Origin of the sequence: Pedobacter sp. Leaf250 (assembly GCF_920984735.1) — a bacterium.
Lineage (GTDB): Bacteria > Bacteroidota > Bacteroidia > Sphingobacteriales > Sphingobacteriaceae > Pedobacter.
The window spans coordinates 86,545-201,887 of the sequence record NZ_CAKLBU010000007.1; the positions used below are offsets into that span (position 1 = coordinate 86,545).

Annotated in this window: 88 protein-coding genes, 2 tRNA genes and 1 pseudogene (1 of these 91 running past the window's edge); 45 read left to right on the forward strand and 46 right to left on the reverse strand. The window is 37.0% G+C overall.

Annotated features, from left to right (window positions below):
• Positions 1-21 precede the first annotated feature (21 nt).
• The 3 genes from LUA91_RS07890 to prfA form a co-directional block, all read right to left on the reverse strand.
• Positions 22-95: transfer RNA gene (locus LUA91_RS07890), tRNA-Asp, on the reverse strand.
• A 196-nt stretch (positions 96-291) separates the two neighbouring features.
• Positions 292-365: transfer RNA gene (locus LUA91_RS07895), tRNA-Asp, on the reverse strand.
• Positions 366-468: 103 nt separating this feature from the next.
• A complete protein-coding gene (prfA, locus tag LUA91_RS07900) occupies positions 469-1,542 on the reverse strand; it encodes a peptide chain release factor 1 (protein WP_231425493.1) in 1,074 nt (357 codons plus the stop codon).
• Positions 1,543-2,468: 926 nt separating this feature from the next.
• On the opposite strand from prfA, the gene LUA91_RS07905 reads away from it, so the two are divergent.
• Entirely contained in the window at positions 2,469-2,933 is a 465-nt protein-coding gene (locus tag LUA91_RS07905; RefSeq protein ID WP_231425495.1) for a hypothetical protein, read from the forward strand.
• 342 nt (positions 2,934-3,275) lie between these two features.
• Here the strand turns inward: LUA91_RS07905 and LUA91_RS07910 are convergent, their stop codons facing one another.
• On the reverse strand, positions 3,276-4,016 hold the full coding sequence (locus LUA91_RS07910) for a UDP-2,3-diacylglucosamine diphosphatase (RefSeq protein ID WP_231425496.1): 741 nt from the start codon (positions 4,014-4,016) through the stop codon (positions 3,276-3,278).
• Positions 4,017-4,188: 172 nt separating this feature from the next.
• Here LUA91_RS07910 and LUA91_RS07915 point away from each other — a divergent pair, with 172 nt between their 5' ends.
• Positions 4,189-6,315, forward strand: coding sequence for a prolyl oligopeptidase family protein (locus tag LUA91_RS07915; protein WP_231425497.1), 2,127 nt, complete (start codon positions 4,189-4,191; stop codon positions 6,313-6,315).
• A 48-nt stretch (positions 6,316-6,363) separates the two neighbouring features.
• On the opposite strand, the gene LUA91_RS07920 is transcribed toward LUA91_RS07915, so the two are convergent.
• Entirely contained in the window at positions 6,364-7,053 is a 690-nt protein-coding gene (locus tag LUA91_RS07920) for a hypothetical protein (RefSeq protein WP_231425499.1), read from the reverse strand.
• Between the two features lie 247 nt (positions 7,054-7,300).
• Here LUA91_RS07920 and LUA91_RS07925 point away from each other — a divergent pair, with 247 nt between their 5' ends.
• A complete protein-coding gene (locus LUA91_RS07925; protein WP_231425500.1) occupies positions 7,301-8,311 on the forward strand; it encodes an NAD(P)/FAD-dependent oxidoreductase in 1,011 nt (336 codons plus the stop codon).
• 67 nt (positions 8,312-8,378) lie between these two features.
• The gene (locus tag LUA91_RS07930; RefSeq protein ID WP_056850742.1) at positions 8,379-8,705 is read left to right on the forward strand and encodes a 2Fe-2S iron-sulfur cluster-binding protein; all 327 of its coding nucleotides are present in this window, start codon (positions 8,379-8,381) and stop codon (positions 8,703-8,705) included.
• A 221-nt stretch (positions 8,706-8,926) separates the two neighbouring features.
• Here the strand turns inward: LUA91_RS07930 and LUA91_RS07935 are convergent, their stop codons facing one another.
• From LUA91_RS07935 to LUA91_RS07950, 4 genes are all read right to left on the reverse strand, one after another.
• Complete coding sequence (locus LUA91_RS07935) at positions 8,927-11,527, reverse strand: glycoside hydrolase family 2 TIM barrel-domain containing protein (protein WP_231425501.1); 2,601 nt, start codon at positions 11,525-11,527, stop codon at positions 8,927-8,929.
• 220 nt (positions 11,528-11,747) lie between these two features.
• Positions 11,748-14,006 carry a GH92 family glycosyl hydrolase gene (locus LUA91_RS07940; RefSeq protein WP_231425502.1) on the reverse strand — a complete coding sequence of 753 codons (2,259 nt, stop codon included), beginning with the start codon at positions 14,004-14,006 and terminating at the stop codon, positions 11,748-11,750.
• Between the two features lie 91 nt (positions 14,007-14,097).
• Positions 14,098-15,789, reverse strand: a complete 1,692-nt coding sequence (locus tag LUA91_RS07945; RefSeq protein ID WP_231425504.1) for a S41 family peptidase — start codon at positions 15,787-15,789, stop codon at positions 14,098-14,100.
• A gap of 137 nt (positions 15,790-15,926) precedes the next feature.
• On the reverse strand, positions 15,927-16,142 hold the full coding sequence (locus tag LUA91_RS07950; protein ID WP_025141830.1) for a hypothetical protein: 216 nt from the start codon (positions 16,140-16,142) through the stop codon (positions 15,927-15,929).
• 170 nt (positions 16,143-16,312) lie between these two features.
• Between LUA91_RS07950 and LUA91_RS07955 the strand changes: the two genes are divergently transcribed.
• Complete coding sequence (locus LUA91_RS07955; RefSeq protein ID WP_231425506.1) at positions 16,313-16,915, forward strand: porin family protein; 603 nt, start codon at positions 16,313-16,315, stop codon at positions 16,913-16,915.
• A 38-nt stretch (positions 16,916-16,953) separates the two neighbouring features.
• Here the strand turns inward: LUA91_RS07955 and LUA91_RS07960 are convergent, their stop codons facing one another.
• From LUA91_RS07960 to LUA91_RS07975, 4 genes are all read right to left on the reverse strand, one after another.
• Positions 16,954-19,578, reverse strand: coding sequence for a gliding motility-associated C-terminal domain-containing protein (locus tag LUA91_RS07960; RefSeq protein WP_231425507.1), 2,625 nt, complete (start codon positions 19,576-19,578; stop codon positions 16,954-16,956).
• Positions 19,579-19,643: 65 nt separating this feature from the next.
• Positions 19,644-20,432 carry a DUF4397 domain-containing protein gene (locus LUA91_RS07965; protein ID WP_231425509.1) on the reverse strand — a complete coding sequence of 263 codons (789 nt, stop codon included), beginning with the start codon at positions 20,430-20,432 and terminating at the stop codon, positions 19,644-19,646.
• 11 nt (positions 20,433-20,443) lie between these two features.
• Positions 20,444-21,994 (reverse strand): SusD/RagB family nutrient-binding outer membrane lipoprotein, encoded by a 1,551-nt coding sequence (locus LUA91_RS07970; RefSeq protein WP_231425511.1) that lies wholly within the window; start codon positions 21,992-21,994, stop codon positions 20,444-20,446.
• An 11-nt stretch (positions 21,995-22,005) separates the two neighbouring features.
• On the reverse strand, positions 22,006-25,086 hold the full coding sequence (locus tag LUA91_RS07975; RefSeq protein ID WP_231425512.1) for a SusC/RagA family TonB-linked outer membrane protein: 3,081 nt from the start codon (positions 25,084-25,086) through the stop codon (positions 22,006-22,008).
• A 239-nt stretch (positions 25,087-25,325) separates the two neighbouring features.
• Between LUA91_RS07975 and LUA91_RS07980 the strand changes: the two genes are divergently transcribed.
• A complete protein-coding gene (locus tag LUA91_RS07980; protein WP_231425514.1) occupies positions 25,326-26,072 on the forward strand; it encodes a DeoR/GlpR family DNA-binding transcription regulator in 747 nt (248 codons plus the stop codon).
• Positions 26,073-26,107: 35 nt separating this feature from the next.
• On the opposite strand, the gene LUA91_RS07985 is transcribed toward LUA91_RS07980, so the two are convergent.
• The 3 genes from LUA91_RS07985 to LUA91_RS07995 all read right to left on the reverse strand — a co-directional run bounded on the left by LUA91_RS07985 (position 26,108) and on the right by LUA91_RS07995 (position 31,854).
• A complete protein-coding gene (locus tag LUA91_RS07985; RefSeq protein WP_231425516.1) occupies positions 26,108-27,403 on the reverse strand; it encodes a RagB/SusD family nutrient uptake outer membrane protein in 1,296 nt (431 codons plus the stop codon).
• Positions 27,404-27,417: 14 nt separating this feature from the next.
• A complete protein-coding gene (locus LUA91_RS07990) occupies positions 27,418-30,549 on the reverse strand; it encodes a SusC/RagA family TonB-linked outer membrane protein (protein WP_231425517.1) in 3,132 nt (1,043 codons plus the stop codon).
• A gap of 108 nt (positions 30,550-30,657) precedes the next feature.
• Entirely contained in the window at positions 30,658-31,854 is a 1,197-nt protein-coding gene (locus LUA91_RS07995) for an anhydro-N-acetylmuramic acid kinase (RefSeq protein WP_231425519.1), read from the reverse strand.
• 149 nt (positions 31,855-32,003) lie between these two features.
• Here LUA91_RS07995 and nagB point away from each other — a divergent pair, with 149 nt between their 5' ends.
• The gene (gene nagB, locus LUA91_RS08000) at positions 32,004-33,929 is read left to right on the forward strand and encodes a glucosamine-6-phosphate deaminase (protein WP_231425521.1); all 1,926 of its coding nucleotides are present in this window, start codon (positions 32,004-32,006) and stop codon (positions 33,927-33,929) included.
• A gap of 187 nt (positions 33,930-34,116) precedes the next feature.
• Here the strand turns inward: nagB and LUA91_RS08005 are convergent, their stop codons facing one another.
• Positions 34,117-35,757 carry a glycoside hydrolase family 43 protein gene (locus LUA91_RS08005; protein ID WP_231425523.1) on the reverse strand — a complete coding sequence of 547 codons (1,641 nt, stop codon included), beginning with the start codon at positions 35,755-35,757 and terminating at the stop codon, positions 34,117-34,119.
• Positions 35,758-35,893: 136 nt separating this feature from the next.
• Between LUA91_RS08005 and LUA91_RS08010 the strand changes: the two genes are divergently transcribed.
• The 3 genes and pseudogenes from LUA91_RS08010 (at position 35,894) to LUA91_RS20745 (ending at position 39,208) form a co-directional block, all read left to right on the forward strand.
• The gene (locus LUA91_RS08010; protein WP_231425524.1) at positions 35,894-37,510 is read left to right on the forward strand and encodes a DUF5597 domain-containing protein; all 1,617 of its coding nucleotides are present in this window, start codon (positions 35,894-35,896) and stop codon (positions 37,508-37,510) included.
• A 251-nt stretch (positions 37,511-37,761) separates the two neighbouring features.
• Positions 37,762-39,033, forward strand: a pseudogene (locus tag LUA91_RS08015) (sialate O-acetylesterase); the annotation flags it as partial.
• A gap of 70 nt (positions 39,034-39,103) precedes the next feature.
• Positions 39,104-39,208 (forward strand): DUF1601 domain-containing protein, encoded by a 105-nt coding sequence (locus tag LUA91_RS20745; RefSeq protein ID WP_370633617.1) that lies wholly within the window; start codon positions 39,104-39,106, stop codon positions 39,206-39,208.
• A gap of 283 nt (positions 39,209-39,491) precedes the next feature.
• Here the strand turns inward: LUA91_RS20745 and LUA91_RS08020 are convergent, their stop codons facing one another.
• The 3 genes from LUA91_RS08020 to LUA91_RS08030 are packed head-to-tail and all read right to left on the reverse strand — an operon-like array spanning position 39,492 to position 46,090.
• The gene (locus LUA91_RS08020) at positions 39,492-41,147 is read right to left on the reverse strand and encodes an endo-1,4-beta-xylanase (RefSeq protein WP_231425527.1); all 1,656 of its coding nucleotides are present in this window, start codon (positions 41,145-41,147) and stop codon (positions 39,492-39,494) included.
• Positions 41,148-41,170: 23 nt separating this feature from the next.
• Entirely contained in the window at positions 41,171-42,979 is a 1,809-nt protein-coding gene (locus LUA91_RS08025; RefSeq protein WP_231425529.1) for a RagB/SusD family nutrient uptake outer membrane protein, read from the reverse strand.
• Positions 42,980-43,006: 27 nt separating this feature from the next.
• On the reverse strand, positions 43,007-46,090 hold the full coding sequence (locus LUA91_RS08030; RefSeq protein ID WP_231425531.1) for a TonB-dependent receptor: 3,084 nt from the start codon (positions 46,088-46,090) through the stop codon (positions 43,007-43,009).
• A 251-nt stretch (positions 46,091-46,341) separates the two neighbouring features.
• Here LUA91_RS08030 and uxuA point away from each other — a divergent pair, with 251 nt between their 5' ends.
• The gene (gene uxuA, locus LUA91_RS08035) at positions 46,342-47,511 is read left to right on the forward strand and encodes a mannonate dehydratase (RefSeq protein ID WP_231425532.1); all 1,170 of its coding nucleotides are present in this window, start codon (positions 46,342-46,344) and stop codon (positions 47,509-47,511) included.
• Between the two features lies 1 nt (position 47,512).
• Here uxuA and LUA91_RS08040 read toward each other — a convergent pair whose 3' ends face one another.
• The 6 genes from LUA91_RS08040 to LUA91_RS08065 all read right to left on the reverse strand — a co-directional run bounded on the left by LUA91_RS08040 (position 47,513) and on the right by LUA91_RS08065 (position 56,825).
• Complete coding sequence (locus LUA91_RS08040) at positions 47,513-48,535, reverse strand: LacI family DNA-binding transcriptional regulator (protein ID WP_231425533.1); 1,023 nt, start codon at positions 48,533-48,535, stop codon at positions 47,513-47,515.
• 71 nt (positions 48,536-48,606) lie between these two features.
• On the reverse strand, positions 48,607-49,767 hold the full coding sequence (locus tag LUA91_RS08045) for an acyltransferase family protein (RefSeq protein ID WP_231425534.1): 1,161 nt from the start codon (positions 49,765-49,767) through the stop codon (positions 48,607-48,609).
• 195 nt (positions 49,768-49,962) lie between these two features.
• Positions 49,963-51,063: a glycoside hydrolase family 43 protein gene (locus tag LUA91_RS08050; protein ID WP_231425535.1), complete on the reverse strand. Its 1,101-nt coding sequence runs from the start codon at positions 51,061-51,063 to the stop codon at positions 49,963-49,965.
• Positions 51,064-51,089: 26 nt separating this feature from the next.
• Positions 51,090-53,957, reverse strand: coding sequence for a glycosyl hydrolase 115 family protein (locus LUA91_RS08055; RefSeq protein WP_231425536.1), 2,868 nt, complete (start codon positions 53,955-53,957; stop codon positions 51,090-51,092).
• A gap of 1 nt (position 53,958) precedes the next feature.
• Entirely contained in the window at positions 53,959-55,080 is a 1,122-nt protein-coding gene (locus LUA91_RS08060; protein WP_231425537.1) for an endo-1,4-beta-xylanase, read from the reverse strand.
• Between the two features lie 200 nt (positions 55,081-55,280).
• Positions 55,281-56,825, reverse strand: coding sequence for a glycoside hydrolase family 10 protein (locus tag LUA91_RS08065; RefSeq protein WP_231425538.1), 1,545 nt, complete (start codon positions 56,823-56,825; stop codon positions 55,281-55,283).
• 207 nt (positions 56,826-57,032) lie between these two features.
• On the opposite strand from LUA91_RS08065, the gene LUA91_RS08070 reads away from it, so the two are divergent.
• Entirely contained in the window at positions 57,033-57,935 is a 903-nt protein-coding gene (locus tag LUA91_RS08070; protein WP_231425539.1) for a hypothetical protein, read from the forward strand.
• Between the two features lie 11 nt (positions 57,936-57,946).
• On the opposite strand, the gene LUA91_RS08075 is transcribed toward LUA91_RS08070, so the two are convergent.
• From LUA91_RS08075 to LUA91_RS08090, 4 genes are all read right to left on the reverse strand, one after another.
• Positions 57,947-61,675, reverse strand: a complete 3,729-nt coding sequence (locus tag LUA91_RS08075; protein ID WP_231425540.1) for an ATP-binding protein — start codon at positions 61,673-61,675, stop codon at positions 57,947-57,949.
• Positions 61,676-61,764: 89 nt separating this feature from the next.
• Positions 61,765-62,646 (reverse strand): ACP S-malonyltransferase, encoded by an 882-nt coding sequence (gene fabD, locus LUA91_RS08080; protein WP_231425541.1) that lies wholly within the window; start codon positions 62,644-62,646, stop codon positions 61,765-61,767.
• 117 nt (positions 62,647-62,763) lie between these two features.
• Positions 62,764-63,399, reverse strand: a complete 636-nt coding sequence (folE, locus tag LUA91_RS08085) for a GTP cyclohydrolase I FolE (protein ID WP_231425542.1) — start codon at positions 63,397-63,399, stop codon at positions 62,764-62,766.
• Between the two features lie 14 nt (positions 63,400-63,413).
• On the reverse strand, positions 63,414-63,824 hold the full coding sequence (locus LUA91_RS08090; protein WP_231425543.1) for a 6-carboxytetrahydropterin synthase: 411 nt from the start codon (positions 63,822-63,824) through the stop codon (positions 63,414-63,416).
• Between the two features lie 107 nt (positions 63,825-63,931).
• On the opposite strand from LUA91_RS08090, the gene mqnB reads away from it, so the two are divergent.
• Together mqnB and LUA91_RS08100 are read left to right on the forward strand one after the other, a co-directional pair.
• Positions 63,932-64,558 (forward strand): futalosine hydrolase, encoded by a 627-nt coding sequence (mqnB, locus tag LUA91_RS08095; RefSeq protein WP_231425544.1) that lies wholly within the window; start codon positions 63,932-63,934, stop codon positions 64,556-64,558.
• A gap of 40 nt (positions 64,559-64,598) precedes the next feature.
• Entirely contained in the window at positions 64,599-65,444 is an 846-nt protein-coding gene (locus tag LUA91_RS08100) for a menaquinone biosynthesis family protein (protein ID WP_231425545.1), read from the forward strand.
• Positions 65,445-65,534: 90 nt separating this feature from the next.
• On the opposite strand, the gene LUA91_RS08105 is transcribed toward LUA91_RS08100, so the two are convergent.
• From LUA91_RS08105 to LUA91_RS08115, 3 genes are all read right to left on the reverse strand, one after another.
• Positions 65,535-66,230 (reverse strand): response regulator transcription factor, encoded by a 696-nt coding sequence (locus LUA91_RS08105; protein WP_231425546.1) that lies wholly within the window; start codon positions 66,228-66,230, stop codon positions 65,535-65,537.
• 168 nt (positions 66,231-66,398) lie between these two features.
• A complete protein-coding gene (locus tag LUA91_RS08110; protein ID WP_231425547.1) occupies positions 66,399-68,228 on the reverse strand; it encodes a sensor histidine kinase KdpD in 1,830 nt (609 codons plus the stop codon).
• 207 nt (positions 68,229-68,435) lie between these two features.
• Positions 68,436-68,804: a DUF3127 domain-containing protein gene (locus tag LUA91_RS08115; protein WP_231425548.1), complete on the reverse strand. Its 369-nt coding sequence runs from the start codon at positions 68,802-68,804 to the stop codon at positions 68,436-68,438.
• A 71-nt stretch (positions 68,805-68,875) separates the two neighbouring features.
• On the opposite strand from LUA91_RS08115, the gene LUA91_RS08120 reads away from it, so the two are divergent.
• Positions 68,876-70,066 (forward strand): class I SAM-dependent RNA methyltransferase, encoded by a 1,191-nt coding sequence (locus LUA91_RS08120; protein ID WP_231425627.1) that lies wholly within the window; start codon positions 68,876-68,878, stop codon positions 70,064-70,066.
• Positions 70,067-70,098: 32 nt separating this feature from the next.
• On the opposite strand, the gene LUA91_RS08125 is transcribed toward LUA91_RS08120, so the two are convergent.
• The 4 genes from LUA91_RS08125 to LUA91_RS08140 form a co-directional block, all read right to left on the reverse strand.
• Positions 70,099-72,366 carry a peptidase domain-containing ABC transporter gene (locus LUA91_RS08125; protein WP_231425549.1) on the reverse strand — a complete coding sequence of 756 codons (2,268 nt, stop codon included), beginning with the start codon at positions 72,364-72,366 and terminating at the stop codon, positions 70,099-70,101.
• Positions 72,363-73,568, reverse strand: a complete 1,206-nt coding sequence (locus LUA91_RS08130; protein WP_231425550.1) for an HlyD family secretion protein — start codon at positions 73,566-73,568, stop codon at positions 72,363-72,365. Before LUA91_RS08130 ends, LUA91_RS08125 begins: the two co-directional genes overlap by 4 nt.
• 94 nt (positions 73,569-73,662) lie before the next feature.
• Positions 73,663-73,878, reverse strand: coding sequence for a hypothetical protein (locus tag LUA91_RS08135; protein WP_231425551.1), 216 nt, complete (start codon positions 73,876-73,878; stop codon positions 73,663-73,665).
• A 73-nt stretch (positions 73,879-73,951) separates the two neighbouring features.
• Positions 73,952-74,185 (reverse strand): hypothetical protein, encoded by a 234-nt coding sequence (locus tag LUA91_RS08140; protein WP_231425552.1) that lies wholly within the window; start codon positions 74,183-74,185, stop codon positions 73,952-73,954.
• Positions 74,186-74,481: 296 nt separating this feature from the next.
• Here LUA91_RS08140 and LUA91_RS08145 point away from each other — a divergent pair, with 296 nt between their 5' ends.
• Both LUA91_RS08145 and LUA91_RS08150 read left to right on the forward strand, forming a co-directional pair.
• Positions 74,482-74,763 carry a helix-turn-helix domain-containing protein gene (locus tag LUA91_RS08145; RefSeq protein WP_231425553.1) on the forward strand — a complete coding sequence of 94 codons (282 nt, stop codon included), beginning with the start codon at positions 74,482-74,484 and terminating at the stop codon, positions 74,761-74,763.
• Positions 74,764-74,833: 70 nt separating this feature from the next.
• Positions 74,834-75,478 (forward strand): HD domain-containing protein, encoded by a 645-nt coding sequence (locus LUA91_RS08150; RefSeq protein WP_231425554.1) that lies wholly within the window; start codon positions 74,834-74,836, stop codon positions 75,476-75,478.
• A 123-nt stretch (positions 75,479-75,601) separates the two neighbouring features.
• On the opposite strand, the gene LUA91_RS08155 is transcribed toward LUA91_RS08150, so the two are convergent.
• A complete protein-coding gene (locus tag LUA91_RS08155; protein WP_231425555.1) occupies positions 75,602-75,745 on the reverse strand; it encodes a hypothetical protein in 144 nt (47 codons plus the stop codon).
• Positions 75,746-76,191: 446 nt separating this feature from the next.
• Between LUA91_RS08155 and LUA91_RS08160 the strand changes: the two genes are divergently transcribed.
• The 21 genes from LUA91_RS08160 to LUA91_RS08260 all read left to right on the forward strand — a co-directional run bounded on the left by LUA91_RS08160 (position 76,192) and on the right by LUA91_RS08260 (position 99,386).
• Positions 76,192-77,451 (forward strand): putative DNA modification/repair radical SAM protein, encoded by a 1,260-nt coding sequence (locus LUA91_RS08160; protein ID WP_231425556.1) that lies wholly within the window; start codon positions 76,192-76,194, stop codon positions 77,449-77,451.
• Positions 77,451-78,215, forward strand: a complete 765-nt coding sequence (locus LUA91_RS08165; RefSeq protein ID WP_231425557.1) for a TIGR03915 family putative DNA repair protein — start codon at positions 77,451-77,453, stop codon at positions 78,213-78,215. Before LUA91_RS08160 ends, LUA91_RS08165 begins: the two co-directional genes overlap by 1 nt.
• A gap of 168 nt (positions 78,216-78,383) precedes the next feature.
• Complete coding sequence (locus tag LUA91_RS08170; protein WP_231425558.1) at positions 78,384-79,409, forward strand: cell wall metabolism sensor histidine kinase WalK; 1,026 nt, start codon at positions 78,384-78,386, stop codon at positions 79,407-79,409.
• A 132-nt stretch (positions 79,410-79,541) separates the two neighbouring features.
• On the forward strand, positions 79,542-80,957 hold the full coding sequence (gene miaB, locus LUA91_RS08175; RefSeq protein ID WP_231425559.1) for a tRNA (N6-isopentenyl adenosine(37)-C2)-methylthiotransferase MiaB: 1,416 nt from the start codon (positions 79,542-79,544) through the stop codon (positions 80,955-80,957).
• A gap of 165 nt (positions 80,958-81,122) precedes the next feature.
• Positions 81,123-82,370, forward strand: a complete 1,248-nt coding sequence (locus LUA91_RS08180; RefSeq protein ID WP_231425560.1) for a sigma 54-interacting transcriptional regulator — start codon at positions 81,123-81,125, stop codon at positions 82,368-82,370.
• Between the two features lie 29 nt (positions 82,371-82,399).
• Positions 82,400-82,906, forward strand: a complete 507-nt coding sequence (locus LUA91_RS08185) for an LptE family protein (RefSeq protein ID WP_231425561.1) — start codon at positions 82,400-82,402, stop codon at positions 82,904-82,906.
• A 72-nt stretch (positions 82,907-82,978) separates the two neighbouring features.
• Positions 82,979-84,010 carry a hypothetical protein gene (locus LUA91_RS08190; protein ID WP_231425562.1) on the forward strand — a complete coding sequence of 344 codons (1,032 nt, stop codon included), beginning with the start codon at positions 82,979-82,981 and terminating at the stop codon, positions 84,008-84,010.
• 14 nt (positions 84,011-84,024) lie between these two features.
• Positions 84,025-84,384: a preprotein translocase subunit SecG gene (gene secG / locus LUA91_RS08195; RefSeq protein WP_231425563.1), complete on the forward strand. Its 360-nt coding sequence runs from the start codon at positions 84,025-84,027 to the stop codon at positions 84,382-84,384.
• 146 nt (positions 84,385-84,530) lie between these two features.
• Entirely contained in the window at positions 84,531-85,082 is a 552-nt protein-coding gene (locus LUA91_RS08200) for an RNA polymerase sigma factor (protein ID WP_231425564.1), read from the forward strand.
• An 11-nt stretch (positions 85,083-85,093) separates the two neighbouring features.
• A complete protein-coding gene (locus tag LUA91_RS08205; RefSeq protein ID WP_231425565.1) occupies positions 85,094-85,438 on the forward strand; it encodes a hypothetical protein in 345 nt (114 codons plus the stop codon).
• A 271-nt stretch (positions 85,439-85,709) separates the two neighbouring features.
• Positions 85,710-85,976, forward strand: a complete 267-nt coding sequence (locus tag LUA91_RS08210) for a hypothetical protein (protein WP_231425566.1) — start codon at positions 85,710-85,712, stop codon at positions 85,974-85,976.
• Positions 85,977-85,980: 4 nt separating this feature from the next.
• Entirely contained in the window at positions 85,981-86,205 is a 225-nt protein-coding gene (locus tag LUA91_RS08215) for a hypothetical protein (protein ID WP_231425567.1), read from the forward strand.
• Between the two features lie 4 nt (positions 86,206-86,209).
• Positions 86,210-86,599, forward strand: a complete 390-nt coding sequence (locus LUA91_RS08220; protein ID WP_231425568.1) for a hypothetical protein — start codon at positions 86,210-86,212, stop codon at positions 86,597-86,599.
• A gap of 20 nt (positions 86,600-86,619) precedes the next feature.
• Positions 86,620-87,072, forward strand: coding sequence for an Hsp20/alpha crystallin family protein (locus LUA91_RS08225; RefSeq protein ID WP_231425569.1), 453 nt, complete (start codon positions 86,620-86,622; stop codon positions 87,070-87,072).
• Between the two features lie 174 nt (positions 87,073-87,246).
• Positions 87,247-88,008, forward strand: coding sequence for a DUF4197 domain-containing protein (locus tag LUA91_RS08230; RefSeq protein WP_231425570.1), 762 nt, complete (start codon positions 87,247-87,249; stop codon positions 88,006-88,008).
• Between the two features lie 86 nt (positions 88,009-88,094).
• Positions 88,095-89,030, forward strand: a complete 936-nt coding sequence (locus LUA91_RS08235; protein WP_231425571.1) for a hypothetical protein — start codon at positions 88,095-88,097, stop codon at positions 89,028-89,030.
• A 416-nt stretch (positions 89,031-89,446) separates the two neighbouring features.
• A complete protein-coding gene (gene groES / locus LUA91_RS08240; protein ID WP_231425572.1) occupies positions 89,447-89,737 on the forward strand; it encodes a co-chaperone GroES in 291 nt (96 codons plus the stop codon).
• A gap of 85 nt (positions 89,738-89,822) precedes the next feature.
• Positions 89,823-91,457 carry a chaperonin GroEL gene (groL, locus tag LUA91_RS08245; RefSeq protein WP_231425573.1) on the forward strand — a complete coding sequence of 545 codons (1,635 nt, stop codon included), beginning with the start codon at positions 89,823-89,825 and terminating at the stop codon, positions 91,455-91,457.
• Between the two features lie 356 nt (positions 91,458-91,813).
• On the forward strand, positions 91,814-97,684 hold the full coding sequence (locus tag LUA91_RS08250) for a PKD domain-containing protein (protein WP_231425574.1): 5,871 nt from the start codon (positions 91,814-91,816) through the stop codon (positions 97,682-97,684).
• A complete protein-coding gene (locus LUA91_RS08255) occupies positions 97,681-98,703 on the forward strand; it encodes a PorP/SprF family type IX secretion system membrane protein (protein WP_231425575.1) in 1,023 nt (340 codons plus the stop codon). The genes LUA91_RS08250 and LUA91_RS08255 overlap by 4 nt, the downstream gene beginning before the upstream one ends.
• Positions 98,704-98,726: 23 nt before the next feature.
• Positions 98,727-99,386, forward strand: coding sequence for an MgtC/SapB family protein (locus LUA91_RS08260; RefSeq protein WP_231425576.1), 660 nt, complete (start codon positions 98,727-98,729; stop codon positions 99,384-99,386).
• Positions 99,387-99,390: 4 nt separating this feature from the next.
• Here LUA91_RS08260 and LUA91_RS08265 read toward each other — a convergent pair whose 3' ends face one another.
• Positions 99,391-99,888, reverse strand: coding sequence for an RDD family protein (locus LUA91_RS08265; RefSeq protein WP_231425577.1), 498 nt, complete (start codon positions 99,886-99,888; stop codon positions 99,391-99,393).
• 110 nt (positions 99,889-99,998) lie between these two features.
• Here LUA91_RS08265 and LUA91_RS08270 point away from each other — a divergent pair, with 110 nt between their 5' ends.
• Positions 99,999-101,426 carry an L-serine ammonia-lyase gene (locus LUA91_RS08270; protein WP_231425578.1) on the forward strand — a complete coding sequence of 476 codons (1,428 nt, stop codon included), beginning with the start codon at positions 99,999-100,001 and terminating at the stop codon, positions 101,424-101,426.
• Positions 101,427-101,906: 480 nt separating this feature from the next.
• On the opposite strand, the gene LUA91_RS08275 is transcribed toward LUA91_RS08270, so the two are convergent.
• The gene (locus LUA91_RS08275; RefSeq protein ID WP_231425579.1) at positions 101,907-102,818 is read right to left on the reverse strand and encodes an AEC family transporter; all 912 of its coding nucleotides are present in this window, start codon (positions 102,816-102,818) and stop codon (positions 101,907-101,909) included.
• A gap of 59 nt (positions 102,819-102,877) precedes the next feature.
• A complete protein-coding gene (locus LUA91_RS08280; protein ID WP_231425580.1) occupies positions 102,878-104,113 on the reverse strand; it encodes a DEAD/DEAH box helicase in 1,236 nt (411 codons plus the stop codon).
• Between the two features lie 503 nt (positions 104,114-104,616).
• On the opposite strand from LUA91_RS08280, the gene LUA91_RS08285 reads away from it, so the two are divergent.
• The gene (locus tag LUA91_RS08285; RefSeq protein ID WP_010599220.1) at positions 104,617-105,195 is read left to right on the forward strand and encodes an RNA polymerase sigma factor; all 579 of its coding nucleotides are present in this window, start codon (positions 104,617-104,619) and stop codon (positions 105,193-105,195) included.
• Positions 105,188-106,477, forward strand: coding sequence for a carboxypeptidase-like regulatory domain-containing protein (locus LUA91_RS08290; RefSeq protein WP_231425581.1), 1,290 nt, complete (start codon positions 105,188-105,190; stop codon positions 106,475-106,477). The genes LUA91_RS08285 and LUA91_RS08290 overlap by 8 nt, the downstream gene beginning before the upstream one ends.
• A gap of 306 nt (positions 106,478-106,783) precedes the next feature.
• Here LUA91_RS08290 and LUA91_RS08295 read toward each other — a convergent pair whose 3' ends face one another.
• Both LUA91_RS08295 and LUA91_RS08300 read right to left on the reverse strand, forming a co-directional pair.
• The gene (locus LUA91_RS08295; RefSeq protein ID WP_231425582.1) at positions 106,784-107,794 is read right to left on the reverse strand and encodes an inorganic phosphate transporter; all 1,011 of its coding nucleotides are present in this window, start codon (positions 107,792-107,794) and stop codon (positions 106,784-106,786) included.
• A 12-nt stretch (positions 107,795-107,806) separates the two neighbouring features.
• On the reverse strand, positions 107,807-108,448 hold the full coding sequence (locus LUA91_RS08300; protein WP_231425583.1) for a DUF47 domain-containing protein: 642 nt from the start codon (positions 108,446-108,448) through the stop codon (positions 107,807-107,809).
• Between the two features lie 320 nt (positions 108,449-108,768).
• Between LUA91_RS08300 and LUA91_RS08305 the strand changes: the two genes are divergently transcribed.
• From LUA91_RS08305 to LUA91_RS08320, 4 genes are all read left to right on the forward strand, one after another.
• Positions 108,769-110,556 (forward strand): hypothetical protein, encoded by a 1,788-nt coding sequence (locus tag LUA91_RS08305; protein ID WP_231425584.1) that lies wholly within the window; start codon positions 108,769-108,771, stop codon positions 110,554-110,556.
• 63 nt (positions 110,557-110,619) lie between these two features.
• The gene (locus LUA91_RS08310; RefSeq protein WP_231425585.1) at positions 110,620-112,452 is read left to right on the forward strand and encodes a hypothetical protein; all 1,833 of its coding nucleotides are present in this window, start codon (positions 110,620-110,622) and stop codon (positions 112,450-112,452) included.
• 54 nt (positions 112,453-112,506) lie between these two features.
• Positions 112,507-113,061: a LemA family protein gene (locus LUA91_RS08315; protein WP_231425586.1), complete on the forward strand. Its 555-nt coding sequence runs from the start codon at positions 112,507-112,509 to the stop codon at positions 113,059-113,061.
• Positions 113,061-114,020 carry a DUF3137 domain-containing protein gene (locus LUA91_RS08320; protein WP_231425587.1) on the forward strand — a complete coding sequence of 320 codons (960 nt, stop codon included), beginning with the start codon at positions 113,061-113,063 and terminating at the stop codon, positions 114,018-114,020. The genes LUA91_RS08315 and LUA91_RS08320 overlap by 1 nt, the downstream gene beginning before the upstream one ends.
• Before the next feature lie 43 nt (positions 114,021-114,063).
• Here the strand turns inward: LUA91_RS08320 and LUA91_RS08325 are convergent, their stop codons facing one another.
• The 3 genes in view from LUA91_RS08325 to LUA91_RS08335 are tightly spaced (at most 21 nt apart) and all read right to left on the reverse strand, a layout consistent with a single transcriptional unit that may run on beyond the window.
• Positions 114,064-114,429 (reverse strand): response regulator, encoded by a 366-nt coding sequence (locus LUA91_RS08325; RefSeq protein ID WP_231425588.1) that lies wholly within the window; start codon positions 114,427-114,429, stop codon positions 114,064-114,066.
• Between the two features lie 21 nt (positions 114,430-114,450).
• The gene (locus LUA91_RS08330) at positions 114,451-115,041 is read right to left on the reverse strand and encodes a chemotaxis protein CheB (RefSeq protein ID WP_231425589.1); all 591 of its coding nucleotides are present in this window, start codon (positions 115,039-115,041) and stop codon (positions 114,451-114,453) included.
• Positions 115,026-115,343, reverse strand: the end of a protein-coding gene (locus LUA91_RS08335) for a protein-glutamate O-methyltransferase CheR (protein ID WP_231425590.1). The gene runs 501 nt beyond the window's last position; only the last 318 of its 819 coding nucleotides appear in the window; its start codon lies off the right edge, out of view; the stop codon is at positions 115,026-115,028. The genes LUA91_RS08330 and LUA91_RS08335 overlap by 16 nt, the downstream gene beginning before the upstream one ends.

Sequence of the window (115,343 nt, forward strand, 5' to 3'; positions counted from 1 at the left end):
TTCAAGTTAAGGCTTCGTTTGCGGAATGGACGGGACTCGAACCCGCGACCTCCTGCGTGACAGGCAGGCATTCTAACCAGCTGAACTACCACTCCTTTTGTTCTTCTTTAAAGTTAGAACCTCTTTCCCTTTCAGGACTGCAAATATAGGCACTATATTTACTTAATTACTATTTTCAGAAAGATTATGAAGGTTATATCTGTAACCCGCTGAATTTCATTTGATATATTTTTATTTTATTTATTATGAAAACAAAAAAGCCTCAACTTTTTCAAGTTAAGGCTTCGTTTGCGGAATGGACGGGACTCGAACCCGCGACCTCCTGCGTGACAGGCAGGCATTCTAACCAGCTGAACTACCACTCCTTTTGTTCTTCTTTAAAGTTAGAACCTCTTTCCTCTTTCGAGGTTGCAAATATAGAGACTATATCCTTATTTGCAAATTTTATTTTAAAATATTTGTAATCGGTTAATTTCCAGCGCCTTCCTGCATTTTCTCTGCATTTTCAGCAAACTGAAGTGCGTCAATAATCTCCTGGATGTCTCCATCCATAATAGTTGGAAGATTATACATGGTTAAGCCGATGCGGTGTTCCGTTACACGACCTTGCGGATAATTGTATGTTCTAATCTTGGCCGAACGATCTCCTGTTGAAACCATTGTTTTACGTTTAGCAGCAATATCACCATTCTTCTTCTGCAATTCAATATCGTATAGCTTACTACGCAACATCTCCATAGCGATTACGCGGTTACCCAACTGTGAACGTTCTTGCTGGCACACCACTACTATTCCCGAAGGCTTGTGTGTTAACTGCACCTTGGTTTCTACCTTATTTACATTCTGTCCACCAGCACCACCTGAACGTGAGGTTTGTAACTCAATATCTGCTGGATTGATGTATAGATCGATTTCTTCAGCTTCTGGCAGAACTGCTACAGATGCTGCAGAAGTATGCACACGACCTTGCGTTTCGGTATCCGGCACACGTTGAACGCGATGCACACCACTTTCATATTTTAACTGACCATAAACATCATCGCCATTAACTTTAAGAATAACCTCTTTATAACCACCAGCCGTACCTTCGGTTACATCAACGGTTTCTACCCGCCAGCCTTTAGTTTCAAAATAACGTGTGTACATGCGGTACAAATCACCGGCAAATAAAGCGGCTTCATCTCCTCCAGTACCACCGCGGATTTCGAAAACGGCATTCTTGGCGTCTTCCGGATCTTTTGGAATCAACATTAAACGGATATTACTTTCCATTTCTTCTTGTTGCTTCAACAATAAATCCAATTCCTCTTTTGCCATTTCACGCATTTCAGCATCCTTTTCAGTGGCTAAAATTTCTTTATTGGCATCAATATTACTCATTACGTTTTTGTAGATTTTGTATTCATCTACAATTTTGCCCAAGTCTTTATATTCTTTATTTAAAGCTGCAAAACGTTTCATATCCTGGATCACATCCGGGTTACTTAACGATTCCTCTACATCTTCCCAACGTAGTTTTATAGCTTCTAATTTATCTAACATACTATTCTTTGTATTGAAATTCCTTATATCTCGGCCTTCGCTAAAATTTAAGGAAATGCAAAAATAAGGAAAAAAGCTGAATTAGTTTGAAACGGGCTTGTACAGATTTAAGTTTTTGGAAATGAAAGGCTTTGTAAATATGGCGGCCGATAGTCCCGTATCACTTCAATCTTTTTATATTTAGGTTACTAACTCTATCGGCGTTTCTAAAATTAGGGTTAGTAACCTTAAAAAGTATTTTCGTTTTTGAAATTGCATGAACGGTAGCAACCCAAATAGCAGCAAAAAACTTAAGTAATTAAATGGGATTGCAATGGCAGCTCCCGATTTTTCATCGAGACTGCAATGTAAAGCCCGACTAATAAATAGCGTTTTCGTAAACTTTGTCCGTTCAAGTTGTTCATTCCCTAAAAACCACAAATTCTCTACATAGCTTTAATAATACCAAGTATTTAGTTATGAGAAAGTTAATTTTATTATATTCATTATAGTAGGAATAGTTACTGCTAATTTAAAAGCACAACCAGGAATTGGTTGCTTGCGAAATTTAGATGGATTGCTTTATACCCAACAGAATGTTTTAGGATATTATGAACTTTTAGGTATTAAATATCCAACAACTTCCACTGCATGTCCTAGGGTTGTGTTAGGCGCTAAGACAGGTAATAAATGCCAGTTCACAGCCTTAGGCCCACTGAATGATGAATACAATTACGTATTATATACTCCAACAGGCCCCGTACAATGCGACCTTGATCATTATGCGTATGGAGCTGTCTTTATTGCAGGATTTTTTGTGTTCCGTAGGATGAGGAAGGTTTAAAAAAAGCTGCACATTTTTGCATGGCTAGATAGGGCTAGCTGCTTGTAATGAAAATCATTTCCTTATTTGAGCCAAATTTATATTTTTGTTCATGAAAAAAATCTTGACGCTCCTCATTATCATCGTTGTGATATCTTGCAAAAAGAAATCTGAAGAAGTAACTAGGAACATCTATACCGAATCGCAACTTACGGGTAGGTGGATGTATAAGAGTTTAAAAATAAATGGAGTTCCTGCTCCATACGTGAACAAATGCAGGGTAAGAGAGGATTCGTTCTTCTTAATCATTAGACCTGACCAAGACCATCTATATCATGAGATAAAATATGGTCTTGATTGTTTACCCAACCAGATGGGTACAACATGGCAATTGCAAGGAAATAATTTGATATTGCACAATATACTGATTAATAAGGATGCTGTTTACAATATTCTTCGCTTAACTGATACTAACCTAGATTTATCTATTACCTTAGATTATGATTTGGATGGAAAGTCTGATAATCTAGAGATATATTTAGTGAAGGGATTTTGTGATGCTAATGATACTTTGTGCAATCAATTGTAAAAAATGATGTTTATGGTTTCTTTGAGCGAAACGATAACTTTGGAAGTTAGACTAATAGCTATTAAACTACTCCAAGGGCACAAACCGTTATAGTTAAAGACTTAAATATAATGTATTTAAGTTGCACGATGTTGTGGAAAAGCTTTGGTTGAAGGCTTCGAAACAATCTTTTGTGCATTATCCCTTAATTGGTGAAATGTCTTGCAAGATCATAATCCAAATATTAAAAGATATTATAAGCTTATTCATTTGAGAACAGAAATAGTTTTACAGATTTTTCTTTCCAAAAAGTTAATCAGCAAAATCTCTCTGTTACGGCGAAAGCACGACCTTTCAAAAATTTTATTTGAAGTATTCCAGTTTCAAATCTACCCCGTCGAAAACTCCATAAGAATTGTAGTTGAGCCATTCGCCAATGTTTACATATCGGCTTCCGTTACCCAGATCAATATCCAAAGGCAAATGCCTGTGACCAAAAATGAAATAATCAAAATGTTGCTTTTGCAATTGCTCTTTTGCATAAATGGCTAGCCACTCCTTATCTTCAGTTAAAAAAACTTCCTCTTCGGTTTGCGCAGCCCGGCTTCCCTGGCTCCACATATTTGCGATGCCGATGCCAAAATTAGGGTGTAAGCGAGCAAATAACCATTGACAAAGTTTGCTTCTAAAAATCTTTCGTAGAAACTTATATTTATTGTCTCCAGGGCCAAGGCCATCTCCATGATGTAAATAAAATTTCTTGTCGCCACGTTCGATAATCAATTCATCGCTGATAATTTCCATCCCAATTTCTTTGGTGAAATAATCATGAACCCACATGTCATGGTTGCCTTTGAAGAAATAAATCTTGATTCCCGAATCGGCCATGTTAGCCAATTTACCCTGCAAACGGACATATCCTTTCGGGATGACTTTAGCATATTCGAACCAGAAATCGAAAATATCGCCCATTAAAAACAACTCGCTGCAAGTTGGCTCTATGAAATTTAACCAGTTTACAATACGCACTTCACGGCTACGACTTTCGTCGTAATTCGGCGTACCCAAATGAAAATCAGAAGCGAAATAAATATTTTTGGACATATTCGGCTTCAAAGGTAGGGGAAAAAGTTGGGAGTTCTTAGTCCGAAGTCCATGTGCAAAACCAATAAGAAAAAATCAAAGTAATCATTTAACTATGCAGTCATCTGGAAGAGAAAATCTGCGTGATTACACAGAAGGAAAAAACATATATTAGTAAATAAAAAAATACGAGATGAAAAAACAAATTGTATTAGGCTTATTTGCATTAAGTCTATTTGCCTGTAACGATGGCAAAAAGCCTGCAAAAAAAATTACATTGATGAAATATCCACAAACGAAAAAAGATAGTACAACCGATAATTATTTTGGCACTACAATAGCAGATCCCTACCGTTGGTTGGAAAACGATACTTCGGCAGAAACCGCTGCCTGGGTAAATGCAGAAAATAAAGTAACGCAAAATTATTTATCGCAAATCCCTTATCGCGATGATATTAAAAGAAGGCTAACAGAAATATGGAATTATCCTAAAGAAGGTGCTCCTTTTAAAGTTGGTGAATATTACTTTTTCACTAAAAACGATGGATTGCAAAATCAAAGCATCTGGTTTGTTAAGAAAGGTTTAAATGGAAAAGAAGAGGTTTTTCTTGATCCCAATAAATTAACCGCAGATGGCACCGCTGCTGTTTCTTTGATCGGATTTTCGCACAATAAAAAATATGTTGCTTACTCTGTAGCGCAAGCTGGTTCTGATTGGAGCAACATTTATGTAATGGAAATTGCTACGAAGGCCAAATTACCTGATGAGCTGAAATGGACCAAGTTTTCTGGTGCTGCATGGAAGGGCGATGGTTTCTATTATAGCAAGTTTGATGAGCCAGCCAAGGGAATGGATTTATCCGCCGCTAACAAATTTCAAAAAATTTATTTCCACAAACTGGGTGATCAGCAGAAAAATGATCAATTGATTTTTGAAGATAAAACGAATCCAAATCTTTATTTTGGAGCTGGGGTTACTGAAGATGAGCGGTTTCTTATAATTTATGCAAGTGCCGGAACATCGGGAAATGCGCTGCATTATCAGGATTTAGCGGATCCAAAAAGTAAAATTTCGCTTCTGGTTAAGGGATACGAAAATAACCACAGCGTTATTGAAAATGCTGGAGATAAGCTATTGTTGAACACTGATTTGGCTGCAGAAAACAAGAAGGTGGTGCTTATTGATCCGAAGAACAATGCTCCGGCAAACTGGCAAACCATTATTCCAGAATCGAAATTAGCGCTGGAAGGTGTAGGAACTGGAGGTGGATTTTTGTGGGCTTCTTACTTAAAAGATGCAAGCACAAACATTGCTCAATATGATTTATCAGGAAAGAAGATTAGAGAAGTAACTTTGCCCGCCATTGGTACTGCAGATGGTTTTGGAGGTTATAAAGATGATAAAGAATTTTTCTTTACATTTTCTAATTTCACAACCCCAGGTACCGTTTACCGTTATGATATTGCGAAAGCGACATCGGCAACATATAAAAAGCCTGATCTAAAATTCAATACGGACAACTATGAAACCAAACAGGTGTTTTATCCTTCAAAAGATGGAACAAAAGTACCCATGTTTATTGTTCATAAAAAAGGAATTAAATTGGATGGCAATAATCCTGTTTATTTATACGCTTATGGTGGTTTTCAGGTAAGTTTAACACCGGGATTTAGTTTATCGCGAATGTTGTTTTTAGAGAAAGGTGGCATTTACGTTCAGCCAAGTTTACGTGGTGGTAGCGAATATGGCGAAGCTTGGCACAAAGGTGGAATGTTGGATAAAAAGCAAAATGTATTTGACGATTTTATTGCGGCAGCCGAATATTTGATAAAAGAAAAATACACCAATCCATCTAAAATCGCCATTTCGGGCGGATCGAACGGTGGGCTTTTAGTAGGTGCCTGCATGACCCAAAGACCAGAACTTTTTAAAGTGGCACTGCCAGCAGTTGGCGTACTGGATATGTTACGCTACCATAAATTCACCGTGGGTTGGGGCTGGGCCGTTGAATATGGCAGTAGCGACAAAAAAGAAGATTTCGATTATTTGATTAAATATTCGCCACTTCATAACATTAAAAGTGATGTAAATTATCCTGCTACATTAATCACCACTGCTGATCATGATGACCGTGTTGTTCCAGCGCATTCTTTTAAATTCGCGGCAACTTTGCAGGAAAAGTATAAAGGTGAAAATCCTATTTTAATCCGAATTGAAACAAAAGCTGGACACGGCGCAGGAAAACCAACTACTAAAATGATTGAGGAAGCAGCAGATGTTTGGAGTTTTGTATTTCAGAATCTGGGAATGACTTGGTAAAGAAATATCAATCTGATGAGCGCATTACACCAAGCTTATCAGATTGATTTATAAGTATTTTTCGTGAGAAGGGCTTCTTGAGATAATTTTAGGGAAACCAGCTATATATTCTGTTCCCAAACAACCGGTTTTTAATTTTATCATAACCTTATCATTTGGATTGATTTTTTTTAAACCAATATACCAATAGAAAAAACCCGAAGTTTCAATTGCGCCTAATGCTGTGATGGTAACATGAAATGTTCTTGTTTTGCCAATACCTTTAATAAATCGGTGCGTAATCTGTGTTTCTAAATTATCGCATTTATTAGTGTAAAACTTATTTATCAATAATAATATCACATCCGAAAGCCAAAATTTCGATACATATATCAACATTAAAAGGAAAAGCAAACCACAGAAAATGGTTCTTAACAGGCTATCATCTGCAAATATTTTGCGAAAATTTAAAATGTATATTACAATTACTGGTAATATAAGAATGTAATTGAGGTAGCTAACCCAGCCTCTAAATTTCGGCTGACTTAATACGGCGCTAACATTAAATACAGAAATCGACAATACAGGAAGAAGCAATAGCCAATTCCATGGCTGAGCATCAAAATAAATATATGCACCAACTCCAACCGGCATAAATGCAATTGGAAGTTGCCATGTTTCGCCATAAATAATAAATACTGCAGCCCAAACCACAAATGCTAATCCTAAAATTGGCAAAAGAATACTCATATCAATCATCCATTAAAATATTTTGTTATTAAACATAAAAATTATTCTCAAGCTAGACAACGATCAGAGAAATCTATTAAATCCCTAGACAAATTATAGTTTGTTTAGTATTCTTGAAATTCTTTATCTTTTGTTTTCAGGGAATTTTAAACACACAAAATATTGATTAGAACAACATTACAAAATTATCTAGAATATTTCTAAATAGAGAAATTGATAAAAGTTTATTTTGTAACTTTGCATCAAATTTTTTTGAATGATCTCTACTGATATAGCCATAATTGGCGCTGGTCCGGTTGGTTTATTTGCCATTTTTGAAGCCGGTTTATTGAAAATGCGTTGCCATTTAATTGACTACCTTCCACAGGTTGGCGGTCAGCTTTCTGAAATTTATCCTAAAAAGCCGATTTACGATATTCCAGGTTATCCTTCGGTATTGGCGCAAGAGCTTATTGATAATTTAATGGAGCAGGCAAAACCTTTTCACCCAACGTTTACATTGGGCGAACGGATTGAAGGTTTAGAGAAACGTGGAGAAGCCGATTTCGTTTTAACCACGAATATGGGTACTGTAATCGAGGCTAAAGTGGTGGTTATTGCTGGTGGTTTAGGTTGCTTTGAGCCCCGTAAACCCGCTGTGGAGAATTTGGAAAATTTTGAGAATGGTAAAGGTGTTAACTATATGATTCTTGATCCGGAGAAGTACCGCGATCAGAAAATGGTTATTGCCGGAGGTGGCGATTCTGCTTTAGACTGGACGATTTACCTTGCCGAAGTTTGTTCTGAATTAACATTGGTTCATAGAAGTGAAAGTTTCCGTGGTGCACCAGATTCAGTTGCCAAAGTAATGGCATTGGCTGAAAGTGGTAAAATTAATTTGGTTTTAAACAGTAACCTACAAGCTGTACAAGGATCAGATAAATTGGAACAGGTTGAAATTGTACAGAACCGTACGATGGAAAAAACTGTTGTTGAAGCCGATCATTTAATTCCTTTGTTTGGTTTAAGTCCTAAACTAGGTCCAATTGAAGGCTGGAACTTAAACATCAGTAAAAGTGCAATTGAAGTGAATGTTGATGATTACTCGACAAACATTCCTGGTATTTACGCCATTGGCGATATCAACACTTATACAAACAAATTAAAATTAATATTAAGTGGTTTTCATGAAGCTGCATTGATGAGCCATAGTGCATATTCTTACATGAATCCTGGTGTGAAATATACCATGAAATACACAACAGTAAACGGCGTTTCAGAATTTTAAGCTTTACGCTAATATTGTTTCAATAAAAAACGTTTTTTAATTAAGTTTGCGCTTATAAGCGAGCAACATGGAAAACAACATTACAATATATATGCAAGAACCGGATGGTTCTGTCACCCCTCACGAAGCCCCAACGGATATGGGCTTGAGCTTGATGGAGTTTTTAAAAGCATCTGAATATGATATTTTAGCAACATGCGGTGGAATGGCTTTATGCGCTACCTGTTGTGTAGATGTTTTGGAAGGTGAAGAAAAATTAAACGAAATGAGTGATGATGAATATGCGATGTTGGATACATTGCCAGATTTATTACCTAACTCCCGTTTGGCTTGCCAATTACAATTAAACAACAATATGGATGGCTTAAAAGTGAAACTTCACGGTGTGAGCTAAGCTTAGAAAATTCTTTTTCGAGTTTCAGCAGGTAAGGACACCAGCCAATAGAAAAATATACACAAGAAAGGCGATACGTAAGTGTCGCCTTTTTTTTTGATAATCTGCAAATGCAAAGAGCTGAAGGGCAGATATGTAGCGTTTGTTTTTACATCACATCATTGCGGGGCATTAAAATCTCACTTATTAAATGAGATTGCTTCGTTGCCTCGCAATGACGATTAATTAATCTCCACCTTTTTTCGATCTACGTTCCAGCCATAAACCTCAATTGCTGTCTTTTGATCACCATTATATTCAATAATTACTGTTTTGCTTTCGCCAGGCAACACACTCACATAATTATCGTCATAAAAAGCAGGAAGAATCCGTTTACCTGTTTGATTATCTATTAAGGCAATGCGATTGAAAAAAGCAACAGGATTTCCAATTGGATTATTTAATGAGACTTCTACTTTACCGTTAGATTTTTTAACTGCATTTACTTTTAAAGCCGATGATTTTAAGTTTTGCAAGCCTTTGTAATTTCCATCCTTATCAGCCAGCCAATAAATATTTTCGATCAATATTTCTTGCTTTTCGTTTAATAATTTTAACGAAACAAAAACACCATCTTTCTGATCCATTTTCTTCAAGAAATCGTTTAATGGAAAAAACCGACGAACGGAAGAGGCTCCAATAGAATTGAAAACTTGCGAATAGAAATAATCTTTTCCATTCATATCGTAAACTTTTGCCTGTACCATTAAATTATTACGATCAGTTAGACCATTGTTCACCACGGTAACCATGCTATCCAATGGGTTCATCATGATGTGTAATGGCTCGCTTCCTTTACGCAAACCATATAGGCAGGCATTTGGATCCAGGTAATAATCATACATCTGTCCGCGTAAGGCCGTCCATGGGTTTTGTGTTTTCCAGATTATAGATCCTGTATACCAATCCCACATTTTGTTTGAGAAACCTTCCATCAAGGCACGATATTGATCATAATTAACCAATTGTGCTTTCATTGCAAAATCTTTGGCATCCTTTGCTTTTCCATAAGGATTGATGTATTGATCGTAACCGATGTATTTATGATAATCCCAAACAGAATCGGGCTTACTTTTAAATTGCGGTGCGATCATATTTTCTTTGGGAATAAAGCGCTCCAGCGATTCATAATCGCCTACGCCAACCGAACCCACTTCAGAATTGTACGGAAAGGTTTTTACGGCCCAGAAGCTTTTTGGATCTTGAATGCCATAAGGTCCGTCGCCATTACCACCAATTGCATTGTACGACATTTCATCACTATTTGAAAAATCAAAGAATTTTCTTGTTCCATCCAAACGTGGCAGAATATCATTTTTAATCGGGTTTAAAATATCTTCTGGAGGCGTAATTTCATTCCCTCCACACCAAAAAGCAAGAGATGCGTGATTACGGATCATCTTTACCTGATCTTCTACCGCTGTTAACACCAAAGGATGATTATCAGGATAATTTCTCCTTGTCCATTGATCTTCTTTTTTCAACGGGTCTACCCAACGACCATTACAATCGCCACTGAACCAGAAATCCTGAAAAACCAACAAACCATACTTATCGCAGGCGTTGTAAAACTCCGGGCGTTCTAAAATTGCACCACCCCAAATTCTGATCAGGTTAAGATTCATGTCTTTATGGTAACGAACCTCAGCATCGTAACGGGCATCACTAAAACGTAACATCGCATCGGAGATAATCCAATTTCCACCTTTAATAAATATTTTTTGCCCATTTACGTAAGCACCCATACTTTGGGTATGCTCATTCCAAATGTTATCAATCTGCCTGATTCCTACATTTAGTTTCTCCTGATCTAAAATTTGATTGGCACTGATAAACTTGATATTCAGCGGATATAAATCCTGTTTCCCGTATCCGTTCGGCCACCAGAGTTTTGGATTCTCTAGCGTTAAATCTGGAAACTGAATTTCTGATTGTGAAGCTGAAACAGTAACATTTTTCTTCACGGTTTTACCTGCAATTTCATATTGTAAAACGCCCGAAATTGTTTTTCCGGTTGGATTTTCTATTTCTACAGATACTTTGATAATTGCAGGCTGTTGTTTTGCATCAGGCAATCTCTTCCCCGGAACCAATGTAACAACATGTGGATTTAAAATATTAATCCCCTTGGTTTTTTCGATTATTACTTTATCCCAAATTCCTGTATTTCGATCGCGAGTGGGTTGAATCCAATCCCATCCGGCAGTGTACTGTGTGGTTAAACCCTTGGCAATTGTTCCATCTCCGCCCTGACCGCCATTCGGATTGCCTGGAAAATCTGGCGGATAAACAATTACTGCCAACCTATTCTTGCCTGTTGGAGAAAGAAATTTGGTGATATTGTAATTGGCACGGATATGCATGCCTTCGTGTGTTTTTGGGTTTACTTTTTTACCATTCAAGAAAATTTCGGCCTTGTAATTGATGCCGCGAAACTGCAACCAAACCTGTTCGTTTCCAATAGCTTTCTCGTTAAAATCTTTTACAAACCAATAGGTATAATGGTCGTTTCCTGTTTTATAAATGTCTGCAATCTTCTCATTGTTCATTCCATAAAATGGATCAGGAACTTTATTGTTATTAAGCAATGTGGTTAAAACTGTTCCCGGAACTGTGGCTTGCATCCAATTGTCCACAGCGAAGTTTGTGCTCGATATTTGATTTCCTGCGGCACTAATGTCTTTGATATTGGCACATAACCAGCCTGAATTTAGCTCGTAACGCTGTTGAGCTTTTACATTTAAAGCAGAAAGAAACAGGAAGAAGAAAAGCAATTTTCTCATGTAGTGTATTTTATATTTTAATGTTATTGAACTGTTTCTTTCCGAAGAATACCGAACGTAAATTATAAAGGGATAGAACGGAAATACTTTTAAAATGGCATTTAAATTTACTAACCCTAACTAGTAAAAATGCAAATCAGGGTTAGTAAATTGCCATTAAAAGATTGAAGTGATAGCGGGGCTAAGCAGCTAAGATCTACTTAAATCCATTTCCAAAAATTTATTTTCCTGAAACTGGTCGGTCGGCACCATTAATACCCCATAATTTAGATGGTGTATTGCCCATGTAAATTTCCATTACGCCACCATTCATAATCATTTTATGTTCTATAAATGATTTTGTATATGCCTTACCATTAATTGTCATTCGTTGAATGTATTTGTTTGCCACACTGTTACCAATCACGTTAATTTGAAACTTCTTATTTGCAGATAAGTTTATTGTGGCTGAATTGATTAGCGGCGTTCCAAAAACATAGGCGCCATTTGCCGGATTAACCGGATAGAAACCCATTGCTGTAAAAACATACCATGCACTCATTTGACCAACATCTTCATTTCCACACAATCCATCTGGTTTTGCAGTAAAGAAATCGTTATCAATTTTTCTGATCAAATCGGCTGTTTTCCAAGGCTGACCAGCGTAGGCATACAGATAAGGAATGTGATGTCCGGGTTCGTTCCCTTGAGCATAATTGCCAATCAAGCCGGAAATATCAGGAGAGCTATTTTCACCTAAATCTGCAGGTACAATAAATAATGAATCCAATTTATTTACGAATGGTTTATCGCCACCGAACAAACCAATTAAACCTTCCACATCCTGTGGAACCAACCAGGTATATTGCCAGGCGTTTCCTTCGGTATAATCATCTTCGCGGTGTTTGGCCTTAACTGGGCTAAATGGTGTGCGCCATTTACCATTAGCCATTTTGCCACGCATAAATTGCACATCCTGATCGAAATATTGCCTGTATAATTCAGATCTTTTTAAGAAGTACTGATAATCTGCTGTTTTATTTAATGCTTTTGCAAACATGGCGATACAATAATCATCAATGGCATATTCCAAAGCCTTTGCAACCGATTCGTTCACCTTATCTGCTGGAATGTATTTTAATTGCTGTACATATTCAATGCCTTCTGTTTTCTGCATAGCCGATTGTTTTACAGCTTCGAAAGCAAGGTCGACATCAAAACCGCGATAACCCTTCAAATAGGCATCTACCACAACAGGCACCGCATGATAACCCACCATGGTATTGGTTTCGTTACCCATTAAATGCCAAACAGGAAGTTTACCCTGCTCTTTATAAATGGCCAACATCGTATTTACGATATCATTTACCTTATCCTGGTGTAAAATCGTGTATAAAGGATTTGCTGCCCTGTAGGTATCCCAAAGCGAAAAGGTAGTGTAATTGGTAAAGTTTGCATTTTTGTAAACTTTCTTATCTGTACCCAAATAATCCTTATTTACATCGTTAAAAATGGATGGCGCCACCATGGTGTGGAACAACGCTGTATAAAATATTTTTTTGGTATTGATAGAAGCATCGATTTTTACTTTCGACAATTCTTTCTCCCATTTTGCATTGGCAGATTTTACTGTGGAAGCGAAATCCCATCCTGGCAATTCCGTTTTGAGATTGAGCATGGCATTTTCGATACTAACTGGCGACAATGCAACTTTAATTTGAAGTTTATTATTGTTTATTGCATTAAAATCTATACTGGCTTTTAGCTTTTTACCCCCTACGCCAATATCATTTTTAACAACGGTACTATCATAAACTACCCAATTTTTAATTGGTTGAGAAAGTTTGATCACAAAATACAATCGCTGGTCATTTGCCCAACCCTTAGAATTTCTGTGGCCTACAATGGTAGTGGCATCAATCTGTTCTAGCGATGATGCAACCGGCGCATCCCAGCCTATTCCCTCAATTAAATCTACAATGATGTGAGGTGTTTTTGCATTTTTAGGAAAAGTGTATTGATGAAAACCTACCCTTTCAGTTGCTGTTAATTCAGCCTTGACATTATATTTGTCGAGCTTTACGCTATAATATCCAGCTTTTGCGGTTTCATTGGCATGAGAAAATGTAGAAAGATATCCTTTTTCCTCCTCCCCTTTTTTACCTTTTTCTAAAATGGGTATGCCAGTTGCCGGCATAATGGAAATATCGCCCAAATCTCCAATTCCCGTTCCGCTTAAATGTGTATGTGAAAAGCCTGTGATGGTATTGCTTACATAATTGTATCCGCTACACCAATCCCAACCTTCCATAATATTATTGGGCCCAAGTTGTACAGCACCAAAAGGAACATTGGCACCAACAAAAACGTGTCCATGTTTAGCAGAACCGATAATTGGATCAACGTATTGAGTTAGATTTGACTTTTGCTGCGCATAAGTTTGAAAGAATAAAAATAGCGACGTGGAAATTACTAATGTTTTGAAGTTTAAAAATCTCATATATAACTTATTCAGAATATTATTATTAAATCGTTTTACCTATAGAGTTGATTTTTTGCATTAATACAAACGTCAAAATAAAAAGTTGGCACTAATCAATACTTGCAGTTTCTTTAACTGGCTTGCCAATTACTTTGTAATTTCCATCTCCCTTTAAAATAGCAAGCATTTGAGTTTGATTTGTAAAAAGGTTTTTAGCCGCAGCCAATTCCTTATCGTATTGAAAACTTTGTTCTATCCTACCTTTTTCATAAAAATACCTGCTTACAATTTGGGTTTCCAAAACTCTTTTGATTTCTATTTTATGCGTAGCCAAATCATTCTTTTTAGATGAAGTTAGTTTGTATTTTAAATTTTCTAAATCAGCTTTCACTTCAGCAGATTTATTTTCCTTTTCGGCCTCTACACGTAAATCAGATAATAATCGTTCGGTTCTGCTTTGATAGGTTAAATCCTTATCGGCCAATGTATTTACAAAAGTGGCGTAATCTGCATCAGAAACCTGAAAAGCTTTTGCCGATTCTAACTTAGGGTTCTTTTTCCAATATGCATTTGCATAGTTAAAAAATAAACTTTTGTTAATCATGGTAATGGTAACCGGACTAAGTTTATCGGCATTTACCACCACATCGGGATATACACCATTGCCACTGTATACATTTCTACCTGCTTTGGTTGGGAACATGGCAATTGTTGAATCGGCAAAACGTTCAGCAATTCCATTAATATCTTTATGCGCATAATCGAGCTTTTGGATACACCTGCCCGACGGCGTATAGTATTTGGCAACGGTAACTTTAACTAAGCTATTATACGGAAGATTAAACGTTTGCTGCACCAGGCCTTTGCCATAACTGCGTTGTCCAACCACAATGGCACGATCCAAATCTTGCAGTGAACCGGCAACAATTTCAGAGGCCGATGCAGAATTTCCGTTTACCAAAACAACCAATGGAACTGATTGAGATATGGGAAGCGCTTGTGTTTTATAGGTAATGGTTTTTTCGGCATTCTTACCTTTTTGAATCACCACCAACTGATCTTTATCCACAAAAAGATTTACAATTTTAACGGCTTCCTGTAAAATACCGCCGCCATTATTTCTCAAATCCAGAACAATGCCTTTAGGGTTTTCCTTATTAATGTTCAGTAAGGCATCTTTTACCTCCTGACCAGAATTTTCTAAAAATTTATCAAGTTTAATATAACCAATACCATCGCCAACCATGCCCGAATAGGAAACGTTTGGTTGTTTAATTTCTTCGCGGTTCAGTTTTTTAGCGATTTCTTTACCATCTCTTATTAAAGTCAAATCAACGGGGGTTCCTTTTGGTCCGCGTAGTAACTGACTTATTTGAGTCCGATCCTTTCCCTTAATTTCAATTCCGTTAATCTTTAAAATTTGATCTCCGGGTTTAACATCACTTTTATTGGCTGGGTAACCCTCACTTACATCATTTACAAAAAGTTTTCCATCAATAAGTACGGTTGCAGCTCCAATGCCTCCATATTGTGTACTTACATATTTTAGCTTGTAATCTTCAATTTCCGATTCAGGAACATATTCAGTATAAGGATCAAGGCTATCCAACATAGCATCAATCCCTATTTTCATGAGTTGAGGCGCATTGGTATCATCCACATAATTGATGTTGATTTCCTTGTATAGTGAAGCGAAAATATCGAGATTTTTTGATACAAGGAATAGGTCTTCCTTAAAAGAGAATAAGCATACAGCCAAAGCCAAACCCGCCGCTAAAAAATAATATTTTAGTTTCTTCATACCTTATATTGTCAAATCCAAAACAGTAAAGCTAATGGATGATTAGTTGTTTATAGAAAGGTAAATGTACAAAAAGGCACAAATATTAAAAAGAAGATATTTGCTTGGCGTAGTATGGAGAAAATGTTTCGTAAATATTAAAGTCTGTTGCCTTTAGTATCTGCCAAAGCTTTTTGAATGGTAAATTCTATGTAAGTGCGATCGCGTTTTACTAAACGCATTAAATCTTCTATCAATTGATCTTCTTTGCCGGGCGTAAATTCTAGAGGTTCATTCGCTAAATCGCGATATTTCCTTAAAAACTTTGTTTTTACTTTAAATGCAGTTTCTGAAGTAAGTTGAAAATTAGCCATAGCAGATTTTATTTGATGCAAAAGTAAAAAATATTTGTTCAGGTTATTACTTTTTTGTGCCGTGTGTTAAAAAAATAGAGTTTTAGGGAATATCTTTACGCCATAATTGTGTTAAAACACCGTTATAAAAATTAATTAAAAGAAACACGCAAATTCTAATCTTAAAAAAAATGAAAAAAATCATCCTTTCTATTGTTTTCCTAACCTTTGGTTGGGCTACATCTCAAGCACAAACTTTTAACCTTGGTGTTAAGGCTGGTGTAAACTTAGCAAAACTTAATTCGGATTTTGCCAGCGAAGAAAACCGTTTAGGCTATCAAATTGGCGCCTGGGCCCGTATTGGCGGAGCAAGTTTTTATGTTCAACCAGAAGCTTACATTGGCAGCAAGGGCAATAAGTTTATCAGCTTTACCAATAATAACAATACCGAGGTTGCTGCAGAAGGTAAAGTGAAATTTACCACTTTAGATGTGCCTGTATTATTGGGAACCAGGTTTGGCGCAAAAAACCTAAATTTTAGGGTAATGGCTGGTCCGGTGGTATCATTTGTATTAAATGAGAACTCAACATTTAGCAGTGCTTATGATCAGGCTACTGATTTTAAAAATTATAAAGATCAAGCGTTTGGAATCCAGGCTGGTGCTGGAGTTGATGTTGGCGCAATTTCTGTTGATTTACGTTATGAGGCAGGAATTTCTAACATCAGTAAAAGTGAGAAATATACTCAAAAACCCAACTTGTTTCAATTGAGTTTAGGATTTAAGATATTGTAATTCATTACAAGGCCAGAAAAAATTTTTCTGGCCTTGTTTCATTTTAAAATAGTCAAACTTCCGGTGAGTTTACCACAATCTGTTTTCAAATCGATTACATAATAATACACGCCAACATTTAATGGTTTACCGTTGTAAGTACCGTCGAATTCTTTGTCATAACCTATGGAATGAAAAATTCTGCCGCCAGTTCTATTGAAAATAAAAAATTCGGCATTAGGATAATTTTCAGCTCCCGGTACTCGCCAGGTATCATTCACCCCATCGCCATTTGGCGTAATAGAATTTGGCACCTGGAGTTTTTTCTTTTCTAATAAATCCAAATCGATTACTTCACTAGTGATTTCACAACCGTACTTATCAACCACCTTTAAGTAGTATTTTCCAGGTTTGGCGGTTAAATTTAATTCATTGTATACTACATTTCCATTGGGATCAATCCATTGAAAATTATAGGGCGATGTTGATCCCAATATTTGAATATCTGTTATGTTTATCGTTTTGCCATCGCAGCTGATAAATGATTGCATTGTAGTCAAATCAATTATTGGATTTTCTGTTGATTCAATTGTGAAACTGCCAGCAATGTTTTCACAGTTTAAACCGTCAGATGCAGCTAATGTATATGTCCCTGCAGATACATCCGTTAGGTTTTCATTATTTCCAACTGCATTTCCATCAGCATCCTTCCAAATAAACAAAACCGGTTTATCAGTTTGATAGCTTTGGATGGTAATACTTCCATTACTATTGCCGCAGCTGGCAGGCTTTATGATCACATTTTTAATAACATAATTTTTTACCACATTTTTAATAACATACACTGGCGATGTAATTTCACAACTATTCTCACCAGCCTTAAAAAAATAACTTCCCGCAGGTATATTTCCCAAATCTGAACCATTTCCTACAATATCGCCTTGTTGATTATACCAAGTTTTTGCAAGGTTATTGGCAACTCCAATATTTTTAATGCTCCCATTAGATGCCCCACAAATCTCATCAGCTATTCTTTTATTGCTATCGTCGATACCGTTTCCTAATGAGCCAATGGTGTACGTTGTTGAAGTAACATCGCAAGCACCCATTTGCCCGGCTTTTAAATAATATGTGCCTGCTGGAACATTTTCAAGATCTTTGGTATTGCCAACAAGCAGGCCAGCACTGTTAAACCATTGAAAAACACTTGCATTGTAGACTTTTAAATTTTTGATACTTCCGGTAGTTTGCCCACAAAATGGATCGATAATTTGTTTATCAGTGTCGTCTATTAATGGTTTAGAAAAATTAGATGTTGCACCATTTGCATCAGTACCTAAACTTGTTATTTTACCTGCAATAGAACCTGTATACTTCCAAAAACCAGCGGCATCCGTAGGTACCGTAGCAAACCAAGTTTTTCCCTGGCAATCGTTGCATTCATCGGTATAAAATAGTTCGACGATTGAATTAGGACTATATACTCCACTAACCTCACTGGCAGATATCAAACTAATTTTTGCCGGATTAAGCGACTGATTTTTAAATGTGATTGCAGCAGTTGAATTGCAATATATGCTGTTTTTAAAAATGGCGATTGGATAAGAATTCTCGACAAGGATAGCCGTTTTGTTATATGCAATAAAATTCTGATCGTTAACATTAGAACCACCAATAAGCCCCTTTGTATTTGAAAAATTAATGTGAATGCCTAAGGTGTTTGAAAAGTTTTCAGTCCCTAATTTACCGGTGCCGATCTTATTTCGGGCGATCACAAAACCATCATTTACATAATCTACATGGATGGCAATGGATTGAACACCCACAATGTTATCCGTGATAATAGGTGCACTTGTTCCCCCGTTAACATAAATTCCTTTAGCAGCAAGCGTAGGCTTCGGATTGAAATTTTTATCTAACCCGATGATGTTATTTGCAATCTTATAAATGCCTTCTGCTCCACCAAGAGCAATACCTGTTCGAGTATTACCAGTTACCAAATTTCCTTCTTCCGGTGTATCTCCGCCAATAATGCCCCCTTTAATAAAACTGATATCAATCCCCGTTTCATTTGGTGCAACGGTTAATCCATTTTCAGCTAAACCAAAAATATTTGATGATATTTTAACATTTTCTATAAAAAACTTAGGAATTACAAATGGTGAGAGAATTCCAGCATAGCACCCTACAAAACAATTTGGCTTATTTGGTGCACCAACTACAATATCTTTAGAGTTATAGAGGTAAATGCCTCCTTTTTTATCTTCAATTGCGCCTAAAGGATCAGACTGAAAATTACCAAAAAGCAAACCATAAACTTCAATTTTATTGGCATTGTCCATTCTTAAGCCATTAAAATAAGTGGCAACAACTCTAGTTAAACTAATTTTAATATTTGGATTACCCAAGGCAGAAAATGGTTGAGTAGTTCCATCGATAATAATATTTGCTGTGAGTATGGGCAGCTCTGTTTCCAGGGCAATAGTTACATCTGCCAAAGATGAGCCTGGTAAATTGAAATAAATATAATCCACATCAGCCGTTCCATTAGTGTTCGCTCTTTCTATGGCGTCGCGTAGAGATCCTGTACCAGAGTTTAAATTATTTATTACAGTGAATGTATCCGCATGTAAAAATGCAATATTAAAAAACAAAAAACCAAGAAACAGAATGAGGTATCGCATGGCTTTGATAGTCAAAAAAAAAGACAAGGCTAAATAACCTTGTCTTTTCTAATATAATAAATTTTTTAATAAAAGGATGCGTAATAACTTAACCCAAATGGAGTTGTTGTAGACCCAGCTATCCCCCTAACAATGAAGGTATAGGCTTGTCCTTTAGTTAATGTTATCCCTGAAAAGCTGCCCGTTGTTACTGAGGTTGTTGTACCTGTGTAATTAAACTGGTATACATTTGATTGCCCAGGAAGCGGTATCTCTACAAAGCCTGATGCAGAATTATAAGCCACATTCGGAACGATAACCTGACCAGTAGTTCTTTGTACCATATCGATGTTAGCTGTTCCACCATTGTATAAGTTTACCATTCTAACGAAAATTTTAGTGGTATCTAACGCTGGCCTTACTTCTTCCAACAATAATGAAGCTGGAATTTTTTTATCGGCGGTATTATAAGCTCCTGTGGTAAATAAGGTATAATATTTACCACCAGCTAAATTGATGTTCGTGTTAAATACGTTCAAACTTTTATCTGTTGCAGCAGATGATACAATTTTTGCATCGATTTTACTGGTTCCTGGGGTTATAGGCAAAAACTGACCAGGATTTACTGGAAAAATACCGATGTAACTAAAACCTGTTTCTCCCGTCAATGCATTGTACGCACCCGAAATCCGAGTATCATTCATGTAAAAGTTAACACTTGGGCTGCCCGGCGTCATGTTAATAAAACGCAGGAAAGAGTATGCCGGATCGCCAACATTGATTTTGGTATAAGGTGTACTTTCTACCAATTCGCCTTTTTTACAAGCGGTAAATATAGTTACGGCAGCAATTAAAATATATAATGTCTTTTTCATAATTGTATCGATTAAGGTTGAGAGAACCACATTTTGTAAGTATGATAATCAGGCAAATCAGCTCCAATAACTTTTAATGCCGCTACGTTCCATAAATACTCAGAGTTGTAACGTGGGCGATAACGTTGTGCTGGTTTACCACCATTATCTGGATAAAGCACGGTTGGCAAAAAGAAAACACCTAAATAAGGGTTATTGCCCTTTGCATCGCCAACGTTGTAATTATATTTACGAAGATCGCACCATGTTTCTACAAAGCCATAACCATATAATGCCAAATACTTTTGTAGCATAATATCTCTTAGGGTTAATGCTGATGCACTTTGTTTTACCGCAGCACTGGTCATATAAGCAGTTTTTTGTGCTGTTGTGATTGCGGTACCAAGTGCACTTACAAAATCGATACTTGCAGAAATACCATTTAAATATGCCGTATAAGCTAATGTTGGGTTTTCACTTCTAAAAGCAGCTTCAGCTTTAATAAACTGCATTTCAGCGTAAGTCATAATAGGAAAACTTGCATTATCCTTAAATAAATATTTTCCAAAAGTTGCACCAGGATTGGCAGAAGCTAAAACACCCCATGGATTTGGAATTTGATTTCGCAATGCAGCAGTACCAGGATCACCAGCACCAGGGTTTGTTCCTCTGTATTCATTATCAGCAGACGGCGTAATCATATTCACAATTCTTGGATCGATTACTGTTCCTTTTATACCTGTGAAATAAGTGCCATCCAATAAACCAACAATCATTCTGGTTTGGCGATAGGCAGCTAAGTTTGCTCTTAAAGGTCCATAAAAATTTCCATTTGCAGCTGTTGACCCTGTATTTGGAACGAGGAAATTATCGGCATTGCTTGATAATGCTTTATCTACATACTCGATAACTTTAGCAGGATTGTAGTTTGCCTTATTAATTAAATTGTTTGCATTTCTTGCTAGAACTCCATAATTGAATTTAATCCATTTGGCATTATCACCATTATAAATTAAATCAGCTCCAGCCATTTTAGCCACACTACCAGTTCCATCGGTACGAGAGAAATTGGCAATTGATTCATTTGCCAATCTTACTACCTCTGCATAAACATCTTCTTGTTTATCATAATCGAAAACATAACGATTTGGTTCATATGCTTGCTTTAGGATAATCTCCCCATGATAATCTGTAGTTGTTTGCCAGCTCCACGCCTTCAAAGCTTGAGCTAATCCTATGTAGTTATATTCCTGTTTTGCCTGAGAATCTTCGATAATAAGATTAAGATTGGCACCTAAACCATAATAATTGGTCCTCCAAATTTCTCCCATTACATCACTACCGGGAGACCAACCATGTGTTTCACCAACATTCACACTTCCTCCAAAATACTGAATTAGGCCCCCAAGATACCTGGAGTCAAACTGGATACCTCTCTCCATTTGCGCAAATAGTGGAGGCGTAAGTGTTTTACTTTCTGGTGTTTGCGGCGTCGCCGGATCAGTGTTTACATCCAGGTATTTCTTGCAACCAGCAGATAAAAACACCATTAATGCTGTGATCACTATATATATTTTTTTCATCTCTCTAATAATTAAAACCCAACTCTTAAACCAAAGTTATAACCTCTTGGCAAGCCAACAGAACCGAAATCGATCCCTGTTCCGCCTAAACCGCCAGATGCCGCACTCAATCCATTTACTGCAGGATCAACACCTTTGTAATTTGTAATCAACAACAAATCTGTTCCTGTAAAGAATACGTTAGCACTTTTAAATACGGTGCTTTTCGCGAATAAACTTTTCGGCAAGTTATAAGACAAGGTGATATCCTTTAATCGAATCCAGTTCACATCTTCTTGTAAGAAATCTCTTGTATTATAAAATGTAGAATAATATGATGTGGTAATGTATGGTGTTACCAATATATTATTAGCTGTAGGATTACCCGAATTTTCTAAACCATCTTTTAAAACACCTGTAATTACACGCGGAATTTCACGGTCTAAAGTAAGTTGTGACATTCCACGGGAATATAAATAAAACTCTGTAGCATTATAAATATCACCACCTTTTCTCATATCGAGCAAAAATGACAAGTTAAAGTTTTTATAGGTAAAGCTGTTGGTTAAACCTACCGAAATATCTGGAGCTCTATCTCCAATTGGGGTAAAGTTTGTTCCTTTAATCGGCATACCGTTTGTAGGATTGATCAAAATATCGCCCGCATTATTTCTTAAGTAATCAATACCAGCAAAAGCCGAAATGGAAGATCCAACTGTATATTGCGCTCTAACATTATCAAATAACCAAGAATCTGAAACGTAGAATACATCCTGATCAGCTGGCAATGCTAAAATATTACCTCTATCTCTGGCAAAGTTGGCTGAAATATCCCAAGTGAAGTTGGTTGTTTTAATTGGATTACCTTTAACCAATAATTCAAACCCACGTTTACGAATTTTTCCACTGTTAATATAACCTAAAATTGCGCCTGTTGCATAGCTAAGTCTTGGTGCAGTAATTTGTTTATTTGATACCGTATTGTAAACAGAAAAATCAAATGATAAACGGTTATTGAATAAACCAAGCTCGAAACCTGCTTCAGCCATTGTACTAAATTCTGCTTCAAGATCTGGATTACCAGCAGTAACATCTGTAGCAAAGCCGCCTCCTGTTGTTGTTTGAGCAACTAACTTTGTTTTGGTTACGTAAGCATTTCTAGCATCTTTTCCTGACTGGCCATAAGAAGCTCTTAATTTACCGAATGATAACCAATTCAATTTTTTTAATGGTGCCAAATCAGAAAACACAAAACTTAATGAACTTGCCGGATAAAAGAAGCTATAGTTTTTGATAGGAAGTGTAGAAGAAAAATCTTGTCTTCCTGTTAATGTTAAATATAATAAATCGTCATATCCAAGTTCAGCAACTGCTAGCGCACCAACTTTTCTTTTCAACTCATCGGCGAAAGCTACACGTTGAGTAGTTGGATCGGTATTGTTCATACTATAAAAATTTTGCTGATAAAACCTTGTTCCAAACTGGGCATTCGTTTGGTAAGAAGCATCAGTTAAATCTCCACCGATACGAATAACAGGTTTAAATTTTCCAAAATCTTTTTTGATGGTTGCGATTAAAGTTGCGTTATACAAACGTTCATTGGTATTGTATGTATTTATACCACCACCTGCATATACTGTACCTGCAACATTTGATCCATAAGATTGTGGATGATAGGCAGATAAACCCTGCCCTGCATTAATATCAGCTCCACCTCTGGCCGTAATACTTAACCATTTTGTAGGGATATAATCCATACCAAAGTTTGCCAGCATCCTGTTGCTTTTTTCCCAGTTAGGATTTTTTTCTACTGCCCAATATGGATTATCAAGTTCTGCACTTAAGCTTCCTGTAATGGTTCTTCTATCTCCCGTACTGGTTAAGTAGTTCCGCATATCATCAACCAATGGCCAGGTTAAAGAACTTAACATCGGGCTACTTGCACCCTTGTAAGTTTTATTAGTTTTAGAGTTGATAAAATTGATTGAACCATTCATCTTCAACTTATCACTTATTGTTGAGGTTACACTTACTTTACCATTTAAGGTATTAAAATCAGTACCAGGTACGATACCAGTTTGGTTGGTATAACCCAAAGAAGTTCTAACAGAAAGTTTCTCACTTCCACCTTCAATCGAGGCATTGTGTTTTTGTGTGAAGCCTGTTTTATAGAAATTACCTACGTTATCGTAAATTGTTCTGTTACCCGGAATTTTTGCGCCAAAGTAAGTTCTGGTACGAACCTCTTCATCAAAAAAACCACCTGCACCACCACCATAAACAGATTGAACATCAGGAAAACGATAAGCATTTTCTACCCGGAATGAATTATTATAGGTTACTCTAGCGGTACCTGCCTTAGCTTTCTTTGTGGTGATTACTACGGCACCAGAAGCGCCTTGAGTACCATAAAGCGCCGAAGCTTCCGGACCTTTCAAAATTGTAATGGTTTCTATTTCCTCAGGATTAATGTCCATTGCTCTATTACCATAATCATTCTGGCGATTAAAAGTACCTTGACCCACAAGATTGTATTCACTAAAAGTACGGTTTGAAATCGGCAAACCATCAATAACGAATAAAGGTTGATTATCTCCATCAAGAGAAACCCCACCACGGATAATCATGGTTGATGATGCTCCAGGTGTACCATTTGTAGGTGTAATAGTTGCACCAGCAACCCTACCCTGTAATGCATTTAAGAAGTTATCACGCTGTGTTTGCGCAACTTCTCCACCCTTAATAGTTTGCGTAGAATAACCCAAAGAACGCGAACTTCTTTCAATACCTTGAGCCGTAACGATTACATCATCAAGATTACTTGCATCTGTAGCCATTACTACATTCATTGTAGTATTGTTCCCAACAGGTTTTTCCTGAGTTCTAAACCCAATGTAAGTAAACTGTAGTACATCAGTTTTTAATGCTTTTACTGAATAATTTCCATCGCCGTTAGTTTGAGCAACTGTGGTAGTTCCTTTAACTCGGATGGAAACTCCTGGTATTGGTCCATCGGATGATGATACCTTACCGGTAACGGTTATTTGTTGCGCAAAGGCATGAGCCAGCAACAAAAACGTACCAAGAAAAATTAATAGTAGCTTTTTTTTCATAAACTGCCAATAAGGGATTAGTAAGAATTTGTTTAGTTAGTTAGTTTGTTTGTTGTTTGCCAAAACACGCATAATAACGCATTTTATTTAATATGAGGTAAATATGATAAATGTTTTTTAATAAAAGAACAAAACAACAAAGATTTTTATACAACCAACGCCATATATAATTGCACAAAAACGCACAAACACGCAAATTATTGAAAAGTATTTTTACTTTCGTGTAAACCAAACACAATATGCTTAAAAAAGAACGCCATGATTTTATTATGCGCCAAATCAATTTGCACAACCGTGTACTAACCTCCGATTTGGTTCAACTCCTGAATGTATCTGAAGATACCATTAGAAGAGATTTGCAAGAATTGGTAGATGAAGACTTGCTTTTTAAAGTTCATGGGGGTGCACTGTCGAAATCATACCACAGTTCTTTTGATGATAGTACCGTTTATGCAAGAGATATAAAAATCGTGATTGCTAAAAAAGCCACAACCCTTTTTAAAGACGGAATGGTGGTTTTAACGGGTGGAGGAACTACTATTTTAGAATTGGTTAAGCAACTTCCACAAAATATTGCAGGCACTTTTTTTACCATCAGTCCTTTGGTTGCTGTTGAGTTGGCAAAGTACGATAATCTGGAAGTGATTCTTATTGGTGGTTTGTTTTCAAAAAATTCGCAAATTACCTACGGCGGACAAGTAATCACGCAGCTTTCAGAAATTAAAGCCGATTTATGCGTAATGGGAACTAGTGCCATCCATCCAGAAGATGGCTTAACAGATACTTATTGGGAAATTAACCAATTAAAAAAAGCAATGATTGCCTGCTCAAAGAAAACCGCAGTGTTGTGTATATCAGAGAAGCTCGATATCTCCTTGAGATTAAGGGTTTGCCCAATCGAAAGCATCAGTTATTTAGTAACCGAACTCGATGAAGCCGATGAAGCCTATGCAGGCTATAGGGCCAAAGATTTAAACATCTTATAAAAAAAGAGGGTTCAAATTTGGAACCCTCTTTTAATTTAGAATGTAGGATCTGCTGGTGTATTAGGATTATTATCCCGTTCCTGGAAAGGATATGGGAAAAAATTCCGCTTGCGATCTGTTAAAGGCTGATTGAACCTTCTCATATCTTCGAGCTTTAAACCCGACATAAACAATTCAATACTTCTGTGTTTGTAAATTAAATCCAATAATTGCTGTTGGGTATAGGTACCCGTTAAAGCAGGTAAATTTGCCCCAACGCCAAAAGGATCTGTTGCTGCAGTTTTGGTTACAATTTTGTTCAGCTCTGTTAAGGCACTCGTTAAATTTGGTGTAGCCTGACGGGCATAAGCTTCTGCTTTTATCAAAGTAACTTCCCCTGGTAGATAAACCGGAATCTGTGTGAAAGTACCCGCTCCGAAACCATTAATTCTTACAGTAGTATTTACAACCGTATAAAATGGAATTCTAGCATCGCCTGCATCAGGAATATTTGCACCGGTTTGACCAAGATTAATGTTTTTCGGCTGAATAACATTATTTGTTGATGTTGCAATTTCGAAAATAGGATTAAGGTTTAGTGCATCATAAGTAAATGTAGATCTCTTGGTTAAATCAACCGCGTTTGCCGCAGTTAATGCAAGAGCATAATTTCCAGCAAACAAGGCATACCTCGCTTTTAAAGCATTTAAGGTATTCGGTATATCAATTCCTGCTGGAATATTACCTGCAAAAGAAGTGCTTATGGCATTTGCTGAAATCACGGATAATGCATTATCAATGGTTGAAATTGCTTTATTGAAACCATCAACACGGCTAATAAAAGTTACATTTTGTCCTATCCCAGCTGGTACTCTTTCCCAATATTCGGATAAATTGCCAATTGCCAAAGCCTTAAAGATACTCGCATGCGCAATTAAGCCTGCCGCATAATTTTTATCTGGTAAGTTTGCCGCATTATTGATTACATTATCCGCATCGAATATAATTTTATTCGAGCCTGCCCAAACACTCAATAAAACCGTATTGGTTCCATCTACCTGAACACCACCAGCAACTAAACGTTCTTCGTTTGTGTTACCTGTGTTTATCGAAATTAATTCATTTGTTGTTAATCCATTTAATGTAATGGAAGCATATAAAACTCCGGCTCTTGTAGTCGAAAAGTTTTTTTGCAATCCTACCGTTACGCCTGTTAAGCCTTTTGCAGATGTTAGAACATCATCGGCCGTTGCCGCATTTGGATTTAAGTATTCCTTTTTACAAGCACTTGAGAAAGCAACTGTTGTAAGCAGAAAAGCATAACCTATATATTTTGATTTTAAATTTTTCATAATAAGTCTTTTATTTAGAACCTTGCTTGTAAACCGAAAGAAAATGTACGTGGAATTGGCACCGATCCGAAATCGATATTTCTTAAAATAGTCGACTGACCACCAGAGTTTAATTCTGGATCGTAGCCTTTGTAATTATCCCATGAGAACAAGTTTCTACCGCTAATATTTACTGTCAGGTTTTTAATAAACTTTACTTGTCCAATGTTATAGCTCAAAGAAATCTCTCTTAATTTTACAAAAGAGCCATCATCAATACGCCATTCTTCTACGTTATATGCACCGGCAACATAACCTCTAGGCAATTGCCCTAATTGCTCAGCTTCGGCAACTTTGCCATTACCTACACCTTGGCGGGTTCTCCAATCTGCATTCCAAACATCTCCACCCTGAACAGCATCCAATTGAATATGTAAGCTTAATTTTTTGTAGGTAAAATCATTAACAAATGATCCGGTGTAATCTGGATTAGGATCTCCAATTACTTTACGTAAAACGGTTCCTGTTGGTTGGCCATTAGCATCTCTTTGCACTTCGTAATCTGTAGACGATTTTTGAACACCTCTTTCTGTTAGCGGAATGCCCTGCGCATTCAGTAATAAATTTCCATTGGCATCACGAGCGAAGAAAGTTCCATAAAATACGCCTATCGGATAACCATCGGTAATGGAAACTGGCGCCCCAGGATTTGTAGAAATCAATCTTTGCGCACCTGATCCTGTTATTTTATTTCTATTTCTGTTGAAGATCACAGTTGATGTCCAAGAAAAATCATCAGTTTTTAACGGCACTCCTGTTAACATTAACTCGATACCTTTATTTTTAAGTGTTCCGCCAATATTATCCAATAAACTTGAATAACCTGTAGTTGGTGCAATTACAACACCCAATAATAAATCACTTACACTTTTATTATAGTAGCTAAAAGTTAATCCTAAGCGATTATTGAAAAATGACATATCGGTACCTATCTCCAATTCCTTTTGGCGTTCGGGCTTAACATTTGTATTTGCCAAAGTATTTAATGAAGTAAGAGAAGTTTTACTATTCAGCGCACTTGGCGAATAAACATTAAAACGATCGTATGCGCCAATTCCAGTTAAGTTACCCGATTCGCCATAAGCAGCTCTTAACTTAAATGCGTTCCACCATGAAGAAACGCCAAAATCTTTCCAATAATCAGCAGATGATAATACATAACTGATATTCGCTTTTGGATAATATTGCGTTCTGTTATTTTCGCCAAATACAGTAGATTGATCTATCCTTATGGCTCCTGTTACGAACAAATGATCTTTGTATTTAAAGTTTTGTTGCAGATAGGCTCCACTGATTGAAAATTCCGAACGACTATCGGCATTGGGCAAAATTGTACTTGCGCCATTTACCACTTGAACAAATGGGGCTAAACCACGACCATTTAATAAGCTATAAAGATCCTTTTGATATTGATAAGAGCCGCCCAACTGCGTTGTTGAACTTAAAAGATCGGTAATTTTAGTATCGTAAGTAAAATTTAATTCGTTGTTAAATAACGTAGTGGTAGCATTTGCAGCACTTGCATAACCATTTAAAGAAGGATCTAAAGTTGGTCCGCCACCATAAAAACCTGTACTTACATTATAAGCAAATGGCGGAATGTAAGTTGTTCCATTTTGAATGGAGTTATCAAGCCCCATCGTATAATCGATGGTTAAGTTTTTAACTGGCGTTAACTTTAAACCTGTATTTGCAATAATTCGATTAGTGAATTGGCGTTGTTTAATATCTTCGATAACAGATACTGGGTTAACACGACCACGTTCACCAATCGCTTTTAAATTTCCTAAAGCATCTCTGGCAAAAATATCATGGAAGTTACCAATGATTGTAACGGAGTTCATCGGCGAAAAGAAGGAATTACCATCTGGTTTTTCATTAGCATCGCTATGGATGTAGTTGAACCCAGCTGTCATTTTTGCCCATTTGTTAATCGTTTGATCTAAATTAGCCCTGAAATTCATCCGGGTAAAATCGGTATTTTTAATAATCCCCTGGTTAGAAAAATAACCGGCAGATGTGTAAAACTTGGTATTATCATTACCCCCAGAAACCGAAACCGAGTTATCAGTTCCAACACCTGTTCTAAAAATATAGTCTTGATAATTATACCTTGTTACCGCAGTGGTATTTGTTAGTGCAGGCGTTAAAACATCTTGAGTTTGTGCGGTTGTGCCGTCCGTTGGGCCACCAAATTTTACGGGCGATTGGTTTACATCAATCTGCTTGCGCAATTCACTTATGGTTAAGCTCGTATTGAAACTCACTTGAGGCGCACCTGTTTTACCTCGTTTGGTAAAAATTTGGATTACTCCAGCATTTGCTCTTGATCCATAAATAGCTGCAGCTGCTGCTCCATTTAAAACTTCAATGCGATCTATATCCGCTGGATTGATATCAACCATTCTGTTTTGGCCAATACTTCCAACAAAATTGCCTCCATCATAATTGGCAGAGGTATTGGTAACTCTTGTTGTAGAATTATTTACAATTACACCATCAATAATGTACAAAGGCTCAGATGATGAGTTTACAGAACTCACGCCTCTTAATCGCACTGAAATGCCACCAGCCGGATCTCCGGAGTTTTGACTGATTTGCGCACCCGGTGTTTTACCCTGAAGCGATGCCAACGCGTTTCCGCTTGGTGCCTTATTTAAATCATCGCCTTTAACTGTACTCACATAACTTCCCAATTGCTTTCTGGTAGTTCCTTGTGAAGTTCCGGTAACGATTACCTCATCTAGCCCAACGGCATCTGCACCCAGGGTGGCATTTACCTGAACCTGATCGGCTGTTGCCAATGTAACTGATTGGGTTTTGCTTTTATAACCCACGAATGAGAATTGAATCTGGGCATTTCCAGCAGCTAAATCAACAGAAAAAGAATAAGTTCCGTTGCCATTGGTACTAGTGGCTAAATTTGTATTTAAAATTTTTACAACAACGCCGGGAATCGGATCGTTATTAGAGGCATCGGTAACTTTACCGCTAATGGTATAGCGTTTAGTTTGCCCCTGTGCCATTCCTGTAAATAAAAGCAGCAGAAATGGGATCATCAAAATTGCAAAAAATCTTGTTGACCATTTTAGGTAACTTTTTTCCATAAAATTTGGTTTTGTAGTTAAGATTAGGATTTCAACAAATTTAGCAAAATACCCAACAAAGCAAATTTTAATTCGATACAAAGAAGTTTACAAAATGATAGAAAGGTATTATGATGGCAAACTTATTTTTCCCATACATATTGATGGTACGCCTTGTCTATCTCCAAAATCGATGGCTTGCCCGCATAAGGTTTCATTGGCTAAGACAGCAAACAAAACAGCTTCCTTCGCATCAGGGTTAATATTTAAATCATCTGTGGTGAAGAAATTCGAGTTTGGAAGCTTCTTTTTAAGCAAATCTACCAAAAGCGGATTGTGCATACCGCCGCCGCTCATAAAAATTTGTACTTTTGCATCTTCTCCAAAGCATCGTTTTACAGCATCAGAAATGGTTTGTGCTGAAAAATGGCATAAAGTTGCCATCACATCCTCTAATTTAATATCTAAAGTAGCGGTTTGGCTTTGCGCATTTTGTAAATAATCCAGATTAAATAATTCTGGTCCCGTGGTTTTTGGGAAAGCCATATCAAAAAAATCACAGTTCAATAACCCCTTCAATAATGTTTCATTTAAGCTTCCAGATTTTGCAACTGCTCCATTTTTATCATAAAACTGGTTGTAGTGGTATTGCATAAACTGATCCATCAATGTATTACCTGGCCCAACATCGGTAGAAAATATTTCAGATGCCTTTAGGTTTCCTGGTAAGTAAGTGAAATTGGCTATCCCACCAATATTAAGCATTACCCTATCTTCGTCTCTTTTAGAAAAGATCAAATAATCGCCATAAACAGCCAAAGGAGCACCTTCGCCACCTGCAGCCAAATGCTTTTGTCGAAAATCGGACAAGGTTATGATTCCGGTTTTCACAGCAACATGATCGCCATCGCCTATTTGCAGTGTTCCGTTCGGATAATCAGGTAATTTATGAAGTGATTTCGGGGCATGAAAAATAGTTTGGCCGTGACTGGCAATAAAATCAACCTGATCATTCTTATAACCCCATTCATTTAAAGCCTCATTAATTAGTTGGGCATGAGTATTCGCTATGTGTTCATTCATTAAGCAAACCAGTTCCAAATCAACAAGTTTTTTAGAAAAAATGGCTTTAATTTTCGATCTAAAGTCATCTGTATATGCTCCTGTTTTAAATTCTAAAATTTTAATATCAGTTTCTGCACCACTTCCGCTAACCGCACAAAGAGCAATATCCAAACCATCCATTGATGTACCGCTCATTAAACCAATAATTAAACGTTGCTGTTTTTGTGCTTTATTGTAAAGGTTTCTTATCTGGAGATTCATAACAGTCTTTAAAAAAATTGATCAAACGTTTGATTTTACTCTTAATTGAGTTTTAAAAAATTAGTTGCAATAAAAGTAAATAACGTTTGTTAAAAATTGGCTATAACTCTCTATCTTTACTGCTCCGTACATTAAAATCCATAAATAAAATGGCTAGATTAAATCTACTGGAGGAGACACGTTTCGAGAAACTACCTGTAAGCGTGTTCGATAATCCAAAAATTGCTTCTGTTAATGTGGCGCACCGAATTGCCAACCTCATTAAGTCAAAACAAGCAAACAACGCACCTGCAGTACTGGGCTTAGCAACAGGTGTTACCCCAATTGCAGTTTACGCTGAATTAGTTAGACTGCACAAGGAAGAGGGTTTAAGTTTTAAAAACGTAATAACTTTTAATTTGGATGAATACTATCCAATGCAGCCAAATGCAGCGCAGAGTTACGTTACATTTATGAACGAAAATCTTTTCGATCATATCGACATTGATAAAAACAATGTGCACATCCCAGATGGAACACTTCCGTTAGAGGATATTCCAGCTTTCTGTTTGGATTATGAGAAAAAAATTGGTGAACTTGGTGGACTTGACATCCAAATTTTAGGTATTGGTAGAACAGGGCACATTGGCTTTAACGAACCGGGTTCTGCTCCAAACTCTGGAACACGATTAGTAACCCTCGATGATTTGACCCGCCGTGATGCTGCACGTGATTTCGGTGGTAAATCCTTTGTGCCAACCAAGGCTATTACCATGGGTATTGGTACAATTTTCAAAGCAAGAGAGATCATTTTAATGGCCTGGAGCCGTAAAAAAGCTTCCATTATTAAAAAGGCTGTTGAAGGCGAAATTTCTGGCGATGTTCCTGCGACCTATTTACAACTTTCAGAGCATGTAGAATTTATTTTAGATACACCAGCGGCTGCAGAACTTACACGTTTTGATACTCCATGGTTGGTTAAGGATTGTATTTGGACAGAAGCATTGATTCGCAAAGCGGTAATTTGGTTAGCCAATACGCTTAAAAAACCAGTATTAAAATTAACTGAAGACGATTACAATAATAATGGCATGGCGCAATTGGCTACTGAAAAAGGGCCAGTTTACAACATTAACATTCACATCTTCAATAAATTACAACACACCATTACTGGTTGGCCAGGTGGAAAACCAAATGCTGATGATTCACAACGCCCGGAAAGAGCCGAGCCTGCTAAAAAGCGTGTAATTATTTTTTCTCCACACCCTGATGATGACGTTATTTCGATGGGTGGAACCTTTATTCGTTTAGTAGATCAGAAACATGATGTTCATGTCGCTTATCAAACATCAGGCAATACTGCTGTATGGGATGATGATGCGCTTCGTTTTGTAGAATTCAATGTTGATTTTACTGAAAAAATGGGAATGGATAACTCTCATTTGAAAGAACTGTACAATAACATGAGAACTTTTATTGAGCAGAAAAGACCTAACCAGGTGGATACGCCAGAAATACAAACTGTTAAAGGTTTGATTAGAAAAGGTGAAGCCATTGCTGGTGCCCGTTACTGCGGTTTGGAAGATGATCATATTCATTTTCAGGCGCTTCCATTTTATGAAAGCGGAAAAAATCAGAAAAATCCGGTAACTGATGCTGATATTGAACTGACCATGGCACTCTTACAACAAGTAAAACCGCAACAGGTTTTTGCTGCTGGCGACTTTGAAGATCCACATGGAACACACATTGTTTGTTTCAATATTATTTTGGCAGCTTTAACGCGTTTGCGCAAAACTGAAGCCTGGGCTCAGGATTGCTGGTTATGGATGTACCGTGGAGCTTGGCATGAATTTGAAACGCATGAAATCGAAATGGCAGTTCCCATCTCTCCACAAGAGTTGGAACGCAAAAGAAATGCAATCTTCAAACATCAAAGTCAGAAAGATAGAGCTGTTTTTCCAGGTGATGATGCCCGCGAATTTTGGCAACGGGCGGAAGACAGAAACCGTGAAACTGCAAAAGCTTACGACGATTTGGGTTTGGCAGAGTACGAAGCTATGGAAGCTTTTGTTCGCTGGAAGTTTAACGATTAATATTATTAGACTACGAATCCCCGCTTGTTTAAGCGGGGATTTTTTTTGTCGTAATTGGTGAAGTCTCAATGGCCAGAAGCGCAGCAATACTTCGCAATTTTTTTTAAAAAAAGTTTTTAAGGATTGCATTGTCGAGACTGACGAAGTTCTCCCACAACACAAAAGCCTACTAAACTTCGTAAGTCATTTACTGATCATCGCCACTATAATCCAACCATTTAAAATTTGCCTTATTAACTGATTTTTCTCCAGAAGAAGTTGCATACAACCCAAACAAAGAACCCACAAAACCACCAGCAACTTTAGTACTTAAAAATTTCCCATCAACATTTTCCTTCAACACTTTCCATTCTTTCGGTTTACTGGCATAATAAAAATGATACTTATCCTTATTGGCTTCTATTTTAAGGTAAATTTTGGCACCCAAAAATTTCGTTTCGGCCAATAAATCCATCGATTTTGAGTCTTTGTTTCCTTTAAATAATTGTATAACTGGCTGGTCTTTCGCAATAGATTTGCATAAAAAATAAAAATTGTATTCGCTTTGAAAAATCGTTATTCCCGCTTTTTCATTTTCGCTCCTAGCATCGAAAACCAATTGTGTACTTGCATCGCATTTTAAATGTTGCTGACGCTTACCAATAAAAGCAGGGTTTCCATTGCCCATAACTGTTTCTGATCGTAAATCCATAGTCAGCCCTGACTGATTGAGCTTATACCAGGAAGTATCCAGAGTTCTTAAAAAAAGCAAAGCAGGATCAAGCCTATTTTCAAATTTAATCCGATAAGAGAAATTACCATTTTGAGGTTTTGCGTTCTTAATTTTAACCTCCTTAAAATTAGCGAAATAGTTAAACTTAATTTCTTTGCTATCCGGATTAATAACTGGCCAATCATTAACCCACTTTACTGGGGCAATAAATGTTTCACGCCCGGTATTATAAAAATCGCCTTCGTAAGGACGAACAGCTAAGAACACAGCATAGGTTTTCCCGTCTGGACCATCTATAAGCTCGGCATGACCAGCAGATGTTATTGGATTTTTTCGGTTTGGGTCAAGGTCTCTTTGGGTCAAGATTGGATTATTCTCATAGGCTACATATGGTCCTACTGCCGACTTACTCCTTAAAACAACCTGCGAATGATTGACAGAGGTTCCTCCTTCGGCAGCACACAAATAATACCAATTGCCACGCTTGAAAATATGTGGCCCTTCGATCCAAACTGGTTTTTTGCTAATATCTACTCCACCGTTCACCAATTGCTTTTCTTCACCAATAACCTTCAAATTGATTGGATCAAATTCATAAACACGAATGGTTCTATGTCCGCTATACAATGGTTTATTGTCTGGAGCATCGCTATTGTAAACAATGTAAGCTTTATCCTTATCGAAGAATAAAGATGGATCTATACCTTTAACTTCGGGCAACCAAACCGGATCGCTCCAAGGCCCAGCGGGATTTTTAGCCGTAACTACAAAATTTCCTTTTCGATCGATAAGTGTACAGGTAACATAATACAACCCATTATGAAAATTAATTGATGGAGCAAATAAACCTCGTGATACACCATCACCCATAAAATTCATTTGACCTGGCCGGTCGATCACATTGCCAATCTGTTTCCAGTTTTTTAAATCTTTACTGTGGAAAACTGGTATTCCCGGAAAGTACGAAAAAGTAGAATTCACCAAATAGTAATCCGTACCCACTTTGGTAACACTTGGGTCAGGGTAGAAACCAGAAAGAATAGGATTAGTTAACTTTATTTGTGCTGAACCAGCAATTGCAATTGAACAGAAAAAAATCAGTAGGAACTTTTTCATTTAGTGTGGACTATTTGGTTAAATATCCGAAAGGTATAAAATAATAATTATGAATGCAACCGATTGCAGAAACTAATTTTTTTCTTATTTTAGTGCTTCAATTTTGATCAAAAATCAATTCTAACCAATAAATATTATGATGAAGACTCGCATATTATTGCCAGTGTTTTTAATCTTATCAACATTAAGTTTATTTGCACAGCCATATTTAAAGCAGCAGGGAACAACTAAACAACTCTACGTTCAAGATAAACCTTACCTGATTTTAGGCGGCGAGCTCGGAAATTCTAGCTCATCAAATACTGATTATATGAAACCCATTTGGGGAAAGGTAAAAAACTTAAATGCCAACACCATTTTGGCCCCCGTATACTGGGAGTTAATTGAGCCAGAAGAGGGTAAGTTTAATTTTGAATTGGTTAACGATTTAATTATTAACGCCAGAAAAAACGATTTGAAGTTAATTTTCCTCTGGTTTGGCGCCTGGAAAAATAGTATGTCTTGTTATGCCCCACTCTGGGTTAAAACCAATCAAGAACGTTTTCCACGGGCAACAGATAAAAATGGCATTGGGCAGGAAATATTAAGCCCGTTTTCGGCAAACAGCCTAAATGCCGATATTAAAGCTTTTGAAGCTTTAATGTCTTTCATAAAAAAAATTGATAGTAAGGACCAAACTGTGTTAATGATCCAGGTAGAAAATGAAATTGGAATGCTGCCCGAAGCGAGAGATCATAGCAACTTGGCCAATGCGGCTTTTAAGAAACCTATTCCAACTTTATTATTTGATTATTTGAAGAAAAACAAAACGGCTTTAATGCCAGAATTTAGTGCATTGTGGACAAAAAATGGTTCCAAAACATCTGGTAATTGGGAAGAAGTTTTCGGCAAAGGCCTGGCTACCGATGAAATTTTCATGGCCTGGCATTATGCTGATTTCATACAAAAACTTACCGTAGCTGGAAAAGCAAAATACAATTTACCCATGTATTTAAATGCAGCATTAAACTACAAAAAAGAGGCTAAACCTGGAGAATATCCAAGCGCTGGGCCCTTACCTCATATTATGGATATTTGGAAGGCAGGTGCACCAAGTATCGACATGCTTTCTCCAGATTTCTACAATCCGGATTTTAAATATTGGAACGATTTATATGTCCGTGGCGGAAATACTTTATTTATTCCCGAAATACGTTTTGAACAAGGCGTTGGCGCAAAAGCATTTTATGCCATTGGTCACTACGATTCGATGGGCTTCTCGCCATTTTCTATCGAGAACGGCGATGAAAAAATGAATGCCGATATTGGTTCGGCTTATAAATTGCTGAATCAATTAAGTCCGCTGATTTTGCAACATCAAGGCAAGAAAACCATCAATGGTATTTTATTTGATAAAACGAATTCTAAGCAAGAAGTTCGTTTGGGGGATTACATTTTTTCATTCTCACATGATTTAAACTTGGGTTGGTCGGGCAAAGCGAAAGATGAGACCTGGCCAATTACCGGCGGATTGATTATTCAATTGGCTCCTGATGAATTCATTATTGCCGGAACAGGCATTGTCGCCACATTTAAACCACTAAAGGATAAATTCAGAGCCGGAATTGCACAAATAGATGAAGGCGTTTTTGAAAACGGAAAATGGATACCAGGTTTGAGGGTCAATGGCGATCAAAACCATCAGGGAAGACATTTAAGAATTCCTGAAGGAGATTACAGCATCCAAAAAATTAAACTTTATTCTTATCAATAATGAAAAAGTGGTTCATATTTCTCGTTTTATTTCTGGGTAACTCTCTTTGTTTCGCACAGATTAAATTACCTAAACTAATTAGCAATGGAATGGTTCTTCAGCGGAACGACACCACAAAAATTTGGGGTTGGGCATCACCAAATGAGGCCGTATCACTTCAGTTTAAAGGCAAAACCTACGTAAGCAAAGCCGATGGAAATGGCGATTGGATCATCAAACTTCCTCCACAAAAAGCTGGCGGTCCTTACCAAATGGTTTTATCGGCAAGTAATAAAATTACACTTAGCGATATTTTATTTGGAGATGTATTTTTATGCAGCGGCCAGTCTAATATGGAATTGCCAATGGGTAGATTGGTAGATCAATACCCAAAAGAAATAGCAAATAGCAATAATTCGAGCATCAGGCAGTTTTTGGTGCCTGATGAATATGATTTTAAGGTACAAAGAAAAGACTTTTCAATTGGATCGTGGCAATCAGCAAACCCTAAAAATGTGCTTGATTTCTCCGGAGTTGCTTATTTCTTTGCTTTAGAAATTCATAAAAAAAACAAAGTTCCGGTTGGAATTATTAATGCTGCTTTAGGTGGTTCTCCTGCCCAATCATGGATCAGCGAAGGTGCAGTTAAAAATTTTCCGCAGCTAGAAAAAGAGCTGCTTAAATTTAAAGATGACCAACTCATTAAGCAAATTGAATCATCAGATCAGGCCGCATCAAATGCCTGGTATGCCCAATTGAATGCTTCCGATGAGGGATTAAAAAACAATTGGAAAAATAATATCAATGATGATAACTGGGCAGAAATGAATATTCCAGGTTATTGGAGTAATGAGCCAATAGGAAAAGTTAATGGTGTGGTTTGGTTTAAAAAAGAGATTGATGTGCCTCAAAATATGTTAGGCAAACCTGCAAAATTATTGCTTGGGCGAATTGTTGATGCAGATTCTGTTTTCATCAACGGAAACTTTGTTGGAACAACAAGCTATCAATATCCGCCAAGGAGATATCTTTTTAATGCAGGTGTTTTAAAGGCAGGAAAAAATACCGTAATAGTCCGCATTGTAAATAACTCGGGAAATGGCGGTTTTGTGCTGGATAAAGATTATTTGTTAACAGCAGGAAACGACACCATTAATTTAAGCGGAAAATGGAAATATAAATTAGGTGCAGCATCAAAACCATCGCCTTCGCAAACTTTTGTTCGATGGAAACCTGTGGGCTTATATAATGCCATGATTGCACCGTTAGCAAATTTTAATATTAAAGCGGCTTTATGGTACCAGGGAGAAGCCAATACATACAATCCAAAAGAGTATTTTTCATTAATGAAAACATTGATCTCTGATTGGAGAAAAACATTTCATAACCAAAATCTGCCGTTATTATATGTCCAATTGCCAAATTTTATGGAAGCAAAAGAATTTCCTTCAGAAAGCAGCTGGGCTGAACTGAGAGAACAACAGCGCAATTTATTAGCCGAAAAAAATACGGCAATGGCAGTAGCGATAGATTTAGGAGAATGGAACGATATCCACCCATTAAATAAAAAAGATGTCGGAATACGGTTGGCATTACAGGCTGAAAATTTAATTTATGGAGATAAGAAAACAGTATTTGCAGGCCCAACCTTTAAATCAATTGCTGCTGCAGGCAATCATCTTGTTTTATCATTTAATAACACAGGCAAAGGTCTTATAGCGAAGGGTGACACAAAACTAAAATACTTTGCGGTTGCAGGTGCAGATCGAAAATTTGCTTGGGCCAATGCTGAAATTAAAGGAAATCAGGTGATGGTTTCAAATGCGGCTATTTCTAAACCGATGTTTGTTCGCTACGCCTGGGCAGATAACCCCGAAGGTGCCAACCTTTACAATAAAGATAGATTACCAGCATCTCCATTTGAGGCCAGCATAAAATAACCCTAAAAGGAAAAGCCATTCCAGATCCCTGGAATGGCTTTATCACTAACTAACTATTATTCTTATTGACCTTTCAATCCTTGTGCAAACCCAGAGAATGCCGGTTTCTTTCCATAAGTGGCATTGAATAAAAGTGGCGCATCATTCTTTGCTAAACTGGTGGTGATCCAACTATCAGTATCTGCAACACCCCAAACTGTTATTCCTCCGCGTTGCGCTTCAGGAACATATTTAAAATAAGCTTTTACTACGTAATTGTACATTGCTGCCTGAAGGTTTTGAAGTGCAACTGAAGCGCCAACATTACCAACCTTTTCTGATGGATTTAACCTGATGTCGAGTTCTGAAATTCTAACTTTTAATCCTGTTGCAGCCAATTTCTGAAACATATCATTGATCATGTTATATGATGTATTGATATTGCAATGCATTTGTGTACCCACACCTGTAATACCAGTGTTGGCGGCTTTTAATTCATTAGCCATCGCCACAAATGCATTTAATTTAGCAGCGCTGGCTTCCAAATTATAATCATTCATGTATAAATCTGCCGTAGGATCAGATGCTCTTGCATAGGTAAATGCTTTTGCTGCATAATCTCTACCCAAATAGTTTTGCCAAACAAATACATCTGTTCTTCCGGTAGATGGCGTGTTCGAATTGTTTCTTAATTCGGCAGCATCACTAAAAGGCTCATTGATTACATCCCATGCGGTAATTTTACCAACATAGCGGGAAACCACTGTTTGTATGTGTTTTTTCATTGCGTTATCTACGATTATAGTTAAAGCACCGCCAGTTGGAGGGGCAACTATTGAAGCATCAGTAATGCTTACATCATCCAAATAAAGGGTATTTTGAGTACCACCTAAATCAAAGGCCAATTGAATTGCAGTTACACCAACTGGAATGGCATAATCGTATGTTACTTTTGAGTAAGCAGTAGTAACCGCTTTTCCGCCTTGATAATTAACTGAACCTGCAGTTGCACCTAAATATGGGCGAATTTCAAACTGAATATTTTGTGCTGTTGCTCCTTTAATGTAATATGAAATGGTATAGGTTTTACCAGCAGTTACCGGAATTTGCGCTTTTGTAACGATTTGAGTATTGAAGTTTTGACCCCCAGCCGGCACATTAACCTGAAGTGCTTTCGAACCAGCATTTACATTGCTCCCCGTACTTACAAATTGTCCGGCACCGTTCAATACCTGCCAGCCATCAGCTGGTTCGGCAGTAGTTCCAACCGTTGTGGTTTCAAAACCTGGGTTTACCACTAAATTTGTAGGTCCGGAACCACTTCCACCACCACCTATTAAACTATTGTAGTAGGATGCCCGCTGTTGCGAATGCCAAACCAATGTATGACCAAAAACCTTTATGCCGGCATTAGTAGCCAGATTATAAAAATTATCTGCTCTTGTAAAATCGTATGTTCCATCGGCCTTAACTACCGCATCATTCTTCAATTCATTGCCGAATGTAATCCATCCAGCTTCTCTTTTTACAACTGACCAGTAGCTGTTATTTGTTGATGATAATGGATATTCAGCCGCCATCCCCAATGGAAAAGACACTAAGGATTTTAAGGTTGAGGTGCTATCTGTAAACTGCACTTCAGCCAAGCTATCGGCGCCATTATATATATCTTTTTTGCAAGAATACATCCCAACCGCTGTTAACAACAGTAAGCCAGGAATAATTAATTTCTTTTTCATGTTCATCTCTTTTAATTATTTCACTAATAGTAACCTGGATTCTGATATTTGTTTCTGTTCGAATCTCCTCCCGGATCAACTACACTGTTGATTTGACTTTGAGGAATTGGACGCAGATTGTGGAAATCCTTTACATTTGGTGCGCCATCAGGATTATAGGCTTTAACGCGTTCCACTAACTTTTTACGAACTGCCAAATCTGCCCATCTTAATCCTTCGCCACACAATTCTCTGGTACGTTCATCCAATATAAAATCAAGATTAATTTGAGCAACTGTAATGGTCATTGCCGCTCTTCTGGTTGCCAATTCACCTGCGGTAAACCATGAACGATACGCAGCTCTTTCTCTCAAAGTGTTGATCAATGGAACGGCGTCTGTCGCACGTCCATCCTGAAATGCAGCCTCTGCAGCAATTAAATAAACTTCAGAAAGTTTGGCTACAATGTATGGTCTACCAGAAACATCCTGAAAGTTATTGCGCACACTATCATCATATTTTTTCAAGTTTGGATATAATTGGTTGGTTTTATTTTGGTTCGACCAGAATTCTGATGGGCCTAAAACTTTATATCTTTTACCTAAAGCTTTTAATTGTGCCGCTCTAGCATCGGTTGGAGCAAGATAAATTGCCGTATCGCCAAGGGCAAAACCCACACCAGCCAACCTGGTTTTAAAGGTTTCCAATTCTGCTCCGGTACGCAATGTTGCCACTCTCCACATCGTTCTAAAAGTTGCATCGTAACGGCTATCATTTCCTTTATCAGCGAAAACACGATTAAATACGTTTGCAGTTGGCGCCAATTGTCTTAACGGGCGACCATATTGTAAAGGGCGATCATCAATTAATGATACACCACCAACAGTAACTGCATTTTGATAGTTACAGTTAAATAAATTATTAGATAAATTTACTTTTTCAGCAAAATCACTGCCTGGATTCGCCACCTCATTATTAGCATTATTTAAAGGCAAACGTTCAACAGAGTATAAAATTTCTCTGTTATAATCATTTCCCTGTTTGTGTATTTGACTATAATCCTGTAGCAAATCTGTACCGTATTTCGATTTATTATTAATCAATTCCATTGCAGTTTTGTACGCATTTGCGAAATCCGTTGATTCTTTTGCGTCAGAGTAACCACGATACAAATAAATTTTTGATAATAAATGTAAAGCTGCCGATTGAGATAATTTAAACGCATTCGATGGACGGGTTACCGGCAAATTCTGACTAGCGAAAGTTAAATCGTTGATCATTGCCTGATAGTTCTTTTTCAATACATCGTTAAACGGTAAACGATTAAAGCCGTAATAAGCCACATCAGTAAAAACCAGATCTCCAGAACCTAAATCCAATGGCACAGCACCAAACTGGATAACCAATAACATGTAATAATGGGCTCTCAAGTAACGGGCTTCGGCAATAATTACATTTCTAGCTGCATCGCTCATACTCACTTGTGGTGCAAATTGTAAAATCGCGTTACACAAATTGATGTTAGAGTAGTTTCTGTTCCAAGGGGTTAAAATTGATCCATTGGTTGGCGGAATTTGGTAAGTGCCCAACTCTAAGGTTTGACCAGAGTTTCCCTGATCGCCGAAAGTCCACTCATCAGTACCCATGTTTGCCAATAACACAGCACCGATTGGGCCGTAATCATAACGCATACCTGCATAAACGGAATTTATGGCCGCCTGTAAACCTTCAGGACTTTTAAAATAATCTGTTGTAAACGCAGTGTAAGGGCGTTCTTCCAATGCTTTCTTACATCCTCCAAACATGACTATGGCTGAAAGAAGAATGGCTTGTATATAATATCTTGTTTTCATTTTTATTAATCTAAGTAGTGAGGAGATTTAAAAAGTAACATTTAAGCCTGCCAAAAACGTTCTGGTTGGTGGTATTGCAGCACCAATTGTTAAAGCTCTATTCGAGATATTTCCAGGATTAGATACACCTTGGTTACCAGTTCCTGTTGCTTCAGGATCCATACCACCTGCTTTAACATAAGGCGAGTAAATGATGAACGGGTTTTGAGCCGTTACATAAACCTTAATTTTTTGAGCACCTAATTTCTTAGCGATATTGTTGTTGAATGAGTATCCAAAATTTATACTTCTCATTTTAACAAAACTCGCATCGTAATAACCTAGTGTAGAACCAGCATCACTTGTTAATGCACTTGTGATTTGTCCGCCAGAAACATTTGGCGAAGGGAAAACATTAGTTGGATTGGTAGGAGTCCAATAATCAACAGCTAGTTGATTTCTACGACCATCATTTATAGTCAAATAACCTGCAAGCGGCTGGTGTATCTGACTAATCAATGTTCCACCCAAACGGGCATAAACCACGAATGAGAAATCAAAACCTTTGTAATTAAAACGGTTAGTGATACCACCTTGAATTTTTGCTTGTGCATTTCCAATTACATGTTTATCATCAACAGTTAATCTTCCATCGCGATTGTAATCTTCCAATTTTAACTGGCCAGGAACAAAACCATATCTTGCGGCTTCGGCAGCTTCACTTGTTTGCCAAATCCCTATTTTATTATAATCGAAAATTGCAGTTAAAGGCTCACCAACAAATAATTGCGCATTGGTTACTTGAGTAATGTTTCCGTTTAAGGCGATTAATTTGTTTCTATTGAAATAGAAGTTCAAATCTGTTCCCCAAGAAAAACCACCTTCAGTTTTGAAGTTTTGGCTTGATAAAGCAACCTCTAAACCTTTATTTTCTACATTACCAATATTGGTTAAATAGTTTTCAGATATTCCTGATGTTGGAGGAAGCGGAACACCATATAATAACTTGTCAGTTTTTGCCGTATAATAATCGATACTACCAGTAATACGGTTATTTAAGATTCCGAAATCCAAACCAATATTAGTGGTGCGTGTATATTCCCAATCCAAATTAGGGTCAACAATTCTAGAAACATAGTAACCTATTTGAGATGAAGGGCCATAATTGTAACGAACTCCGTTTGATGCCACGCCACCTAAAGTACTGTAAGCCGGAACGGCCTGGTTAGATGTAATACCAAAACCTGCACGAAGTTTTAAGTTCGAAATTAATTTCAAATCTTTCATAAAATCTTCGTTGGTAATGCTCCAACCAGCAGAAACTGCTGGATATTGTTTCCATTTATTTCCATTTCCCAAACGAGATGAACCATCTCTACGTCCGGTTACCGTAATCATGTATCTATCGTTATAAACATAATTGGCCCGCAACATCATCGAAATTAAGGTAGCCGATGATTCACTTCCACCCAACACAGCCACTGGACCAACAGATGATTGCCCAAGATTATAGAATTGAACGAAATCAGCAGTAATCGAATCCTTACTTACAGATGTATTGTGATATTGCTCACGTTCGAAGCCAAATAATGCAGTTACCGAAACACGGTGTTTTTGGGCAAATGTTTTTTCGTAGGTTAATAAATTATCTAACGAATATTTTGTTCCTGTACCATTGTTAACCGAAGCTGTATTGCCTAAACCTGGTCTGAAATAACTATTGGTACCTCTAAACTGAGCACCTTCTTCCTGGTTGAAATCCAAACCAGCATTTAATCTATATTTAAAGCCATCTAAAATTTGCACTTCACCATAAATACTGTTGAAAGTACGGAAACGACGAACACGATCTACCCATTGATTATTATTGGTTAAAAGCATTAATGGATTGTAAGTAGTATTTAAATCGTCTAAGTTTCCTGCTGGTTTAAGGTTAACAGAACCATCTGGATTATATGGCGAACTTAGCGGACTTAAGGAAAGTAAAGGAAATACATTTAAACCAAATTGCGAACCATTGGTAATGCTGTAGTTGGTTAAGTTGTTAAAACCAATTTTTACAAATTTCCCCACTTTAAAATCGCCGGTAGCTTTCATAGATGCCCTGGTAAAATCTTGACTTGGCAATGCCGACGTTTGTTTAAAATAACCACCGCCAACGGAAAACTGGCTTTGTTCGCTACCACCAGAAATGCTTAAGTTATTGTCGGTCATGTAGCCATCTTTGTACAACAAATCTTGCCAATCGGTATTTCTACCGGTTGCAATCCCTTGTTTTTCATCGGCTAGGTAATCCTGATTAAAAATTGAATAATCGCGAAGCGCTCTATATTGATCAGCATCATACACATTGTATTTATTAGTGATTTTGCTTATACCATAATAGGTATTGAATGATACTCTTGTGTCGCCGGCAATGCCTCTTTTGGTGGTGATTAAAACCACACCATTGGCACCACGAGAACCGTAAATTGCAGTCGCAGAGGCATCCTTTAATACATCTAAACTTGCGATGTCATCAGGATTGATGTCGTTTAATGTTCCGCCATAAGGTATACCATCTACAACAAAAAGCGGGTCGTTCGAGGCGTTGATTGATCTTTCCCCACGAATCCTGATTTGTGCGCCTGCGCCCGGACGAGTACCAACTGATTGTACCTCAACCCCTGCCATTCTACCTTGCAATGCTTGCTGAATATTCGCTACTGGCACTTCCTTTATTGCCGATCCACTTAACGAAACTACAGAACCTGTTACATCTCTACGCTTTTGCGTACCATAACCAATTACCACAACTTCGTTTAAATTTTTAGAATCTGGCGTTAGGGTAATGTTAAATACGGATACACCATTTTTAATTTCAATTTCTTGCGATGGATAGCCAATGAAGGATACCACTAATGCCCTTTCATTTTCAGGTGCGCTGATGGTAAAACTTCCATCATCGCCAGCAACTGTCGATTTACCAGAAATTTTCAGTTTAATCCCTGCACCAGGTAAAGGGAGATTTTTTTCATCCACTACTTTACCCTTTAAAATTTTTTGGGCAAAAAGCAATGTTGGGGTTAAGCCTAATAAAAGTATTAGCATAACCATACGCTGCAAAAAGATTTTTTGTCTAGGTTTTCTCATAAAAGGTTTAATTTAATTAACAGTTGTTAGCTGCCACTTTAAATAATCTTAGGTTCTATTTACCTGGTTAGAATATTGGTGTTAGAGACTTAAGGATATTTGGTTATGATAAAAGTAGAAATTAAAAAATGAATTTGCAACCGATTGCATAAAATATTTTCTAAAATATTTTAAATCCTTTATAAATACTGAAAAATGGCGTATTTTTACCCTGTACCGATTGCATTAACCTTATACAAAGTTGAAAAAAAATGAAAATGATACAAACCATGCGCTGGTATGGGCCAAGCGATATTGTAGGTTTAACAGATATTAAACAGGCTGGATGTAGTGGGGTAGTTACGGCTTTACACCACATTCCAGTTGGAGAAATTTGGACCACCCCAGAAATTCAGAAACGAAAACAGGAAATTGAAAATCATGGCATGGCCTGGAGTGTTGTAGAAAGCTTGCCAGTACATGAAGACATCAAAAAAAGAGCCGGCAATTATAAAATCTGGATAGAAAATTATAAAATAAGCCTGGCAAACTTAGCTTCATTTGGCATTAAGGTAATCACTTATAACTTTATGCCCGTACTGGATTGGATGCGAACCAATCTGAAATACGAAACAGAAACTGGTGCTTTAGCATTGCGATTTGAAAAATCTGCTTTCATCGCTTTCGATTTATTTTTGCTTAAAAGACCAAATGCATCCGCAGATTACTCTCCTGAAGAAATAGAAAAAGCAACATCTTATTATAATAATTTAAACGAAGAAGAGCGTAAAACGTTAATGGGAAATTGCCTGCAAGGTTTGCCAGGTAGTAAAGACCATTTCACGCCTGAACAAGTGCTTGCCTTACTTGATGGTTTTAAGGGAATAACAGCTGATGTTTTGAAGGAAAATTTGGTGAAGTTTTTATCGGAAATTACGCCTGTTGCTGATCAATACGATATGCAAATGGCTATCCATCCCGATGATCCACCCTACCCTATTTTAGGTTTACCAAGAATTATGAGTACCGAAGCCGATGCGCAATATATCATTGATCAAGTACCTGCTAAATCGAATGGGCTATGTTTTTGTACTGGCTCTTTTGGTGCCCGACCGGATAATGATCTGCCGGGAATGATTCAAAGATTGGGCTCCAGAATTCATTTTCTGCACTTAAGAAGTACACAAAGAGATGAAGAAGGCAATTTCTATGAAGCCAACCATTTGGAAGGAAATGCCGATATGTTTTCGGTGGTAAAGGAGGCCGTAATATTAATGCAAAGCGAAAACCGTGATATTCCGATGCGACCAGACCATGGTCACCAAATGATGGATGATCTTGTTAAAAATCCATATCCAGGCTATTCTGCAATAGGCCGGTTAAAAGGCTTGGCAGAACTTCGAGGGCTGGAAATGGGCATTCGCAAAAGTTTGTTCGAATAATTTAATCATTTGCTTTATCAGTCGATTGCCTTTCAACAACAGTAGGATCAAGTACAATGTGTTCAATATCATTGTATGGGTTTTCCTGATTTACCATTTTTAAAAACATCTTTGCGCATTCTCTTCCGATTTGCGCAGGATGTTGATCTATTGTAGATAAATTTGGAGTAATGTATGCCGAAAAAGCTTCGTTGGCAAAACCAATTACACCTATTTCTGGTGGCGTTTCATCTATTTCTTTAAGTTTTTTAATCACACCTAAAGCAGTAAAGTCATCTCCAGCAACAATAGCATCTGGTTTGTTTTTACTACGCATTAATTTGCCTGAACCAAACCTACCATCTTTGATAGATAAACCACCAAAAATAATATGCTCCTCAAGAACAGGTAAATTATTATCAACCAAGGCTGCTTTATAACCCTTCAACCTATCATTAAAAATTTTAATTTGATGTACTGTGGTTACAAAAGCTATCTTTTTGTATCCTTTATCAATTAAATGCTGTGTAGCCACATAACCTGCTCGAAAATCATCAAGTGTAATTGTGGGCACAACTAAATCTTCATGAACCCTATCAAACAGAATAAGTGGTTTATTTTGTTTAACGATCTCCGCAAAGTGAGAAACATCTTGCGTTTCGAGCGACATGGAAGCCATAATACCGTCAACCTGTGCTTCTAATAAAGTTCGAACCCCGTTAATTTCATTCTCAACAGATTCATTCGATTGATAAATAATTACACGATAGCCACTATCTTTCAAACCATCTTCTATACAGTGAATAATAGATGCGAAGAAATGCGCTTGGACACTTGGAACAATTACGCCAATAATATGTGTTTTGCCCGATTTAAGTGCTGAAGCCAATTTGTTTGGACTATAATTGAGCTTTTTAGCAGTTTCCACAACAGCTTTTTTTGTTGCATCACTTATAGCGGGGAAACCACTTAGTGCCCTCGAAACGGTAGAAACTGTTATGTTAAGCTCTTTCGCAATATCGTATATGGTTGTTTTTTTCTTCAATTTTGATCAAGTAATTAACAATCGTAAATTAAGAATCCCTGTTTCAATCGATTGTTTTGGCAATTTAGTAATTATACTTTAATGATTATATTCTTTTTATACATGATGTAAAGCAGCACGTAGAAACCCAACACGTAACTTATTGCCCAAATTAAAGATGCATTTATTGGCGAGAAAAACGGAGTATAACAAGTATTATAAAATTTTTCCAACAAAGCTGTTTTGGAACCATCGGCATTTGTGATTTTAATGAGATTTAAAACCCGAGGCATTAAACCAGCCAAAAAGAAAACTGTTATGGCATTTACGCCATATACCACAAATGGCATGGTAATTCTTTTGTACCCCTGAACGTCGATTAGCCAATAACAAAGTGCAAGCCCGATGGATGCCAAACCACCAGCATAGAGCACGTAGGAGCTTGTCCACAAGGCTTTATTTATTGGAAATTGTAAATCCCAAAGGAGGCCAAGAATTACTGCACCAATGCCTGCTGTAAATAGCCAGGCTACTTTCGTTGGGTTATCTACATCTTTTCTACGCATCCATACGCCGACCAAAATCCCGAATAAACATGTTCCAACAGCTGGCAAAGTACTTAAAACACCCTCAGGATCCCATGTTTTAGCAGATGCCCAAGTATGCGATTCCGTTAAAATCTCCCTATCAATCCACGCGGCCAAGTTGGTTTCTTTTTCCATGTTGGGATAACCCACTCCAGGAACTGGGACAAATGTCATTAATGCCCAATAAACCGCCAGAATTGCAATGAAGATTTTGAAGATTGCCTTATTAGAAAATTTCAGGAAAATGATGCTGCTAAGGATGAACACAATACCGATGCGCTGCAAAACCCCTAATAACCGAACGGTTTGAAAAGCTTCGAGTAAGCTCTTACCATCAATAATTACTGCCATGAGTTTGCCAAAAATAGCCAGGAAAAAGCCTAATAGGTATAAAATCACGCCCCGTTTGATGGCCTTTACGATTGTTTTTCCATGAGTTGTTGGATCTGCTTTGTTACTGCTCATGGCAAAAGCGATGGAAACACCTACAATCCAAAGAAAAAACGGAAATATCAAATCAGTTGGTGTACAACCATTCCACTCTGCATGTTCTAAAGGTGCGTAAATATGCCCCCAACTGCCGGGATTGTTTACCAAAATCATTGCTGCTACAGTTAATCCTCTAAAAAAATCAAGAGATAGCAGGCGTTGTTTTGGCTCATTCATATTAGGTTCGATTTAGCAAACTAATTTAGGGCTTTGTTTTTGGAATTAGAAATTATCGACTTACGAAGTTTTGTTGGCTCCGTGTGATGGGAAAACTTCGTAAGTCTCATTTGTAAAAACATAGCTCCAGTTTCATCTTCAAAAACTGGCGAAGTCCTTCTGCGCTCTTGGCCTTTGAGACTTCGCAAGTTAATTCTACTTCTTCATTGGCTCAATCAATGCAATCGTACCATCGGGTTTATGCGTTAACTCAGTAACTTTTACGTTCCTTAAATGTGTTTTCCCAGAAAGTTGTGTATCGTGATAGAAAATGTACCACTTTCCTTTTATTTCGATAATAGAATGGTGTGTTGTCCAACCTTCTACAGGATTCATAAACGTTCCCTGATATTTAAATGGCCCGTAAGGTGAATCGCCAATTGCCGAGGCTAAGAAATGTGTATTTCCTGTTGAATATGTGAAGTAATATTTTCCATTATACTTATGCATCCATGCACCTTCAAAAAATCGCCTATTATGATCTTTTGTTACAAGTGGCTTACCATTTTCATCCAAAATAACCACATCTTTCACGGCGCCATCAAACGATAACATGTTGTTGCTCAGCTTTGCAATCTTTGCATTCAATGCCGGCTCATTTTCTTTTTGCGAATCCGTTTTAGAACCATTGGCATCATACTTTCCATTGTTCCAACGTTGTAATTGGCCACCCCAGATTCCACCGAAATACATAAATGTCGATCCATCAGTATCGGTAAAAACTGCCGGATCGATGCTATAACTTCCTTCAATTGGTTTAGGTTCGGCTTTAAACGGACCCGCAGGATTTTTAGATGTAGCTACGCCAATTCTAAACACATCGCTTTTATCCTTTACCGGGAAATATAAATAGTAGGTTCCGTTTTTAAATGCAGCATCAGGCGCCCAAAGTTGGCGACCAGCCCACGGAATATCTTTAATGCTTAATGCTACGCCATGATCAGTTACTTTACCATTAATGCTATCCATGCTTAAAATATGATAATCCTTCATATCAAAATGATCACCATTATCATTTTCGAGTGTTCCGCCTTCTACATCATGCGAGGGATAGATGTAAACTTTGCCATTAAACACATGTGCTGATGGGTCGGCGGTGTAAATTTCACTAATAAGCGGCTGCGATAAATATTTAGACTTTTTTGAAGTATCAGCAGTTTCTTTGCTTGCTGTTTTAGTTGCTTGCTGGCAAGAACTTGTGGCCGCTAATGCCATAATTAATGCCAGGCCAGACAGCTTTTTAAAATTATTCATCATATTTTCAAGTTATAAATGGTTGAGTTTTATTTTATTTCGCTAACAAATGTTTCAGGTGGACCAAGGAAACTGGGTTTTAATCCGCCCAAATCGAGCACTAATTTCTGCAATACTACAGCAGGCGTTACCATCCAGTATTTTATAGTGTGTTTGCCAGGTTTATCAATTTTTAATCGCGTTTTAAAAATCTTAATGTTATCGGCAACTGATTTTCTCCATGCTGTTTCTGTTTTGTAATCAGCGCTTATATTTATGATAACAGGCGCCTCATCATCCACAGAAACTGCAAATTTTAATCCATCAGCATTTGTAAAATCGATGGTTGGTGAAATGAAGCTATTTAATGTAAATGTTCCGGTTTCAGTTAGGTAAATATCATATTCTAAATGTGGTGTAGTCGCATCAGGTTTCTGAACAGGCGATGTTACAGGAACAGGAATGACGCCACCCAAAGTTTTTCCATAATTGGGCAAGGTTTTCCAAAAAATTGGTCTGCTGTTTATTGCTCGGCTATAATTAGGTGCTTCCATTGAAATGTAGCCATTCTGCGGTAAAAAAGCATTTAACGTAGGGGTGTCAAATTTCGAATTATCGATATGAATTGGAACCTCCAATTTTGTTCCATCACTAACAGAAACGATTATACTGCTATTTGATTTTCCTTTAGGTGCTTTTGCCCAATCTACACTTAACCAAACTTTTTTAGCATTATTTACTTCACCTTTTGGTTGATCTACAATGATATAATTCGGAGTTTTAACCTGGTAAGTGAAAACACCCATAGCCTTATTAAATAATTCGAAGTAATGTGAAGTGTTATTGTAGTAATCAAAAGTTGGCAAAGCAATGTTCACCTTTTGCTTTTTGCTCCACGATGAATCACTTCCTTCAATTGCCAATCCCATTTCCACTTTGTTCAAATTACCTGTTGCGGCCAAAACCATGGTATTTGGTTTTGAGTTTTTCTCTGGCTGTTGCCAGTAAGTATAACCGATATGGGTTTGATCCATCATGTGATCCCACTTGCCGCCGGCCATCGTTTTGTTATAGTAATTGGTTATTTCTTCATCTCGTTTATACAATTCGGCAACCTGCTCCCCCATGGTATTTGCAGCCAAGCGACCTTGTTTCGCATATAATTTATTTTTAGCAACATGGAAATAAAGATCATAAAGATTGGCACTTGCCTCTACAGGATGCATTACCAACTGATAGTAGGCATCTTTCTGATTGACTGGAATTTGATTGTAAATAAACCTCGCCTTTTCCGCTAACTTTTTATAGTCGGCAACTACTGTTTCAAACTCGTTGTAATTGTTTAGGCTGTAAATGCTATCTGTTAGTAACTCTGGTTTGATACGCCCGTTATATTTCGAATAAAAATCAAGAATATCTGCAATTTCAGCAGCATAAGTTTCGCCAAACTGTTTCTCCGACCAGTCGATGGTATATTGTTTCAACTGTTCTGCCGGGATGGCATCGGGCGCCCAGGCGTAATCCAGAAAGAAAGAAATTGGAAATTCCATTGGTTTTAAATCGCCAACATTTACAATCCAAATCTGGTTGGCATTATACTCATAAGCCAGGTTCATCTGCTCCCAAACTTTCTGAATGGGATTGGTATTAATCCATTTGTAATTCCTTGGATCACCTACATAGTCGAAATGATAATAAATGCCATAACCACCTTTACGTGGTGATTCATTGAGCTTTGGAAGTTTTCGGATATTGCCCCAATTGTCATCACAAAGCAGCAGTGTAACATCATCCGGAACACGCATTCCTTTATCGTAATAGGCCTGAACTTCTTTATACAGTGCCCAGAGTTGTGGTGTTTCAGATGCTGGTTTTTTAGTAACTTTTTCAATAATTTCTCGCTGATCTTTTACTATTTTTTCCAGTAATGCCGTCGCTGTTCCTTCTGTCATTGGCTCATCGCCGTCTCCACGCATTCCTACGGTGATGATTTGTTCTTTGTCGGCCACTCGTTTTAAGCCACTTTCCCAAAACTCCCTTAATTGAGCCGGGTTTTGATCGTAGTTCCACTTTCCACCTTTATATCTTTTCCACTCATCGTGGGCCCGGGTTAAAGGTTCGTGATGTGAAGTTCCAATAACCACTCCATATTCATCTGCCAAAACGGGATTCAATTTATCATCATCATTAAAGGCACTTCCCCACATGGCAGGCCATAAATAATTGCCTTTTAAACGGAGAATGAGCTCAAAAACCTGGGCATAAAACTTACTATTGAAGCCACCAAACTCTTTTCTACTCCAACCCGATAAAGCTGGCGCTTCATCGTTTAAGAAAATTCCCCGATATTTAACAGCAGGAGAAGAAATGATGTGCCTACCAGAGATGGCAAATAAACTATTACTTTTTTTCACAGGAACATCGGCCCAATAATACCATGGCGAAACCCCGATTTGGCTGGAAAGTTCGTAAATGCCATAAATGGTTCCGCGTCTATCGCTACCAGCAATTACGAGAGCAGAGTCCACACCCGCAGTTGGGTTTTTAACGACTTCAATTAATGTACTTTCCCATTTTCCAGCAATCCCGGCAACATTTATTTTGTTGTTTCTAATTAACTCATCAACAATTTTGCTTTTTCCAATGGTACCGATAATGATGGCCATGCCAGCAATTTTATCAGTAGCAAAAGCTGGATTAATTCCTGTAACTTTTTGTATATCGCCCTGAAGATCTTTTGCTGCTCTTGTTACGCCTGGCCAATCATTTCCACTAATTAAGATTGATGAAACTTTACCTTTGCTAGCTATGGAGAAACTTCCATGAGTTTGAGTTTTAGATATGAATGGGTCGGCACCTGCAGCTAAGCAGATGTTTTTTAATCCAAACAACATAATAAGGAGGATAAATTTCTTCATTTCATTTATTTTTAAAATTGATTACTTCCCAATACGCTTTCTTGGGTTGCAGATTGGTATCAAAAAGAAGCGGGTAATTTTTTCGTCCCATAACCGGATATTCATCCAACCAACTGTATCGATCGGAGATATTCCAAAAGGTAACATTGGTAATTACGTCTTTATATTCGCGAAATACTTTAAATACCATCGCATATTGCGCTGCCTGTTTTTGCTGAAGTGCTAACGTAAATTCATCTGATTCTCCAGGCTTTCTTGCTCTTCTCTCCTTTTCCCATGGATAGATTGACATATCAACTTCAGTAAACTGAATTTTTAATCCAATTGAAGAATATCGTTCAATTGCAGCCCGCAAATCCTTTTCTGTTGGTTCCTGTAACGACCAATGCGCCTGCAAGCCTACGCCATCAATTGGCACGCCCTTATCTTTTAAACTTTTAAGCAATTTTAAAATCCGCTCCCGCTTTTCTGGTCGCTCGGTATTGTAATCGTTGTAATAAAGTTTTGCCTCTGGATCGGCCGCATGCGCATATTCAAAAGCTTTTATTATAAAATCCTCACCGCAGATTTTATACCATTTAGAATCTCTTAAATATTTTGAAGGATTATCATCAATGGCTTCATTTACCACATCCCATGCGTAAATTTTACCTTTATAACGATTAATAACTGCCGTAATGTGATCTTTTAAACGCTGTAACAAAACAGCCTTGGTTACTTCATTTCCTTTACTATCCTTAAAAATCCAATCGGGCGTTTGCTCATGCCAGCATAAATTGTGTCCACGGATTTTGATTCCATTTTTCACCGCAAAGTTTACAATAGAATCGGCTTCCCTCCAGTAAAACTTTCCTTCGCGGGGCTGTATTGATCCCATTTTCATGGCATTTTCTGCTGTAATGCTATTGAATTGTTTTTTGATTAATTGCGATTCATCTCCGGTCAGATTTTTTACGCCCACAGCTACGCCAATTGAAAAATAAGATTGGTAGAAATCCTTTAATCCAAAAGAATCATTAGAATAATTTTCAGGAACCTGCTGCGCTCGGCAAGATATGATCACTAAAAATATGCAAATCCAAAACGCACCAATAAATTGTAAAAATTGAAGTTTCCTGAACATATATATTTGGCTAAAGCAATGTTTGAAGCGATCGTTATCTATTGACCAAAACTAACATTGGCACTAAAGTAATATTAATTAAACAAAAATGCAATCGGTTGCACAATAATTTTTCAATCTCATCTTTTGGAAAAGTATATCAAAAAAAAATCCCCTACCATTACATAGGGGATTTTATTATTTATGAATTTGATTTTTTCTTACTCTTTAGCCAGAGGAATTTCTACACCAACTGGTCCGCTTGGTTCACTTTCATTTTTCAACCTATCAAGGGCAGTAACCAAATAACTATAACGTTTACCAGGTTCTGTTGTGGTATCAATAAAGGAAAGATAATCTTCGAAGCTAATTTTGAGGATATTTTTTGGATCAAGTATGGAAATTTTCTCGCCTTCAGCAAAGCGATAAATTACATAGCCAGAAGCCGTTTCACCATCTTTAGCCTTTAACGGGTTTTGCCACTTCAAATGTACACCATCTTTAAGCGCATCGGCAGTTAGCGCCTGCGGCTCGTTCGGAGGAGTTTCATCTAACCATGGCATTTGCGGAGGGAGCGCCTGATACTTATATAAATCATTTTTTAGTGAATCGCCTACAGATCTTGCTACTGTACTCAATGATTTTGAGCTAAAGAAAACACTGCCCTGAATTCTGGTATGCTCTCTTATAAAACGTATTTGCCGGGGTATTTCTGTTAAATTTTTCCAGGCTGCCTCGGCCCTTGAGTTAACCAGGTAAGCACCCTGACCTATGTAAACATGCCTACCGTAACTGTTATTGCTCCACCAATCAACCAATGTAGCGAATGGGGCAACTCTCCTCGTAAATGTAAAATAGATCTGCGGATTGATATAATCTACCCAACCTTCCTTAACCCACTTGCGGCTATCGGCAAAAAGTTCTGCATAATTGGATAAACCACTGGTTGCAGATCCTTCGGGATCTTCATATTTATTGCGCCATATACCAAACGGACTTACGCCGAACTTTACCCATTTTTTATAATGGTGAATGCTATCATCCAACTGCTTGATGAGCATATCCACGTTGTTTCTGCGCCAATCTTTTATGTCGATAAAATTATTTGCGTACTTGCTAAAAGTAGCGGAGTCATTTATAGTTTGTCCTTCAATTTTATATGGATAAAAATAATCATCAAAATGGATTCCATCTACGTCGTAACCTTTTACAACATCTAAAATAACCTGTATTATATATTCTCTCACATCAGGAATTCCAGGATCAAACTGTTTTTTGCCACCATAGATAAAAAACCAATCTGGATGTTTTTTGAACGCATGGTCATCATGAAAAACGGTGCTGCTGCTCATACTTGCCCGGTATGGGTTAAACCAAGCGTGAAGTTCCATCCCTCTAAAATGCGCTTCCTTTATGGCGAATGCCAAAGGATCGTAACCAGGTGCGGGCGCTAATCCTTGCTTACCCATTAACCATTGGCTCCAGGGTTCTCTTGATTTAGCATAGAAAGCATCGCCTGCTGGCCTAACCTGTAAAATGATGGCATTCATCCCTTGACTTTTGTGCCTTTCGAGTATACCAATCAGCTCTTGTTTTTGCTGATCAATGCTTAAACCCGGACGAGAAGGCCAATCGATATTGGTTACAGTGGCTACCCAAACCCCTCTAAACTCTCTTTTTGGTGCAATTTTTGTTAAAGGTTGAGCATTTAATATATAAGGTAGTACAGTTAAAGATAAAAGTGCGTATAGAAAGTTTTTAAGCATTATTCTTGTCTTGTTTTTTTTACTGGGATGCGTACTTGTGTTATTTTGAATACAAACGAACATTAGCAATTAAACGATTTTTTTTAAAATCTCTTATAATTTTTATTAAAAATTATAATTTGCGCCTTGCTAAAATTAATTGTGTGCCCCATTTACCTATGGAAATACAAAAGTATATTAATTTAAGAAGATACAGCATTATTAAAAATGGAACCACAAAAGATTAATAAAGGCGATAGAAACAAGATTTACTTTCTGGTTATAGTTATAGCTGCTCTTATCGGAACAAATGCTTACCTGTTTTTTAAAGATCGACAGCAAAGCGAAAGGTTTGTTACAGTAAGTACAGAAAAAGATAAATTGCGTTTAGAGGTTGAAAAAATTGAGGTGGAATTGGATAAAGTTGAAGCGCTCAACTTGGATTTAAATGAGAAATTAGTTGAAGAACAAAAGTTAGCCAGAGAAAAAATTGCCGAACTTAAAGTTGCATTAGAAAAAGGAGAAATTACCCAAGGAGAGCTTGATAAAGCCAATACCCAAATCAATGAATTAAAAACCTTTGTTAAAAACTATAACGATCAGGTTATTCAACTTCAAAAAGACAATATTTTTTTAAAAAACAGCCGCGATAGCTTAGAGAACACACTTAAAAATATAAGCAATAAAGCTTCTGGCTTGGAAAGTGAAAATGCTAACCTAAATGCTAAAGTTAAAACCGCAGCAGCCTTAAAACTACAAGGTGCTAATATTATTGCCTTCAGAACAAAATCAAGCGGTAAGAAAGTAGAAGTTACTAAATCATCAACAGCCGAAAAGTTAAGTGTTCGATTTAATATTATTGCGAACGAATTGGCAGAAAAAGGCCACCATAATATTTATTTAAGGGTTTTTGATCCGGCAGGAAATTTACTTGCAGATGAAGGGAATCGTTTTGAAGCCGATGGCCAGGAGATGCAATTTAGCCACTCCATCTATATCAACTACAATAACGACGATAGCACCTATGTTATCGATTGGGCTAATCCAAAGCCATTTATCAAAGGGATTTATACAGTTATTTTATATGCCGATGGCAATACAATGGGTAAAGCGCAGGTAGATCTTCGCTAATCTCCTCCAAATTAAGCTAAAGGAAAGGTTAAATAAAATGTGGTTCCTACATCAATAACTGAAGTAAAACTAATTGTTCCACCCGCATTTTCTACGGCCTGTTTTACAAACGCCAGCCCAAGACCAGTACCTGACGATTTTGTAGTAAAGTTAGGTACGAAAATTTTATCATGTAATATCGCCGGAATTCCTTTTCCATTATCCTTTATCTCGATATATGCGAATTCATCATCGTTATACAGTACCGCACTAATACAACAGTGAGATTCATCATCAATAGCCTCAATTGCATTTTTGAATAGATTATTAAAGGTTCTCAATAATTGATCATGGTCAGCCAGAATGCGGATACTATTTCCAGCCTTATTAAGCACATTGATTTCTACATTATCGCTATGCTTATAAACCTGGCGGGCCTGTTCTATCACAGGCATGATATCCAACCTCTCCAAATTGGTATCGGGCATTTTAGCAAAATTCGAGAATTCTGATGCTATTTTCGAAAGGCTATCAATTTGCTCGATAAAAGACTTGCTGAACTTGTTAAATTTATGTTCAAAATTTGGATCATTTTCTCGCCATGACTTTTCCAGTAACTGAACACCTAATTTAAGCGGTGTCAATGGATTTTTAATTTCATGAGCAACTTGTTTTGCCATCTCACGCCAGGCACTCTCTCTTTCTGATTGGGCTAATTTAACTGCGCTGGCTTCGAGGGCAGCTATCATTCCATTGTATTCCTTAATCAATGAGCCAATTTCATCATGCCTCCGCCACACAATTGGCTCATTACGCTGTCCAATTCTGGTTCTGCTAATGCTCTCCTGAATGAAAGTTAGAGGGCTTGTAATCTGGTTGGCCAAAAACACAGCTAAAACACCCACCGCCACAAACACCAGGGCATAAATATTAATCAGGTTACTTACAAAAAGCGCAATCTTATCTGAATATTCTTCTTCGTTTGAATAGTTAGGCAGACCAATATACGCGATAGTTTTATTTTGAGCATTTCGTATTGGCGCATAGGCAGCCGCATAAGTTAAATTACCAATCTTCTCCTCATCATTAATATATTCAGATCGCTTTAATTTGGCCAAGTAGGTATAAGCTAGTGGTCCCATTTTTCTTCCAATAACTTTTGAATTATAAAGCTTTGGATAAGTAGTCATCAACAAATTGCCCTGGGTGTTATATAAATTTAAATCGACATTATTAACATCGGCAAAATTAATGAAATCAGCCACTGCATCTTCATCCTCAACTATACCTTCACTAAAAACCTGTTTTTCATAATTCTGCTGTACTTTCCTTATTTTATCTTTAATGGATATGGTTTGTTGTCCCCGATATTCGTTGTTCATGTAATAGTAAGTTACCCAACCAACAATTAATAATGTGGCCACCACCGATAATACTACGGATAATTGGATCCGTGTTTTGTACAGGATTTTATTGGCATTAATCATCAGTGATCGATTAATGCTAAACCAACCCACACGTTCATCATCAAGATTTTTAATTAACCAAATTAATCCATATAATACCAATGAGAAGATAATAAACACTAAAAAGAAAAAGGATAGTGCTGCCAAACGCTCTACATAACCCACCTTTTGCTTGCTTATTACCACCATCTTACTGTCAGTTGGTTTATATATCAAGTGGCTATAATCTAATGAATTATCACTGCTCGTTACAAAATCATCTTTTTTGCCTTTAAAAATTCTACCATCTAAGGGATAGGTGTAATTTCCAGACTGATTTAATAATCGATCATTACTATATAGTGCTATTGAATATCCTTTAAAATCTTCATCTCTGATCAGCTTTTGATCTCCGAGCAAATCTGGCAATCTATTGTTATAATTATAAGGTTTTGATCGAAGTTCGATGACTAAAGTTCCTAATAAACTTCCTTTATTTACAACAGAGATAATTCCAAAATAATCCTGATAACCAAAAGTATTATTAACCTGATAGAAATAATTTGCACCATCTATTTTAACCGAACCAGATTCTACCAGTCCTTTATATTTTCTAAAAGGTTGCCCATTCGGATTACTGATATCAATGCCGGTTTTATCGTATGGATAGATTTGATAATCGTAACGACTTAAATATCCATCTAAATAATTTTTTATGTGATTTTTGAGTACCGAATAATTCGATTTACCATTTTGATTAAAATATCTAATTAAAAAATCATCCTTAAGTAACTGACCCTCTAAACTTCCAAGCGCCACAATTGCATTCGGATCTTCTGACGATTGTACTTTACGGGCAAGAGGCTCGCGAAGGTTACGCTCGGTAATATCCTTATACTTGATATATTTAATAGATGTGTTAAATGCCAAACAAAAAAATACAATAGCAAATAAACCAATAGAAAACTTAGCTTTTTCGTTATAAATGCTTCTGCAAACAATTAAAAGTATGAACGCAAAAACAATGAAAAAAGCAGTAAAATCAGTGGTAAGTTTATAAATAAAAACTACTGCAAAACCGGTTAAAAAAATGATAAGCCTTTCCCTATTGCTCACATTAAGTTGCTTGCTAACCGTTGCCGAAATGATGGTTATTAAGTAAATCTGGAACCAAACCAAACAAAGAATTACAATACTTACCCAACTCGAGCCACTTAATTTTAGGATATTAATAATCTCAAAGTTAATCTTAGAGTTATATATCAATCCAAAAAAAACTTCATCACTGAAATAGGCAATTGTGGAAATGAAGGCTAAAAACAAAACATGTATAATAATGCCAAGTACTTTGCTCTTCCTGATGTAAGCTCCAAATTTATACTGCTCTTTGTGGTTGTACATAAATAACAGCAACCAAGTGAGGGAAATTACGTTTAATAAAAAATCGCCCAATGAAGGCATGAGGAAGCTTTCAGAATATATTTTGGGATCAAAAAGATCAAGCGGAAATCGGTGATTGAACCATCCATAATACAAATCGGAAAGTCTAAACGTTAAAAAGAATGCCATTAAAAGTAATGTGCCCCAAGCAATATGGCCCTTTCTTGCGATTAACGAACTTAAGGAATTAAAAAACATGCAAATGCTCAATAATCCTGCTACGAAAAGCCATAATTGGGTAACCGAATAATAATCGTCTATATAACCAGGTTTTACTTTTAATCCGAATAAAAATTTATTATCAATACTTCTGATACTATATACGTCTTTATCGGTAAATGAAGCCAGCGTGAGTAACCTTGAGCTAGATAAAAGCGGATCTAAATCGTTTTTAAAATATTGGGTTTCTTTAAAAGGATATTGTGACTGTATCGAAATCAGGAAAACCAAATTGAAATCGCCCTGGGTATTTTTAATAACCTCGTACCATCCATTGGAAAAAAATAGTACAGAACTTCCTTCCTTAATTGTTCGAGGATCGATATCGGTAACACGGTAAGTACTCCAAAATTTTAATTGATTGTTTTGGAAAGTGAGCAGATTAATGCCCTTTACTTTTCTGTAAACATTTAAGAAATCAATGGCATTTTTCGGATTGTTATGAAACTGTTTTGCTTTTGCAACTTCGTTTTTGTTAGCTAAAAACGCGGCAACATCATTTTCCTTTATAAGCAGGTTTTGTTGAACTTCCCTCGCATCGCGTTCCAACAAATCACTTTTGGTTGTAAATCTGCTTAGCGATATTGAGGTTACGATAAGGCAGCAACCTAATACAAGCAGTAGAAATCTAATTTTTACACCAAAGCTCAATTTCATCGATTTTGATAAAGATATTAAATATTGATAAAAAACAACGCCATAAACGGTTTGTTTATGGCGTCGAAATTATTTTAAAATGAAGAATTTTAAGCAATAGTGGCGCTACTGGTTTGCACCTCGCGACTCACTTTTTTAACTAAACCCTGCAAAACATTGCCAGGTCCAACCTCTACAAATTCCGTTGCTCCATCAGCAAGCATATTTTCAACAGTTTGTGTCCAACGTACAGCGCCTGTTAATTGTTTGATTAAATTTGCTTTTATTTCTGCAGGATCGGTATAAGGTTTTGCATCAACATTTTGATATACCGCACAAATAGGTGCAGAAATATTTGTGGCTTCAATTGCAGCTTGTAATTCAATTTTTGCAGGCTCCATTAAAGGCGAATGGAATGCTCCGCCAACATTTAACTTTAAAGCACGTTTAGCTCCAGCCTCTGTTAACTTTGCACAAGCCAAATCAATTCCTTCTATACTACCCGAAATAACCAATTGACCCGGACAATTATAATTTGCTGGAACAACCACTGCATCAACCTCAGCGCAGATTTTCTCTACTACATCATCAGCCAAGCCTAAAATAGCAGCCATTGTTGAAGGTTGTGCTTCGCAAGCCTTTTGCATTGCATTCGCACGAGCAATAACCAACTTTAAACCATCTTCGAAACTTAACGCATTAGCTGCAACCAAGGCTGAGAATTCGCCTAGTGAGTGACCAGCCACCATATCTGGCTTAAAATCAGCACCTAAAACTTTTGCCAAAATAACCGAGTGCAAAAAAATTGCTGGCTGGGTTACATTAGTTTGTTTTAGTTCTTCGTCTGTTCCGCTAAACATGATATCGCTGATGCGGAAACCGATAATTTCATTTGCCTTTTCAAATAATGCTGCAGCCTGTGGGTTTTCATAAAGATCTTTACCCATTCCTACAAATTGTGCTCCTTGTCCAGGAAAAATATATGCTCTCATAATTTATGCGTTTGGCGTAATGCGCTTGGCGATTAGCGTAGCTGCAACGCCCAACCTTTTACTTTCTACTTTATACTTTCTACTTTATACTCTTTACTTTCTACTTCCTACTTTCTACTAATCTAAACTTGCTGTAATTAACCTCAAAAATTCAGCCCGTGTTTTATCGTTACTTAAAAAAGTACCTGTAAAAGCTGATGTAGTGGTTACTGAATTTTGTTTTTGTACACCACGCATAGCCATGCACAAATGTCTGCATTCCATAACTACGGCAACGCCCATCGGGTTTAGAGTATTTTGAATACAGTCTCTAATTTCATTAGTTAAGCGCTCCTGAACCTGCAAACGGCGGGCAAAAGCATCAACCACACGAGGGATTTTGCTCAAGCCAACAATGTGTCCATTTGGAATGTATGCGATGTGTGCTTTACCAAAAAATGGCAACATGTGGTGTTCGCACATGGAGTAAACCTCAATATCCTTAACCACAACCATTTGGCTGTAATCTTCTTCAAACATGGCTGATTTCAAGATTTCATCAGGTTTTAAATCGTAACCATGTGTTAAATACTGCAATGCTTTTGCTACACGTTCTGGTGTTTTCAATAGCCCCTCACGTTCTGGATCTTCGCCTAACTGACCAAGAATATCTTTATAATGTGTGGCAACAGCTTCAATTTTTTCCTCGTTATAACGGTCTATTTTTACATAGCCATCTCTCGATTCGCCTTTTAATATGTCTTTAGTGCTCATTAATATTTGTGGATTTAACCAAAGTATTCAACATAGTTATTTTCGGTTTCGTAGATTTTTACACAATGTAAAATTGCACCACTTTCTGCAATTGGGGCTTCCAATTGTTTCCAAACTTCAATGGCCAGATTTTCTGTAGATGCCAATTTACCTTTCATAAAATCTACATCAAGATTTAAGTTTTTATGGTCAACTTTATCTACAACATAAATATTCATTACATCTTTTAACCATTTCAAATCGACAAGAAAACCAGTTTCGGGATTTATTTCACCTTTAACGGTAACATACAACCAATAGTTATGCCCATGCCAGTTCGGATTGGCGCATTTTCCGTAAACCTCGTTATTTTTATCATCATCCCAATCGGTTCTGGCCAGTTTATGGGCAGCGTTAAATGATGCTTTTCTCGTTATATAAATCATTACTCTAAAATAAAAGATCAAATATACGGATAAAGGCTTAAGAGAAGACATGGAAAATGTAAGATGGAAAATGGATGATTATTATCGTAATCGAGTACCTTTACTTTATGAAAACTCTAGTAGTGGCGGCTACAAAAGCCGAGGTTGCATTCTTCTACCAGCATTATAATTTACCCGAAGGTGATTTTATTGAGGGCAAAAACTTCGATTTATTGATAACTGGAGTGGGTATGGTAGCTACGGCATTTTCATTGGGTCAGTATCTTTCTGCTAACAAATATATTTTGGTGCTTAATGTTGGTATTGCAGGCTGTTTTGATAGAAATATTGCGTTGGGAAGCCTTTTAAACATTAATGAGGATACTTTCGCTGAGCTTGGTGCAGAAAATGGAGATGAGTTTTTAACCATCACTGATTTAGGTTTTGGCGAAAACCATTTCAAATCCATTGGGAAACGCATAACAAATTTGCCATCGGTTAAAGGCATAACAGTTAATTGTGTAACCGGAAGCGAAAAAAGCATTAATAATATTGTAAAAAGATTAAACCCAACTAGCGAGAGCATGGAAGGTGCTGCTGTTTTTTATGCCTGTAAGAAAGAAAATATCGATTGCCTGCAAGTAAGGAGTATTTCAAATTATGTTGCGCCGAGAAATAAAGAAACGTGGGAAATTGGTTTGGCTATTAAAAACCTGAACGAATGGCTGATTTCTTTTATATCAGAAATGAACTGATTATGACTGATTAATTTGCCACAGTACTTAATTTTGATTTATGAAGCTTACACTTGGTTTTTCTCCTTGCCCCAACGATACATTTATTTTCGACGCCTTAATTCACCATAAAATAGATACCGAAGGGTTATCGTTTGAGGTGAGTTACGATGATGTGGAAACGCTAAATCAAAAAGCTTTGAGAGGCGATTTGGATATTACCAAACTTAGTTTTCATGCGTTTGCCTACGTGGCTCATCAATATGCATTGTTAGATGCTGGAAGTGCCCTGGGCTTTGGTGTAGGACCGCTTTTAATTAGCAAAAATCATTTTGATGAAAATGATTCCAGGCTCCAAACTCCAAATTCTGACTTAAAAATAGGTATCCCTGGAAAGTATACTACAGCCAATTTCTTATTGGGAATAGCTTACCCACACTTGCAAAACAAGCAGGAAATGGTTTTTTCAGAGATTGAATCAGCTTTGCTGGAAGATAAAATTGATTTAGGCTTGATCATCCATGAAAACAGGTTTACTTATCAAGATAAAGGATTAAATAAAATCGTTGATCTGGGCGATTATTGGGAGAAGCTAACAGGCTGTGCTATCCCCTTGGGTGGAATTGTAATCAACAGAAATTTAGACCGAGAAGTTCAGCTTAAGGTTAATCGTTTAATTCGACAATCTGTAGAGTTTGCATTTGCTCATCCAAAATCGGGCATCGATTTTATTCGTAAACACGCACAGGCGATGGATGAATCGGTGATGTATAAACACATTGAATTATATGTAAATAAATACAGCATTAATTTAGGCGATGAGGGCAGAAAAGCTGTGGATACTTTATTTACTTTAGCTGCCGAAAAAGGTATTATTCCACCAATTAAAGCGAATTTGTATGTTTAGCGAGGATTTAAGTGAGTTATAAAATTGAAAGGTTGAAAAAGTTGTAATGTTCAAAAACATTCCAACATTTCAACGTTTAAAAACAATCTGTTAACTCACCAACAATTTATAGCCTTTACCGTGTACATTGATTATCTCCACGTTCGAATCTCCCCTCAAATACTTTCGCAATTTGCTTAAAAACACATCCATACTTCTTCCGTTAAAGTAGTTATCATCATGCCAAATGCTTAATAATGCTTCTTCTCTGGTTAAAACCGTATTCTTTTTTAAGCACAACAAACGTAACAATTCAGCCTCTTTGGTTGAAAGTTTTTGTTGCTGATCACCATTGGTAATAATTTGTGTTGTATAATCGAAAATATAATTTCCAATGCTGAACTGAGTTTCAGGTGCTTCTTCTGCACCATCAGTTTTGCTCGAAATACGTTTAAACATCGCGTTTATACGCAATAAAAGTTCTTCTATACGAAAAGGCTTCGTAATGTAATCATCACCACCTAAATCATACGCAGCAGATTTATCTTCCAACATGGTTTTTGCTGTTGCGAAAATAATAGGCACTTGCGCATTCACCTTACGAATATCTTTCCCTAAAGTAAATCCATCCTTTTTAGGCATCATCACATCCAAAATACAAAGATCGAAGTTTTGCTTATTGAAAGCACGTAATCCTTCTTCCCCATCTGTACAAAGCACCACATCGAATTTGCCTTTTAGTTGCAAATAATCTTGCAGCAATAAACCTAAATTTGGATCGTCCTCAACCAGAAGTATTTTTTTCATTGTCTTTATTTTATTCACGTAAGTAGCGTTACCTACAGTAAAAGTTTGATTGTGTGTTTGCATGTCGGTTTAATTTACTTAGTGATTTAAATAAACTTTCCGCAATGTTAAGCAATGTAGGGTTGCAAAATGGATAAGTATCGACCAATAAAGCTTTTGTGCCGATAGTTAGCTTTCATATAAAGGTAATGATATTTCAAATGTTGTTCCTTTATCTTTTTCGCTACTAACCTTAATACTCCCGTTTACTTGTTTTATAATATCCTGAACATAATTTAGCCCCAAACCAAAGCCTTTCACATCATGCAGATTGCCTGTAGGTACGCGGTAAAACTGATCGAAAATACGCTTCGATTGTTCTTTGGTCATGCCAATTCCTTTATCTGAAATTTCGATAAAAAGTTTATTGTTGGTATTTCTTGTGTTGATGGTAATTTCGGGTGTTTCAGAACTATACTTATTTGCGTTATCGATTAAATTGTAAAGTACATTCGAAAGATGAAGCTCATCGCCAAAAACGGTAGCTTTTTCAGCATCGGTATTGACATTTAAAATGGCATTTCTTTTTTGAAGTTGAAGCCCCATGCTATCTAACACAATTACGATTAAATCGTTCATATCCACTTCGGTATTGTCCATTTTAAGTTCGCCCTTTTCTAATCTGGCAATACTTAAAACACGCTCAATATGGCTGCCCAACCTTACATTTTCATCATAAATAATATTGGCCAATCTCTTTAATCGCGATTTATCTTCTGTAACCTCGGGATCTTTTAAAGCCTCACTCGCAATCATGATGGTAGCCACGGGTGTTTTAAACTCATGCGTCATGTTGTTGATAAAATCAGTTTTCATTTCCGAAATTTTCTTCTGCTTTAAAATGGCATAAAGTGTATAAGAAAAAATGAAAACCAGCACCAATAACAAACCAACTGATGTGGCTAAAGTAAAACTTAAATTGGCCAAAATTGCCGAGTTTTTATTCGGGAATGTCACAATAAGAGTCCCCGGATCACGAAATAAATCGTTTCCAAATAAAGGTATTTTATAGGTATTCTCAGGCAGAAATTCTCCATGTGTATTCGATGCTTCGATAAACAAAACTGAATCCTTTTTTGCCAGCGAAACTTTATAATAAGGTTTTTGACTGATGTTGTGCGTTAATAATTCTTGTTTTAAAACATCGCCAAGTGCCTGAAAGTTAATTCTTTTATAAATTGGAATATTAGACTCTTCCAATTCTTTTGATACATCCTCTACTAAACTCATTCTATTGTAAGGCAAAGTATCTTTACCCAATGCTGCAATTTTTACTTCCAGTTTTTTTCTGGCGATTTCATCCTCACGTTTAAATTTTTTTTCAAACTCATCAGGGATTTTAGCAACGTTTGCAAAACCTGGACTACCATCGCGTGGATCGAAAACCAAATACCTTAATGTATCAGGTAAATTTTGCAGGCTTCTGAATTCGAAAGCTTTGGGAGGTGGCGCAAATGGTTTGGTACGCATGCTATAACCTTTAAGAACCAAGCCTTTAATGTCAATAATGGCATCCATTTGCAAATCTAACTTTCGCCCATTTCTTGATGATAAAGATTCGTATTCCTGTTCGGTAATTACATTTGGTGCCCTATAAGAAATCCTGATGATACTATCTTGCTGATTTAAATAATTCTCAATTAAATTTTCACGTTCGGCAAATCTCAATTCCGATTCCTGAACATACTGCTGTCTTAAATCTTTAACATCAAGCGCTCGCTGTCTAGCATCCTGCAGACGTTTTAATTTATTTTCAGCATCTTTTTTATTGATGTGGTTGGCCACATTTAACCGCTCTACTTTTTTAACTACTGTTGCAAGTGTTTGGTTAACCTGTTCATCAAATAGTTGAGATTTTAGGTTATAGGCTTCCTTGATGTAGTACAACTGCATTACAAAAACGCCGAGCAAAGCCACCGTCATTAAAACAGTAATAAACCAAAAACTCCTTTTTTTCATTGATGTGATTTTCTGCTGAACAGCGTATGTGTGAATACTTTACAACCTAACAGCAATCAAAAATACTCAATAGCTAAGTTACCAGAATGTTTTTAACATATTTTAACATGGTTTATTGAGCTGGAAATGAAGAGTTAAGCCCACAAAAAATGCCGAGGCATAAGCCTCGGCATGGTTCAAAATTGTTTGCTTAAAAAGATTCTTTATTTAGAAAGGCAAATCATCATCTTCACCTGGTGTATTGCTCACATCTACTGGAGCTGCATAAGCTGGAGTAGCTGTTGCCGGAGCGCCTGCTGCAATTGCATTGATTCTCCAAATTACCAAACTATTAAAATATGATGTTTTTCCTGTTTTATCTGTCCAAGGGCGACCGCGTAAATTAAAGAAAACCTCAACCTCATCGCCTGCTTTAAATGTATCTAATAATGCAGTTTTATCTTGCAAAGCCTCAAAACGGATATATTCTGGGTATGTTGGATTTTCTGCAAATTCTACTATTAAATCACGTTTTTTAAACGTTTCACTTACCTGCTGCGTTGCACCTACTTCGTGTACTTTTCCTTTAATTTCCATAACTAATACTAATATTGTACCTTAAAGAATCAAATCTCTATAATTTTATTGATAACTTCGCATACATTATGATGCAAGTTTTCCACAATAAAAGCAAGGTAATCATTACCTGCAATAAGCGCCTTTCTCCGTATTTACAAGATGAAGTTACGGCTTTAGGCTATAAAATAGAAAGAGCCTTTCCAACTGGCGTAGAGCTAAATATCACCCTTACGGAGTGTATTAAGCTAAATTTAAACTTGCGTTGCGCCAGTCAGATTTTATACGCCATTAAAAGTTTTAAAGCCATTACGCCTGATGATCTTTATAATGAAATTAAAAATATTGAGTGGGAAGAGTTGATTGATTTTGCTGGTTATTTCTCTGTAACTTCCAATGTGGATAATCCAAATATTACTACACCTCTTTTTGCCAATTTAAAGGTTAAAGATGCCATTGTAGATCGGATGAAAGAGAAGAAAGGCATCCGCCCAAATTCTGGATCTGATGCGAACAAAGCCGTAGTACATTTATATTGGAAAGATGCTGATGCCGATGTTTTTATGGATACATCTGGCGAAACTTTGGCGAAACATGGTTACCGCAAAATACCTGGAAAAGCGCCAATGCTCGAAGCGCTTGCTTCAGGCGCAATTTATGCCACCAAATGGGATAAAAAATCACCTTTTATTAACCCGATGTGTGGTTCAGGGACTTTGGCCATTGAGGCCGCTCTCATTGCAACTAATCGTGCTCCGGGTTTATACCGCATGAATTATGCTTTTATGCATATTTTGGGTTATGATGAACAAGAGTTTTTCGCAGAAAGAAGAATCCTAAAAGATCAGGTAATTAAAAATATTGATTTAAAAATTATTGCTTCAGATCTTTCGGAAGATGCTGTTGAAGTTACCCGACGAAATGCCCAAACAGCTGGTGTTGATACTTTTATTGAATTTGAAGTTTGCGATTTCGAACTTACTCCTGTACCCGAAGGCGGACAAGGTGTAGTGGTTTTTAACCCAGAATATGGCGAACGTTTAGGAGTGCATAGCAAATTGGAACTCACCTACAAACGTATGGGCGATTTTATGAAAACTAAATGTAAAGGCTATTCTGGTTATATTTTTACCGGAAACCCAGATTTAGCAAAAAAAATCGGCTTAAAAGCTTCGCGAAAAATAGAATTTTATAATGGAAAGCTAGATTGTAGAATGCTTGAATACGAATTGTATGATGGTTCGCGGAGAGCGCCTCTTATAGAAACGCAAGAAACAAATTAATTTAAATATTAAGGAGCCTGATTGATAATTTATTAACTTTTAGGCTCCTCATTTTTTACTTTTCTAACCCTAGTTTTCTTTATAGATTCGGTAATAGACGGGAATTGTTTGTGCCACATGCTGGTATACATACCATCGAGTTTAACCAATGCCGCATGTGTGCCTTCCTCAATGAGTTTCCCCTCTTTTAAAACCACAATTTTATCTGCATTAACTACAGTGCTTAATCTGTGTGCGATCAAAATAATAGTTTTCCCTTGTTCGCGAAGCAAAGAAATGGCATTATGAATATGTTCTTCTGATGAAGAATCTAGTGAGGAAGTTGCCTCATCCAAAATCAATATTTCAGGATCTCGATAAAGCGCCCGGGCAATGGCCAAACGCTGCCTTTGTCCTCCCGATAAGTTGGTTGCATTTTCGCCTAAATAAGTATCAAACCCATTTGGTAAACGCTCAATAAAATCCATAATATTTAATTGGGCACAGATGCGGATGATTTTTTTCATATCAGGTTCCATTTCCCCAACTGCAATATTTTCAATCACATTGCCAGCAAACAAGTGCACATCCTGAGGAACTACCGCAACCAACTTTCTTAAACTTTCATTGGTGATGTAATTAATATCGAATTTGCCAATCATAATATTGCCCGCTTGTAAAGGGTAAATATTTTGAAGTAGCGAAAGTAAAGTAGTTTTTCCCGATCCACTTTCGCCAACCACCGCAGTAATTTTTCCTTTCGGTACATGAAGATCAAAACCATCAAAAACAGTTACCCTCGTTCCATATCTAAAGTTTACTTTTCTAAACTCGATATCGCCAATCATATCTGGTGAAATATCCATGCGGTTTTCAGTTTTCTCCCGCTCCAAATCCATAATTTCGAAAAGCCTATCTGCAGCAATTCTTGCATCCTGAAAAACTTTATTCATCCCGATTAAACTGATTACTGGTCCGGTGAAGTAACCAATTATAGCATAAAACGACAGCAATTCGCCTGGGGTAATTAAATTTTGAAGTACAAAACTTGCCCCAGCCCAAAGTAAAATAACTGAAAACGTACTGGAAATAAATCCACTGGCGTTGCCAACTAACAATGAATTTGTTCCAGATGTGTAAACCGTTTTAAGCAAATTAATAAACCTGATTTCGGTTTTAAGGTTAGAAAAATTTTCAAGTCCAAAACGCTTAATGGTACTTACCGAATGAACTGATTCTACCAATTGGTTTTCCAGTTCGGCACTTTTTTCCATCAATTGCCTTTGAGTGGTTTTATTCAACCGGTTAGAAACGTAATACACCAAAGCATAAAGCGGAACAACGGTAAGCATAATCAGCGCCAGTTTCCAATAGTAGGTAAACATTAAAGCAAACGAAAAAATCAAAATGAAAACGTTTACGGCAAAACCCACTAAAACATCATTAATAAACGCCCTGATTTTTACTGCATCGTTCATGCGAGAAATGATTTCTCCTACCCGCATGGTATCGAAAAAGGCTTGGGGTAATTTTAGAAGATGTTTATAATAACCTAAAATCAGCCTTGCATCAATCTGCTGACCTGTTTTTATGGTTAATAATGTTTTGGCATAATTGATGAAAATTTGAAGCAGAATGATCACAATCATTACTGTACCCATCAGGTTTAAAAGATTTGTGTTCCCTTCGGGCAGCACATTATCTACAATTTTCTGCAAAAATATGGAAGTAGATAATCCTAAAATTGTGTAAAATATTGCCCCAATTAATACCTGAATCAGCACTGATTTATGCGGCATTAATAGATAGAGAAATCTTTTCTCTAATGATATTCGCTCGGTTCCTGCTGTAAAATCATCTCCCGGTAGGAGCATAATTAAAACACCTGTCCATTTTTGCCTAAACTCATCAGGTGTTAAACGCTGCATTTCTCCATAAGCCGGATCCATTACCTCGACATAATCTTCAGTAACTTTATACAAAACAATGTAATGCGCCAGGTTATTGTTATTAACGTGAGCAATTACAGGCGTTGGAATGGTAAACAAGTTATCATAACTTGCCTTAACTCCTTTCGCCGAAAACCCCAATCTTGTTGAGGCTTCAATTAAACCAAGCACATTTGTGCCTTTTTTATCAGTACTGGCATATTGACGTATTCGGGCAATTGGCAAATCCAATCCGTAATGAATAGATATTGAAGCTAAACAGGCAGCGCCACAATCCGTTACATCATGCTGCTTTATAATTGTTTTCTTCGTTTTTCTATTAGCAGCAACTTTTGCTTTAAAAGCTTGAAAAAATTGGGTTAAGCTTTTCATAGGCTGGTAACTTTGGTTTCTTTACGCTCAGGAATAACATTCGGGTTCAACCAATCATCAGCTTTATCATAAAGCAACTGAAACAGTGTTCTTCGGGTAACGAAAAATCTGGCTTGGAGTGTCATTCCCTTTTTTATATTTCCGGTATAACCATTCCTAAGTTTTAAACTGTTTTTATCGAGCAAACAACGAACTTTGAAAAATGGCTGAGATTCATTTTGCATGAATACATCGTTCGAGATGGATAAAACTTTACCCGTTGCCATACCCCATTCATTATAATTATAGGCATCTATCTGGAACCTCGCTTTTGTTCCAATCTTTAATAATCCAATGTCTTTGGGTTGAACATATGTTTCTGCGATAAGACCCGAATCAGGTGAAATTTCTCCTAAAATCTCATTGGCAGATATGGAACTACCCGGCTGAATACCCTTCAATTGTTGTACTGTTCCAGTTAATGGTGCCTTTATGGTATAAAATTCTTTTTCCTCTTCGTATTGTTTCTCTTTAGTATCAAGCTGTTGATTTTGAATATTCAGTTGATTTAGCTCCGTTTGCCATTTACTTCCCTGCTCTTCTCCTATTAAGCTTAGTTCATTAAAAACATTATCCTTACGAAGCTTCATTTCATCGTACTCCAATGCAGAAACTGCCTTCCGTTTATACAGAAAGGCATAGCGTTCGTAATTTTTATAAGCCAATTGATACCGTGCTTTAGCCTCGGTTACTCTCTGCATAAAAAAACTATATTGCTGGCCATAAACGCCAGATTTTAGGGGAAGTTTTTTCGACCAATCATTACGTTGATAGGCATTTATTAACAGGCGTAAATCATATAATTGGTCGGCTACATCACTTTGCTGGAATTGATTTAATTCATCCTGACTTTCAATATTTTCTTTTTTAATGGTTAACAAAACCTGGCCAGCCTTCACATGCATATTTTCCTTGATGTACAAAGAATCGATACGTCCTGCTATAAGCGGTTTGATTTCGTTTCGCTCGGCAGTTGGTCTGAATATGCCTGTACTTTTAACATTTACATCAACTTTAATAAAGAATAGCGCTAAAAATGCAACTATAAGCACAACCAAAATAACCTGATAAATTACTTTGGTGTATGAGTTGTGAGAATGAAAATGATACTCGGCAGTATTTTCAATGATCTCTTTCGGGAATATGTATTTGTCACTATCCATATCAAAAATTATATACGCATTTTAGTGATAAGGGGTTTCCAAATCGAAAAAAAGACCATATTGCCTGGTCTTTTAAAAAATAAAATTTTTAGAATTATTGGTTAATTCCTAAAAATCTAAAGTTCAAATGAGTATTGTTTCCAACAGAAATTTTAGTTTCATCTCTCCGATCTCCGTTTACGGTAATAAATGAAAGACTCAATAAACTATCAGCTGATGCACTTATAGAAATACTTGATAAGCTACTGGTATTTGCAAAAACACCACCTCCACCTATGCTTACTAATTCATGTTTTGATAAATTTTCCATGATGATTGATTTTTGTAGTAAATAAAAAGGGATTCTTTTCAGAATCCCTTTCATAAATTGAGTGTTAATCAAATTAGCTGGTTAGGCTTTGGAACAAACCTTGTAAGCTTCCACCAATGTTATTCCCTACAGAGAACGAGGTTTTACTCGATTCATCTCCGTCTTGGGTTTCGTTTGAAAATGATAATAAATTACCAATTCCTATTGATCCTAATAATCCACCTGAATTCGATGAATCATTACCACCAAATAAACCACCACCGTTGATTTCTTTCATTTCGTTTAAATTTAACTCTTGAAGTTTCATAACGTTCTAATTTTAATAATTGCCTACTCTGTTTGAGGTTTTCGGCTACTCCTTTTATGTTCGCTTTTTACAGCGAGGTTAATTAAGAAACGAAAGAAACCTGCAGATGGTTTTTATAACTGCTTGATTAGCAACAACAAATCAGAATACATTAAACTTTTGGGTTGTTCCTTTGTTTGCAATAATTAGGTTGCCTATCCGTTCGCGTGATACTTTATAGTAAAACGATTAATTCCTATAAAATCTAAGCCGATCAGAATTTCGTAAATTATTGAAACATTAAAATTATCCCTTTTATGGAAGATGTATTAGCTTTTAAGACAAAGAATGTTGCCGGGAATATTAGAAAAATTAGAGAATACAGAGATTATACTCAAGATTATTTGGCAGCAAAACTAAAAATTTCTCAAAACGCTTATAGTAAAATTGAGTTAGGTTATAGTAAATTAACTATTGATCGGTTATTTCAAATTTCTACTATTTTAGAAGTTGAGGTAACACATTTGCTTACCTTAAATCACAATGATTTAATTAAAATTATTGCTGAAGATGAAAACAGAACAGCAGCGGTAAGTTAAAAACTTCCGCTGTTGAAATCATTTATTCCAGCCTGCATAAATTTCCAATATCTTTGGCAAAAATTCTATTATGCAGCCTTCTATCCAAAAAACAATCGATTTTGTAAAAAAAACTTTAGCCAATGCAGAAGCTGGTCATGATTGGTTTCATATAGAACGGGTTTATAAAACGGCTCAAAATATCAATCAAAAAGAAAATGGCGATGATTTAGTAGTAGCTTATGCCGCACTGTTGCATGATATTGCTGATCCAAAGTTTAATGATGGCGATGAAAAAATAGGTCCAAATATCGCTGCCGCCTTTCTTAAATCTATTGAAGTTGATCAATCAATTATCGATCATGTGATATTGATCATCGAAAATATGTCTTTCAAAAATAGCTTTGATCAAAATTCCTTCACTTCCAGAGAAATGCAAATTGTTCAGGATGCTGATCGATTAGATGCCATTGGCGCCATTGGTATAGCAAGGGCTTTTACTTATGGGGGTTTTAAAAACCGTGTGCTTTATGACCCGGAAATTAAACCTGAACAACATTTATCAAAAGAAACTTATAAAAATACAACTGCACCAACTATTAATCATTTTTACGAAAAACTGCTTTTGCTTAAAGACATGATGAATACTAATGCAGGAAAAGATATTGCAGAGGAACGCCATCAATTTATGCTGCTTTACCTTAAACATTTTTTTAACGAATGGGAAGGTAATTAGCTTTTTAGCAGGCATATACCGTAAAATTACGGTACAGATTACTGATATATAGGTATTGGATAAAAAGACATTTTATAATAATTTAGTATAACTAAAATTAATGAACGTCTTTCAAGTGAAATATCATAAATGTGGCATATTAAGGGCTGCACTTATTGGAATACCAACTCTTGGTGCGCTAATAATGCTTACGATGTTAATCTGTTTTCCATTTTTTACACCAGCTTGGTTAATCTCCTTTCTAATTATTTCCTTTTTATTATTCATGATTTTTGTTTTGAAATGGATAATCAAAAAACAGATTTTTGTGCCTTGCCTTGTAAGTATTGATAGGCAAGGCATTAAATTTGAAATTTTAACAAACAGCCTGTTTTATAGTAAAAAAATTTTTCAGACTACCTGGGCCAATATTTCGTCAATTGAAGAAAGGTTTAGCATTCAAAACGGCAATTACTCATATGCTATAGGTTTCAAGAATCTACAATTTAAAGCTCATTTTAGCATTGATGAAAATTTTGAGGATGAGGCTGAAAATTTTTTCAAAACATTGAGGTTTTATCAGGAAATCAAAAAAATCTCTATAATTTTTCAGCAAAGCCAATCCAGCAACCATTTTCCTGATGAATTGGCAAGCAGTTGATATTCTGTAAAAGAGTATTATTTACTAATATTTTTAGTTTTTTAAAGCTATATTTGTTAGTAAAATAACACCTATGTCATTCGATCGAATCCGTGAAAAGTTAAATATTCTTGCAGATGCAGCAAAATATGATGTATCATGTTCATCAAGTGGCGGTACAAGAAAAAACAATAATAAGGGACTTGGCGATAGTCATTCGTCGGGAATTTGCCACACCTATACAGAAGATGGGCGATGCGTATCGTTACTTAAAATTTTATTAACCAACCATTGTATTTACGATTGTCTTTTTTGTGTATCGCGTAAAAGCAACGACGTAAAACGGGCTGCTTTTACAGTTGATGAAGTGGTTGAACTAACCATGAATTTTTATCGACGGAATTATATAGAAGGTTTATTTCTTAGCTCGGGAATTTTCAAAAATGCCGATTTTACAATGGAACGCTTGCTTTTGGTTTGCAAAAAACTTCGGTTAGAACAAAATTACAACGGTTACATTCATTTAAAAACCATTCCGGGCGCAAGTGATGAGCTAATTAAAGAAGCCGGTTTATATGCAGATCGAATGAGTATTAATCTCGAAATGCCTACTGAAGCAGGTTTAAAACTTTTAGCACCTGAAAAAAGTCACGCTGATGTGATTAAACCATTAGATTTTGTTCAAAAAAATATTGCCCAATTTTCTGCTGATAAAAAGTTAATTAAACACGTTCCAAAATTTGTTCCTGCTGGCCAGAGCACGCAAATGGTAATTGGCGCTACGCCAGAAAGCGACAAAGATATTATGTATACTGCAAATGCATTTTACAAAAACTTCTCGTTAAAAAGAGTTTATTATTCTGGTTATGTACCCATTAGCGATGATACTCGAATGCCAGTTTTGGGCACTCAACCGCCTCTTTTACGAGAAAACAGGCTTTATCAAACCGATTGGTTAATGCGTTTTTATGGCTTTAAAGTTCAGGAAATTTTAAATGACGCGAATCCCAATCTGGATATAGACATTGATCCAAAATTGAGCTGGGCCATTCGGAACATGCAGCATTTTCCTATCGATATTAACAAGGCTGATTATAAAATGATTTTACGCATTCCTGGAATTGGGGTAATGTCGGCTCAAAAAATAGTGCAGGCAAGGAAATTCGGAAAATTAAGAATAGATCAACTCAAAAAAATGGGTGTGGCATATAATAGGGCAAAACATTTCATTACCTGCGTTGATAGTCCATATCAATTAAAAGATTATCAGGGTACACAAATAAAAGCTTTTATTCTAGCCGAAAGCCATAGTAAATATTTAAAAACAGACAGCAATCAACTGATTTTATTCTAATGATTTACGTTTTCGATGGATCTTTGCCGGGCTTACTTACAGCAGTTTTCGAATGGTTTGAAAGAAAGCCTGGTCTTGTGGTATTGAAATCGAAGGATGCTTTTCAACCGGAAGCATTTACTGAAGTATTTTTTGTGAATAATGATGCAGAAAAGGCGGACAGGGTGTGGACAGGACTTCAAAAGAAGATTAAAAAAGAGTGGTTACGAAAGTTTTATTGTTCTTATTTATCAGAAATTCCCGAGGCTTATCAACATCTTTTTCAGTTTACCATTTACATCTTTCAAAATGAAAAAGGAGCTGAGGCTAATTATGGAAATAATGATGTAATGGCTTTATCGAAATATGCAAAAAGTGTAGAAAGAGAGAAACACAGAATGGAAGCTTTTATTCGTTTTCAAAAAACAGGTGATGGCATGTTTTATGCATCCATCGATCCTGATTTTAATGTTTTGCCGCTCATCACCAATCACTTTAAAAACCGATATGCAGATCAACAATGGATTATTTACGATTTGAAACGGAAGTATGGTCTCCATTATGATTTAAATACTGTTGAAGAAATTTCAATTGATTTTTCGGCAGATGTAAATAAAAAAAATCCCGCAGCAATATTAATGGATGAAAAGGAAGAACTTTATTCTTTGCTTTGGAAAGATTATTTTAAAAGTGCCAACATTGTTGCCCGAAAAAACACCAAGCTTCACGTAAAACACGTTCCCAAAAGATATTGGAAATACTTAACCGAAAAGCAATTGGGTTAACATCACACTAACACAAACTTGTCTGCTCATATTATTTACCCACATTTCAAAACTAGAATCGTGTTTCTTGTACTTGTGCCTTCAGAGAACTAAATCCACTCAACTATTAAGAAAATGAAAAGTAGCCAAGTTAACATTCCATTAACATAAAAAGCTTTAAATTGCACCATGAAACTAAGTGTGCTCGTTTTAATTACTGCGCTGGCCGTTGCCCTTTCCATCGGTATGGTAAATTTTTACTTCGAGCGTAGCTGGTATTATTTCGGAATTTCATTTGGCGTTTCATTCCTGTGCAGTTTTCTGGTATTTTATTACTTATTGGAAAAATACATCTACAACAAAATAAAACTGATTTACAAACTCATCCATAATTTAAAACTTGGTAAGGATTTAAAAGATGCACTTGGCGAATACGTAAGTTCTGATCCTATTAATGATGTAGAATTAGAAGTTAAAGAATGGGCCGGTGCTAAAAAAAGGGAGATTGATCTGTTAAAAAAACAAGAGCAATTCCGGCGTGAATTTTTATCAAATGTTTCTCACGAATTTAAAACGCCGCTTTTTGCTATTCAAGGATATATTGAAACACTGCAGGATTGCATTGTAGATGATCCGGATATGGCTGTAAAATTCCTTAAAAAAGCTGAAAATAATGTAGAAAGGTTGAGCTACCTGATAAACGATTTAGATGCGATTGCGAAATTGGAAACAGGCGAATCGCCAATTAATTATCAAAAATTCGATTTCGTTTCACTTGCCAAAGAGGTGATGGAAAATCTGGATGACAAGGCAGAGACAAAACACATCAAACTGTTCTTTAAGGATAAATATACTGCGGTTACCATGGTCAATGCCGACCGTGAGAAAATACGCCAGGTATTAATTAACCTCATTGTAAATAGCGTTAAATATGGTATTGAACATGGTGAAACCGCTATAAAAATATTCGAGCTCCACGATCAGTTTTTGATTGAGGTTACGGATAACGGCATCGGCATCGAAGAAAAACATTTATTACGGTTGTTCGAACGCTTTTATCGCATTGATACACACAGGGCTAGAGAAGTTGGAGGAACAGGACTTGGTTTAGCCATCGTGAAACACATCTTAGAGGCACACCAACAAACCATTTCGGTAAGAAGCACGCCCGGAATAGGAACCACCTTTGCTTTCACGCTTCAAAAGATAGGTTAGATGGCATCCACACCATTTTATTAATGCCAAATAGTTTTTCAATTCTATTGTAAACATCGAAACTAAACGTGCCAATTTGTCACTTTTAATTTAATTTGTGTATTTTTGCAATCCCCAAAATCTTTTTTAAGAATGATTGATTTACAAATACCAGATAAAACGCATGATGAGGCACGACAAGGCGAAGCGCTGATTTTAGATGCGCCTGTTAAAGCTGATGCCCGCAAATTATATATTGAAAGTTATGGTTGTGCAATGAACTTTGCTGATAGTGAAATTGTTGCCTCCATTCTATCAGAAACTGGCTTTGAAACCACAGGAGATTACCATCAGGCAGATGTGATTTTCATTAATACTTGCTCTATTCGGGAAAATGCTGAAACCAGGGTTAGAAATCGTCTTTCACAATTTGGGGTAGAAAAACGCCGTAATCCAAAATTGATTGTTGGCGTTTTGGGCTGTATGGCCGAACGATTAAAATCTAAGTTTTTAGAAGAAGAGCGCTTGGTTGATGTAGTGGTTGGACCAGATGCCTACCGCGATTTACCAAACTTAATTGAACAGGTAGAAAGTGGTCATAAAGCGGTAAACGTGCTTTTATCACGTGAAGAAACCTATGCTGATATTAGCCCGGTTCGTTTAAACAGCAATGGCATTACGGCTTTTATTTCCATTACGCGTGGTTGTAATAACATGTGTTCGTTCTGTGTGGTTCCATTTACCCGTGGCCGCGAACGTAGCCGTGATGCCCATTCGATAATAGAAGAAGCAAAATCACTGTTCGAGGCAGGTTATCGTGAAGTTACCCTTTTGGGCCAAAATGTAGACTCTTACACCTGGACATCAGAAGATGGTACGGAAACCGTAAACTTCGCTCAGCTCTTAGAACAAACAGCTTTGGTAAATCCTGATTTAAGGGTTCGTTTCTCTACATCACATCCAAAGGATATTACGGATGAGGTTTTACACACCATTGCTAAATACGACAACATTTGCAATTACATTCACTTGCCTGTACAATCGGGAAACACACGTGTTTTGGAATTGATGAACAGAACTTACACCCGCGAATGGTACATCAACCGCATCGATGCGATTAAAAAAATCATTCCAGGTTGTGCAATTTCTACTGATATCATCGCCGGCTTTTGTACGGAAACCGAAGAAGAACATCAGGAAACTTTGAGTATGATGGATTACGTGGAGTATGATTTTGCTTATAATTTCACCTACTCTGAACGCCCTGGAACTTTAGCGGCCCGAAAGCTTGAGGATGATATTCCTGAAGAAATTAAAAAACGCAGATTAGCAGAAATCTTAGCCAAACAACAGGCGCATTCTTTAATGCGTTTGCAGGAATGGGTTGGCAAAACAGTTCGCGTATTGATTGAAGGTACGTCAAAAAAATCCGACCAGGATTATTGTGGCCGTGGAGATAGTGGTGCAATGGCAATTTTTCCAGCTATTGAAGGTGTTAAGCCTGGCCAATATGCCAATGTTTACATCGAAAGGTGTACTTCAGCTACGCTGATTGGAAAGATAGTTTGATAATAGTTACATGTTATCGGTTGCGGGTTATAGGGCTAAATGCCAAATCCCAATACATAGAAGCTGATCATAAATATTACAATAAAAGTTAAAGATTAAATCATTAGAAACATGTTATAAAGCATGACCTTCAACTTTTAACCTTTAACTTTCAACCATTAAAGAATGGATACACAAAATATTAAACAACGATTCGGAATTATTGGCAACTCGCCGTTACTTAATCGTGCTATAGATATTGCAAGCCAGGTAGCACCAACGGACATGTCGGTACTCATTACCGGCGAAAGCGGAAGTGGAAAAGAAGTGTTTTCGCACATCATACACCAAATGAGTGCTCGTAAACACGGTGCTTTTATAGCGGTTAATTGTGGTGCCATTCCGGAGGGAACAATTGATTCTGAATTATTTGGCCATGAAAAAGGATCGTTTACAGGCGCACACGAAGCACGCAAAGGTTACTTCGAAGTAGCCAATGGCGGCACAATTTTTCTTGATGAAGTTGCGGAATTACCTTTAGGTACTCAAGCCCGTTTATTAAGAATTTTAGAAAGCGGCGAATACCTTCGTGTGGGTTCATCGAAAGTGCAAAAAACAGATGTGCGTATTATTGCGGCCACCAACGTAGATGTTTATAACCGTGTTAAAAACGGAAAGTTCCGCGAAGATTTATATTATAGATTGAACACCGTTCCATTGCGAATTCCTGCATTACAGGAGCGCAAAGAAGATATTTATTTGTTGTTTAGGAAATTCGCGGCCGATTTTAGTGATAAATACCGTAGTCCGGCTTTACACTTAGAGCCAGACGCTGTTCAAGTTTTAACCAATTATAGCTGGCCAGGAAATGTTCGTCAGCTGAAGAATATTGCCGAGCAAATCTGCGTTTTAGAAAAGGATAGAAATGTAACTGGTCAGGCCATTTTAAATTATATCCCCAACGAGGCCGGAAGCAATTTGCCAATGGCAATCAATTCTCAATCGAAAGAAGATTTTACAGAAAGAGATATTTTGTATAAAGTACTTTTCGATATGAAAAAGGACATGGTTGAACTTAAAAAATTGGTGGCAGAAATTATTCAGCATGGTGGAAATACGGCAACTGTTTTAGCTGATAATCCGCAATACATTAATCAACTCTACAGAGATGTAGAATTACCATCTGGACAGGAGCACGCTTTTACCATCCAACAGCCATCGCAAAACAACAATAACAGCAGTAACAATAATAATGGCGATTACTTTGCACATGAAGCAGAAGAGGTAGAGGAGTCGTTATCGTTAGTGGACAAAGAATCTGATCTGATTAAGAAGGCGCTCAAAAAACACAAAGGCAAGCGTAAATTTGCTGCTCAAGAGTTAGGCATATCAGAAAGAACGCTTTATAGAAAAATTAAAGAGTTAAATTTATAAAGCTCGTAAAAGACTTAAATCTTCATTTGATGAAAATTAAAATATTCGCACTAATTCTAATTGCCGCACTAAGCGCTTGCTCTTATAAGTTCAGCGGTGCATCAACAGAAGGATTAAAAACCGTTATTGTGCGTACGTTTGAAAACAATGCACCATTGGTTGTTCCAAACTTAAATAACCAATTAACCGAAGCCTTAAAAACCAGGATTCGTAACCAAACAAACCTAAGCGTATCAACCACCGAAGCCGATGCTGTTTTTGAAGGGCGAATCACCGGTTACGACATTAAACCTGTTGCATTACAATCGAGCGCTACACCAACTGCCGGAGCCAACCGATTAACGGTTACGGTATCCATTAAATATGTAAATAATGTTGCAGGTAAGGAGAAAGAAAGTTTCGAAGAAAGCTTTACTAAATTTTTCGATTTCCCTCTAAACGGAGCTTCAATCCAGGCCGCTTTACCAAACGCTTTAGATCAAATTAATAGGCAACTAACTGAAGATATTTTTAACAGGGCATTTGCACAGTGGTAAAGTTCCAATTACACAATGCAATCTTTTCTTAAAAACCGCTGACATTTTTTAACTTAGCGACAAACCTCAACAATGGATAACAAACAACTACTGGCAGATTTACTTGCTCAACCCGGAAAGGTTGGCTTGGCGCATGTGCCTATGTTGAAAGAAATGGCCGCAAAGTTCCCTTATGCACAGCCAATCCACTTATTGTTGGCGAAGGCCGAAGCGTCGTTTGTTCCAAAAGCGGCATTGTATACTAAAGGACCTACGTTATTTCATATTTTAAATATGGTTCCGGTAACTGAGGCGGATAAAGAAATTATTGAAGAGGAAATTGCAGCAGAACCTATTTTTGAAGAAATTGAAGCCGATAAAACTGAAGTAATCGACGTTGATCAGCCTACAGAAATAGAAACACCTAAAAATCTACCAGGAATTGATAGCCATTTATTGGATTTACCTGCTGATGAAAACATTTTTATTGAAAGTGTAGCTGCAACTGATTTTTTTGCCTTCGAACAACAGTTGAGTACTGATGTCATTCCGGAAGCACCACATATTGAAACTGTTGTTCCTGATGAACCTGAAATTCATCGTGTTTCTAAATATGATGATGATCAATTACCCTACACATTTTTGTGGTGGTTGGCCAAAACAAGAAAGGAACACGAGCAGATATTTCAGCCTTATGCACAGCCAAACCAGCATTTAGTTAATAAACAGCAGGAGGTTAACCAACAACAGGATCGGGCAGCATTTCAACAACAGTTTGTAGAGCACATTTTCCACATTCAAACTCCTTTTGAAGTAGCAGATCATTTAGCAGAATATCCTACTCCTGAAGTTAAAGATGCAAAGGGCGCCGAAATTATTGAGAAATTCCTGAAAGAAGATCCAACAATTAAGCCACCAAAGCCTGAACAGATTGACACGGAAAATAAAGCTAAAAAGAGTGCTGAAGATCACTACGACCTTGTCTCTGAAACTTTAGCTAAAATATACATCGAGCAAATGCTTTATCACAAAGCCATAGATACTTATAAAAAATTAAGTTTGAAATATCCAGAAAAAAGCCGTTACTTTGCCGACCTTATCCAATCTATAGAAAAGAAATTTTAAAATATAATATTACCATGGTAACCTTTTTAATCATTTTATTAATTGTTGTGTGTATAGCTTTAGGCTTATTTGTATTGATACAAAACCCTAAAGGCGGTGGTTTAGCAACGGGTGGAGGCACAAGCAATATGTTTGGCGTTCAACGTACGGGCGATGTTTTAGAAAAAGGATCGTGGGTTTTATTGGCTGCAATCGTGATTTTAACATTAGGTATTACCACAATTACTAAAAACGGTGGTGGCGCTACAGCAGTAGGAAGTTCAGCTATCCAAGAGCGTTTAGATAAAACACCTGCACCATCTCCACTTGGTGGCGGATCGTTAAATAACACAGCTCCGGCAAAACCAGCTACAACTGATACCACTAAAAAATAGTTTACACTTAAAGAAATATAAACCTTCCTTTTCGGGAAGGTTTTTTTTTGGCCTGTTTTTTTTTAAAGATTGATTTAAAAAAAAATGAAAATAATTTAAAGTAATATTGAATCTCATCCGTTTACTGGTTTATAAACCCTGTAATTTTGCCATCAAACGAATCTCAAAATATTATTTCTACGGTTTCCAATTACGGGAAACGCTTATTCAGTTTCATTCGTGGGCGAGTGAACACGGATGAGGACGCGGAAGATATTTTGCAGGATGTTTGGTATCAGTTAAGTAATCAGCCAGAAGCAGGCGCCATTGAGCAAATTAGCGGCTGGCTTTATCGCGTAGCCCGGAATAAAATCACCGACAAATATCGCAAGCAAAAAGAAGATCATTTGGAAGATTTTACTTTTGAGGGTGAAGATGGAGAAATCAACTTCAAGGAAATTTTATTGGCCGATGCTTACTCTCCTGAACAGGAGGGTTTGAAGAAATTATTCTGGGATCAGCTATTTTTGGCGCTCGAAGAATTACCAGAAAATCAGCGTTATGTTTTTGTGCAGAATGAGTTGGAGGAACGTACTTTTCAAGAACTGGCTGACGAAACTGGCGAAAACATTAAGACTTTAATATCAAGAAAGGGTTATGCAGTAAAACATTTGCGTAGCCGTTTACAAAATTTATATCAAGAATTTATTAACTATTAATTGAATAGGAAATGAGAAATAGAAAGTTTAGTAAAGGCAAGAAATTCATTTTCTTTATCCCTGTTGTGGCGCTAATTGCTGTTGCATTAGGCTATATTGTGATGTTTTTATGGAATTGGATTTTACCAGAAGTGGTACATGCCGGTCGATTGAATTTTTGGCAGGCATTGGGTTTGTTGGTACTTTGCCGATTGCTGTTTGGTAACTTTAATAAAGGAGGTGGCCATAATCGTTTCCGTGAAAAGGCACGAGAAATGCGTTCTAAATGGGATGGCATGAATGAAGAAGAACGGGCAAAATTTAAAGAAGAATACAGGCGGCGATGCGGAGGATGGGGACATCGAAATAAGGATTAGTTTTAGGTCAGCAGAAATGCTGGCTTTTTTTGTTTTAAGTGCTAGCCCATCTTTGTTTGAAAGGGTTTGCTATTCAACTCCACCTTATTAGCAAAATCGAAAAGCCCAAATGAGATTGTCATCCCGATGTTTTGGAAATGAAAAACCGGAACCCGCAATGATGCCGTTTTAGTCTTTCATAAAACACGGTATGAAATAAATTATTTCAAATTTTTTAAAGTAAAAATAAATCTGCTTCGTCTACCCTATTAAATAACAAAAAGTAGCAGAAATGAAACAAATAATAAAAGCAATAGCATTCGGAATTTTACTTGGCGCAACCGTATTTTTTGTGCCCTTTATATTCAAATTTATACTGGGATTAATGGTTATCGGTTTATTTTTCAAGCTGGCATTTAGCCGCCGGCGCCGACGTTTTATAAATCGTTTTGAAGGGTTTGATCATCACTATTCGCCAATTGTGCCCATCGATAATCAATGGTATAAGCCAACAATTCAAGGAAACGGTCCGGTAAATCACATCAACATTAATTACTAAAACCATGAGAGCATTTAGAATATTACTCGCTTTGGCAGTTGCAGGTGCAACATTTTATAGCTTAAATGTGCTGGCCATGCAAAACGGCTATCCAGATCGATTGGATTTCAAAAACAGACATTACCATGAAAAGGATTGTGAATCGCAAGACCGTCATCATGGTTTCAGTCACCACAACCGAAAAATGACTGATTCTATTATCACACCAATTGATAGTTTAAACAATTAAGCACATGTCGCAGGTTTTAGTTTTGAGTAATCCCACCCGTACTGATGTTGATCCGATTTTAGGCTTTGCAAGCGATTTGATTATCAAGGGAGAGAAAGTTACTTTCTTCAGCACGAATGAATTTAAAGCACCTATTGAAAACATCGGCGCAGATTTTAAAGCTTACAACCAGGAATTGAAAATTTTCAATAAAGAGGAATATTTAAATGATGAAAAACCTAAATCTGGTTTAATTAGCGCATTGCTCGAACCAATGAAGTTTATTGATGACATCGTGGTACAAATAAGAGGCTTAAAATTCGATTATGCTGTTTTTTCTCCCTCGTATCCTTATGCAAACATCATTACACAATTACTGGGTATTTCGAGAACCCAGCAAATGATCTCGAATTAGTAACCATAAATTTAATAAAAATGTATAACGAAAATAAATGCCATACAGGCAGAATGAATAGAGGTTGTGGGCCAAGAGGTGGCAGGTTTGGTGGTCATCACCATGGTAAATTTGCTCATCATGCACACGAAATGTTTGGAAAAGGATTTAGACGTGTGCCTGCAAACATAGAAGAAAACGATAGCGAATTTATCATCCATCTATTTGCTCCGGCTTTAACAAAAGAGCACTTAAAAGTGATCACAAAAGATGATGTTTTAACCATAACGTATGCACCTCATGAAGAAACAGATTCATCACAAAAATTTAGCAGAAGAGAATATAGTAATGGTGCTTTTGAAAGATCATTTGCGCTAAATGGCAAAGTGCTTGCAGATAACATATCAGCAAAATATGCCGATGGAATATTAAAAGTTACGCTGCCTAAAAATCCCGAAACCAATGTACCAGCAAAAGATATTGCGGTTAACTAAGTTTCGTCTATTATAATTTCCATGGCCCCGATTGTTTACAATCGGGGCCTTTTTTTGTTTGTGACCTGCACAGTATTAAACTTTTGCCTTTAACTATTGACTTATATTTTTGAAAAATAAATCAACTAAAATTTTATGGCAGTCATTTTGCTTTAATATGGCAAACACACACAAATGAAAACTATCAATATTTTATCTGCATCTGTAGCATTAATTTTATTTGCTAATCAGCAGGCCGATGCTCAAATTAAATTGGGCGATCTGTTTAAGAAAGTAATGGCTAAACAAACCACTACAACAATTGCAACTGGTACACCCAGCACAATAGAAATTGGACTAGGCATTAAAGAAGCGCTGCAAATTGGTGTATCTGCTGGTGCCGATCGGTTATCGGTGAAGGATGGCTTTTTAGGAAATCTGGCCGTTAAAATTTTAATGCCACCCGAAGCGCAAAAGGTAGAAAAAACTCTACGTGGAATTGGCCTAAACCAACTCTGCGATAATGTAATTACCAGCCTAAACCGGGCAGCCGAAGATGCCGCTACAGAAGCGAAGCCGATTTTTATATCAGCAATAAAACAAATGACATTAACCGATGCCACAAATATTTTATTGGGAAACAATGATGCTGCAACCGCATATTTTAAACGTGTAACCACTTCTCAATTAATGCAAAAATTTAGCCCGATTGTAACCACAAGCTTAAGCAAGGTAAATGCAACTAAATACTATTCTGATTTAACCTCGCAATACAACAGGTTGCCTCTGGTTAAACCTGTAAATACCAACTTAACTGAATACGTTACTCAAAAAGCAATTGATGGGTTGTTTATTGAAGTGGCAAAAGAGGAATTGAAAATTAGAGGCAATTTGAATTCACGCAGTACAACATTACTTCAAAAGGTGTTTGGCTACGCAGATAAGAAAAAGATCTAAGTCTGTACAAAATCATAAATAGGTAGAAGATCCGGGTTTTAAACCACTCGGATCTTCTTTGTTTAAAACAATTCGTAAAATTGCGCATGACTAAATTATATTCACTGTTAGCGGTGGCAATAATTCTTTGCCTGGCTATTTTTGCTTCCTGCACTTCGAATAATAAAGAGCAAAACGCACAAAAAGCGGTACTCGATACTGTTTCTTTAAGCGGCAAGAGTTTTGCGCTGGCGTACCAGGATGGACAAAAAATTGTAGCCACCAGTATCGATACAATGAAACAGATCTCATTTGGCGGCGCAACTGATCCTTCTATTCCTCTTGATGGAAATAAACTGGCTTATACTGTTACCGATAGTGCTGGAAAAAGAAGCATTTGGATAGCCGATTTAGAAAATAAAAGTCAGTTGCAGGTGCACGCCGATAGTAAAAATTATTATGGTGCAGTATGGTCTGCAGATGGTGTTCATATTGCTTTTAGTGTTTTAAATGAGAAAAACATCTGGAAAATTGGTCTGGTTAAAAATGATAATACAGGTTTTATCATGCTCGATGACCATTCGGAAACCTACGTTAATTCTCCAACCTGGAAATCGAAAACCGAAATTGTTGCGCATGATTTAAACAATTTGTACACTTTCAATCTGACTGGAGAAATAATAGATACAACACCATTCAAAAATTTAATCGGAGCGGCTTATCATATTGCCGGCGATAATATTTTCTTTTACGCAAACCAAGGTAAAACCATCATTTTCAGTGCTTATTTTGGGCCAGGTGTACCCGAATTACATGGCAAAGCCAATGCTGTTTTTGCGATGGATCTGCTTTCCAAAGATGTTCAACGAATTTCTCCTAACGGGATGAATGTATCGAACCTTTTTGTAACTGCTGATGATCGGATTTTCTTCAGTGGCGCTGAAAAACCGTTTACAGAAAGCAAAATTTATTTCTCTGATCTAAATGGTCATATCAAAACAATTGTTGATAAAGGAACAAATCCAACAGGTGCTCTGAAATAGTTTTAGCGGGCATTTCATCCCTTTTTTCTGTCATTGCTTCAATCGATTTTTCATCGATTGAAGCAATCTCAATTTGAGAATATTTAAAGCAACAATAGTAGATGAGAAGATCATTTTGATTAGTAATTTTAAAAGATTTCTCGGCTGCACTCGCGATGACGACCGCTAATAGCGATTTTCCCATTACGGAAATTGATAAGATGTCCAGTCGAGGAATCAATCAAAACCATCTTTAATCTTCATTTTGCAGATTTAAGAAAAATCAATTCTGCCAAGCTGACACCTATTATTCTAGATTTGTTTTGATTTTGACAGTACAGGTGTAAATTTGTCCCTGAAAGCTACTTGGCATAGAAAGTGTTAATTGTATGCTTAGTTAAAAAACTTAAAATCAAAATAAAAAAATAATAAAAGTTATGGCGTTAAACCTTAAACCAATTGCTGGCAGTTCGAACAGAGTTATTGTTGAACCAGCTGCCGCAGAAGAAAAAACTGCATCGGGTTTGTATATCCCTGATACCGCTAAAGAAAAACCATCCAAAGGAACTGTAGTTTCTGTTTCTGAAGAAGATGCTGAAGGTAAAAAAGCAACTGTAAAAGTTGGTGATGTTGTTATTTATGGTAAATACGGTGGAACCGAATTGCCTTACGAAGGTAAAGATTACCTGATTATGCGTGAAACTGATATCTACGCTGTTGTAGAGTAATTGTAAGTTAAAAGTAGAAAGTTAAAAGTTATAAGTAATGCGATTTAATAGATCGTAAATCGTAATTCTAAAATCTGAAATACAAATGTCAAAACAAGTAAAATATAACGTAGAAGCACGCGACGCCCTGAAAAGAGGTGTTGATATTCTAGCAAATGCAGTAAAAGTAACTTTAGGGCCTAAAGGCCGTAACGTAATCATCGATAAAAAATTCGGTTCTCCGGCAATTACTAAAGATGGTGTTACAGTTGCTAAAGAAATCGAATTGAAAGATGCGGTTGAAAACATGGGCGCTCAAATGGTTAAAGAAGTAGCATCTAAAACAGCTGATATTGCTGGTGATGGAACTACAACTGCTACAGTTTTAGCGCAAGCAATTATTACTACTGGTATTAAAAACGTTGCCGCTGGTGCAAATCCAATGGATTTAAAACGTGGTATAGATAAAGCTGTTGCTGCAGTTGTTGCTAATTTAAAAGAGCAATCGCAAACTGTTGGTGAAGACAATAATAAAATTAAACAAGTTGCATCGATCTCTGCAAATAATGATGAGGTTATCGGTTCGTTAATTGCAGAAGCAATGAGCAAAGTTGGTAAAGATGGTGTAATTACTGTTGAAGAAGCAAAAGGTACTGAAACTGAAGTTAAAACGGTTGAAGGTATGCAATTTGACAGAGGTTATTTATCTCCATATTTTGTTACCAATGCAGATAAAATGGAAGCGGAATTAGAAAATCCTTACATTTTAATCTACGACAAAAAAATCAGCAACATGAAAGAATTGTTGCCAGTTTTAGAAAAAACTGTTCAGACTGGTAAACCATTGGTTATCATTTCTGAAGATTTAGATGGCGAAGCTTTAGCTACTTTAGTGGTTAACAAAATTCGTGGTTCGTTAAAAGTTGTGGCTGTTAAAGCACCAGGTTTTGGCGATAGAAGAAAAGCAATGTTAGAAGACATCGCAATCTTAACTGGCGGTATTGTTGTTTCAGAAGAAAGAGGTTATAAATTAGAAAATGCTGATTTAACTTACCTAGGTTCTGCTGAAAAAGTGGTTGTTGATAAAGACAACACAACAGTAATCAATGGTGCTGGTAACTCTGAAGATATTAAATCTCGCGTAAGCCAAATTAAAGCGCAAATCGAAACTACTACTTCTGATTACGATAAAGAAAAACTACAAGAGCGTTTGGCTAAACTAGCTGGCGGTGTTGCAGTTCTTTATGTTGGTGCAGCTAGTGAAGTTGAGATGAAAGAGAAAAAAGACCGTGTTGATGATGCTTTACATGCAACTCGTGCAGCTGTAGAAGAAGGTATTGTTGCTGGTGGTGGTGTTGCTTTCATCCGTGCTGTTGCAGCTTTAGCAGAATTAAAAGGCGCTAACGAAGATGAAAACACTGGTATTCAAATCATCCGTCGTGCAATCGAAGAGCCATTACGTCAAATTTGCGAAAACGCAGGTATCGAAGGTTCTATTGTAGTTCAAAAAGTTAAAGAAGGTACAGCAGATTTTGGTTACAATGCCCGTACTGATGTTTACGAAAACTTAATCGGTGCCGGTGTTATCGACCCTACTAAAGTTTCTCGTGTGGCATTAGAAAACGCTGCTTCAATCGCTGCAATGTTATTAACTACCGAAGTTGTATTGGCAGACGAACCTGAAGAAGGTGGTGCTCCAATGCCTCCAATGGGTGGCGGTGGCATGGGTGGAATGATGTAATTCAGCAAACTCAACTACTACGAAAAATTTTCGTGTAAAAATATACCCTCATGGTTTTAATACCTTGAGGGTTTTTTTATGCCTCTACGATATTACAAACAGCCTTTTATAATGGGTAAACCATTATAATTGTACGGGTTGGTGTAAATATTTGTGTGTGTAACTCAAAATTTACCTTCTTTGTCCTTGAATATTTATGAAAGCGTAGCATTACTTATTACATAGATGTAAGTAATAAAATCAGACCAAACACTGATTTTAACCGCAATTAAATCATTCCCGTGTGTTAGAGCTTTTTAATGTAGACCTGTTTGAAAAGGAAATGGCTTTTGTATGCCCTAATTTTAGGGTTATTATTGATTAATAAAACATCATTTGCTCAAATCAATATTGGGCCAATTGATCCAGGTCCTTTTACTCCTGGTAGCACCATTGCTGCGACATTCAAATTGCCCGCGGATTGCTATGGGCAAAACAATGTTTTTCAGCTTTATCTATCGAATGAAAACGGAGATTTTAGCGGCGAAAAATTAATTGGTACTTACACTGGTTTTTACGGCACCTATGTAAATGGCGTAATCCCAACTACTGGTATTCCTCCCGGCACAGGGTATAAACTAAGAATTAAGTCGACCAATCCAGCTGCTGTAAGTACTGAATCAACAGCTTTTCAAATAAAAGCAGGCACGGCCACCGAAGCTAAATTAGTTTCAACCTATCTCACCCCAACCAATACCGAAACCTTTGGTACTTGTACCAGTAGAACTAATAATCCATTCATTATTTCTAATGAGTCTACGGCTTCTGCGGTAGTTTCGGCAAAAATTACCAATGAATTAAGTGGTAATGTTACCGCCCTAAACTTTACCACCAAACTACAACAGTTTACTGCCGACCAGGCACACTACACCATATTGACTAAAGCCGTTAACCCCGATGGAACCATTGCCACTAAGGCTTACTTTTTAATTAATAATAAAACCGTTACTGCATTTGGTAATTCAGGTAATAATATCGTTTGCTTACCCTTAGGCGCATTGGAGTTTAGTGTAGATTATACTTCACCAGGCGGTATTCAAAATAATTTTCCGGGAGATAAATACACCATTACCTGGGGCGATAATTCGACATCGGTTTATACCTTTTGCGACATTGCTGCATTACAGGGAAAAGTGAAGCATAATTATTTGCGTTCCTCCTGCGGAAGTACATCCGTATCAAGCGCTGGAACCATTTTTAATGCATTTGATGTTACAATAAAAGTTTCCAATGTATTCTGCGGCGATCTTGGAACACCTGTTTCCTCATCGGCAAAAGTTGTAGCAAACCCTGTAAATAACTTCACTTTTACCAATCCGGGCTGTACCAATACAGACATTACGTTTATCAATACGTCTACTGCGGGAGAAAATCCAAATACAACTTCATCTGGTTGTACTGAAAATGTTGTTACTTACAATTGGTACGTTGATGGTATTCCTGTTGAAGCCAATAAGCCACGGTCGTATAATTTTATATATAAATTTTTAACCCATGGAGAACATATTGTTCGTTTAGAATCTAATAGTTCCGGGGCTTGTCAGGCAGAAATTGTAGAGAAAACAATTTGTATTCAAGATCCTGCAAAACCTGATTTTACTTTGTCGAGTACGACTTTATGTACTGGAGGCTCGGTAAAGGTAACCGATAAATCAATTATAGATAAGATTTGTAATGCAGCCAATACCTATTCATGGGTGGTTTCGCCAGCTGCAAGTTTTATAAACGGAACGAATGCCCAGAGTAAAGAACCAGAATTTTTGTTTAATACAGAAGGAGTATACACCATAACGCTCAACATTACAACTCCATCTTGTGGGTTAGTTTCATCAAAACCGCAAACTGTTATTGTAAACAAGGCGCCAATTATAACTTTATCGCCAAATATTACGCTATGTAACTTGGCTACTTACGATTTTAATAGCACTACAGTAGGCCCAACTAAAACGGTAATTGATGGAACATTATTGGATGCCGCAGATACTTATACTTGGACTGTTACTGCAGCCGGGGCCGGAACTTACAGTTTTGCCAATGGAACAACGGCCAATACGAAATATCCATCAATTAAATTTGATAACTACGATGAGTATACCATTACCATTACGCAGAAAAATAATTGCGGTACGATCACAAAAACACAAAAACTCACCTTTTCAACTGCTCCAGTTATCAGTGCTGGTGCCGACCAAAGTATTTGTTATAATGACCCAAGTTTCTCTTTGGCAGGAACCATTACCGGAACTACAACGTCACAAACATGGGTTGGTGGCAATGGCACATTTGCACCAAACAGAAATACTTTAAATGCAGTATATACACCAACGCTTGCCGAAAAAAATAGTGGTAGCGTAACTTTACGACTAAGAGCAACAACCGCTTTGGCTGCTCCATGTAATCAAATTGATGATGATGTTATACTTACGATAAAACCCAATATCAACATCACCAGTTTAGCATCCAAAGTAATTTGCACTGGAAAAAATGTCGCTTATACCCCAAAATCGGCTGCTGCCGGAACAATTTTTACCTGGACAGCTAGTGGATCTTCAAATGCAAGTGGATTTGCCACAAACGGAAATGGCATTATTGATGATGTTTTAATCAACACTGATTTAACAACCGATGCAGTGGTGACCTATGTGATTACACCAACGTTAGATGGTTGTACTGGTACACCTTTTACATTAAAGGTAACGGTAAATCCAAATCCCCTGGTTACTGCAACTGCCCCAAATCTTACTATTTGTAATAAAACCAGTGTGGCCATCAACTTAGCATCGGTAATGAGCAATGTAAAATACACTTACAGCAGTGTTATCAGTGGAGAAATTACTGGTAATACCAGTCAAACGGTTGCAACATCGGGCACAGCAATAAACGATATTTTAACCAATTCGGGCACAACACCTGCCACCGTAACATATAATATAACTCCGGTTTCAGCTGGGAGTTGTTCGGGTGTACCAACTACAATAACCATTACCGTTAACCCCAGCGCAACATTGGCAAATGCCGGAGCCGACGAAGCAATTTGTAATTTAACCACTTACACTTTAAAAGCAAATGAAGCTATAGTAGGCACTGGAAAATGGACAGTCGTAACTGCGCCCACAACAATTTCCTTTGCTGATAATACTAAACATAACACTATAATTTCTGGCTTACAGGCTGGAAATAGCTATTTATTAAAATGGACAATTAGTGATGGTGGATGTTCGACAACGAGTGATGAAGTGCAAATTACAGTTAATCCAGAGAGTGTTGGCGGAACAACATCTGGCAGCAATACTTTGTGTGGAGGTACAAATGGGGGTAGCATCACTTTATCTGGCCAGGTTGGCAGCCTTATCAGATGGGAGCAATCAATAGATAATGGGCAAAACTGGTCGGCTGTAACATCAACTGCTAATCCATTGGTATATTCGAATTTGAGCGTAACTACACAATACCGGGCAATTCTTAAAAGCGGAAGTTGTGCAGAAGCCATTTCATCAGTGTCCATAATTACCGTTAATACACCAACAGTTACAGCTAATGCAGGTATTGATCAAAATTTATGTAGCGGAAATGGGGTAACTTTAAATGGAAATAACCCTGCTCCGAATGCTGGTTTATGGACGCTAATTTCTGGACAAACCGGAATAACGATAACTGACCCTACACTTTTCAATACAAATGTAATAGGCTTAATTCCTGGTGAGACTTACAAATTTAGATGGACCATTACTGGATTTGCAGGTTGTCCTCCTTCTTCATCAGAAGTTACAATAACCTACTTCTCCCCTATTTCGAATAGCATTAGCAGCACGGCAACATCAGTTTGTACAGGGCAGCGTGTTACATTAATCGGTAATGTTCCAACAGGTGGTTCAGGAAGCTTTAATTATCAATGGCAAAGCAGTTTAGATGGAAGCACTTGGGTTAACATTCCATCATCCATTGATAAAGACCTAACTATTAGTCCCGCGGCTTCCATAACTTACAGAAGGTTAGTAAACAGTACGATTTGTACTTCGGTAAGCAATACGGTTCAGATAATTGTACTTCCAGATCTGGCAAATAATACCATCTCGGCAGATCAGCAGCTGTGTATTGGTTCGGCAGCTGCAACAATAACAGGATCTACCCCAACTGGTGGTGATGGTAATTTCAATTATCAATGGCAGTCTAGTTTAAACGGAACAACATGGAGTGATGTAATCGGTGCAAATGCTATAAATTTTACACCACCTTCGCCCACTGCCACTATTTATTACCGCCGGTCGGTTAATAGCGGCGCATGCTCAATCAATATTAGTAATTCGATTAAACTTACTGTAAATCTTCCTGCGAAAGCAGAAATAACATATAATCAAGATAAAGGCTGTGCACCATTTAAACTTCTGAACACAAATGTGGCGGCTGTTTTATATCCAGATCGAAATGCTACATATACCTGGTTTGCCAATGGATCAGAAATTGGTACAGGAGCAACTTTTCCTGGTTATACTATTGCAAATCAGAATGAGAGTGTAATTATTAAACTTTCAGTTACCAGCAATAATGGATGTAACAGTGATGAGATTACGCACACGTTTACAACCCAGCAAGATGTTGCCGCAGCTTTTACTCAAAATGTAACCAACGGCTGTGGCCCGTTGAATGTTACATTTACCAACACCTCGAATTCATTAACAGCAGCAACTTTTAAATGGGATTTTGGGAATGGAAGTACTTCAGATTTGGCGCAACCCGCTACGATAACCTATTTGGCCGATCCGACTGGAAAAGACCTCACTTATATCATTACCCTTACAGCAACTACGCCTTGCGGAACGACTACTAAAACTTCAGAGGTTTTGGTTAAGGCCAAGCCAGTTTCCATATTTTCGCCTGATAAAACCGCTGGATGTTCACCATTTAAAGTAACGTTTAGCAACACTTCGCCAGGCAATTCTACCAGCTACACCTATGATTTTGGCGATGGGGAAACGTTAACTACTACCGATAAAAACAGTGTTTCACATACTTATACTACACTTGTAGTGAAAGATTATGTGGTTAAAATGCTGGCTACAAACGAGTGCGGGTCAACAGAATCGCAATATACCATCAGGGTTTCGCCAAATTCTATTGTTCCCGAGTTGGTGGTAAATAGTAATCAACTTAGGGGTTGCGCACCATTAAAAGTAGATTTCTACAATAATACCAAAGGTGCCAATACATTTGTTTACGATTTTGGTGATGGAAGCACATCGGTTACAAATGCTGCTCCAGAGGTGGTATCGCATACTTTTACTAAAGCAGGGAAATACACCATCACCCTTCATGCCTCAAATGGCTGCTCAAATGCATCGACAACAGAAGAAATTGAAGTTCTGGAGCAACCATCCGTAAGTTTTACAGCAGATAAAACAAGTGGTTGTGATGGTGTGGTTGTGAAGTTTAAAAATACAAGTCAGAATGCCATTGGTTATGTTTGGGATTTTGGCGATGGCACCACTTCGACCAATGTAGAGCCTACACATACTTTTACAGGTTCAGGTAAAAGCTTCACGGTAACCCTAAGAGCCACAAACATTTTAGGTTGCACCAGCTCAGTTAGCATTCCAGGATATATTAAAACGGCAAATCCTCCGGTGGCCACATTTACGGTTAGTCCAGGTAATGAGTTATCCATTCCAAATTATACTTTCGGCTTTAAAGATACCAGTGTTGATGCCGTTAGTTGGGAGTGGCTTTTTGGCGATGGATCGAGATCGACACAACAAAATCCAAATCATACTTATGCAAATGATGGCATTTATTTAGTTACGCTAAAAGTTTTGAATAAGGAAGGTTGTTCATCCACAGTAACGCAATCAGTTAGAATAATAGGCATACCTGGAAACTTAAATCTACCAAACTCATTTATGCCTGCAAGTGCCAAAAATGAGATTAAGACTTTTAAAGCCAAGGGAGAAGGTATTAAAAACTGGAAAATGAGTGTGTTTAACAAATGGGGGCAGTTAATCTGGGAAACCACACAATTGGATAATGGAGCACCAATGGAAGGATGGGACGGTACATTTAAAGGGCAGGACCAACCCCAGGGCGTGTATTACTGGAAGATAGAGGTAACTTTTATAAATGGGGGTGACTGGAAAGGAATGACATACGATTCAGCTCCGCCACGAAAAACAGGCGTAATATATTTAATAAGATGATGGGCAGAAAGATAATATTATTGATGTTTTTATTGGTATCGCCGCTTTTTTTATTGGCGCAAGATCATATTTACTCGCAGTTTTACAACTCGCCAATTTACCTTAACCCAGCTCTAACCGGACAATTTGAGGGCGATATCCGTTTTAATGCACTGTATAGAAATCAATGGTCGGGTTTGGCCAGCGATTATTCTTATATGAGCGCCTCCGGCGATTTAAACCTCGACAGAATAAATAGTGGCGTAGGAATTATCTTTAATAGAAGCACAGAAGGGACGGCTTATTTAGTGAAGAATAATGTCGCTGCAAGCTATTCATACATTATAAACGGCGATGACTTTGCACTTTCTTTTGGATTGCAAGCCGGCGTTACCAATCAAAAATTAAATTGGGACAAGCTTGTTTTTGGAGATCAAATTGGTATTGGCACTGGTTACATGCCAGGCAGTATTTCTGGGGCTGAAAGACCGAGTATTGATAGCAGATTTTATCTGGATGCCAATGCCGGAACCAATCTGGTTTATGGCAAATTCATGCTGGGTGTAGCAGCACATCACATTAATCGCCCTGACGAATCCTTATCTGGTTTTCAAACTAAATTACCGATGCGGATTTCAGCAAATATGAGTTATAAACTTACTCTGATTCCCGATCAATACGATAGAGATGGTAGCTACCTTATTCCTTCTGTGGTGGTTTACAAACAACAAAATATCACATCTTATAGCTTGGGCATGCAATACAAATATGCCGGTATAAATGCTGGAATTTGGTACCGCGGAGGCAGCAATGCTGGAGGAAATGACGCGATTGTATTGTCTGTAATCTTCGATATTTTTAATCGAAAAACCAATGGCGAAAAATTCAGGGTTGGGATTAGCCATGACGCTACCTCATCAAAAATTAACTATTCCAATACGGGAGGAACTTCAGAAATTGGCTTAGGCTACGAAAAATATTTCCAAAATAGTTCTAATGCGGGGCGGGCAAATGGCTTAAGATGCTACGATTTTTATTAATTTGGCTTTGTTAATTCAAAGTAATGAACGATATTTTAGATAACAACCATTTCATTACCCAAAGTGAGGTTAATAAATTTTTATTGGCTACACTATTATGTGGTTTAATTGGTGCAGAACGCGAATACAGAAGTAAATCTGCTGGTTTAAAAACCATGATGATGATCGGTTTGGGTTCAACATTGTTTACCATTCTATCTATTAAGATCGGGTTAAGCAGTCAAGATCGTATTGCATCCAATATTGTAACAGGCATTGGTTTTTTAGGCGCTGGTGTTATCTTTAAAGAAGAAAACCGGGTTAAAGGCCTAACTACAGCTTGTATCATTTGGATTGTTGCGGCCATCGGAATGGCCATTGGAAGTGGTTATTATGAACAAGCCATTGGCGTTACCGGAGTGGTTTTACTTGCCTTAATTATCTTTCCATTTTTAGAAGAAGTTGGCGATCGCCGGTTTACCAAGAGGGTTTATCGGATTGTTAAAAGACAACATACGCATGGCGATTTAGAAAGTTATGAGGAAGTTTTTAGAGAAAATAAATTAAAGCCACAACGCGGAAAACACCAATTGGTAAATAATATTATCACCGGCAACTGGACTGCAACAGGAACACCCAATAATCATCAGAAGTTTGTAGAACAGATGTTGAAAGATAAGGATATTATTGAGTTTGATTTTTAGGATTTTATTCGAACTTTTTAACAACGGTAAATAAGTTTGCACTTTCTTGTTGTAGCGCAACCTTTTTTTCTTCCACAACCATTGTGTCAGACCACACATCATGCCAAGGAGTAGATGGTGTTCCCAACGCACTAAAGGCATTAAATGGAATTACTCTAATGAGGTTTCTAGTGAATGATTTTTCGAAACTAATATCAGTTCCATCAATATTTACTGCTTTTGTTTTAGTGATGAACTTGCCTATTGATTTACCATTTAACATGGCTTCTGTAAATGCCATCATTATACCGTAAAAAACCATAGCAACAATACGGCTAATGATTCCATTATCTAAATAGTCGACGATTTCTGGATCAATTAATGCTACTATTATAGCAAGAATAACCAATAGTAAATAAGTTACAACGGAATCTATAATATAATTGGCCAATCTTAATCCAGAGGATGCACGACAATAACGGTAATCAACCTTATCATACGGATTTTGAGTATCGAAGTTCATTAGAGTACATTAAATTTATAAACCAAGATAGCTAATTTTGATTCCGCACTAAAAAATTAGCGTAAAAAGTTCAAAAAACAAATCATAGCTTTGTGTAACTAACTATCTTCATGATTAAGGAACAGATTTCAGTTTTCGATATTTTTAAAATAGGCATCGGCCCATCAAGTTCGCATACACTTGGTCCGTGGAGGGCTGCACAACAGTTTACCGCATCGCTTACACAACAAGGATTTCTTGCCGATGTAGAAATGGTAAAAATATTGCTTTACGGATCACTTGCCAAAACAGGCAAAGGCCACGGAACTGATGTTGCTATATTGTTGGGCTTAACTGGAGCAGATCCGGTAACGTTTGATGTTGATGCCGTTACGCCGACTTTTGAAAGCATTCAAAAAGATAAAAAACTAAATCTTGCAGGTAACCTGACTATCGATTTTGATTACGATAATGATCTGTTATTCCTTTTTGCCGAAAGCCTGCCGTTTCATCCAAATGCCGTTACTTTTCAGGCGTTTTTAAAAAATGGCAAAGCTTTTTCCGAAACTTATTATTCTATTGGCGGAGGTTTCGTTGTTAAAGATGGCGAAGATAATAGTTTAAAACCCCAGGTAGATTTACCTTTTCCGGTAGAAAAAGCAAAAGAGTTGTTGCATTGGTGTTTATCAACCGGATTAAAAGTGAGCGAAATTGTATTGGAAAATGAAACGGCTTGGCGACCAGAATCTGTTACCAAAGCAGGCATTCTTCAGCATTTTGCGGTAATGAGAGATTGCATTTACCGTGGCTGCCATACCACAGGCTTTTTGCCAGGTGGATTGGATGTTGCCCGAAGAGCATTTCCATTAAACAAAAGGTTAATAGGCAAATCTGAATATAGCGATTACACTTCATGGGTAGAGGCCATTAAAAAAGGCGGCAACGGATTCAATTATATTTTAGACTGGGTGAGTTGTTTCGCACTTGCAGTTAACGAAGAAAATGCTTCATTCGGAAGGGTGGTAACTGCACCAACAAATGGCGCTGCTGGTGTTATCCCAGCGGTTTTGCAATATTTTATTACCTTTTGCGATGGTTATACTGATGAGAAAATCATTCAGTTTATCGCATGTGCATCAGAGGTTGGTAGCATTTTCAAAAAAGGTGCAACTATTTCTGCTGCGATGGGCGGCTGTCAGGCAGAAATTGGTGTTTCATCAGCAATGGCGGCCGCTGCACTAACAGAATGTTTGGGTGGTTCTCAACGGCAAGTTTTAATGGCTGCAGAAATTGCTATGGAACATCATTTAGGTTTAACCTGCGATCCGATTGGCGGACTGGTGCAAATCCCATGCATAGAGAGGAACACCATGGGAGCAATTAAAGCCATTACCGCAAGTCAGTTGGCGCTGCAAAGTAATCCCGACAAAGCAAAAGTAAGTTTAGATGCCGTAGTAAATACGATGTGGGAAACAGCTTTGGATATGAATGCGAAATATAAAGAAACATCTGATGGTGGCCTGGCAACCAACATTCCGATTAGTTTACCAGAGTGTTAACTAACTAAATTTTCTTTATTGAAGCGCAGTTTTTGTGCTTATCGGAAACATTCATCCCGCCAATGCTACAATCTTTTGGTTATGGCATATGTGGTTTTTAAATGTAATGCTACCAAAAGTATTTCCGCGTATGTCGGGGCTATGAAACACAGACAGTAGCACTTGGGCTGGTTTCCTTGCAAAATGCCTTCAGGTTTAGCCAATGCACACCATGCCCGTCATTTCGACCGTAGTGGAGAAATCTTTTAAACAAGGTATAAGGATTTAGGTTCACTAAGCACTTCGTGGTGCCCGGCTTCCCTTGAAATGACGATTTTGGCACAGGTTATTAATTCTTAAATCGTGTTACCTGCAAATGCCTTTGTTTATAAACCTGATATAAATGGAAAGCCCGCAAGCGAGGTACGAGTGCGGACTTGCAATGTTAGCAGGACTACAAGCCGCCAAATGCACAGAAACGTTCGTTTTCAAAAAAAATAATTAAAACAGGTTTGTTTGCGTTAAAATCAACCACCAAACACCAGTGGTAATAAACGAAAGTAAAATTCCCATTCCAACTACCAAATTAGAAACTTTTGGGTTTAAATTATATTGATCAGCCACTAGTCCGGCGGTAAGCAAAGTTGGCATTGCCATTTCGAAGATGGTAATTCTGGCAATCATTCCGCTTATCCCTAAAATTAAAGCTATCATCAAGATGGAAAGCGGTGCTAAAATCAATTTGTATAATAAAGCAAAGCTGATGTGTTTGATTTCGCTAAACCAGCCACCAAATTTAAGCTGTAAGCCAATTGAAAATAAGGCCAATGGGCCAACAGTTCCAGATAATTTATCTAACAAAGCATCGAAAGATGAAAGGTTAAAGAATCGGGGTAAGGTTAATGCTAAAACACAGCCGAGTAACGGAGGAAATGATAGCACTTTTTTCAAAATCAGATTTACACTTAATTTTTGTTGTTGCGAAGAACGTATGGCAACGATAATCCCAATCGTTGATAACAATGCGAAAGTAATCTGATCGCAAATAATGGCGGTAGCAATTTCCTTCTCACTAAAATATGCGATAATTAACGGGAAGCCAATAAACGATGTATTACTTAACGAACTTACCAGCTTTAAACCACCAGAAGTAGCACGACTTACTTTACTAAACTTTGCATAAATGGTAACGAAAAGCCATCCTAATAGCCATACGCAAATTGGCGCAAAAACTGGGAAAAACAGATCTTTAGTCCAGGCAATGTGCGGCAAATATTTAAATGAAGTAGCTGGAAGTGCGATGTAAATAATCCAGGCATTAATGCCTTTATGGGCATCTTTAGGCAACGATTTACTTTTTCTAAAAAGAATACCAGCAATGATGCATAAACCAATAAGAATGAAATTTGCCATGGTGAGCGCAAAAATATTGATAAAGAAAACGCCAATTAATTAATCGGCGTTTTTATAATTTATGAAGTAGGGCTACTTGGCTTTGGTTTTTTCTTGTGCCAAACCTTTTTCTTGCCATTATTTCTTGGATGTGCAGGCCGCTTTTCCTCAACATGCGTAATCTCCATTGTAGAAACATGTTCAGGCAAAGTCATTCGGGGCACTTCTTTTTCAATCAACTTTTCGATATTATCAAACTTGCGTTTGTCTCTTCCATTAACCAATGTAATGGCCGTTCCTTTTGTGGCCGCTCTTGCTGTTCTACCGATACGGTGTACATAATCTGCAGGATCGCCAGGAACATCGTAGTTAATAACCAAATCAACGCCTTCCACATCAATCCCGCGAGATAAAACATCCGTTCCGATGATAATCGGAAGTCTTCTGTTTTTAAACGCCAATAAAATATCTTCCCGTTCTTTCTGGCCTAAATCAGAGTGAAAGGCTTCAGCTTTAATCTTTAGAGATTTGAAAGTTTTATATAATGCTTTTACTTTTTCTTTAGTTGAGGCGAAAATAATGGCACTTTTATAAGTTTCATCTTTGAAAATATCTGTTAATAAAGCCTGTTTCTGTTGATCGTGAATATTGTAAGCTTGCTGATCAATTCCTTCGGCTGGTTTTGCTATTGAAATGGTAATCTGTTGCGGTTCATGTAAAATACTGCCAGCCATTTTCCTGATTTTTGGCGCCATGGTTGCTGAGAAAAGAAGCGTTTGTCTTTTCTTAGGAAGATAACTTACAATGCGCATAATGTCATCATAAAAACCCATATCAAGCATCCGGTCGGCTTCATCTAAAATCAGGTGTTGCAAGTGCTCCAATTTTAAAACACCAGATGATAAATGCGCCATCAAACGGCCAGGTGTTGCAATAATGATGTCCACACCATCACGCATCGAACGTTTTTGCTGCTCATACGCAATTCCATCTCCACCACCATAAACTGCCAAAGAGCTGATGTTGGTGAAATATGCCAATGCTTCAACCTGTAAATCAATCTGTTGTGCAAGTTCTCGTGTTGGCGCTAAAATCAAAGTATTGTTATGGCGATCTGTAGCACGACTGATTTTTTCCATCACCGGCAACAGGTAACTTGCTGTTTTTCCAGTTCCGGTTTGTGCACAGGCAATAAGATCATGATTATCTAAAATTACAGGAATGGCTTGTTCTTGTATGGGAGTAGCGCTTTTATACCCCATGGCCATCAGGCCTTCGTGTAAATCGGGGTTAAAATTAAAGTCGTTAAAATTCAATCTGTTATGTTTATGTATTTTAGCAAAAGTACCTCAAATTACGGCGAATAGCAAACGCCAATCTACCATGAATTTAGAAATGCGAAATGGCCTGTTTTATTGGCCATTTTTCGATTTTAAAATGTGCGTTTTTAAACCTTTGGCATCCAGCAGTCCCGCCCTCTGCTATAGCCCTCGCCGAAAAAGCTCGGGCTGCCGCTGCGGTCGGGTTTAGAAACATTTTAAGTATACCAATAACGACAAAGTTAGCCTAGGCTTCTGATTTGAAAACCTTAAAAAAAAGCATCAATACTTTATTTATAGCCCCGGGTGAAGCGTTACCCTGCAGCGAAGGAAGCATGACGAAGCGAAGCGTAAAGCGGAAAACGGGAGCATACTTTAACCTGTGTAGTGCCACTGCGCTTCAAAAATAGCTGAATGATGAAAACCAATTTCGCTTAAACCTGTCCTTACTGGAAAATATTTTTTATACTTGAGGATATTTATCATAGCTACCCAATTTTTTGAAGTTTATAAAAAACATAGCTGGGATTAACCAGAAAGATGATGCAGATTTAATTGCCGAGTACAAAAGCACCGGCGATTTAGATGCATTGGGTACGCTTTATAATAAATATATGCACCTGGTATTTGGGGTTTGCCTTAATTATTTTAAGGATGAGGAGCTGAGCAAAGATGCAGTAATGCAGATTTTTGAAGAACTGGTTAAAAAACTTAAAATTCATGAAGTGCAGAATTTTAAAAGCTGGCTACATGTTTTAACGCGAAACCATTGCTTAATGGCGTTGAGAAAATCGTCCAAGCAAAATAACGTTTCTATAGACGATACTTTTGTGGAAAACAGCGAGTTTGTGCATCTGGATATTGACGACACAAAAGAAACGCAGCTCACCATAATGGAAAAGTGCATGGAAACCTTGCCCGAAGAACAACGGAAAAGCGTAGATTTATTTTACCTTCAGGAGAAGTGCTATAAAGAAGTGGCCGACATTACAGGCTATGATATGCTTAAGGTGAAAAGCTATATCCAAAATGGAAAGAGGAATTTAAAGATTTGTATAGAGAAAAATAGTAGTGAATAACGATTGGTTAGATATTGACGTGCTGGAAGATTACCTTGACGGTAAGCTTGACGCTAAGGCTATGCACTTTGTGGAGCGCCAGGCATTGGAAGATCCTTTTATAGCCGAAGCGTTGGAAGGGTTAAAGCAATCGCCAAAGCGTAAACAAACTTTATCTATTTTACAAAAACAACTTTACGATCGCATTTCGGAAAAACCTATTAAACGTAAAATGTGGGGCATTACCACACATCGTTTAAGTATTGCCGCAACAGCTACAGTTGCTTTTATTGCGGTAAGTATTTTGTTTTTTATGCGTGAGACCAATCGTAAAAATGCAGAAACCGCTGCCAGAAAGCAAGAAGGAGTTATTGTAAATTTAGATACCACAACCGAAGTTGCCATTACAAAACCAACTAACGGAGACACAGCATTGGCCAATACAAAATCAGCATTAATTGATAAGGCCATTGTTGACGCCAAAACCGGTGATTTATCTAAAAATACAAAACAGACGCCTGTTGTAAAATCTGCAGATGAAGCTATAGTAGCAGAAACGAATAGTGAAGTGAATTTGAGCAAGGCTAAAGTTCAAATTCCATCTTCAGCTTACGAAGCTAAAAAAGCGTATAGTAAAAGTGACGCTGTTATTGCTGCAGCTCCGGCGGCGGCCTCAAACAATGTAGTATTTAGTGGAAATGTTATCGATCAAAGCAATGGTAAGCCCGTTGAAGGCGCTGTGGTTAAACTTGCTGGATCTAATAAAATAACTGCAACAGATTCTAAGGGATACTTTGCCCTGCCTGCAGACAGTACAGCTAAAGACGAAGATTTATTAATTAACGCTATTGGCTTTAGAGAGCGTCCAATTACAAACGTAAATGATCCGAATGCGATAAGGAATGCCATGACGGGTGATAAATCAATTAACGAAATTGCGGCTATAATGGGCTCTAATGGCCGTAAAAAAGAGAATATCCCGGCACCTAAAATTATGCTTCGGGCAGAGCAGAACCTGGATGGTAAATCATTAACAGAAATTACAAAACCCGTTCCAGTTTCAACAATTAATTACAGCCAATATTTAGAGAATAACAATAAACTTTATAATGCTAAAGGACCTGAGCAATTTGTAATCTTGAGTTTCAAGGTGAAGAAAAATGGTCGCCCAACGAATGTGAAAGTTATAAAGCCATTAAATAACAAAGCTGATGCAGAGGCTAAACGTCTTATTCAAACCGGACCAGACTGGGTATTACCTAAAAATGGAAATGATTTGGTAGAATTGAGCGTTAAGTTTTAGTTTTTAAACCATACAGTAATTTAGATGATATAGTCTGCCTATTGCTAATATCCATTTCTGGTCTATATCTCTATAGTTCCAGCAATGCCAATATTTAATAAAATAAAAAAAATATAGTAAACAATACAAGCCATATAATCTATATTCCTATATGTTTCACAAAGATATGCCAACAAGAAGCTTTCTCTGTAAGTTTTCTTAATCTTATAAATATCAACAATATTAAAACCCGTATCCAAAGGCTTATAAAACAAAAAAAGACCAAAGCGCAACTGCTTTGGTCTTTTTTATTTATTTCTAATTGTACTATTTGAAGTAGTAGATAGCTCCATAAATAATGGCGGCTAATGTAGCTGAAACCGGGATGGTTAATACCCATGCCCAGATTAGGTTGATGGTTACACCCCAACGTACTGCAGAAACGCTTTTTACTACACCTACACCTACAATCGAACCTGTAATAGTATGTGTTGTAGATACAGGAATACCGAAATGCTCAGTAATACCCAAAGTGATTGCTCCTGCACCCTCAGCAGCAACACCCTCGAGTGCTGTTACTTTGGTAATTTTCGAACCCATTGTTTTCACAATTTTCCACCCACCACTCATGGTACCCAATGAAATTGCCGAATAACAAGCAATTGGCACCCATGCAGGCATAGAATCGAAATCAGGAATAACCTTTGCTGCAATTAATGCTGTAGCAATAATACCCATTACCTTTTGCGCATCATTACCCCCATGGAAGAAACTTAAAGCCGCAGATGATAATAGTTGCAAACGTTTGAACCACTTTTCTGCTGTAGATGGCTTTGCATAACGGCAAATGTTAATGATAATCAATGTTAATACAACCGAAATAACCAAACCAATTATTGGTGCTAAAACGATAAATGATACAATCTTAATAACATATCCCATGTTTACAGCATCCATCGGACTAGCTCCAATAAGTAAAGCATGTGTCATACCAGCACCGGCGAAACCACCGATTAGCGTGTGAGATGAACTGGAAGGAATACCATACCACCAGGTTAAAAGATTCCAAATTATCGCAGCAACTAAACCGGCAAGAATAACTTCTAACGTAATATAATTTTCAATTACCGTTTTGGCAACCGTGTTGGCTACTTTATGATCGGTAAAATAAAAGTAAGCCGCAAAATTAAAAAGCGCAGCCCACAAAACCGCCTGAAAAGGCGTAAGAACTTTTGTAGAAACAACTGTTGCAATCGAGTTAGCGGCATCGTGAAAACCGTTAATGTAATCGAAAGCAATAGCCAGAATTACAACAACAACCAATAAGGTAGTTACCATGTTTGTTTATTATTAAGCGTTTTTAACCAAGATAGTTTCAAGCACATTCGCCACATCCTCGCACTTATCTGTCGCTTTTTCTATTGTTTGCAAAACCTCTTTTTGTTTAATTAATTCAATCGCATTGGTTTCGTATTCAAATAAACGGGCAACCGCCAAAGTAAATACATAATCTGCCTGGTTTTCGCCACTGTTAATGCGGATACAAGCATCGGCAATTACACGGATGTTTTTGAAACTGCGTAATTCTTTTATTGCCTTATCAATATCAGTACACATTTCTACTAAAAGCTCTGCAATTTTAACAATTGGTTCACTAATGGTATTCATGTTGTACATTTGCATGCGGTTTGCAGTACCATAAATATAATCGGCAACATCATCAACAGCAGTAGCCAATTGGTGAATGTCTTCCCTATCAAATGGTGTAATGAAGTTCCTGCTCAGTTCCAAGAAAATCGAATGGGTAATATCATCTCCCACGTGCTCCAGACGCTCAATTTCCTTAAAAATTGTTTTTCTGCTTTCAGCGTCGGCAGTACTAACCATTTCTAAAAGTGCTTCTGAGATTTTTAATGCGTTGCTACCAGCTTGCTCAAAAAGAGGATGGAATTTTCTATCTTGAGGTGTAAAGAACTTAAAAATATTGTTCATGTTAATTTCTAATATGTTGCAAAGCTACAAGCTCAATGTTAAGTTAATGTTAATTCATTAATTATATTAAGAAATTGTTTTGCATTCATTATTAGGTATAAATATTTAGAAGCGATACACTTAGCGTTTCAGATCGATTTGGAAATGTACGCTCTGAACTTTTCGGGAACAGTAGTCCTGCTAAACGCTTTACTCCTCCCGATGAAATATTCCACCATGTTCGCTTATATCAGGTTTATAAACAAGGAACTGTTCAAAACGGCAAATTCCAAAACAAACCTTTCTGTACGCTATCTGTTCTATACTGATAAACCAAAAAAATGACAGCTCAAAACAGGAACAAACTTTGGATTTGGATAGGCAGTATTGTTGGTGGGTTAATTCTCATATTGGCATTTGGCGCCATGTTTATCAGTGCTCAGTGGAAACCTATCTTAACCGAAAAAATTAAGGAAGGTGTTTATAATGGTTCAAATCACCTATATAATATCGATTTTAAAAGCATAAACCTAAATGTAATCACTGGAAGCCTGGCACTCCGTGAGGTAACACTGAAGCCAGATACACTGGTATTTGATTCCCTGAAAAAACAAAAGATTGCTCCTGCACATACTTTTGAAATTAAACTTAAAAAACTTCAGATTACAAGGGTAAGTATTCTAACAGCCTATTTTAAAAAGCGATTGGATATTAACGAGATCTTGCTCGATCGGCCATCAATAAACGTTATATTCAATAAAGTACCTAAGAAAGAAGATACTGTAAAGGTAAAAAAAACGCTTTACGATCAGATTTCCAAAACCTTTAAATCTGCCCGCGTCCATTCCATTAAAATTATCGATGCCGATTTCGATTACATCAATAAAAGTAAATCCGTAAAAACCAAAAACAGCATTAAGCACCTCGATGTAAATGTAAAAGATTTTTTATTGGATTCGCTTTCAGGTACCGATACATCGCGGTTTTACTACACTAAAGATATTTCATTTCAAGTTGCAGGTTACAAATCCAACACAAAAGATAGGATGTACACCATGAAAATAGATACAATTAGCGGCTCTTACTCTTCTAAAAAACTGAATATTAAAGGCTTAACGTTAAAACCACTTTACCCTGAACTTGAATTTACCCGTAAATATAAAATACAAAAAGATCGCTACGATTTGAGCTTTACTAATATTGAGTTTAACGGAATCGATTTTATTAAGCTCAACACTGATCAAAAGCTGGAGGCAAAATCAGTAAAAATCGGACCAGCTAATGTGGCGGTTTTCATGAGCAGGGAGTCTCCGCCGCCTGCAGGGTTAGATAAAGGCAACAATTATCCGCACATGGCTTTGAAAAGATTAAATCTTCCCTTACTTATTGATACCATAAAACTTAAAGATATCGATGTTAAATATTCTGAATATAATCCAGCAAGCAAAAAAGTGGGCTCTGTATCGTTTAAATCACTCACAGGAAATATTTTGAATATCACCAACGATAGTTTGCGTTTGGCAACAAACAATCATGCTATTGCTGATTTAAACACCTTATTAATGGGCTCTGGCAAACTGAATGTTAAAATAGATTTTAATCTTAGCGATCTGAATGGTGCTTTCAGTTACAGCGGCAGCTTAGGGAAATTCGATTTAAAAAACCTCAATTCATTATCAAAAAACCTTGGCCTAATAGAAATTGAAAGTGGAAATATCCAAAATATTAATTTTAAAGCCACTGGTAATCTGCGATCAGCTTCGGGCTCAATGGGTATGTTGTATACCAATTTAAAAGTAAAAATACTTTCGGATAATATTGATGGAGAAGGCACAAAAGAAAAAGGATTATTGTCTTTTTTGGCCAACGCCATTTTGGTTAAAGATGAAAATCCAAGCAAAAGTAATACGCCCAGAACAGCAACCATGACCACTACAAGAATTAATTCAGGTTCATTTTTTAACCTCATGTGGAAGACATTATTTGTAGGTATTAAAGATATTGTTGGTGTTGGTATTGTTCCCGAAAAAAATCCTGTTAAACAGCAAGAGGTTATTGCAAAGAAAGTGAGACAACAAAAAAGAGCAGACCGTAGGGAAGCACGTAAGGCTATAAGAGAAAAAAATTAAGAAGCATTTTTTACAGTACAATTATATAATGTATATTGCTGTGAATACCATTCCTCTCGTTGAATGCCTGATACCAAAAGAAGAAGAATTAAAATTTTAAAATGGGTTGCTGCAATATTACTGATCATTATTGCATTACTTGCAGGGTTATCCTGGTTTTTAAATGTAAAATCGCAACCGCTACTTACCAGTCGCATTAAAACGCTCTTATACAAGTCGACAGATAGCCTGTACACCATAAGTTTTTCAAAAGTATCTACCAATATTTTAACAGGCAGTGCCACACTTTATAATGTAAAAATCACTCCAGATACAAATCGTTTTAATCAGCTCATAACATTAAAAAGAGCACCTAACAATCTTTATACAGTAAAACTAAAGAAACTTCAGGTTAAACATTTCCATCCTTTAACACTTTACAGGCATCAAAAACTCCAATTGGAAGAAGTTATTTTTGATAAGCCTGAAGTGCTGATGATGAATAGACAATTTAATTTTAATGAGAACCGACCACCGAGACCGATCAAATCTCCATATGCGATGATCTCTCAAAACTTAAAGGAATTCCGTATCGATAATATTTTTTTTAAGGATGCAAGTTTTAAATATATCAATAAAAATGTGCCCAAATCTGTTCCATTCGCTATTGATGATTTAAACATAACACTAAAAGATTTGCTTGTTGATTCTACTTCTGCAGAGGATCCAGATCGCTTTTATCTTCTTAAAGATGTAATCATCAACTTAAAAGATTACAACTACCCCACTCCGGATAAGATGTACAACATTAAGCTGAACCAGTTAGATTTCAAAGCATCAACAGGGAGTTTAAAAGTAAATAAATTTCAAGTAGAGCCACTTTACGATGAAATGAAATTTGGCAAAGTTGCTGGTTATGCAAAAGATCGCTTCCATATACAAATGAGCGACATTCTACTTAATGATATCGATTTACCCCTTTATATCAGCAAACAAGAATTCCGAGCAAAAGAAATGGCAATAGCCAATGGATTTATTTCCGTTTTTAACGACAATAGTTTGGGTGTAAACTATTCTCCTTCGGATAGTTTGGAGAACAGGGTTCGCCGATTTCCACACCAACTATTGCAGCAAATGACTGCACCTGTGCTCATCCAGAAAATAAAACTGAAAGACGTTGATGTAAGTTATGCCGTTTATAATGGAGAAAGCCAGCAAAGAGGGAAAATTTCTTTCGAAAAAACTTCCGGCGTATTTAAAAACGTAACCAACCTAACTAAAATAAAGGCTATAAATCCTTTTATGGAAGTAAACTTAAATACTTATTTATTGGGTCAAGGGCAATTGGATTTAAAATTTAATTTTAACCTGTTAGCTAAAAATGGTGATTTTACATACAAAGGGCAACTCCATACATTTAATGCTCGGGTATTAAATCAAATTACAAAACCGTTGGGATTGGTGCGCATTAATCGGGGAATAGTAGATAAACTTAAATTTGATTTTAAAGCTAACAATGATGGCGCCAAGGGAAAAGTAGATTTCTATTATTACGATTTATCGGTAGCGCTGATGAAAAATGATCCAAGCAAAGACCATTTAGTAACCCGTGGCTTGTTGTCGATCTTAGCAAATGCATTAATCATTAAGTCAGAAAACCCAAGTTTGGATGGCAAATTCACATCGGCTGCTGTTAATTATAATCGTGTGCAGAACACTTCTTTCTTCAATTTAATTTGGAAAAGTTTATTTATTGGGATAAAAAACAGCGTCGGTATTACCGAACAAAAACAGGAAGAAATAAGAAAGCATATTAAAAATTTTAATGAGATGCGGGAAAATCATCGCATTAGAAAACAAAAAAGATTGCAGCGTAGGCAGCAAAGAGAAAGGGAGGCTAAAAACGAAAAGCGTTAAACATAAAATGTGTAACGTTTTTCTATCTTTAATATCTAAACCAAAAACTAAATCATGATTATCGCCATTATTCTTGTCGTACTCCTACTTATTGGGATTTTCTTTTACAATTCATTAATTGGTAAAAAAAACCAAGTAACCAATGCTTTCTCTGCAATTGATGTAATGCTCAAGAAGCGCTTCGATTTAATACCGAACTTGGTTGAAGTTGTTAAACAGTATACAAATTACGAGTCGGAAACACTTTCGAAAATTGTAGAACTTAGAACCAAGGCCGCAGCGGGCAATATAACCGATGCTGAAAAAGCGCAAATTGATAGTCAGCTAAGTACAAGCGTTAAAGGATTAATGGTTAATGTAGAGAACTATCCTGATTTAAAGGCCAATACCAATTTTATAAATCTTCAGAGCACTTGGGCAGAAAGTGAAGAGCAAATTGCTGCAGCCAGACGCTCTTATAATTCTGCCGTTACCGATTACAATAATTCAATTATGATGTTTCCTGGAAGTTTATTTGCAGGAATGTTAAACTTCCATCCGGTTCCGGTTCTAGAAACTGCTGTTGAAGAACGAAAAAACATAAGCGCAAAAGATCTTTTCAATAGTTAATGCAATTTTTTAGTTTGGCCGGAAATGTAGCCCTTCAAAATGTTTTGGCTACAATGGAGGTGGGGCGTAAAAAAATTGCTTCTACTCAAAAAAAAGGATATTTTTCTATTGGTGGAGGCATTGTGCTTGGCATAGTTGGTTCGATCTTAGGCGTTCCAATGCCATCGATTATAGCCGGATTAATACCTGTTATTTATGGTGGAATTGTGCTCTACAAAATCAACGATGAGCTGCAAGCTTACAAGCAGGCCTACAAACGAGATGTTATTGGCGAAGCACTACAGTTTTTAGATTCGAGTTTAACCATTTCTCCAAAAGATGGCATTTTAGCAAATGAATTTATCCAATCGCAACTTTTTTCTACAGAGCCTGATCGATACAAAACTGAAGATTTAGTATGCGGAAAAGCCGATAAAACAGCATTTTATTTTGCAGAGGTTCATGCAGAATATAAAACCGTAACGCAAACTAAAAATGGAACAAAAACAGAATGGCACGATATTTTTAAAGGAATCATTTTTGTTGCCGATTTTAATAAAAATTTCAATGGTGTAACCATCGTTCGTCCGAAAGATTTTGGGAGTGCCATTGGCGCATGGTTTTCAAATAATCTATTTTCTTTTGGCAGTAATGATGTGATTAAATTAGAAAATGTAGATTTTGCAAAAGCCTTTATTACCTACGGAACAGATCAGGTAGAATCCCGTTATTTGCTAACACCAGCCATGATGGAACGGATCTTGAAATTGAATAACAATTCAAAATATTCTATTTCGCTATCATTTATTCAATCGAGAATGTATATCGGTTTCCCTTTGGACAGAAACTATTTTGAGGCACCTATTTTTAAATCATTGTTAAATCCCGATTTGCTCAACGAAGATATTTCTACGATAAAATTCATGTATGATATTATAAAAGAGCTCGATTTAAATACCAGAATTTGGGGAAAAGGATAAACTTATTGGTATCCTAAAAAACATGAATGCAATAAAGAATTGGCTAACTTAAATGTTTTTTCACAATTGCTTCCAAAGCCTCAATATCAAAAGGTTTGGATAAATAACTATCAGCGCCAGCTTCATCAGCCAGTGCTGAAATATCATTATTTGCAGAAAAGTATATAACGGGAATGTGTTTTAAATTAGGATTACTTTTTATGGCCCTTGTGGCTTGTATTCCACCTAAATCCGGAAGCCAGTTATCCATAAAAATAATGTCGGGCATGTAAGCTGCTACCTGGGATTCAATATCATTTGCTGTTTCCGAGGTTTTAATTTCATAGCCCGCATCTTCCAAAATGAAAGTACAGAGATCTAAAATATCTCTATTGTCATCAAAAACGAATACTTTTTTTGCATCAGCCATAAGTTATCTCCTAAAGGCAGTTTAATTTTTAAAATTTAATTTATTTATAAATTCTGCCATTTCAAAACTATTTAAAATAACATGTGGCTTAGCATTATTTACCGCTTGCTGTGGCATATAAGGCATTACAGCAGTATCGGGATTTTGGATAACCACCAATCCACCCAATTTATTTACCGTTTTTAAGCCTTCTACTCCATCAGCATTTGATCCTGAAAGTAAAATGCATACCAACTCATCCTTAAAAACTTCGGCTGCAGATTGAAAAGTAACATCAATTGATGGTCTGGAAAAATTAACTTTCTCCGAATAATCAAGAGAAATGGTCTGATCATCCTCAATTAACAAATGATAATCTGCGGGTGTAATGTATACATTTCCTTTTAAAATTGGCTGCTTTTCTTCAGCTTCTCTTACACTGAGATTGGTACGGCTTTGTAATAAATCAGTTAGCAATGAATCGTTTCCCGATTTGCGGTGCGTTACCAGTATTATAGGAAAGTTAATGTCGTTTTTTAGATCAGGAAAAATTTCCAAAAGTACATCTAAACTTCCAGCAGATCCGCCTATTATTAAAGCACTACATTTTCTGGATGTTAGAGTTTCCGCCATATTTTCTCTAATTTAACGCGTTTATACTCTTTGGCTTTAGGCCAAAAATCCAGGCTCTCTTTACTTCCTAAAGCCAGGTAACCAAGTTTTTCTAAACTGTTATCAAAAAGCTGAAACACTTTATGCTGCAATTCCTTATCAAAATAAATGAGCACATTTCGACATAAGATAAGCTGAAATTCATTAAATGAATGATCTGAAACCAAGTTATGTGTAGAAAAAATCATTTTACTACTTAAAGATTCATCAAATTTTGCCAATGAATAATTTGCAGTATAATAGGAAGAAAAATCTTTTACACC

Coding starts and splice junctions, on each gene's coding strand:
- LUA91_RS08315 (WP_231425586.1), top strand. CDS start 112,507: ATGATTATCGCCATTATTCTTGTCGTACTCCTACTTATTGGGATTTTC.
- LUA91_RS08065 (WP_231425538.1), bottom strand. CDS start 56,825: ATGCTTAAAAACTTTCTATACGCACTTTTATCTTTAACTGTACTACCT.
- LUA91_RS07945 (WP_231425504.1), bottom strand. CDS start 15,789: ATGAAGAAACTAAAATATTATTTTTTAGCGGCGGGTTTGGCTTTGGCT.
- LUA91_RS08160 (WP_231425556.1), top strand. CDS start 76,192: ATGTCATTCGATCGAATCCGTGAAAAGTTAAATATTCTTGCAGATGCA.
- fabD (WP_231425541.1), bottom strand. CDS start 62,646: ATGAGAGCATATATTTTTCCTGGACAAGGAGCACAATTTGTAGGAATG.
- LUA91_RS08090 (WP_231425543.1), bottom strand. CDS start 63,824: ATGATTTATATAACGAGAAAAGCATCATTTAACGCTGCCCATAAACTG.
- LUA91_RS08045 (WP_231425534.1), bottom strand. CDS start 49,767: ATGAATGAGCCAAAACAACGCCTGCTATCTCTTGATTTTTTTAGAGGA.
- LUA91_RS08180 (WP_231425560.1), top strand. CDS start 81,123: ATGGATACACAAAATATTAAACAACGATTCGGAATTATTGGCAACTCG.
- LUA91_RS08050 (WP_231425535.1), bottom strand. CDS start 51,063: ATGATGAATAATTTTAAAAAGCTGTCTGGCCTGGCATTAATTATGGCA.
- LUA91_RS08070 (WP_231425539.1), top strand. CDS start 57,033: ATGGAACCACAAAAGATTAATAAAGGCGATAGAAACAAGATTTACTTT.
- LUA91_RS08295 (WP_231425582.1), bottom strand. CDS start 107,794: ATGGTAACTACCTTATTGGTTGTTGTTGTAATTCTGGCTATTGCTTTC.
- LUA91_RS07955 (WP_231425506.1), top strand. CDS start 16,313: ATGAAAAAAATCATCCTTTCTATTGTTTTCCTAACCTTTGGTTGGGCT.
- LUA91_RS08055 (WP_231425536.1), bottom strand. CDS start 53,957: ATGAAGAAATTTATCCTCCTTATTATGTTGTTTGGATTAAAAAACATC.
- LUA91_RS08320 (WP_231425587.1), top strand. CDS start 113,061: ATGCAATTTTTTAGTTTGGCCGGAAATGTAGCCCTTCAAAATGTTTTG.
- LUA91_RS08130 (WP_231425550.1), bottom strand. CDS start 73,568: ATGGATAGTGACAAATACATATTCCCGAAAGAGATCATTGAAAATACT.
- LUA91_RS07990 (WP_231425517.1), bottom strand. CDS start 30,549: ATGGAAAAAAGTTACCTAAAATGGTCAACAAGATTTTTTGCAATTTTG.
- LUA91_RS07930 (WP_056850742.1), top strand. CDS start 8,379: ATGGAAAACAACATTACAATATATATGCAAGAACCGGATGGTTCTGTC.
- LUA91_RS08030 (WP_231425531.1), bottom strand. CDS start 46,090: ATGAGAAAACCTAGACAAAAAATCTTTTTGCAGCGTATGGTTATGCTA.
- mqnB (WP_231425544.1), top strand. CDS start 63,932: ATGAAAACTCTAGTAGTGGCGGCTACAAAAGCCGAGGTTGCATTCTTC.
- LUA91_RS07985 (WP_231425516.1), bottom strand. CDS start 27,403: ATGAAAAATTTAAAATCAAAATATATAGGTTATGCTTTTCTGCTTACA.
- LUA91_RS08155 (WP_231425555.1), bottom strand. CDS start 75,745: ATGAATAATAAAAAGGAAATAATTAGAAAGGAGATTAACCAAGCTGGT.
- LUA91_RS07960 (WP_231425507.1), bottom strand. CDS start 19,578: ATGCGATACCTCATTCTGTTTCTTGGTTTTTTGTTTTTTAATATTGCA.
- LUA91_RS08300 (WP_231425583.1), bottom strand. CDS start 108,448: ATGAACAATATTTTTAAGTTCTTTACACCTCAAGATAGAAAATTCCAT.
- LUA91_RS08060 (WP_231425537.1), bottom strand. CDS start 55,080: ATGTTCAGGAAACTTCAATTTTTACAATTTATTGGTGCGTTTTGGATT.
- LUA91_RS08185 (WP_231425561.1), top strand. CDS start 82,400: ATGAAAATTAAAATATTCGCACTAATTCTAATTGCCGCACTAAGCGCT.
- LUA91_RS07920 (WP_231425499.1), bottom strand. CDS start 7,053: ATGATTGATATGAGTATTCTTTTGCCAATTTTAGGATTAGCATTTGTG.
- LUA91_RS07940 (WP_231425502.1), bottom strand. CDS start 14,006: ATGAGATTTTTAAACTTCAAAACATTAGTAATTTCCACGTCGCTATTT.
- LUA91_RS08230 (WP_231425570.1), top strand. CDS start 87,247: ATGAAAACTATCAATATTTTATCTGCATCTGTAGCATTAATTTTATTT.
- LUA91_RS08310 (WP_231425585.1), top strand. CDS start 110,620: ATGCCTGATACCAAAAGAAGAAGAATTAAAATTTTAAAATGGGTTGCT.
- LUA91_RS07950 (WP_025141830.1), bottom strand. CDS start 16,142: ATGGCTAATTTTCAACTTACTTCAGAAACTGCATTTAAAGTAAAAACA.
- LUA91_RS08110 (WP_231425547.1), bottom strand. CDS start 68,228: ATGAAAAAAAGGAGTTTTTGGTTTATTACTGTTTTAATGACGGTGGCT.
- LUA91_RS08225 (WP_231425569.1), top strand. CDS start 86,620: ATGTATAACGAAAATAAATGCCATACAGGCAGAATGAATAGAGGTTGT.
- LUA91_RS08215 (WP_231425567.1), top strand. CDS start 85,981: ATGAGAGCATTTAGAATATTACTCGCTTTGGCAGTTGCAGGTGCAACA.
- LUA91_RS08170 (WP_231425558.1), top strand. CDS start 78,384: ATGAAACTAAGTGTGCTCGTTTTAATTACTGCGCTGGCCGTTGCCCTT.
- LUA91_RS08220 (WP_231425568.1), top strand. CDS start 86,210: ATGTCGCAGGTTTTAGTTTTGAGTAATCCCACCCGTACTGATGTTGAT.
- LUA91_RS08025 (WP_231425529.1), bottom strand. CDS start 42,979: ATGAAAACAAGATATTATATACAAGCCATTCTTCTTTCAGCCATAGTC.
- LUA91_RS08020 (WP_231425527.1), bottom strand. CDS start 41,147: ATGAAAAAGAAATTAATTATTCCTGGCTTACTGTTGTTAACAGCGGTT.
- LUA91_RS08205 (WP_231425565.1), top strand. CDS start 85,094: ATGAGAAATAGAAAGTTTAGTAAAGGCAAGAAATTCATTTTCTTTATC.
- prfA (WP_231425493.1), bottom strand. CDS start 1,542: ATGTTAGATAAATTAGAAGCTATAAAACTACGTTGGGAAGATGTAGAG.
- LUA91_RS07980 (WP_231425514.1), top strand. CDS start 25,326: ATGCTTAAAAAAGAACGCCATGATTTTATTATGCGCCAAATCAATTTG.
- LUA91_RS07965 (WP_231425509.1), bottom strand. CDS start 20,432: ATGAAAAAGACATTATATATTTTAATTGCTGCCGTAACTATATTTACC.
- LUA91_RS08265 (WP_231425577.1), bottom strand. CDS start 99,888: ATGAACTTCGATACTCAAAATCCGTATGATAAGGTTGATTACCGTTAT.
- LUA91_RS08165 (WP_231425557.1), top strand. CDS start 77,451: ATGATTTACGTTTTCGATGGATCTTTGCCGGGCTTACTTACAGCAGTT.
- LUA91_RS07910 (WP_231425496.1), bottom strand. CDS start 4,016: ATGTCCAAAAATATTTATTTCGCTTCTGATTTTCATTTGGGTACGCCG.
- LUA91_RS08150 (WP_231425554.1), top strand. CDS start 74,834: ATGCAGCCTTCTATCCAAAAAACAATCGATTTTGTAAAAAAAACTTTA.
- LUA91_RS08075 (WP_231425540.1), bottom strand. CDS start 61,675: ATGAAATTGAGCTTTGGTGTAAAAATTAGATTTCTACTGCTTGTATTA.
- LUA91_RS07925 (WP_231425500.1), top strand. CDS start 7,301: ATGATCTCTACTGATATAGCCATAATTGGCGCTGGTCCGGTTGGTTTA.
- LUA91_RS08125 (WP_231425549.1), bottom strand. CDS start 72,366: ATGAAAAGCTTAACCCAATTTTTTCAAGCTTTTAAAGCAAAAGTTGCT.
- secG (WP_231425563.1), top strand. CDS start 84,025: ATGGTAACCTTTTTAATCATTTTATTAATTGTTGTGTGTATAGCTTTA.
- LUA91_RS08260 (WP_231425576.1), top strand. CDS start 98,727: ATGAACGATATTTTAGATAACAACCATTTCATTACCCAAAGTGAGGTT.
- uxuA (WP_231425532.1), top strand. CDS start 46,342: ATGAAAATGATACAAACCATGCGCTGGTATGGGCCAAGCGATATTGTA.
- LUA91_RS07995 (WP_231425519.1), bottom strand. CDS start 31,854: ATGAATCTCCAGATAAGAAACCTTTACAATAAAGCACAAAAACAGCAA.
- LUA91_RS08005 (WP_231425523.1), bottom strand. CDS start 35,757: ATGAAAAAGTTCCTACTGATTTTTTTCTGTTCAATTGCAATTGCTGGT.
- LUA91_RS08100 (WP_231425545.1), top strand. CDS start 64,599: ATGAAGCTTACACTTGGTTTTTCTCCTTGCCCCAACGATACATTTATT.
- miaB (WP_231425559.1), top strand. CDS start 79,542: ATGATTGATTTACAAATACCAGATAAAACGCATGATGAGGCACGACAA.
- LUA91_RS08010 (WP_231425524.1), top strand. CDS start 35,894: ATGATGAAGACTCGCATATTATTGCCAGTGTTTTTAATCTTATCAACA.
- groL (WP_231425573.1), top strand. CDS start 89,823: ATGTCAAAACAAGTAAAATATAACGTAGAAGCACGCGACGCCCTGAAA.
- LUA91_RS07975 (WP_231425512.1), bottom strand. CDS start 25,086: ATGAAAAAAAAGCTACTATTAATTTTTCTTGGTACGTTTTTGTTGCTG.
- LUA91_RS08210 (WP_231425566.1), top strand. CDS start 85,710: ATGAAACAAATAATAAAAGCAATAGCATTCGGAATTTTACTTGGCGCA.
- groES (WP_231425572.1), top strand. CDS start 89,447: ATGGCGTTAAACCTTAAACCAATTGCTGGCAGTTCGAACAGAGTTATT.
- folE (WP_231425542.1), bottom strand. CDS start 63,399: ATGAGCACTAAAGACATATTAAAAGGCGAATCGAGAGATGGCTATGTA.
- LUA91_RS20745 (WP_370633617.1), top strand. CDS start 39,104: ATGGAGATAAGAAAACAGTATTTGCAGGCCCAACCTTTAAATCAATTG.
- LUA91_RS07970 (WP_231425511.1), bottom strand. CDS start 21,994: ATGAAAAAAATATATATAGTGATCACAGCATTAATGGTGTTTTTATCT.
- LUA91_RS08115 (WP_231425548.1), bottom strand. CDS start 68,804: ATGGAAATTAAAGGAAAAGTACACGAAGTAGGTGCAACGCAGCAGGTA.
- LUA91_RS08120 (WP_231425627.1), top strand. CDS start 68,876: ATGCAAGTTTTCCACAATAAAAGCAAGGTAATCATTACCTGCAATAAG.
- LUA91_RS08255 (WP_231425575.1), top strand. CDS start 97,681: ATGATGGGCAGAAAGATAATATTATTGATGTTTTTATTGGTATCGCCG.
- LUA91_RS08140 (WP_231425552.1), bottom strand. CDS start 74,185: ATGAAACTTCAAGAGTTAAATTTAAACGAAATGAAAGAAATCAACGGT.
- LUA91_RS08275 (WP_231425579.1), bottom strand. CDS start 102,818: ATGGCAAATTTCATTCTTATTGGTTTATGCATCATTGCTGGTATTCTT.
- LUA91_RS08330 (WP_231425589.1), bottom strand. CDS start 115,041: ATGGCGGAAACTCTAACATCCAGAAAATGTAGTGCTTTAATAATAGGC.
- LUA91_RS07915 (WP_231425497.1), top strand. CDS start 4,189: ATGAAAAAACAAATTGTATTAGGCTTATTTGCATTAAGTCTATTTGCC.
- LUA91_RS08135 (WP_231425551.1), bottom strand. CDS start 73,878: ATGGAAAATTTATCAAAACATGAATTAGTAAGCATAGGTGGAGGTGGT.
- LUA91_RS08270 (WP_231425578.1), top strand. CDS start 99,999: ATGATTAAGGAACAGATTTCAGTTTTCGATATTTTTAAAATAGGCATC.
- LUA91_RS08190 (WP_231425562.1), top strand. CDS start 82,979: ATGGATAACAAACAACTACTGGCAGATTTACTTGCTCAACCCGGAAAG.
- LUA91_RS08105 (WP_231425546.1), bottom strand. CDS start 66,230: ATGAAAAAAATACTTCTGGTTGAGGACGATCCAAATTTAGGTTTATTG.
- LUA91_RS08305 (WP_231425584.1), top strand. CDS start 108,769: ATGACAGCTCAAAACAGGAACAAACTTTGGATTTGGATAGGCAGTATT.
- LUA91_RS08235 (WP_231425571.1), top strand. CDS start 88,095: ATGACTAAATTATATTCACTGTTAGCGGTGGCAATAATTCTTTGCCTG.
- LUA91_RS08325 (WP_231425588.1), bottom strand. CDS start 114,429: ATGGCTGATGCAAAAAAAGTATTCGTTTTTGATGACAATAGAGATATT.
- nagB (WP_231425521.1), top strand. CDS start 32,004: ATGGCTAGATTAAATCTACTGGAGGAGACACGTTTCGAGAAACTACCT.
- LUA91_RS07935 (WP_231425501.1), bottom strand. CDS start 11,527: ATGAGAAAATTGCTTTTCTTCTTCCTGTTTCTTTCTGCTTTAAATGTA.
- LUA91_RS08145 (WP_231425553.1), top strand. CDS start 74,482: ATGGAAGATGTATTAGCTTTTAAGACAAAGAATGTTGCCGGGAATATT.